The 115,343-nt window shown below is 64.7% G+C and carries 88 protein-coding genes and 8 pseudogenes (2 of these 96 running past the window's edge); 48 read left to right on the top strand and 48 right to left on the bottom strand.

Translation table 11 applies throughout. The features are described from left to right. The 9 genes from BES08_RS20585 to BES08_RS20545 all read left to right on the top strand — a co-directional run. A protein-coding gene (locus tag BES08_RS20585) for a TadA family conjugal transfer-associated ATPase (RefSeq protein ID WP_036527879.1) crosses the window boundary here: on the top strand, nucleotides 1-1,056 show its 3' portion. The gene continues 297 nt to the left of window position 1, outside the view; only the last 1,056 of its 1,353 coding nucleotides appear in the window; the start codon falls outside the window, past its left edge; the stop codon is at nucleotides 1,054-1,056. Continuing rightward, a complete protein-coding gene (locus tag BES08_RS20580) occupies nucleotides 1,050-1,952 on the top strand; it encodes a type II secretion system F family protein (RefSeq protein WP_036527876.1) in 903 nt (300 codons plus the stop codon). Before BES08_RS20585 ends, BES08_RS20580 begins: the two co-directional genes overlap by 7 nt. After that, on the top strand, nucleotides 1,952-2,863 hold the full coding sequence (locus BES08_RS20575; RefSeq protein ID WP_036527874.1) for a type II secretion system F family protein: 912 nt from the start codon (nucleotides 1,952-1,954) through the stop codon (nucleotides 2,861-2,863). The genes BES08_RS20580 and BES08_RS20575 overlap by 1 nt, the downstream gene beginning before the upstream one ends. Next, nucleotides 2,860-3,543, top strand: coding sequence for a tetratricopeptide repeat protein (locus tag BES08_RS20570; RefSeq protein WP_036527872.1), 684 nt, complete (start codon nucleotides 2,860-2,862; stop codon nucleotides 3,541-3,543). Before BES08_RS20575 ends, BES08_RS20570 begins: the two co-directional genes overlap by 4 nt. Further along, complete coding sequence (locus tag BES08_RS20565) at nucleotides 3,540-5,375, top strand: TadG family pilus assembly protein (RefSeq protein ID WP_036527870.1); 1,836 nt, start codon at nucleotides 3,540-3,542, stop codon at nucleotides 5,373-5,375. Before BES08_RS20570 ends, BES08_RS20565 begins: the two co-directional genes overlap by 4 nt. Before the next feature lie 81 nt (nucleotides 5,376-5,456). Continuing rightward, nucleotides 5,457-5,636: a Flp family type IVb pilin gene (locus BES08_RS20560; protein ID WP_338043864.1), complete on the top strand. Its 180-nt coding sequence runs from the start codon at nucleotides 5,457-5,459 to the stop codon at nucleotides 5,634-5,636. 40 nt (nucleotides 5,637-5,676) lie between these two features. Next, nucleotides 5,677-6,087 (top strand): TadE/TadG family type IV pilus assembly protein, encoded by a 411-nt coding sequence (locus BES08_RS20555; RefSeq protein ID WP_231958294.1) that lies wholly within the window; start codon nucleotides 5,677-5,679, stop codon nucleotides 6,085-6,087. 1 nt (nucleotide 6,088) lies between these two features. After that, the gene (locus BES08_RS20550; RefSeq protein WP_008831498.1) at nucleotides 6,089-6,550 is read left to right on the top strand and encodes a hypothetical protein; all 462 of its coding nucleotides are present in this window, start codon (nucleotides 6,089-6,091) and stop codon (nucleotides 6,548-6,550) included. A 138-nt stretch (nucleotides 6,551-6,688) separates the two neighbouring features. Then, the gene (locus tag BES08_RS20545) at nucleotides 6,689-7,603 is read left to right on the top strand and encodes a response regulator (protein WP_081799121.1); all 915 of its coding nucleotides are present in this window, start codon (nucleotides 6,689-6,691) and stop codon (nucleotides 7,601-7,603) included. A gap of 26 nt (nucleotides 7,604-7,629) precedes the next feature. On the opposite strand, the gene glgX is transcribed toward BES08_RS20545, so the two are convergent. The 7 genes from glgX to BES08_RS20510 all read right to left on the bottom strand — a co-directional run bounded on the left by glgX (nucleotide 7,630) and on the right by BES08_RS20510 (nucleotide 18,862). Continuing rightward, entirely contained in the window at nucleotides 7,630-9,429 is a 1,800-nt protein-coding gene (gene glgX / locus BES08_RS20540) for a glycogen debranching protein GlgX (protein ID WP_083274779.1), read from the bottom strand. After that, complete coding sequence (glgA, locus tag BES08_RS20535) at nucleotides 9,426-10,892, bottom strand: glycogen synthase GlgA (protein WP_036527863.1); 1,467 nt, start codon at nucleotides 10,890-10,892, stop codon at nucleotides 9,426-9,428. Before glgA ends, glgX begins: the two co-directional genes overlap by 4 nt. 24 nt (nucleotides 10,893-10,916) lie before the next feature. Next, nucleotides 10,917-12,179, bottom strand: coding sequence for a glucose-1-phosphate adenylyltransferase (glgC, locus tag BES08_RS20530; protein ID WP_008831502.1), 1,263 nt, complete (start codon nucleotides 12,177-12,179; stop codon nucleotides 10,917-10,919). Between the two features lie 181 nt (nucleotides 12,180-12,360). Beyond that, nucleotides 12,361-14,535: a 1,4-alpha-glucan branching protein GlgB gene (gene glgB, locus BES08_RS20525; protein ID WP_036527861.1), complete on the bottom strand. Its 2,175-nt coding sequence runs from the start codon at nucleotides 14,533-14,535 to the stop codon at nucleotides 12,361-12,363. Then, nucleotides 14,532-16,961: a glycogen/starch/alpha-glucan phosphorylase gene (locus tag BES08_RS20520; protein WP_036527858.1), complete on the bottom strand. Its 2,430-nt coding sequence runs from the start codon at nucleotides 16,959-16,961 to the stop codon at nucleotides 14,532-14,534. Before BES08_RS20520 ends, glgB begins: the two co-directional genes overlap by 4 nt. Nucleotides 16,962-17,180: 219 nt before the next feature. Then, nucleotides 17,181-17,903, bottom strand: coding sequence for a 4-carboxy-4-hydroxy-2-oxoadipate aldolase/oxaloacetate decarboxylase (locus BES08_RS20515; protein WP_036527857.1), 723 nt, complete (start codon nucleotides 17,901-17,903; stop codon nucleotides 17,181-17,183). Next, the gene (locus BES08_RS20510) at nucleotides 17,900-18,862 is read right to left on the bottom strand and encodes a hydroxyacid dehydrogenase (RefSeq protein WP_036527855.1); all 963 of its coding nucleotides are present in this window, start codon (nucleotides 18,860-18,862) and stop codon (nucleotides 17,900-17,902) included. The genes BES08_RS20515 and BES08_RS20510 overlap by 4 nt, the downstream gene beginning before the upstream one ends. A gap of 150 nt (nucleotides 18,863-19,012) precedes the next feature. Between BES08_RS20510 and BES08_RS20505 the strand changes: the two genes are divergently transcribed. After that, the gene (locus tag BES08_RS20505; protein ID WP_036527854.1) at nucleotides 19,013-19,936 is read left to right on the top strand and encodes an SMP-30/gluconolactonase/LRE family protein; all 924 of its coding nucleotides are present in this window, start codon (nucleotides 19,013-19,015) and stop codon (nucleotides 19,934-19,936) included. Nucleotides 19,937-20,067: 131 nt separating this feature from the next. Here BES08_RS20505 and BES08_RS20500 read toward each other — a convergent pair whose 3' ends face one another. The 3 genes from BES08_RS20500 to BES08_RS20490 all read right to left on the bottom strand — a co-directional run bounded on the left by BES08_RS20500 (nucleotide 20,068) and on the right by BES08_RS20490 (nucleotide 23,194). Then, complete coding sequence (locus BES08_RS20500) at nucleotides 20,068-20,493, bottom strand: GlcG/HbpS family heme-binding protein (RefSeq protein ID WP_086013092.1); 426 nt, start codon at nucleotides 20,491-20,493, stop codon at nucleotides 20,068-20,070. Nucleotides 20,494-20,574: 81 nt separating this feature from the next. After that, complete coding sequence (locus tag BES08_RS20495) at nucleotides 20,575-21,303, bottom strand: GntR family transcriptional regulator (RefSeq protein WP_036527849.1); 729 nt, start codon at nucleotides 21,301-21,303, stop codon at nucleotides 20,575-20,577. A gap of 331 nt (nucleotides 21,304-21,634) precedes the next feature. Further along, the gene (locus BES08_RS20490) at nucleotides 21,635-23,194 is read right to left on the bottom strand and encodes a carbon-nitrogen hydrolase family protein (RefSeq protein WP_069709413.1); all 1,560 of its coding nucleotides are present in this window, start codon (nucleotides 23,192-23,194) and stop codon (nucleotides 21,635-21,637) included. A gap of 132 nt (nucleotides 23,195-23,326) precedes the next feature. Here BES08_RS20490 and BES08_RS20485 point away from each other — a divergent pair, with 132 nt between their 5' ends. After that, complete coding sequence (locus tag BES08_RS20485; protein WP_008832353.1) at nucleotides 23,327-23,599, top strand: hypothetical protein; 273 nt, start codon at nucleotides 23,327-23,329, stop codon at nucleotides 23,597-23,599. 106 nt (nucleotides 23,600-23,705) lie between these two features. On the opposite strand, the gene queF is transcribed toward BES08_RS20485, so the two are convergent. Beyond that, entirely contained in the window at nucleotides 23,706-24,164 is a 459-nt protein-coding gene (gene queF, locus BES08_RS20480) for a preQ(1) synthase (RefSeq protein WP_036527844.1), read from the bottom strand. 156 nt (nucleotides 24,165-24,320) lie between these two features. On the opposite strand from queF, the gene BES08_RS33725 reads away from it, so the two are divergent. The 5 genes from BES08_RS33725 to BES08_RS20450 all read left to right on the top strand — a co-directional run bounded on the left by BES08_RS33725 (nucleotide 24,321) and on the right by BES08_RS20450 (nucleotide 29,196). Next, nucleotides 24,321-25,568, top strand: a complete 1,248-nt coding sequence (locus tag BES08_RS33725) for a hypothetical protein (RefSeq protein ID WP_197524487.1) — start codon at nucleotides 24,321-24,323, stop codon at nucleotides 25,566-25,568. Nucleotides 25,569-25,720: 152 nt separating this feature from the next. Next, nucleotides 25,721-26,935, top strand: a complete 1,215-nt coding sequence (gene metC, locus BES08_RS20465; protein WP_375154538.1) for a cystathionine beta-lyase — start codon at nucleotides 25,721-25,723, stop codon at nucleotides 26,933-26,935. Then, nucleotides 26,932-27,975, top strand: a complete 1,044-nt coding sequence (locus BES08_RS20460) for a mechanosensitive ion channel family protein (protein WP_036527980.1) — start codon at nucleotides 26,932-26,934, stop codon at nucleotides 27,973-27,975. Before metC ends, BES08_RS20460 begins: the two co-directional genes overlap by 4 nt. Nucleotides 27,976-28,070: 95 nt before the next feature. After that, nucleotides 28,071-28,520 carry a hypothetical protein gene (locus tag BES08_RS20455; RefSeq protein WP_155986366.1) on the top strand — a complete coding sequence of 150 codons (450 nt, stop codon included), beginning with the start codon at nucleotides 28,071-28,073 and terminating at the stop codon, nucleotides 28,518-28,520. Next, nucleotides 28,468-29,196, top strand: coding sequence for a tyrosine-type recombinase/integrase (locus BES08_RS20450; protein ID WP_330217836.1), 729 nt, complete (start codon nucleotides 28,468-28,470; stop codon nucleotides 29,194-29,196). The genes BES08_RS20455 and BES08_RS20450 overlap by 53 nt, the downstream gene beginning before the upstream one ends. A gap of 72 nt (nucleotides 29,197-29,268) precedes the next feature. Here the strand turns inward: BES08_RS20450 and BES08_RS32000 are convergent, their stop codons facing one another. Continuing rightward, entirely contained in the window at nucleotides 29,269-29,442 is a 174-nt protein-coding gene (locus BES08_RS32000; protein WP_330217835.1) for a helix-turn-helix transcriptional regulator, read from the bottom strand. 809 nt (nucleotides 29,443-30,251) lie between these two features. Between BES08_RS32000 and BES08_RS31995 the strand changes: the two are divergent. Next, nucleotides 30,252-30,957: pseudogene (locus BES08_RS31995) on the top strand (IS30 family transposase); the annotation flags it as partial. A 187-nt stretch (nucleotides 30,958-31,144) separates the two neighbouring features. Here BES08_RS31995 and BES08_RS33040 read toward each other — a convergent pair. The 4 genes and pseudogenes from BES08_RS33040 to BES08_RS20425 all read right to left on the bottom strand — a co-directional run. Beyond that, a pseudogene (locus BES08_RS33040) lies at nucleotides 31,145-31,317 on the bottom strand (IS5/IS1182 family transposase); the annotation flags it as partial. Nucleotides 31,318-31,330: 13 nt separating this feature from the next. Next, nucleotides 31,331-32,272: pseudogene (locus tag BES08_RS20435) on the bottom strand (AsmA family protein); the annotation flags it as partial. Continuing rightward, nucleotides 32,226-32,690: pseudogene (locus BES08_RS31990) on the bottom strand (thiolase family protein); the annotation flags it as partial. The pseudogenes BES08_RS31990 and BES08_RS20435, both read right to left, overlap by 47 nt. Beyond that, complete coding sequence (locus BES08_RS20425) at nucleotides 32,687-34,933, bottom strand: acyl-CoA dehydrogenase (RefSeq protein ID WP_036527817.1); 2,247 nt, start codon at nucleotides 34,931-34,933, stop codon at nucleotides 32,687-32,689. The gene BES08_RS20425 and the pseudogene BES08_RS31990, both read right to left, overlap by 4 nt. 222 nt (nucleotides 34,934-35,155) lie before the next feature. On the opposite strand from BES08_RS20425, the gene BES08_RS20420 reads away from it, so the two are divergent. Further along, nucleotides 35,156-35,323 (top strand): DUF1328 domain-containing protein, encoded by a 168-nt coding sequence (locus BES08_RS20420; protein ID WP_036527815.1) that lies wholly within the window; start codon nucleotides 35,156-35,158, stop codon nucleotides 35,321-35,323. A 616-nt stretch (nucleotides 35,324-35,939) separates the two neighbouring features. On the opposite strand, the gene BES08_RS20415 is transcribed toward BES08_RS20420, so the two are convergent. From BES08_RS20415 to BES08_RS20390, 6 genes are all read right to left on the bottom strand, one after another. Next, nucleotides 35,940-37,106 carry an FAD-dependent oxidoreductase gene (locus tag BES08_RS20415; protein ID WP_069709412.1) on the bottom strand — a complete coding sequence of 389 codons (1,167 nt, stop codon included), beginning with the start codon at nucleotides 37,104-37,106 and terminating at the stop codon, nucleotides 35,940-35,942. 189 nt (nucleotides 37,107-37,295) lie between these two features. Next, nucleotides 37,296-38,651: a sugar MFS transporter gene (locus BES08_RS20410; protein ID WP_083274778.1), complete on the bottom strand. Its 1,356-nt coding sequence runs from the start codon at nucleotides 38,649-38,651 to the stop codon at nucleotides 37,296-37,298. A gap of 17 nt (nucleotides 38,652-38,668) precedes the next feature. Then, nucleotides 38,669-39,535 (bottom strand): fumarylacetoacetate hydrolase family protein, encoded by an 867-nt coding sequence (locus BES08_RS20405; protein ID WP_036527813.1) that lies wholly within the window; start codon nucleotides 39,533-39,535, stop codon nucleotides 38,669-38,671. Between the two features lie 36 nt (nucleotides 39,536-39,571). Then, a complete protein-coding gene (locus tag BES08_RS20400; RefSeq protein ID WP_036527830.1) occupies nucleotides 39,572-40,417 on the bottom strand; it encodes an alpha/beta fold hydrolase in 846 nt (281 codons plus the stop codon). Between the two features lie 20 nt (nucleotides 40,418-40,437). Further along, on the bottom strand, nucleotides 40,438-40,836 hold the full coding sequence (locus BES08_RS20395) for a RidA family protein (protein WP_051586996.1): 399 nt from the start codon (nucleotides 40,834-40,836) through the stop codon (nucleotides 40,438-40,440). 63 nt (nucleotides 40,837-40,899) lie between these two features. Then, nucleotides 40,900-41,601, bottom strand: a complete 702-nt coding sequence (locus tag BES08_RS20390; protein ID WP_081799118.1) for a GntR family transcriptional regulator — start codon at nucleotides 41,599-41,601, stop codon at nucleotides 40,900-40,902. 242 nt (nucleotides 41,602-41,843) lie between these two features. Between BES08_RS20390 and BES08_RS20385 the strand changes: the two genes are divergently transcribed. Continuing rightward, nucleotides 41,844-44,225, top strand: a complete 2,382-nt coding sequence (locus tag BES08_RS20385) for a glycoside hydrolase family 3 C-terminal domain-containing protein (protein WP_051586994.1) — start codon at nucleotides 41,844-41,846, stop codon at nucleotides 44,223-44,225. A gap of 17 nt (nucleotides 44,226-44,242) precedes the next feature. Beyond that, nucleotides 44,243-45,577: a uracil-xanthine permease family protein gene (locus tag BES08_RS20380; protein WP_162177406.1), complete on the top strand. Its 1,335-nt coding sequence runs from the start codon at nucleotides 44,243-44,245 to the stop codon at nucleotides 45,575-45,577. A 133-nt stretch (nucleotides 45,578-45,710) separates the two neighbouring features. Here BES08_RS20380 and BES08_RS20375 read toward each other — a convergent pair whose 3' ends face one another. After that, nucleotides 45,711-46,709: a DODA-type extradiol aromatic ring-opening family dioxygenase gene (locus BES08_RS20375; RefSeq protein WP_036527808.1), complete on the bottom strand. Its 999-nt coding sequence runs from the start codon at nucleotides 46,707-46,709 to the stop codon at nucleotides 45,711-45,713. A gap of 29 nt (nucleotides 46,710-46,738) precedes the next feature. On the opposite strand from BES08_RS20375, the gene BES08_RS33035 reads away from it, so the two are divergent. From BES08_RS33035 to BES08_RS20355, 5 genes are all read left to right on the top strand, one after another. Next, nucleotides 46,739-47,038 (top strand): hypothetical protein, encoded by a 300-nt coding sequence (locus tag BES08_RS33035; RefSeq protein ID WP_155986358.1) that lies wholly within the window; start codon nucleotides 46,739-46,741, stop codon nucleotides 47,036-47,038. Between the two features lie 265 nt (nucleotides 47,039-47,303). Then, nucleotides 47,304-49,499, top strand: coding sequence for a TonB-dependent receptor (locus BES08_RS20370; RefSeq protein WP_036527806.1), 2,196 nt, complete (start codon nucleotides 47,304-47,306; stop codon nucleotides 49,497-49,499). Between the two features lie 234 nt (nucleotides 49,500-49,733). After that, nucleotides 49,734-50,759, top strand: coding sequence for an aldo/keto reductase (locus BES08_RS20365; RefSeq protein WP_069709411.1), 1,026 nt, complete (start codon nucleotides 49,734-49,736; stop codon nucleotides 50,757-50,759). A 549-nt stretch (nucleotides 50,760-51,308) separates the two neighbouring features. Then, on the top strand, nucleotides 51,309-51,728 hold the full coding sequence (gene tnpA / locus BES08_RS20360) for an IS200/IS605 family transposase (RefSeq protein ID WP_036530815.1): 420 nt from the start codon (nucleotides 51,309-51,311) through the stop codon (nucleotides 51,726-51,728). 534 nt (nucleotides 51,729-52,262) lie between these two features. Further along, nucleotides 52,263-54,758 carry a TonB-dependent receptor gene (locus BES08_RS20355; RefSeq protein WP_083274777.1) on the top strand — a complete coding sequence of 832 codons (2,496 nt, stop codon included), beginning with the start codon at nucleotides 52,263-52,265 and terminating at the stop codon, nucleotides 54,756-54,758. Nucleotides 54,759-54,885: 127 nt separating this feature from the next. Here the strand turns inward: BES08_RS20355 and BES08_RS20350 are convergent, their stop codons facing one another. Together BES08_RS20350 and BES08_RS20345 are read right to left on the bottom strand one after the other, a co-directional pair. Next, entirely contained in the window at nucleotides 54,886-56,085 is a 1,200-nt protein-coding gene (locus BES08_RS20350; RefSeq protein ID WP_036531188.1) for an MFS transporter, read from the bottom strand. A gap of 108 nt (nucleotides 56,086-56,193) precedes the next feature. Continuing rightward, nucleotides 56,194-56,901, bottom strand: coding sequence for a TetR/AcrR family transcriptional regulator (locus BES08_RS20345; RefSeq protein WP_051587259.1), 708 nt, complete (start codon nucleotides 56,899-56,901; stop codon nucleotides 56,194-56,196). Nucleotides 56,902-57,121: 220 nt separating this feature from the next. Between BES08_RS20345 and BES08_RS20340 the strand changes: the two genes are divergently transcribed. From BES08_RS20340 to BES08_RS20305, 8 genes and pseudogenes are all read left to right on the top strand, one after another. Further along, nucleotides 57,122-58,336, top strand: coding sequence for a CaiB/BaiF CoA transferase family protein (locus BES08_RS20340; protein ID WP_036531190.1), 1,215 nt, complete (start codon nucleotides 57,122-57,124; stop codon nucleotides 58,334-58,336). Further along, entirely contained in the window at nucleotides 58,336-59,565 is a 1,230-nt protein-coding gene (locus BES08_RS20335) for a thiolase family protein (RefSeq protein ID WP_051587260.1), read from the top strand. The genes BES08_RS20340 and BES08_RS20335 overlap by 1 nt, the downstream gene beginning before the upstream one ends. Before the next feature lie 7 nt (nucleotides 59,566-59,572). After that, a complete protein-coding gene (locus BES08_RS20330; protein WP_162177445.1) occupies nucleotides 59,573-60,031 on the top strand; it encodes a Zn-ribbon domain-containing OB-fold protein in 459 nt (152 codons plus the stop codon). Further along, nucleotides 60,028-61,215 (top strand): amidohydrolase family protein, encoded by a 1,188-nt coding sequence (locus BES08_RS20325; protein WP_051587261.1) that lies wholly within the window; start codon nucleotides 60,028-60,030, stop codon nucleotides 61,213-61,215. The genes BES08_RS20330 and BES08_RS20325 overlap by 4 nt, the downstream gene beginning before the upstream one ends. Before the next feature lie 12 nt (nucleotides 61,216-61,227). Further along, nucleotides 61,228-62,232, top strand: a complete 1,005-nt coding sequence (locus tag BES08_RS20320) for a phytanoyl-CoA dioxygenase family protein (RefSeq protein ID WP_069709410.1) — start codon at nucleotides 61,228-61,230, stop codon at nucleotides 62,230-62,232. A gap of 70 nt (nucleotides 62,233-62,302) precedes the next feature. Beyond that, nucleotides 62,303-63,634 (top strand): LLM class flavin-dependent oxidoreductase, encoded by a 1,332-nt coding sequence (locus BES08_RS20315; protein ID WP_036529858.1) that lies wholly within the window; start codon nucleotides 62,303-62,305, stop codon nucleotides 63,632-63,634. A 234-nt stretch (nucleotides 63,635-63,868) separates the two neighbouring features. Then, a pseudogene (locus tag BES08_RS20310) lies at nucleotides 63,869-64,173 on the top strand (transposase); the annotation flags it as partial. A 370-nt stretch (nucleotides 64,174-64,543) separates the two neighbouring features. Further along, nucleotides 64,544-65,644: a glycoside hydrolase family 43 protein gene (locus tag BES08_RS20305; protein WP_036529862.1), complete on the top strand. Its 1,101-nt coding sequence runs from the start codon at nucleotides 64,544-64,546 to the stop codon at nucleotides 65,642-65,644. A gap of 32 nt (nucleotides 65,645-65,676) precedes the next feature. Here the strand turns inward: BES08_RS20305 and BES08_RS20300 are convergent, their stop codons facing one another. The 6 genes from BES08_RS20300 to BES08_RS20275 form a co-directional block, all read right to left on the bottom strand. Then, entirely contained in the window at nucleotides 65,677-66,909 is a 1,233-nt protein-coding gene (locus tag BES08_RS20300; RefSeq protein WP_036529873.1) for an SGNH/GDSL hydrolase family protein, read from the bottom strand. Nucleotides 66,910-66,988: 79 nt separating this feature from the next. Then, nucleotides 66,989-69,871 carry a TonB-dependent receptor gene (locus tag BES08_RS20295; RefSeq protein ID WP_083274776.1) on the bottom strand — a complete coding sequence of 961 codons (2,883 nt, stop codon included), beginning with the start codon at nucleotides 69,869-69,871 and terminating at the stop codon, nucleotides 66,989-66,991. A gap of 133 nt (nucleotides 69,872-70,004) precedes the next feature. Beyond that, nucleotides 70,005-71,681, bottom strand: a complete 1,677-nt coding sequence (locus BES08_RS20290; protein WP_036529865.1) for a GH35 family beta-galactosidase — start codon at nucleotides 71,679-71,681, stop codon at nucleotides 70,005-70,007. Nucleotides 71,682-71,702: 21 nt separating this feature from the next. Beyond that, the gene (locus tag BES08_RS20285) at nucleotides 71,703-72,986 is read right to left on the bottom strand and encodes an MFS transporter (protein ID WP_036529874.1); all 1,284 of its coding nucleotides are present in this window, start codon (nucleotides 72,984-72,986) and stop codon (nucleotides 71,703-71,705) included. A gap of 5 nt (nucleotides 72,987-72,991) precedes the next feature. Further along, the gene (gene manD, locus BES08_RS20280) at nucleotides 72,992-74,203 is read right to left on the bottom strand and encodes a D-mannonate dehydratase ManD (protein WP_036529868.1); all 1,212 of its coding nucleotides are present in this window, start codon (nucleotides 74,201-74,203) and stop codon (nucleotides 72,992-72,994) included. An 8-nt stretch (nucleotides 74,204-74,211) separates the two neighbouring features. Beyond that, a complete protein-coding gene (locus BES08_RS20275) occupies nucleotides 74,212-76,533 on the bottom strand; it encodes a glycoside hydrolase family 3 N-terminal domain-containing protein (RefSeq protein WP_156799957.1) in 2,322 nt (773 codons plus the stop codon). Between the two features lie 297 nt (nucleotides 76,534-76,830). Here BES08_RS20275 and BES08_RS20270 point away from each other — a divergent pair, with 297 nt between their 5' ends. Continuing rightward, complete coding sequence (locus BES08_RS20270) at nucleotides 76,831-78,945, top strand: alpha-glucuronidase family glycosyl hydrolase (RefSeq protein WP_155986462.1); 2,115 nt, start codon at nucleotides 76,831-76,833, stop codon at nucleotides 78,943-78,945. A gap of 181 nt (nucleotides 78,946-79,126) precedes the next feature. Here BES08_RS20270 and BES08_RS20265 read toward each other — a convergent pair whose 3' ends face one another. The 9 genes and pseudogenes from BES08_RS20265 to BES08_RS20225 form a co-directional block, all read right to left on the bottom strand. Further along, complete coding sequence (locus BES08_RS20265; RefSeq protein ID WP_036529878.1) at nucleotides 79,127-80,179, bottom strand: LacI family DNA-binding transcriptional regulator; 1,053 nt, start codon at nucleotides 80,177-80,179, stop codon at nucleotides 79,127-79,129. A 190-nt stretch (nucleotides 80,180-80,369) separates the two neighbouring features. Continuing rightward, a complete protein-coding gene (locus tag BES08_RS20260) occupies nucleotides 80,370-81,209 on the bottom strand; it encodes an aldose 1-epimerase (RefSeq protein ID WP_051587182.1) in 840 nt (279 codons plus the stop codon). Then, a complete protein-coding gene (locus BES08_RS20255; RefSeq protein WP_069709407.1) occupies nucleotides 81,206-82,654 on the bottom strand; it encodes a sugar porter family MFS transporter in 1,449 nt (482 codons plus the stop codon). Before BES08_RS20255 ends, BES08_RS20260 begins: the two co-directional genes overlap by 4 nt. Before the next feature lie 40 nt (nucleotides 82,655-82,694). Further along, on the bottom strand, nucleotides 82,695-83,573 hold the full coding sequence (locus tag BES08_RS20250) for an SMP-30/gluconolactonase/LRE family protein (RefSeq protein WP_069709406.1): 879 nt from the start codon (nucleotides 83,571-83,573) through the stop codon (nucleotides 82,695-82,697). Further along, a complete protein-coding gene (gene xylB / locus BES08_RS20245) occupies nucleotides 83,557-84,348 on the bottom strand; it encodes a D-xylose 1-dehydrogenase (RefSeq protein ID WP_008830992.1) in 792 nt (263 codons plus the stop codon). The genes BES08_RS20250 and xylB overlap by 17 nt, the downstream gene beginning before the upstream one ends. Nucleotides 84,349-84,373: 25 nt before the next feature. Further along, on the bottom strand, nucleotides 84,374-85,537 hold the full coding sequence (locus BES08_RS20240) for a fumarylacetoacetate hydrolase family protein (RefSeq protein WP_036530749.1): 1,164 nt from the start codon (nucleotides 85,535-85,537) through the stop codon (nucleotides 84,374-84,376). Nucleotides 85,538-85,636: 99 nt separating this feature from the next. Continuing rightward, entirely contained in the window at nucleotides 85,637-87,430 is a 1,794-nt protein-coding gene (locus tag BES08_RS20235) for an IlvD/Edd family dehydratase (RefSeq protein ID WP_036530754.1), read from the bottom strand. A 5-nt stretch (nucleotides 87,431-87,435) separates the two neighbouring features. Beyond that, complete coding sequence (locus BES08_RS20230; protein WP_069709405.1) at nucleotides 87,436-89,007, bottom strand: aldehyde dehydrogenase (NADP(+)); 1,572 nt, start codon at nucleotides 89,005-89,007, stop codon at nucleotides 87,436-87,438. Nucleotides 89,008-89,359: 352 nt separating this feature from the next. Next, a pseudogene (locus BES08_RS20225) lies at nucleotides 89,360-89,976 on the bottom strand (IS630 family transposase); the annotation flags it as partial. A 361-nt stretch (nucleotides 89,977-90,337) separates the two neighbouring features. On the opposite strand from BES08_RS20225, the gene BES08_RS20220 reads away from it, so the two are divergent. The 3 genes from BES08_RS20220 (at nucleotide 90,338) to BES08_RS20210 (ending at nucleotide 93,296) form a co-directional block, all read left to right on the top strand. Next, the gene (locus BES08_RS20220; protein ID WP_051587231.1) at nucleotides 90,338-91,258 is read left to right on the top strand and encodes a surface-adhesin E family protein; all 921 of its coding nucleotides are present in this window, start codon (nucleotides 90,338-90,340) and stop codon (nucleotides 91,256-91,258) included. Continuing rightward, nucleotides 91,255-91,689 carry an SEL1-like repeat protein gene (locus tag BES08_RS20215; RefSeq protein ID WP_155986489.1) on the top strand — a complete coding sequence of 145 codons (435 nt, stop codon included), beginning with the start codon at nucleotides 91,255-91,257 and terminating at the stop codon, nucleotides 91,687-91,689. Before BES08_RS20220 ends, BES08_RS20215 begins: the two co-directional genes overlap by 4 nt. Before the next feature lie 146 nt (nucleotides 91,690-91,835). Continuing rightward, nucleotides 91,836-93,296 (top strand): tetratricopeptide repeat protein, encoded by a 1,461-nt coding sequence (locus BES08_RS20210; RefSeq protein ID WP_162177439.1) that lies wholly within the window; start codon nucleotides 91,836-91,838, stop codon nucleotides 93,294-93,296. A 289-nt stretch (nucleotides 93,297-93,585) separates the two neighbouring features. Here BES08_RS20210 and BES08_RS20205 read toward each other — a convergent pair whose 3' ends face one another. The 4 genes from BES08_RS20205 to BES08_RS20190 all read right to left on the bottom strand — a co-directional run bounded on the left by BES08_RS20205 (nucleotide 93,586) and on the right by BES08_RS20190 (nucleotide 101,134). Beyond that, on the bottom strand, nucleotides 93,586-94,350 hold the full coding sequence (locus BES08_RS20205; RefSeq protein WP_413783112.1) for an IS110 family RNA-guided transposase: 765 nt from the start codon (nucleotides 94,348-94,350) through the stop codon (nucleotides 93,586-93,588). A 243-nt stretch (nucleotides 94,351-94,593) separates the two neighbouring features. Further along, nucleotides 94,594-97,386 carry a M14 family metallopeptidase gene (locus tag BES08_RS20200; protein ID WP_051587232.1) on the bottom strand — a complete coding sequence of 931 codons (2,793 nt, stop codon included), beginning with the start codon at nucleotides 97,384-97,386 and terminating at the stop codon, nucleotides 94,594-94,596. A 99-nt stretch (nucleotides 97,387-97,485) separates the two neighbouring features. Beyond that, entirely contained in the window at nucleotides 97,486-98,763 is a 1,278-nt protein-coding gene (locus BES08_RS20195; protein ID WP_051587233.1) for a M20/M25/M40 family metallo-hydrolase, read from the bottom strand. 28 nt (nucleotides 98,764-98,791) lie between these two features. Further along, nucleotides 98,792-101,134: a TonB-dependent receptor gene (locus BES08_RS20190; protein ID WP_069709571.1), complete on the bottom strand. Its 2,343-nt coding sequence runs from the start codon at nucleotides 101,132-101,134 to the stop codon at nucleotides 98,792-98,794. Nucleotides 101,135-101,502: 368 nt separating this feature from the next. Here BES08_RS20190 and BES08_RS20185 point away from each other — a divergent pair, with 368 nt between their 5' ends. The 4 genes and pseudogenes from BES08_RS20185 to BES08_RS34745 all read left to right on the top strand — a co-directional run. Beyond that, a complete protein-coding gene (locus BES08_RS20185; protein ID WP_036530782.1) occupies nucleotides 101,503-102,165 on the top strand; it encodes a response regulator in 663 nt (220 codons plus the stop codon). Beyond that, nucleotides 102,165-103,727: a sensor histidine kinase gene (locus BES08_RS20180; RefSeq protein WP_081799248.1), complete on the top strand. Its 1,563-nt coding sequence runs from the start codon at nucleotides 102,165-102,167 to the stop codon at nucleotides 103,725-103,727. Before BES08_RS20185 ends, BES08_RS20180 begins: the two co-directional genes overlap by 1 nt. Nucleotides 103,728-103,825: 98 nt before the next feature. Beyond that, nucleotides 103,826-105,109: a dicarboxylate/amino acid:cation symporter gene (locus BES08_RS20175; RefSeq protein ID WP_155986490.1), complete on the top strand. Its 1,284-nt coding sequence runs from the start codon at nucleotides 103,826-103,828 to the stop codon at nucleotides 105,107-105,109. 27 nt (nucleotides 105,110-105,136) lie between these two features. Then, nucleotides 105,137-105,610: pseudogene (locus tag BES08_RS34745) on the top strand (alkaline phosphatase); the annotation flags it as partial. A 69-nt stretch (nucleotides 105,611-105,679) separates the two neighbouring features. Here the strand turns inward: BES08_RS34745 and BES08_RS33720 are convergent. Beyond that, complete coding sequence (locus BES08_RS33720) at nucleotides 105,680-105,988, bottom strand: hypothetical protein (RefSeq protein ID WP_051587235.1); 309 nt, start codon at nucleotides 105,986-105,988, stop codon at nucleotides 105,680-105,682. Nucleotides 105,989-106,960: 972 nt separating this feature from the next. Here BES08_RS33720 and BES08_RS20165 point away from each other — a divergent pair. From BES08_RS20165 to BES08_RS20150, 4 genes are all read left to right on the top strand, one after another. Then, the gene (locus BES08_RS20165) at nucleotides 106,961-107,236 is read left to right on the top strand and encodes an HU family DNA-binding protein (protein WP_036530793.1); all 276 of its coding nucleotides are present in this window, start codon (nucleotides 106,961-106,963) and stop codon (nucleotides 107,234-107,236) included. Between the two features lie 83 nt (nucleotides 107,237-107,319). Further along, nucleotides 107,320-107,790: an aminoglycoside 6'-N-acetyltransferase gene (gene aac(6') / locus BES08_RS20160; protein ID WP_036530796.1), complete on the top strand. Its 471-nt coding sequence runs from the start codon at nucleotides 107,320-107,322 to the stop codon at nucleotides 107,788-107,790. 323 nt (nucleotides 107,791-108,113) lie between these two features. Continuing rightward, on the top strand, nucleotides 108,114-109,220 hold the full coding sequence (locus BES08_RS31970) for a Ros/MucR family transcriptional regulator (RefSeq protein ID WP_081799250.1): 1,107 nt from the start codon (nucleotides 108,114-108,116) through the stop codon (nucleotides 109,218-109,220). 295 nt (nucleotides 109,221-109,515) lie between these two features. Further along, on the top strand, nucleotides 109,516-110,178 hold the full coding sequence (locus tag BES08_RS20150; protein WP_069709403.1) for a DsbA family oxidoreductase: 663 nt from the start codon (nucleotides 109,516-109,518) through the stop codon (nucleotides 110,176-110,178). Between the two features lie 33 nt (nucleotides 110,179-110,211). Here BES08_RS20150 and BES08_RS20145 read toward each other — a convergent pair. Continuing rightward, a pseudogene (locus BES08_RS20145) lies at nucleotides 110,212-110,703 on the bottom strand (LysR substrate-binding domain-containing protein); the annotation flags it as partial. Between the two features lie 90 nt (nucleotides 110,704-110,793). Then, complete coding sequence (locus BES08_RS20140; RefSeq protein ID WP_268957470.1) at nucleotides 110,794-111,147, bottom strand: carbohydrate porin; 354 nt, start codon at nucleotides 111,145-111,147, stop codon at nucleotides 110,794-110,796. A gap of 108 nt (nucleotides 111,148-111,255) precedes the next feature. Between BES08_RS20140 and tnpA (BES08_RS20135) the strand changes: the two genes are divergently transcribed. Then, nucleotides 111,256-111,675: an IS200/IS605 family transposase gene (gene tnpA, locus BES08_RS20135; RefSeq protein WP_036530815.1), complete on the top strand. Its 420-nt coding sequence runs from the start codon at nucleotides 111,256-111,258 to the stop codon at nucleotides 111,673-111,675. A 19-nt stretch (nucleotides 111,676-111,694) separates the two neighbouring features. Here tnpA (BES08_RS20135) and BES08_RS20130 read toward each other — a convergent pair whose 3' ends face one another. Continuing rightward, nucleotides 111,695-112,795 (bottom strand): carbohydrate porin, encoded by a 1,101-nt coding sequence (locus BES08_RS20130; protein WP_081799252.1) that lies wholly within the window; start codon nucleotides 112,793-112,795, stop codon nucleotides 111,695-111,697. 111 nt (nucleotides 112,796-112,906) lie between these two features. On the opposite strand from BES08_RS20130, the gene BES08_RS20125 reads away from it, so the two are divergent. Next, the gene (locus BES08_RS20125; RefSeq protein WP_036530828.1) at nucleotides 112,907-115,276 is read left to right on the top strand and encodes a membrane-bound PQQ-dependent dehydrogenase, glucose/quinate/shikimate family; all 2,370 of its coding nucleotides are present in this window, start codon (nucleotides 112,907-112,909) and stop codon (nucleotides 115,274-115,276) included. Between the two features lie 25 nt (nucleotides 115,277-115,301). After that, on the top strand, nucleotides 115,302-115,343 hold the 5' portion of the coding sequence (locus BES08_RS20120; RefSeq protein WP_036530830.1) for a LacI family DNA-binding transcriptional regulator. The gene runs 990 nt beyond the window's last position; only the first 42 of its 1,032 coding nucleotides appear in the window; the start codon lies at nucleotides 115,302-115,304; the stop codon falls past the right edge of the window.

The following is a 115,343-nucleotide window of genomic DNA, read 5'->3' as shown; positions in this document are numbered from 1 at the left end:
GTGGTCGGTCTCGGCCCGCTCGCGCCTTTGCTGCGCGATGCGAGCATCGACGACATCATCGTCAACGGCGCCAACACCATCTACGCCGAGCGTGCGGGCATACTGGAGCGGGTCGAGACCCGTTTTCGCGACGACGCGCACCTCATGAACATCATCCAGCGCATCGTCGGCCCGATCGGCCGCCGCGTGGACGAGGCGACGCCTTTCGTCGATGCGCGCCTTGCCGATGGTTCGCGCGTCAACATCGTCATTCCGCCGATCGCGCTCGACGGCCCGCTGGTTTCGATCCGCAAGTTCCGGCTCCAGGCGCTGAGCATTGAGGACTGCGTCGCGGGCGGCGTGATGAGCCCGGCGATGGCCGCGTTCCTGACCAGCGCCGTGCGCTCGCGGCTCAACATCCTGATTTGCGGCGGCACCGGCGCGGGCAAGTCGACCCTCCTCAACGTGCTGTCGAGCTGCATCAGCAACAAGGAACGCCTCGTCACCATCGAGGACGCGGCCGAACTTCAGCTGCGGCAGGATCACGTCGTTCGCCTTGAAACTCGCCCCCCCAACGTCGATGGCAGCCGCGAGGTCAGCGCACGCGACCTCGTGCGCAATGCGCTGCGCATGCGTCCCGACCGCATCATCCTGGGCGAAGTGCGCGGGGTAGAGGCGGTGGAAATGCTGCAGGCGATGTCCACCGGCCACGACGGCTCGATGGCGACGCTGCACGCTAACACCCCGCGCGATGCGCTCTCCCGTCTGGAGATGCTGCTCGGCTTCGCCGGGCAGCAGAACGACGTACGCGCAGTGCGCCGTTTCGTCGCCAATTCGATCCACGCGATCGTCAACATCCAGCGCCTCGCCAACGGTTCGCGCCGGATCACCTCGGTCGCCGAAGTGACCGGCGTGGAGGGCGAGGCCTATACGCTCAACGAACTGTTCCATTTCGAGGAGCAGCCGCCGATGTCGGGCGAGGGGTTGCACCGCACCTTGTCGCCGCGCCCCTACCATGCCGCGCGGCTCAAGGACTACGCCAGCCCGGTCGTGGACAAGGATGGCCCCGCATGGTGAAGGGCGGCGCCTATCTCCTGCTGGCGCTGCTGATCGTTGGCGCCGTGGCGTGGCAGTGGTTTTCCCAGCGCATGCGGGACCGCGTGACGCTCGACCGCCGGTTGGAGGCCATCGCTTCGCCGGGGAAGATAACCGTCCGGCCGCTGGTGGCGGTGACCGTGCCCGAACGCATCGCGCCGCTGCTCGCGCAGGCGCAGGTCGAACTGACGGTGCCTGCGCTCCAGACCCTGATCGGCGTCATGCTGGTACTCACGCTCATCGTGCTCTTGCTGTTCGGCCCGGCCGCTGCCGTGGTGCTGGTGGTCGGCGTGCCGATGGCTGCACTGTCCTGGCTGCAGGGCCGCGCGCGCAAGCGGGTGGACGCGCTGACCGAAGCGCTGCCGCTCTACCTTGACGGGGTGCGCCAGCTCCAGTCGGTGGGCAATTCGCTCTCGCAGGCCCTGACGCGCGCGCTGGCGGATGCGCCCGAGGCGGTGGCCAGCTACTTCGCGCCGGTCGGCCGCCGCCTGGCGATGGGCGCTCCGGTGGCCGAAAGCGTGCAGCAGCTGGCCGACCGGCTGCAGATTCCGGAAGTCTCGATGATCGCCGCCGCCATTCGCACCAACCTGCGCTACGGCGGCTCGATCGCCACGGTGTTCGGCAACCTCGCCAATATCCTGCGTGAGCGCGTGCGCATCCGCCGCGACCTGCAGGCCGCGACGTCGGAGGCGAAAGTCAGCGCGCGGGTGCTGATCGCGATGCCGCTGCTGGCGATGACGCTGCTGGTCGCGATGAACCGCGCCTATATCGACTTCTTCATCTCCGACCCGCGTGGCCGCAACATGTCGATGGTCGCGATCGGGCTGGAGGTCATCGGCATCATGATCATCCGCCGCATGATGAGGCTGGCGTTCTGATGGCCGGGTTTGTCGCCTCCATGTCGATCTTTGCCGCCCTATCGGGCCTCGCCGTGGCGCTGGTCGGGCTGCGCTGGCTGCAGACCGACGCGCGGCTGCGGGCGCGGGTCGATGGCCGGGCGACGTCCGAAGCGTCGGGTAGCGCCAGTGCGGCACGCAGCTGGCGCACCATGCGCGCACCCCGCGCGCTGCTGGCGCAGGGACGCGACAAGGCCGAGATCGAGAAGCGCCTGCGCGCGGCCGGCTACTTCGATCCGGGCGCGCTCGATATGTTCGTGGCGCTGCGACTGGGTGCGACGCTGGCGGTGATGGCCGCATCGATGGCGACCTGCTTCGTGGTCACCGGCAACCCGCTCAAGCCGATCTTCCCGACTTTTGCCCTCACCGGCCTCACCTACATCGGCGCCAAGTACGCGCTGCAGATGCGCGCGGCATCTCGTGAGCGGGTGCTGACGGCCGAGTTTCCGTTCCTCCTCGATCTCATGCTGATGATGCTGGAAAGCGGCGTCTCGCTCGACCAGTGCTTCCGCGGCATCGCCCGCGACGAGCAGGTGGCAGTGCCCAATCACGCGCGGCTGGTGGCGATGCTGGTCGATGATCTCGACCGCGGGCAGGACTACCAGGTCGCGTTCGACCGCTGGGCCGTGCGCGTCGGCGTCAGCGGCGCGCGCGAACTGGCGGCGCTGTTCCGCCAGTCGCTGTTCCAGGGCATGGAACTGGTGCCTGCCCTGCGCGAATACATCCGCGAATTCTCGCAGCGCCGGGTCGCCCGCGCCCGCGAGGCCATCGGCAAGATCACCGTGCGCATGGTCGTGCTCATGCTGGTGTTCTTCATGCCTGCGCTTTTCATCGTCCTGGCGGGGCCGCCGGTCGCCGCCATCCTCGACACGCTGCGGAGTACCGGGAAATGATCCGTCATCTGCTGCCCGCGACTGTGCTCCTGTTCGCCGCCGGTCCGGCTTTTGCTGCCGATCGTACCGCCGAAGTGCAGGAGGAGACCTCTACCCGCACCTTGTACCTGACGTTGATCCAACAAGCGCGCGCCGATGGCCGTGCCCGCGCTGCGCTGGCCTATCTCGACGATTTCGACCGCAAGCATCCCGACGATCCGCAGGCTCGCGTGCTGCGCGTCAACTGCCTGCTCGACCTCGGGCAAGTCGATGCCGCACGTACGGCACTGGGCCACATCCCGGGCAACGATCGCAGCGGCGCCGCGCTTGCCGTGCGGGGCCATGTGCTAGCCGCCGAGGGGCAATGGGCTCAGGCGGCGACGCAATACGCGGCGGCGTCGCAGGCCAGCCCGGCTGACGCCTTCATCACCAATGCGCTGGGCTATGCGCGCCTGCGGGCAGGACAGACCGCCGAGGCGGTCGAGACGCTGCGGGCCGCGCACGACCTGGCACCGGGCGATGAAGTGGTGCGCAACAACCTGGTCCTCGCGCTCACTCTCAACGGGCGGCTGGGCGAGGCCGACGCGCTGCTCTCCGGCATGACGGACGCCAAGGCGAAGTCGCAGCTGCGCCAGCAGGTAGCGGGCGAAGCCGCGCGGATCGCGGCGGCAGGCAGCGGCATCAAGGTGGCCGGGTCATGAGCCGCCTGAGGGCAACCATCCGCCGCCTGCGGCGGGACGAGCGGGGCGTCGTGGCTCCGGCCGTGGCTGTGCTGGGCGTGCCCCTGCTTCTCTCCGCCGGGCTCGCACTCGATGTGGCGCTCTACTACAGCGGCAACCGCGAACTGCGCATCGCAACGGAGGCAGCGGCGCTTGCGGCTTCGATGCGGCCGACTGACGCCCGCTCGCTGGCCGAGACTTACCTTCAGCACAACGGTTACGACCCTTCGGTAATTCGCAACGTTGAAATCGGTTACTACTGCGCGAACGACGACAGAAAAGCGGCGGACAACGCCGGTTCGCGCTTTTTCCTTCCCGGCGCCCTGCCCGCCGATTGCGCCGGCAGCGCGGTGCGCCCCAATGCGGTCCGCGTGACCACGGGCAAGGGCAGCCGACGGTTCCTGACCGGCGTGCTCGGGGACATGAGCCCTATCCCGGACCTCGCCGCCACCGCCAGCGCGGCGCGTATCGACGAGGCCGGGATTTCCGCCACGTCCGGCCTGCTCGACGTCAGCACCATGGGGGTCGGCGGGCTCCTCCACGCAGTCAACGGCGTGCTTGGCGGGTTGCTTGGTGTTTCGCTGAACTTGTCCGCATCGCAGATCGAGGCGCTGCTCGGCGGCAATGTCGATGCCGGGCTGTTCTTCGACGAACTGGCGGAGCGTTCCGGCTTCACCGGGACTTACGGCGATCTTATCAAGGGTTCCTACGACTTGCGCGATATCGTCGCGGCCGCCGCGCAGGCAGCAGGTCCGGGCGACACCCGCAATGCGCTGAACGCTTTCAACAGCTTCGTACCGGGCGGGCATCGGGTGCCGCTGCGGGGACTGTTCAAGGTCGGTGTGTGGCGCAACATGAAAGTGGGCGAAGCCGACGTGGCGCCTGCGCTGCGCGCGGGCCTCAACGCCTACCAGCTGATCAGCTACGCGGTGCAGGACGATCCGGTTGCGGTCGATCTCTCGCAGGTTATCGCCGCGGTATCTCCGCCGCCGCTGCTGACCGGCAGCCAGGTCGTAATCGCCGCCGCCGCCTCCGGGCCGGTCAACCGTCCGCGTTTCTCGTTCGGTCCGGCAGGCGAGACCGAGGTGGGCACCTCGATGCTGCGGCTCAAGGTACAGGTGACGCTGCTCAACCTGCCCCTCGGCGTCGCGCGGGCGAATGTCCCGGTGATCATCGACATCCAGTCGGCCGATGGGTCGATCTCCAGCATCGACTGCGCGCCGGGAGTGGACCAGCAGACCAACACCACGGTACGCGTCGTCGGCCATTCTTCGCTGGTCAGCGCCTACATCGGCGACATGCCGAGCTGGGCGATGGACAAGCCGCTGCTGCCGATCAAGGCGGCGGACATCACCAAGACCGAAATCCTTCACGTCGGTGTCCCGCTGCCTCTGTTGGCCCAATTGGTCAACGTCACCCTTAAGGGGAGGGCGGTGGCCGAGCCGGTGCTTGGCGGCGAAGTTCGCGGAAACACGCTGGTCTTCGGGCCGGGCACAATAGGCGGCCCTACCCGTTCGGGCACGCCGCAGTCGGTGCTCAACCAAGCGCGTATCGGCAATACCGTGCAGGGTCTCGTCAACAGCCTTACCGGGCCGGGAGGCCTGGAGCTGGATTGCCCGCTGCTGTGCGCGCTGGTCCAGCCCGTGGTCAACGGCAGCGGGCTGATCCCGGCGGTAACCCAGCCCGTAACGGGAATCGTAACCGCCGTCGTGGATCCATTGCTCACCAATGTCCTCGTGGCCCTGGGTATTCAGCTGGGGCACGGAACCTTCTGGGTCGGCGGCGTGCGCTGCGGAGTGCCGGTGCTGATCTAGTTTCAAAATATGGCGCTGCGGGAGCCCCTTCGGCCCGCATCCGCCTCTCTCGACCATGGAGGGATTTGGGGAGTGTAAGTCATGATGAATTCGATACTTAATCTCGTTGCGCGCCTTCGCACGGATGAGCGCGGCCTTACCGCAGTGGAGTACGCGGTGCTGGGCGGCATCGTTGTGGCGGCATTGGTAGCGGTCGGTACACAGTTCGACACTGATCTCCGAGGTGCGTTCACCAGCCTGTTCAACCAGACGCCGGGTTAAGGATCCGGCCGTGCGCATATCGGCAAGGGCACCGCTCCGATTGCTGAAGTGCGATAGGGGGCTCGCAGCGCTGGAGTTCGCCCTGCTGGCTCCAGCGCTGCTGGCCCTCGTGTTCTCGGTTATCGTCTATTCCATCTACTTCACGGCCCAGATCGGCGTGAGGCAGGCGGCGGCCGAAGGGGCGAGGGCAGCAGTCGCCGGTCTGTCCATCGGCGAGCGCGTCACGCTCGCACAGGAGCGGGCACAAGCGGTGATCGACAACTACGGCTCGCTGCTCGGCGGGAAATCGCAGCCGCAGATCACGGCGGGTGCAGGCGACACCAGCGGCACTTTCCGGGTCGAGGTGCGCTACGACATGAGCGGCAGTCCGATCATGAAGTACGGGGCCTTCGTGCCACTTCCCGACAGCAACGTCGCAGCCAGCGTGACGGTGACCAACGGAGGATACTGACATGGAAGCTGCAGGATATTTCTATCTTGCCTTTCTTCTGCTCGTGCTCATCCCGGTCGTGGTCCTGCCCTGGGAGGGCCGGACCACCCCGGATTGGCTGTACATGGTGCTCGCCGCGTCTGGGCTTCTCGGCGCGGCGCTGCTGAGCGGTGTTCCGGGGCTGATCCGGGCCTGCGTGGCGGGCGCGGGGAGCCTTGCCATCGCTGGCCTTGCCGTGGCGCTGCTTCGGGCGCACACTGGCGCCCGCGTGCTGACCGGCGGTCAGATCAAGCTGCTGGCCGCGGGAGCGACCTGGCTGGGTTTCAGCGGAACGTTCGCCATGGTGGCGGTAGCGCTGCTGACCCTGTTCGCGCTGGCTGCGTTCCAGAAAGCGGGCGCTGTACGGCGGCGTCCAGATGCTTCGGCGATTTTAGCGGTAGCAATCGTGTCGGTTGCCATGCAACAACATCTACCGGGAATGTGACGGGGCATTCTTAGAATATAACTGGAATGGGAAGACGCGATGCCGAAGAATTGGCGGTCACGCATTGGGGCGCTTCTTGGTCCACAGAATGCCGATGAAGAAGACAACGGAGCGGAGATCTCACAGGGAGCAACGCGAATGTCTGAAATTCCCTCGGCAATGGAAGCCGGTGTATTTCGTCAGGTGGCGCCGGTGCTTGTCGTTGACGACGACACCGACTGGGGCATGGAATGTGCCTTCGCCCTGCGGCAGATGGGATACGAGCCTTTCGTCGCATCGAACGCGGACGAGGCGCAGGCGCTGTTCCGCACGCACGACATTTCCATTGCGATCGTCGATTACAACTTGCCCGGCCTTGATGGCATCGCCCTGATTCGTGAGTTGTCGCGCTATGCCGACGAGCACGAGCGCCAGCTTCGCTTCATCATCGCGACCGGACATGCCACCAAGGATATCGCGATCGATGCCATGCGCGCATCGGCTGCGGACTTCCTTGAAAAGCCGATCAGCCCCGTCGATCTGCGCCGCGCCTTGCAACGCGTGCAGGGCCTCCCCGAAGCGGTGGGTGAGCGCAAGGTGCTGCTCGACAGAATGTCGCAACTGAGCGGAGAATTGCAGCGTCTGGCGGGCCTGATCGATGAGCCCGTGCCCTCGGCCCATCTCGGCCGACCGGCGGAAATCGCGCCGGTACTTCCGGGCGGAGAGGTCGATTCCGCGCAATTGCGAAAGTTCATCAAGGACTTGCTGCGCAAGGAAAGCAAGCGACGGGAAATCGGCGGTGGCGAACTCTTCGGCGATCCGACATGGGCGATGCTGCTCGATCTGCTGCTCGCGAAGATCGAGGCGAGGCGGGTCTCGGTGTCGAGCGCCTGCATTGCATCCGGCGCGCCGATGAGCACTGCGCTCAGACTGGTCCGCCGTCTCGTCGATGAGGATGTGCTATGTCGGCTGCCGGACGAGCAGGACAAGCGGCGGCATTTCCTGGTTATCAACCCGAAGTTCGAACAGCCGCTCATGGTTTATCTGACGGAGCAACTGCACAGCGGCGGATAAAGCTGGCCATCGGCCGCTTCGAGCGATCAAGATGGCCTGATCAGCACCTGCCGGGCCGCACGATCGATTGCGAAGCCGAACTCATCTGCATTGGCGCTGCAACTTAGCCAGTGGGCGCCCGGATGCTCCCAGTCGGCGACGGTCATCGGTTCGCCCTCGCGGTTCTGCCAGGTTACCGGTTCGGGAAACCGCTCGAACAGCGGAAGTCTCGCCGCCCTTGCGGCCGAAAGCGCGCAGGTATGCTCTTCCAGCGCCGTATCGCGTGTTGCCCAGTCGATCCAGCCTATTTCGTTGTCCTGGCAATAGGCGTTGTTGTTACCACGCTGCGTGCGCCCGAACTCGTCTCCGGCGGTCAGCATGATCGTGCCGGTCGAGGCGAACAGGGTGCCGAGCAGGGCTTCAAGATCGCGGTGCCGGGCCGCTGCCACGGCCGGGTCGTCGCTCGGGCCTTCGATGCCGTTGTTCCAGCTGAAGTTCTCGCCATGACCGTCGCGATTGTCCTCGCCGTTGGCCTGGTTGTGGCGCTGCTCGTAGGATACCGTGTCGGCAAGCGTGAAACCGTCGTGCGCGGCGAGGAAGTTTACCGAGCGGCAGCCCTCAGGCGGTGATTGCGAGCCGAAGATGTCGGTCGATCCGGCAAGGCGCGTGGCCAGCGTGCCGATATTGCCCTCGCCTTTCCAGAAGTGGCGGCCGTCGTCGCGGAAACGGTCGTTCCATTCGAGCCAGTTGGCGGGGAACTGGCCGAGTTGATAGCCTCCCGGCCCGATGTCCCATGGCTCGGCGATCAGGACCCGGTCCGCCAGCACGGCATCGGCGGCGATCTCGGCGAAGATCGGTGCATCCGAAGCGAAGCCCGGGCCGCGCGCCATGATCGGGGCAAGGTCGAACCGGAACCCGTCGATGCCGCACTGGACGACGAAATGGCGCATTGCGTGGAGTGTCAGTTCGCGGACGGCGGGATTGGCGAAGTCCAGCGTATTGCCGCACCCTGTGTCGTTGATCAGTTGTCCGTTCGGCGCATGTGCATACATCGCATTGTCAAGACCGCGCAGCGAAAGGACGCCGCCCTGCACGTCGCTTTCGCCCGAATGGTTGAACACCATGTCGAGCAGGACGCCCATCCCCGCATCATGGAGGGCGGCGACGGTCCGGCGCAGTTCCTCGACGCCGCCGGGGCACAGGCCGGGGTCCAGCGCCATCATCGCCACCGGATTGTAGCCCCACGAATTCACCAGCCCCAGCGGGGGCAGGTGCCTTTCGTCGATCCACGCCACGATCGGCATCAACTCGACGGCGGAAACATGCAGGCGGGTAAGGTGGTCCAGTACGGCTGGATGCGCCAGCGCCGCCACGGTGCCGCGCAGGGCCTCGGGGACGTCGGGGTGGAGCATGGTAAAGGCCCGCACGTTGAGTTCGTAGACCAGCCCGCCGCGCGCGAAGCGGCGCGGTTTAATCGGGGCGACCTTGATGGGTGCGGCAACGATCGATCGCGGGATGATATCGGCGGTATCGTTTCCAAAAGCAGCGAGGCGCGGGCTCTGGATAAAGCGGCGATCCAGTTCGACGGCGTAAGGGTCCACCAGCAGCTTGGACGCATCGAACCAGTGCCCCTCGGCGGGTTCCCAGCGCCCTTCCGCGCGATACCCGTAGCCTGCCCCGGAGAGGTCGGCAGGGAGGCTCAGGGTCCAGTTGTCGCCCTCGCGCTCCATCGGGTGGCGGGTTTCCTCTTCGCCGTCGAAGAGGCACAGCCACATCGCTTCGGCGCGGGGGGAGCGTACCGCGAAGCGGGTCCAGCCCGCCTCCACTCTGGCGCCGAGGCTCGTCACGCCGTCAGCGTGCGATAGAGGTCGGCGTAGGCCTTGCCGCTCGCTTCCCAGGAGAAGTCGCTTTTCATCGCGTTTTTCTGGAGGCGCTCCCAGACATCGGGCTGGGCGTGAAGCTGGACCGTACGGGTGATAGCCGCCGCCAGATCGTCGTAAGTGACGCCGTCGAACTGGACGCCGGTGGCACAGCCTGCGGCCAGGGCGGCCGGATTTGCGTCGATTACCGTGTCCGCCAGCCCTCCGGTACGCGCGACGACGGGCAGGCAGCCATAGGCAAGGCCGTAGAGCTGCGTCAGGCCACAAGGCTCGAAGCGCGAGGGGATGAGGATCGCGTCGCCGCCCGCCTGCATGCGGTGGGACAGCGCCTCGTCGTAGCCGATGCGGATGCCGACGCGGCCGGGATGGCGGGCGGCGCCTTCGATCAGGGCGCGCTCCAGCGCAGCGTCGCCGGAGCCCAGAAGTGCCAGTCTTCCGCCGATTCCGACGAGGTGGTCGAGGACGTCCGGGAGGACGTCCATACCCTTCTGCCAGGTCAGGCGGGTGACGACGATGAAGATCGGGCCGTCGCTTTCGTCGAGGCCGAATTCGGCCTCCAGGGCGCGCTTGTTGGCGCGGCGTTTGTCCAGCGTGCGGTGGCTGTAAGGGGCCGCCAAAGCCGCGTCGGAGGCCGGATTCCACACGTTTGCGTCGATGCCGTTGAGGATGCCGTGAACCGCCGCGCCGCGCTCCACGATCAGGCCTTCGAGGCCCATTCCGAACACGGTGGAGCGGATTTCGCGGGCATATGTCGGGCTGACGGTGGTGATCGCATCGGCGCTGGAGAGGCCCGCTTTCAGCATTCCCACGCCGCCGTGGTATTCGACCCCGTCGAGTGCCCATGCGCTTGAAGGAAGTTCAATTCGATCAAAGACTTCGGGAGCAAACCAGCCCTGAAAAGCCATGTTGTGGATGGTGATGACCGAACGGCACCCAGCGGCACCCAGCGGCACGTAACGCAGGTATGCGGGGGCCATGGCGGCCTGCCAGTCGTGCGCATGGAGCACATCGAAGCCCTGTGGCTTGCCCCGCTTGATGATCACCCCGCCTGCAATCTCGGCAGCGGCTTTTCCGAGAGCGGCGAAGCGCTGCCAGTTGTCGGCCCAGTCGATCCCGGCAGCGTCGGAGTAAGGGCCCCCCTCCCGTGTATAGAGAGCGGGGGCATCGAGCACCAGCAGCGGGTGGCCATCGGGCAAGGTGCCCGCCAGCAGCCGCGCCGGGGTGCCGAGCAGCGAGTCCCATGCGTGAACCACCTTGGGCCGCCGTCCCAACGCCGCCAGCACCGAGGGGTAGCCGGGCAGCAGCGTGGTCATCTCCACCCCGTGCGGGGCGAGGGCGCCGGGCAGCGCGCCCGCGACGTCGGCAAGGCCGCCGGTCTTGACCAGCGGCACCGCCTCGGAGGCAACGGACAGGACTTTCAGCGAGGTCACGGTTTCACCATCACAGTTTCACCATCACAGGCCCAGCCGGTCGATCATCGGCTTGGTGATCAGGCATACGCCGTTCTCGGTGCGGCGGAAGCGGCGGGCGTCGAGTTCGGGGTCCTCGCCGACGACCAGCCCCTCGGGGATGCGCACGCCGGAATCGACGATCACGCGCTTGAGCTGGGCGCTGCGGCCGATGTTGCAGTAGGGCAGGATCACGCCCTCTTCCACACTGGAGAAGCTGCCCATCTTCACGCCCGTCATCAGCAGAGAGCGCCGGGCCAGAGCACCCGAGACGATGCAGTCGTTCGAGATCAGCGACGAGATCGCATGGCCCCGCCGCCCGTCTTCGTCATGGACGAACTTGGCCGGCGCGGCGACCACCGAGTCCGACCAGATCGGCCATTCGCGGTCGTACATGTCGAGCTTGGGCACGGTGTCCGTCAGGTCGAGGTTGGCGTCGAAATAGGCGTCGAGCGTGCCCGCGTCGCGCCAGTATTCCTCGATCTCCTCGGCCGCACGGATGCAACTGTTGGTGAAGCGGTGGGCCTGTGCCTTGCCGTGCTTGACGATGTAGGGGATGATGTCGCCGCCGAAATCGCGCTTGCTGTCGGGGTCGGCGGCGTCGCGGCGCAGCTGCTCGAACAGGAAATCCGTGTTGAACACGTAGATGCCCATGGAAGCCAGCGCCATGTCCTCCTGTCCCGGAATGCCCGGCGGATCGGCGGGTTTCTCGACGAAGGCGGTGATGCGGTCCTCGGCATCGACGTGCATGACGCCGAAGGCCACCGCCTCCATGCGCGGCACCACGAGGCAGCCGACGGTCACGTCCGCGCCTGAGTTGACGTGCTCCTGCAACATCAACTCGTAGTCCATCTTGTAGACGTGGTCGCCCGCCAGGATCACCATGTACTTGGGCGCGTGCGGCTGGATGATGTCGATGTTCTGGTAGACCGCATCCGCCGTGCCCTCGTACCACAGCAGCTCGGAAATGCGCTGGCTGGCGGGGAGGATGTCGAAGCTCTCGTTACGCTCGGGGCGCATGAAGTTCCACGCGCGCTGCATGTGGCGGATCAGGCTATGCGCCTTGTACTGCGTGGCGACGCCGATGCGGCGGATGCCCGAGTTGATCGCGTTCGACAGCGCGAAGTCGATGATCCGGGCCTTGCCGCCGAAGTAGACGGCGGGCTTGGCGCGGTTGTCGGTCAGCTCCCTCAGGCGGCTGCCTCGTCCGCCGGCCAGGACATAGGCCATGGCATCGCGCGCGAGCGGCGAGCCGGAAGCTGGTCTCATTTTATGTCTCTCCGTAGTTATGCGTATGATTGGAAACTTGATGAGGTAATTCAGGGTATTCCCGCATCAGCCCCCTCGTTCGTCATTGCGAGCGCAGCGAAGCAATCCAGGGCGGCGTAAAACGGCCCTGGATTGCTTCGCTGCGCTCGCAATGACGAACAGGTGAGGCGGGTTCATCGTCTTATCCGGCGTATTCGAGCATGATCGTGGCCAATGGCGGCAAAGTTACCGTCGCCTGCCCGTCCAACGCCTTCACCTGACCGAGGTTGCCCTTGCCGGTGCCCCCGTAGTGGACGGAATCGCTGTTGAGCACTTCGCTCCACTTGCCGTCGATCGGCAGGGGGATGCGATACTCGACGCGCATCGTGGGCGTCATGTTGGCGATCACCGCGACAGGCTTCGCCCCCGGTGCCTTGCGCAGCCAGGCGAAGACGCAGTTCTCCTTGTCGTCGACGATCAGCCACTCGAAGCCCTCGGGATCGCAATCCCCCGCGTGAAGCGCGGGCTTGGTGCGATAGAGGCGGTTGAGATCCTTCACCAGATTGCGCACGCCTTCGTGCGCGGGGGCATCGCGCAAATCCCAGTCGAGCGCGCGCTCCTCGCTCCATTCGCGGCGCTGGGCGAATTCCTGCCCCATGAACAGCAGCTTCTTGCCCGGATAGGCCCACATGAAGGCGTAGTAGGCGCGCAGGTTCGCGAACTTCTGCCAGTCGTCGCCGCTCATCTTGCCCAGCAACGAGCCCTTGCCGTGAACCACTTCGTCATGGCTGAGCGGCAGGACGTAGTTTTCCGAGAAGGCGTAGACGAGGCCGAAGGTCAGGTCTTCATGGTGATACTTCCGATGCACGGAATCGCGCGCCATGTAGCGCAGCGTGTCGTGCATGAAGCCCATGTTCCACTTGAACCCGAAGCCCAGCGCGGTCTCGCGCCCCTTGCCGTCGCCTTCGTAGGCGGGCTGGGTGACGCCGGGCCATGCCGTCGATTCCTCGGCGATGGTCATGAAGCCGGGGTGCTCGCGGTAGACGGCGCGGTTGACTTCGCGCAGGAATTCCACCGCCTCCCAGTTCTCGCGGCCACCGTCCTGATTGGCGATCCACTCGCCCGCCTTGCGCGAGTAGTCGCGGTAGAGCATCGAGGCGACGGCATCCACGCGCAGCCCGTCGACGTGGTAGCGCTCGGCCCAGAACAGCGCGTTGTTGAGCAGGAAGCTGGCGACCTCGCGGCGGCCGAAGTTGTAGATCAGCGTGCCCCAGTCGGGCTGCTGGCCCAGCTTCGGGTCCGCATGTTCGTAAAGCGCGGTGCCGTCGAAGCGGCAGAGGCCGTGCTCGTCCTTGGGGAAGTGCGCGGGCACCCAGTCGAGCAGGACGCCGATGCCCGCCCGGTGCGCGCCGTCGACGAAGCGGGCGAAGCCGGCAGGTTCCCCGAAGCGCGAAGTCGGGGCGTAGAGGCCGGTCGTCTGGTAACCCCACGAAGGATCGTAGGGGTGCTCGCTGATCGGCAGGAACTCGATATGGGTAAAGCCCATCTCGACCACGTAGGGGATCAGTTCGTCGGCCAGCGCATCCCAGTCGAGGAACCAGTTCCAGCGGTCGCGCTTCCACGAACCGGGGTGGACCTCGTAGATCGAGACCGGCACCTTGCGGGCGTCGACGGTGGCCCAGTGCTCGCGGTGGGCCTTGTCGCCCCAGTCGAGCTTGGCCGGAACGGCGGTGACCGAGGCGTTGTCCGGCCGGATTTCCGACATGAAGGCGAAGGGATCGGCTTTCAGCGGCTGCACCATGCCGTCGGCGCCGACCACGTGGTACTTGTAGGCGCGGTAATCGCCGATGTCGGGGATGAAGATTTCCCACACGCCGATATCGGCGCGGGCGCGCATGACGTGGCGCTTGGCGTCCCAGTCGTTGAAGTCGCCCACCACGCTGACCTGCCGGGCGTTGGGCGCCCAGACCGCGAAGTGGACGCCGTGTGCGCCCTCATGCTCGATCAGGTGCGCGCCCAGCTTGTCGAAAAGGCGGTAATGCGTGCCTTGCGCGATCAGCAGGTCGTCCACCGGGCCGAGGACCGGGCCGAAGGTATATGGGTCGGTTACAAGCCAGTCATGCCCGTGCGCTGTGCAGCGGTAGCGGATCGGCTGCGGCTTGATACGTAGCCGTCCTTCGAACAGGTAGCGCGGATCGACCTTGTCGAGCTTGCCGAGCCAGTGCCCGTCGAGGCTGAACGCCTCGACAGTCTCGGCGCCCGGAAGGATCGCCCTCAGGTGCGTCCCGTCCGGCCCGGCATGGGTGCCGAGCAGCGAGAACGGATCTGCGTTGGTTCCTAGAAGCAGGGATTCGAGAGCGCTTTCCGTTGGCTTCACAGAACTTTCCAGATGTCCTTGGCGTACTCGGAGATAGTACGGTCCGAGGAGAACCAACCGACGTTGGCGATGTTCCGGATTGCCGAGGCGCGCCAGCCCGCCTTGTTCTCCCACCGCGCGTCGACTTCGCGCTGGGCGGCGGTGTAGCTGTCGAAATCGGCGGCGCACATGAACCAGTCATGCTCGTAGATGCCGTTGACCAGCCCTTCGTAGCGGTGCGGATCGTCGTGCGAGAACACGCCCGAGGCGATGGCCGACAGGGCCTGCCCCAGCTCGCGCGATTCCTCGATGATGGCGCGGGGGTTGTAGCCCTCGGCGCGCTTGGCGGCGACTTCCTCGGCGGTGAGGCCGAAGATGACGATGTTCTCGTCTCCGACGTGTTCCTTGATCTCGACGTTGGCGCCGTCGAGCGTGCCGATCGTCAGCGCGCCGTTGAGGGCGAATTTCATGTTGCCCGTGCCCGAGGCTTCCATGCCCGCGGTCGAGATCTGCTCCGACAGGTCGGCGGCGGGGATGATCCGCTCGGCCAGGCTGACATTGTAGTTGGGCACGTAGACGACCTTGAGCAGCCCGCCCACCGAGGGGTCGGAATTGACGCGCCGGGCGATGTCGTTGGCCAGCTTTATGATGAGCTTGGCGTTGTGGTAGCTCGACGCCGCCTTGCCGCCGAAGATCTTGACGCGCGGCACCCAGTCGCGCTCGGGATGGCTGCGGATCTGGTCGTAGAGCGCGACCGTCTCGATCAGGTTGAGCAGTTGGCGCTTATATTCGTGGATGCGCTTGATCTGGACGTCGAACATCGCGTCGGGATCGAGGCGGATGCCCATCGTGCGCTTGATGTAGTCCGCCAGCGCGACCTTGTTCGATCGCTTGACCTCGGCGATGCGCTCACCAAGCGCGGCGTCGTCCGCCAGCGCGTTGAGGTCGGACAGCTTCGCCGCGTCGTCCAGGAATTCAGGGCCGATGGCGTCCCTGATGACCTTGGTGAGCCCCGGATTGCACTGCTGCAGCCAGCGGCGCGGGGTGACGCCGTTGGTCTTGTTGTTGATCCGGCTCGGGTAGAGCGCGTGGAGATCGGCGAAGACCGTCTCCTTCATCAGGTCGGTATGCAGCGCGGCGACGCCGTTGATCGAGTGCGCGCCCACGAACGCGAGGTTCGCCATGCGCACGCGGCGCTCCCCGCTCTCGTCGATGAGGCTGATCGCGGCGATCTGCGCGTCGGTCAGGCCCGCCTTACGCGCTTCGCGCAGGACGCGGCTGTTGATCGCGTAGATGATCTGCATGTGGCGCGGCAGCAGGCGCTCGAACAGCGGCAGCGGCCAGGTTTCCAGCGCCTCGGGCAGAAGGGTGTGGTTGGTGTAGGAGATGGTCTTCTTGGTGACCTCCCACGCCTCGTTGAACTCCAGCCCTTCGAGGTCGACCAGAACGCGCATCAGTTCGGCGACGGCGACCGAGGGATGCGTGTCGTTGAGCTGGATCGCGGCCTTGTCCGGCAGGGTGCGGATATCGCCCTCGTACTGGACGTGGCGGCGCACGATGTCCTGGATCGAGGCGGCGGTGAAGAAATACTCCTGCCGCAGCCGCAGTTCCTGGCCCGCCGGGCTGGAGTCGGCCGGATAGAGCACGCGCACCAGCGCCTCGGCCCGCACCTTCTCCGCCAGCGCGCCGAAGTGGTCGCCGGCGTTAAAGGCGTCGAGCTTCAGCGGGTCGATCGGGTTGGCGGTCCACAGCCGCAGCGTGTTGACGCGCTTGCCGCGCCAGCCGACCACCGGGGTATCGACGGCGGTGGCGTCCACTTCCTCGGCCGCGTTCCACATGACACCGTCGCCCTTGGCGATTACCTCACCGCCGAAGCCGATGCGGTAGGTGCTCTCCAGCCGCTCGAACTCCCACGGGTTGCCGTGAGCGAGCCATGTCTCGGGCAGTTCGACCTGCCAGCCGTCGTCGATGCGCTGGCGGAACATGCCGTTCACGTAGCGGATGCCGTAGCCGTAAGCCGGAATGTCGAGCGTCGCGAGGCTCTCCATGAAGCACGCCGCCAGACGCCCGAGGCCGCCGTTGCCGAGCGCCGCGTCGGGCTCCAGCTCCTCCAGTTCGGCAAGGTCGAGGCCGAAGGAAGCGAGGGCCTTCTCCATGTCGCGCGTGACGCCCAGGTTCGAGAGCGCGTCGCGCAGCAGGCGACCGATCAGGAACTCCATCGAGAGGTAGTAGACGCGCTTGCCGCCCGCTTCGTACGTCCGCTGGGTCGATTCGATCCATGCGTCGATGATGTGATCGCGCAAGGTCAGGATCGAGGATGCGTACCAGTCATGCTGCTTGGCCGCGCGCTGATCCTTGCCGATGCGGCGACGCAGGACGCGCAGGATGTCCTTTTCCATCTGCGAGACGGCGTCTTGCTTGATGTCGGACACGGGTTCGCTGGCCATGAGCACACTCCATAGCAGGCCATGCCGACGTACCGAATACGGCTCGACGGGACGGGCCGGTTGATGCCAGGACGAAGGCGACGCCCCCTTCCCGTTCCTAAGGAGTAATGGCTAGCACAGGCTTGCGATGCGGCAAGAGAGATTGTGCAGTGCGGCAATGATTTTCCTGCCCGGGAAAGACCGGAGCCGCGCAAGGCAGCCCCGGCCTCCTGCATGGACCTAGCGGTCCTCCTCCCAGGTGCAGTCCTTGATCTCGATGCCGAGGTCGGCGACCAGCTTGCGCATGCCGAGGACGTCGAACAGCACTTCGCCCTCGCCGATACGGCGGCGGAACTCGACCTCGTTGGCTGCGCGGGCCTCGGCATTCGTGACGGCCAGTTCCAGCAGCGCGCGCGGGATCACCAGAACGCCGTCCGAATCGCCGACGATCAGGTCGCCCGGCTCCACCAGCACGCCATCGACCACGATCGGCACGTTGACCGCAGCCGGGCCGCGCTTCTTGGGGTGTTCGGGAGAGACGGCGGTAGACCAGACCGGATAGCCGAGGTCCCGGATCGCATCGACGTCGCGCGTGGCGCCATGGACGACGGTGCCGACGAGGCCCTTCTTCTGCGCGAACGTGCAAGCGACGTCGCCCCACAGCGCGCCTTGATGCCCGCCACCGTTGGTCAGGACCAGCACGTCACCCGCCTCGGCGGTATAGAGTGCGGCATGGATGGCGAGGTTATCGCCCGGGAAGTTCCACGCCGTCACCGCTGGGCCGCAGACCTTCTGGCCGGGCGCGATGGGGACCATGGCCGGGCTCATCAGGCACATGCGCCCGGCGATCTCGCCAAGGCCTTCGTGCAAGTCGGCGATGCCGAACTTCGCGGCGCGGGCGATGAGCGCCGGGTCGGGGCGGTGCACCCTGGCATAGATCACGGACTTGGTGGGCACGGTCACGGCAGAACCTCCGGGTTGAGCAGGGTGGCGGGGACTTCGCCCCGGCTGACGGTGTCGATGACGGCGGCGACATGAAGCGCCATGTCCTTCATCCCCGCCTCGGTCACGCCCGCGACGTGGGGCGAGAGCAGGCAGTTGGAGAGGCCGAACAACGGGTGGTCGGCAGCGGGCGGTTCGTCGGCGAAGACGTCGATTCCCGCTCCGGCGATCTGGCCGCAGCGTAGCGCCTCGGCCAGCGCCGCCTCGTTGACGATCCCTCCGCGAGAGCAGTTCACCAGCAGCGCGTGCGGCTTCATCATGCCCAGTTCGACGGTATCGATGAGGTTGCGGGTGCCCTCGGTCAGGGGCACGTGAATGGATACGATGTCGCAGCCGAGCACGCCCGTCAGGTCTGCCGGTTCGACACCTGCGGCGCGCACTTCAGCATCGGACACCACAGGATCAAAGGCCAGCACCTCACACCCGAACCCGGCGCCGCAGATCTTGGCGACTTGCCGGGCGATCCGGCCGAAGCCGATCAGACCGACGCGGGCACCGGTGAGGTCGCCGAGGCGGATGCCCCAACGTTCGTCCCAGCGCCCCTCGCGCACGAGGGCATCCATATCGCGCGTGCGGCGCAGTAGGCCGAGCATCAGCGCCACCGCGCCTTCCGCGACAGCGGTGGAGTTGTTGCCGCCCGGCGTGTTGGCGACCATCACCCCTTGCTGGGTAGCGGCGGGAATGGCGATGTTGTCCACGCCGGCACCGTGCTTCACGATGGCTTTGAGGCTGTGCATCGCCCCGAAGATTTCTGGCCCCAGCGGGCTGGTGCGGATGACGAGCACGGTCGTTTCGGCCACTCTGGGATCGTCGAGTCCGATGACGTCATGCGCCGCCGCGATGCGCTCCACTCCTGACGGATGGATCGGGTCGACGATGCAGACGCGCTCTCGGAAGGGGGTGGGGGTATCCTTGGACATTGTTGTTGATGTATACCATCGGGACGATTTCGGATGGCCTGACGGTGAAAGGCCTTTGCCGCAAGGTCAAGCTGCAATACGGTTGACGGCCCATAACATGTATCCGATCCCGGCACTTCCCGTCCGGGCGATCAATCGAAGGAGAGGACAATGTTCGCCGCCCCGCCCGCCGTCACCGCGGAAGTGTTCTGCCGTATTCCCGACAAGTTCCGCCGCTTCGGCGAAAGTACGCAGTGGGCGCAGGTCCAGCTTCACGGCGCCGCCGCACCTGTGTTCCTCGAAGGTCCGGTCTTCGATGCGGCGGGCAACCTGTGGGTCACCGACATTCCCTGGGGCCGACTGTTCCGGATCAGCCCGGATGGGACATGCGAGGTGGGTTTCGAATACGACGGCCAGCCCAACGGCATGAAATTCCTGAGCGACGGCCGCCTGCTGGTGGCCGACCACCACAAGGGCATGGTCATCTGCGACCCCGCCACCGGCCGGTCGGAGACGTGGTTCGATCGCTATCTGCTCGAACCGTTCCTGGGCTGCAACGACCTGACGATCGCGAAGAACGGCGACATCTGGTTCACCGACCAGGGCCAGTCCGGCTGGCAGAACCCCAAGGGCCGCCTGTTTCGCGTCCGCGCCGGGACCGGGCGGCTGGAATTGATGCTTGACGGCATTCCCAGCCCCAACGGCCTCGTGCTCAACAAGGCGGAGACCGCGCTTTACCTTGCCGTGACGCGCGCCAATGCGGTGTGGCGTTGTCCTCTCGTCAATGGCGGCGAGGTGATCTCCAAGGTCGGGACCTATATCCAGCTTTCCGGCGGCTCCGGTCCGGACGGGCTGACCATCGACGAGAACGACAACCTCGTCGTCTGCCATGTCGGCTTCGGCGCGGTGTGGCTGTTCTCCGACCGGGGTGAGCCGATGCTGCGGATCGACGTGCCGGAAGGGCGCTACACCACCAACGCGGCCTATGGCGGGCCGGGGAACAGGTGGCTGTTCTTTACGGAATCGAGCACCGGGACGGTCTACAAGGTCGAGATGCCGGTGGCCGGTCGGGCGATCCACGCGGCAACGATCTAAAGTTCCTCACCGAGCTTGCTCGGGGAGGGGGACCGGCGACGTAGTCGGTGGTGGAGGGGGAGAGTTCGAACAATTCCCCCTCCGTCAGCCCTGACGGGCTGCCACCTCCCCGAGACAAGCTCGGAGAGGAATTAGGCGGCTGTCAGGCCTGCCGCCGCAATCCCCGCGAAGGCCGCTTCCTCGTCCTTGTCCGAGAGGTCACCGCTGACGCCGACCGCGCCGAGCAGCACGCCCGCCTCGTCACGCACCAGCACGCCGCCTGCCGCCGGGATCAGCTTGCCGTGCCACGCGGCCGACAGCGCCGCCATGAATTGCGGGCGTTCCGCCGCCATGTCGCCGAGCTTGCGGCTGGACACGCCCATCGCCAGCGCGCCCGCCGCCTTGCCTGCGGCAATGTCCGGGCGGCCATAGCCTGAGCCGTCCTCGCGCTCCATGGCGACGAGGTGGCCGCCGGCGTCGAGCACCACCACGGTCAGCGGATTGAGCCCCATCTCGCGGCCCCTTGCACGGGTAGCGGTGATCAGGCTGCGGGATTGTTCAAGGGTAATCATGCGCACGGGTTCTCCGGAATCAGAGGGCGAACCTTGGGAAAGGCGGCACTTGCCTGCCCATCCAGTGCGGATTTTACAAGCGCCCGCTCACTCCGCCGTGAGCGGTATCGCCCCCCCGTCGCCGATCATGTGCCCGTAGCGCAGCAGGCTGGTGCGGGTGCGGCGGATGTGCATGACGAGGGCGGCCTGCGCGGTCTCGACCTCGCGCTTGGCGATAGCGTCGTAGAGCAGCTGGTGCTCCAGATCGTGCGTGCGTCCAGACGGGCTTTTCGTTCCCGGCGTGGGGCTTGCCGCTGCCCCTGACATCGCCAGCTTCATGTAGGCGCGGCGATAGCTTTGCGTCGTGTCCCAGACCCGCTCGACGATCTGCGCGAGCAGCGGGGTCGAATGACGGCGATAGGTGATCCAGTGGAATTCGCGGCCCAGCGCGATCGCCTCGTCGATGTCGGCGGTCTGCTCGTTGCGCTCCATGACGTCGCGCAGGTCGGCAAGGTCGGCTTCGGTCAGGTGCGGCACGCTGTCGGCGAGCAGCAGCGGCTCGATCCGCTCGCGGATTTCGTAGGACACCTCGAGGTCGCGCCGCGTGAGGCTGGTGACGCGCGCTCCGGCATTGGCGCGCATGGTGACGAGACCGCGCGCTTCGAGGATGCGCAGGGCATCGCGCACCGGGATGCGGCTGGTGGAGAGTTCGTCCGCCAGTTCGTCCTGTTTGATCCGCGCGCCGGGGGGGAGGGCGCCCGATAGGATACGTTCGGCGAGGATGTCAGCGACGCGCTGGCTGGCGACGCCCTGGGGTACGGCAAGGTCTTTGGTCATGGCGTCGCTTCGCGTTTTGGATACGATCCGGGGCATAGACCGTTATGAAGGGGTGCGCAAACGGGTACTTAACGGCACCCAAGGGTGCTCTAAGCGTGTCCCAAGGGGCACTCAACGGCACCTAGGAGTACTCTAAGGGCGGCCTATGCAGGCGATCCGGCATGCCTGAGCCACCGAGTCATCGCACATCCGTCATCCCGGACTTGGTCCCGGGACCGTCGAGTGCTCTGGAGACGAGAACTGGCGACTGGAGCCTGCAAAGCCGCGCCATCTATCGAGTTCACGCGGCTCTGCCAGCGATCCCGGCTTTCGCCGGGATGACGATCTCCGCTCAGTGCTGCGCCCACTCCACGCGGTAGAGATCGAAGCGGCGGTCCTTGAGGTTCTGCACCGCGCCCGACTGACGCGCCGTCAGCAGGGCATCGAGGCTGAGATCGGCGATCGCGATCGTCTCGGTATTGGCCGCCGCTTCCGCCGCCACGCCATCGCGCGAGAACGGGAAGTCGCTCGGCGTCAGGATCGCGCTTTCGGCATAGTGGACGTCCATGTTCTCGACGTTGGGCAGGTTGCCCACCACGCCCGAGGTGACGACGTAGCACTGGTTCTCCACCGCGCGGGCCTGCGCGCAGTAGCGCACGCGCAGGTAGCCGCGCCGCTCGTCGGTGCAGAACGGCACGAACAGCATCAGCGCGCCCTGGTTGACGAGGTGGCGGGCCAGTTCGGGGAACTCGCTGTCGTAGCAGATCATCACTCCGATCGGCCCGCAGTCGGTGGGGATCACATTGGCGCCGTAGCCGCCCTTGATGTTCCACCAGCGCCGTTCCGAAGGGGTGGGGTGCAGTTTCTGCGTCTCGTGCACCGCGCCGTCGCGCAGGAAGGTATAGGCGATGTTGCGGATCTCGCTCTTGCCGCCCTTTAGCTTCACGCGGGTGGGGTGCGAGCCGCCGATGATGTTGATGTTGTAGCTGACCGCCATGCGCGCCATGAACTCGACGAAGCGCTCGGTGTATTCGGCGATCTTCTCGATCGCCTCGACCGGCTGCAGCTTTGTCTCCTCGATGGACAGCAGTTCGAGGGTGAACAGTTCGGGGAACACCACGAAGTCGCTCTCGTAATCGGCGGCCACGTCGATCCAGTATTCCACCTGGGCCTCAAACTCGTCGATGGTGGCGATCTTGCGCATCTGGAACTGCACGGTGGCGACGCGCACGCTGGAAGGCACGCGCTCCTTGAGGCCGGGCACCGACTTGCCGGTGTCCAGCGGGGCGAGCGGGTTGGTCCAGTACATCAGCACCGCATTGCCGCCGCTCTCGCGGTCGGTGGGGATGTAGTCGGGCAGGATGCCGCGCGGCTCGTAGCCCTCGTTCATCTGGAAGTTGATGACCTGGTCGCGGATCTTCTTGTCGCGCACCGCCTGCACGTAGTCGGCCGGATCGGGATAGGCGCGCTTGCGGCGGTAGTAGCCGGGCATGCGGCCGGCGAAGGCGATGCCCTTCAGCTCGAAATACTGGCAGACCTCGCGGCGCTTGCGGTAGAGGCGCTGGCCGATGCGCAGGCGGCGGTAGTCGGGATCGACGCAGACCTCGAAGCCGTAGAGTACGTCGCCTTCGGGCGCAGGCGGGCGGCCGTAGCCGCCGTTGCTGATCTCTTCCCAGGTATGCGGCTTGAAGGCGAGGTCGGAGGTGACGATCATCGTCGCGCAGTGGCCGACGACCTTGCCTTCGTACTCGGCCACGAACTGGCCTTCGGGGAAATTGATGACCTGCCCGCGGATTTCGGCGCGGGTGAAGGCATCGGCCTTGCCGTAGACCTTGACGGAGAGACGGGCGATCGCGGCGGCGTCCGCGACGGTCGCTTCGCGGATGATGAGCTTGGCTTTGGTCTGGTCCATGAGCGCTGTTCTACGCATTGCGGCGCGGAAGGTTCCAGTCCGTAATCCTCTGGAGCGGATTCATTTTTTCTCAGGCGACGCGGGATACATGGGGCGCCCGGGCCGTTGTCTTCCCTGAAAGGAGACTGCCCCATGAGTGCAACCCTTTACGCTCTCGCACTGTTCGCCTGTTCGGACGACGGCACCGCCTGCCAGCGGCTGGAGACGCCGGTGCGGACTTACGAGACGCGCGGTTCCTGCGATGCCGGTATCGACAGTGCGCTCGATACCGAAGCCGCCCGCAAGGCCGAGGCGCCCACCGTCTACGCGCAGTGCCTGACGAGCAGGCAGATGGCCTCGATCGGCAAGGGCACCATCGACCTCACGCGGGTCAATGGCGCGCGATTTGCCAGCGCCGGGTTCTAAGGCCGGTTCTTTTCCCAACTCGTCATTGCGAGCGAAGCGAAGCAATCCAGGGCCGCGTAGACCGCCCTGGATTGCTTCGCTTCGCTCGCAATCACGAAACTGAGGATCACCCCCGGCCGCGATAACCCGGTACACCCTGATCGGGCACCCAGAGCCCGGCGGGCGGTGCGTCCGATTGCCAGAACACGTCGATCGGGATACCGCCGCGCGGATACCAGTAACCGCCAATGCGCAGCCACAGCGGCTTCATCTCGTTGAACAGGCGCTGGCCGATGCCGACGGTTACGTCCTCGTGGAAGGCGCCGTGATTGCGGAACGAGCCGAGGAAGAGCTTGAGGCTCTTCGATTCGACGATGGTTTCGCCGGGCGCATAGTCGATCACCAGATGCGCGAAGTCGGGCTGTCCGGTCACCGGGCAGAGCGAGGTGAATTCGGGCGCGGCGAAGCGGACGAGATAGAGGCTGCCGACGCGCGGGTTCGGAACGTAATCGAGCTGGGCTTCCTCCGGCGAAGCGGGGAGTCCGCTCTGCTGGCCGAGGTGGAGGGGGAAAGAGGTGTCAGTCATGACCCGGCAATGCCGCCAAGGACGCGCGAACGCAAGTATGTCGCAGGTGGCCCATATGTCACACCGGCGATGGACGATGGCATGCCACGTCTTGTCGTGTGGGCGGGAGGCATTAACTGAGGGTTCACACGAAGTTTGGCGAAGACCGAAGATACCATGAGGGGCACGAATTCAATCATAGCGCGCGCGGCGATCTCGACCGCGCTGGCCGCAATTCTCGCGGGGCCTGTCGGTGCCCAGTCGAGCGGCACCACCTGGAGCCTTCCCGAGCCGACCGCGACCCCGAGTTCGCGGGCACAAGGTCCGGTCGACGCGCAGAACCCGCTTCTGCGGCCGCGCAATGCCGCGCCCGAACCGGTGCCGACCATTGCCGCACCCCCGCCGCAGGTCCAGCCATCCGCTCAGCCTCCGCGCGTCCAGCCCACCGTGCAGCCCTCCGCGACGCCGCGCCCCACGCCGACGAGAACGCCGAACCCGGCAGCCAGCCCCAGCGCGCCCGAACCGCGCGCTTCGGCGACGGCCGAGCCGCAGGGCACTCCCTCGGCTTCCGCGCCGGTCGCGCCCGAACCGTTACCGACGCCGATCCCTGCGCCCTCGGCGGTCGAAACGCCCACGACAGCACCTGCCCCTGCGCCTCTCGCTCCGGCCTCGCAGCAGGGCTTGCCCATATGGGTATGGGCAAGCCCGGCAGTGCTAGTCGTCCTGGGCGCCCTTGCGTTCTTTCTGCGGCGCAAGCGCCCGGCCGAGGAAGCGGAAGATTGGCCCGAAGTGCAGGAGGTCGCCGAACCCGTCGCGCCTCCTGTTCCGAAGCCTGCCCCCGTTCCGCAGCCGGAATTCGCCAGCCCGCCGGTCCCGCCGCGCCCCGCTCCGGTCCCGCCGCCAGCCGCTGCGCCGGAAGCCGTCGACATCGCCTTCGAGCCGGTCGGCCTGCGCCTCTCGCTGGTCTTCGCGACGCTGCAGTACCGGGTGACGCTGACGGCGGGCACCGACCTCCCGGCCGGCCACCTGATCGGCGACATGATCGGCGCACATGGCTCGCTGACCTCCGAGCAGCAGCTTGCCCCGTCGCTGGAGACGATGATGCCGCTCAAGCCGGTGCCTGCCCTTGCGGCGGGGGAGAGCGTTACCCTCACCGGCGAAGTGCAGTTGCCGCTCAGCGCCATTAGGCCGCTGCAGCGCGCGAATGCGTCGTTCTTCGTGCCGCTGCTGCGTGTGGGCGTAGTCTTCGCCGAGACCGTCGCGCCCGTCCGCCGCGTCTTCACGCTGGGCATCGCCGGAGGCCCCGCGCTGGCGCCGCTGCGGCTCGACACCGGCCCGATGGAGCACCGCGATCTCGGCGCGCGCGAGGTGCCGGAGGCGCGCGCCTATCCGGTTCTGCCGGGCACGCTGCGCAAGGCGGTCTGAGGCGTACCGATCCTAGCTCCGTCGTCACCCTGAAACACGTTGAGGGTGACGAAGTGAAACAGCTCAAGGGTCTGGCCTCTCCTTCACCTAACCCCTTTCCCGGAACGCGGAAAATGGCCTAGGGTCTGTCTGCCCAGCCAGCGGAGATCACAGTGAACAGCAGCAAGCGCCTCGAAGACCTTGAGGCTGCCACTCGTATCGTCGGCGCCGGGCGGCGTAGCGAATGGACCGGGCCGGTCGTCAACCCGCCGGTCTGGCGCGCCAGTACGCACCTCTACGAGAATACGGCCGCGCTGGCGCAGGGGCCGCGCACCAACGAGGACGGGCGTTTCTTCTACGGCCGCCGCGGCGCGCCGACGCAGTGGGCGCTGGCCGACGCGCTGACCGCGCTGGAGCCCGGCGCGGCAGGCACCGTGCTCTATCCTTCCGGCGTCGCCGCCATTGCCGGGGTCATGCTGACCCTGCTGCGGCCGGGCGACGTCGTGCTGATCACCGACAATGCCTACGACCCGACCCGTTCGATGGGCAAGGGCCTGCTGACCGACATGGGCATCGAGCCGCGCTTCTTCGATCCGCTGGACCTCGACGCTTACGAAGCCGCCTTTTGCGACCGTACGCGGGCGGTGCTACTGGAAGCGCCGGGCAGCCTCTCGATGGAGGTGTGCGACCTGCCCGCACTCGCCCGCATCGCGCGCGAGAAGGGCGCGGTCTCGGTGCTCGACAACACCTGGGCCAGCCCGCTCGGCTTCGCCGGGCTGAGCCACGGGATCGATGTGGTGCTGATGGCGCTGACCAAGCATGTCGGCGGCCACTCGGACCTGATGATGGGCAGCGCCAGCGCCGGGCCGGAACTTTACGCAAAGCTGCGCGGCCGCGCGCAGCAACTGGGCAATGTCGTCTCTCCCGACGACGCGGCGCTTGCGCTTCGCGGCTTGCGCACCTTGCACCTGCGCCTTGCCCACGAGGCGCAGAGCGCGCTGGAAATCGCAACGTGGCTCTCGAAGCGGCCGGAAGTGGCGCAAGTGCTCTGCCCGATGCTGCCCGGCGCACCGGGCCATGACTTGTGGAAGCGCGATTTCACAGGCGGCTGCGGCCTCTTCAGCTTCACTTTCAGGGGCGGCGATGCAGCCGCGCGCAACCGCTTCATCGATGCGCTGACGTTGTTTGGCATCGGCTATTCGTGGGGCGGGTTCGAGAGCCTGGCGATCCCCATCGAGCCTTCCGCCTACCGCAGCAACATGGCCTGGCCGCCCGCTCCTGCTGCGGAAGGCGACCGCCACGGCGTACGCCTCGCCATCGGTCTGGAGGCGCCCGGGGACCTCATCGCCGACATCGAGCAGGCACTGGAAGCATGGCGGGGGCAGTGACCGCGCCCCTTGTCGCGGCCGCCACGGCGAGCCCGACGCCGACCGCGACAGCTACCGCCGTCGTGGTCAAGCACGCCGAGCCGGTCGCGGGCGCGGAAGGCATCAAGAACGTCGTCTCCGCCCGCAGCGACACGATCGGCAACATCGTCGACACGCTCGACAAGCTGGCCGTGCAGGTCGGCTCCAGCCGCATTTCGCTGTGGGACTTGACCGTCATCGTCGCGGTGCTCGCGTTGGTGATCTCGGTGGCCTGGGCCGCCAGCCGGCTGTCGAGCCGGGTGCTGGCCCGTGCGACCCGCCTCGACATGACGCAGCGGTTGCTGACCGAGAAGATGGTCAGCCTGTTCATCTGGACCGTGGCTATCCTTGTCGGCATCGACGTGCTGGGGATCGACCTGACGGCGCTGACGGTATTCTCCGGCGCCTTCGGCCTTGCCATCGGCTTCGGCCTGCAGAAGACCTTCGGCAACCTGATCGCCGGTATCATCCTGCTGATGGACAAGTCGATCAAGCCCGGCGACGTCATCGCCATCGCCGACCAGAGCGGGCAGTACACCTTCGGCCAGATCCGCCGCATCGGCATCCGCGCCGTCTCGCTCACCACGCGCGACCAGAAGGAATACCTGATCCCGAACGAGAACCTGATGATCAATCAGGTCGAGAACTGGTCGTATTCGTCGAAGAACGTGCGTATCCAAGTCCCGGTCGTGGTCCCCTATGCCTCCGATATCGAGCTTGCCGAGAAGCTGATGCTGGAGGCAGCGGGTGCCGTGAAACGTGTCCTCAAGGCCCCGCCGCCAACCGTCTGGCTCGACAGCTTTGCGGAGAATGGAGTCGCGTTTGTGATCCACGTTTGGATCACCGACCCCGAAGAAGGCACCGGAAACGTGCGTTCTGATGTCCTCAAAGGGCTCTGGAGGCTTATGCGCGAGAACGGCATCAAGGTGCCTTTCCCTCAGCGCGATCTCAACCTTCGCGATACTGAGACGATGCGCGAGTTGATCGCCGCGCTTCGCTCCGACGAGGGTAAAACCTCTTAGACTGATCGCAGTATACCCACCTGCTCGAGTCTTATCCGGAGGCTAGCCGGTAGAAGGTCGAAGAAGGTCGGTTCGAGGACGGACGCGGGGTATCCTTGGCGGCAGCCCGTGCATGGGCAAATGGCATCAATGCTCGGGTTGCTCGCGGCGAGAAACCGTTTGAGGACGACGAGGGCGCAACCGATGGGATTGTGCTTGCCCAGCCGACCCGGCCGGTCATGACCTGTCAGGAAGCGTGGACAGCCTATCTTCGCGAGTCCGGTGAATTTGGCGGCAACGCAGAGAAGACGCTGATCGACAAGCGCCAGACGTGGGATCGCCTTTTTGCTCATACCATCGGCGAAAGCCTTCTCACGGATGTGACGTTTCTTGAGCTGGCCGACATTGTGGACCCGCTGAAGACGAAGGGGAGGCGGACGGCCTTCAACAATGCCGTCCGGTATGTGAAAAAGTTTTTTCACGGGGGCGGAAGAATCGGAAGCTCGCACTGGGCTGTCGGATTCACCGGCTCGACGGCTCAAGACAGAAAAGCAGAACACGCATGATCGTTATCTGAACGAGGTTGAGGTCCGATGGCTGTGGGACATGGTTGGCGAACTTGACGCTACGTCCCGTGCCTATTTCCTTGTTCTACTCCTCACCGGCCAGCGCCGCGATGAGGTTCGTGAACTGGTCCGCGGCGAATTGGACATGAGCCGTCCTTGGATGGACCTCTCCGAGGCACGGATGAAGTCGGGGTATCCACACATTACGCCTTTTGCTGACAAGGCCCGGGACCTCATTGCCGGTCCGCTCGCCGCCCACAACTATCGTTACGTGTTCCCTTCGTTGCGTGCATATGTCGACGAAGCGGCATATACGATCTATGACTTGGGAAATGCGCTGGACTTTCTCAATGCGGCGATGGAGCGAAAGGCGAAGGCGGCAAGATCGGCCTATGAGCGCTGGACCGCACACGATCTCCGCCGCACGTTTTCAACCCTTGCGAACGGTATTCTCGATGATGAGGAGAACGCTGTTCTTGGCGAGAACCACATCGAAGGGGTCATGGGCCATAAAGTCGGGGGAAGGTGTCAAACACCTATAACAAACATCAATATGTCAAGGAGAAGCGAAGGGTCCTTCGGGTATGGGAGGACGAGGTTCGCAGGATTGTCGGCAACGAGGCGTTCAGTCGCTACTGACGTGGGAGAGGTCAGGCTCGACCCTAACACTTCATGATCGACATTCTACAGGGGCCGGGCGCGAAATGGTCGGCCCACACCATGACCGACGGGAGATGCACGAGGGACGCTATTCCCGGTTCGCATGGTAGGCCGCAGGATCGCGGCACCAGAGCTCGAATTCGTCGGCTCGCCAACCGACAACTCGGGGACCAAGTGGTATCTGGCGAGGAAAGGTTCCGCTGGATATCTTGCGATACAAGGTTGTCCGCGAAAGCCCGCTTCTCGCAAGAACGACCTTCATTCGCAAAAAGGCAGGTTGTTCCATCATAGCTGTCCTTCGTTCGGGAGATACTAGAGTACCGCCAAGCACAAACACGGGGAAGGGTAGGGGCACTTCAGTGCCGGTTTGCGGCACCGCATTCAGCACGATCTGGTTCCAACGCCGCCGCACTGACTTGGGTGCTGACCCCCTCCACACTTTTGAGAGGACGGCCAGAGTAACGTCCACAACGTGGTGGAGCGCGACGCGATCGCTTCCAATCGTCGCTTGTATCGCCAGCCGCAACACCGGTTATTATATTCTTAGCACAAGGCCCGCGAGTTCTAGACGCTTGGTGCGGCTTTGGGATATCCGCTTGGTCAACCCAGACCGCGAGCAAAAGTCCTCAGGCTCCGAAACGACGTTCGACAGGGACCTATTTGGCAGCAATGAAATCGAACCGGGGCTTCTTGGGCAAGCTGACTATGTCTTGGCGTGGTGCGAGCGGGCTTAAGCATTTAGTCGCACCGTAACGGTCAAGGTCAAGTTCGCGGATTTTCAGCAGATCACTCGCAGCCGCATTTTCACCGCTGTCGTCGACAGGCAAGGCGCGCTGCCGATAGGCATCGTCTACGTCAGCAAGCACGATTTAAGCCTACTATCTTGGCGTGCCGAAGCGCAATGAGTGGCTAAGTGGCTGCCCGGCAACGGCCGGTTTCAGGCAGCGCCCTTCGGAGCTTTCATGACCATCATGGGCGCGAGGCAGCACGACGGTTTGTCGGCCGGCAATGGCGGTGGGTTCGACGGGTGGAGGCAACACTTTAATCTTTTGCGGAAGATGGAGTGTCGCGATGAAGCAGCGTCGTCGGATCTATTACACGGCCAGCCAGCGAGCAGAGATATGGGATCGCTGGCAGCGCGGGGAGTCGATGAGTTCGATCGGACGAAGGTTTGATCGAGAATCATCTTCGGTATTTTCGGTGATTTCGCCGACCGGCGGTATCAGGCCCGCCGATCGCAAGCGGAGCATCCGTGCACTGAGCCTTGCCGAGCGCGAGGAGATTTCGCGGGGCCTGAGCGTCAGTGAACCCTTGCGTGCGATAGAACGGCGACTGGGCCGCTCGCCCTCGACGATCAGTCGCGAAGTCAGGCGCAATGGCGGCCCTGCACGGTATTGCGCTACTGCGTCCGATCAGGCGGCATGGGACCGTGCCTTGCGGCCCAAGCCCTGCAAGCTGGCTTGCTCGCCGCCCACTGGCCCGGGCAGTATCGGCCAAGCTGCGCCGCAAATGGTCACCGGAACAGATCGCGGGGTGGCTCAGGCGCAGCTTTCCCGAGGAGCCGCACAGGCAGGTGTCGCACGAGACCATCTACAGAAGCCTGTACATACAGGCGCGCGGAGTTCTGAAGAAGGAACTGCTGGAGCATCTGCGCGCCCGGCGCACGATCCGCAGGTCCCGGCACGCCAGCCTCAAGCGTAACGGACATGGCCAGATCAAGGATGCCGTCTCGATCAGTGAGCGCCCCGCCTCTGTCGAGGACCGCGCCATTCCCGGTCCTCAACACCACTTTTTGGCACATTGCGATGCCGTCTGGGGAGGGCGGCAACCATCCCATCTCGAAGAAATGCCTGATGTTGGCATGATTGCGGCGTGAAGGCTGGGGAGCGGAGTATGAGCCTTGGTGTTGGGGGCTGATCCGCTGGTTTTGTGGGGGAGGCGCCTGCGCAGGCTGTTTTTTGGCGTCACGTGGGCGCAATTCGCCCCACGAGCCAGGCCAGGCGCTGGAAGTTATAGGCAAGGTTGGTTATGCCGATCTTGATGGGGCGCGAGCGATGCCGACGGTGCGCACCACGAGGCCCATGCGATGCTTCTGTCTCGCGAATCCGCACTCGACGGCGGAGCGGACCGCGGACCGGTTCCGACCCTTGCTAAGGGTTCTTCTTCGCAGTGCCGTTGCCGACGTCGTCGCGCGGCTTGCCCTTCGACGTGCGCTGGGCGCTGGCGTTGGCGCCAGCAAGAACAGGCCCGCAGGCCGCAGACTTGGCATCGCCTGGATCGACGAAGGCGAGCAGCCCGGCCACCGGAGTCGCCACGATTGCAAGGCCGAGACCGGCACCCGCGCGGCCGACAAGTTGCGGGGTGATGACCTGCAGCTTAGGCTCGGCGAAATGCCCGCCCAGACCAACGGGCGACTGGCCGGAGAACAGGCTGATCTTCTTGCCGTCGGCGCGAAAGGCCATGTCTACCGCCTCGGTGCCGAAGCTGAAGCCGCCGCGCCCGGTGACGACGTTTTTGCTGGTATCGATCAGGATCGGATCGGCAATTGCCGTGCCGCTGCGGACGGTGAAGGCGAGCAGGCCGCAGTTCACCTCGATCGGCTTCTTGAGCTTGCCCTGGAACATCTTCTGCACGAACGTGCCAATATCAAGTTCGGCGAGTTGCGCGTTTTTCGTCCACAAGGTGCCTTGCGGCATTACGAACGCGATCCGACCGGACGAGCTTGCCAGGGAATCGTGGACCGTATCGCCTCTGCCTTCCAAATGGATACGTCCGCGGATCGTGCCGGTGGTGCCCGAGTCCGCCAGCCCATATCCGGCGAGCAGCCGTCCCATCGGCGTGGTTGCAAGCCGGATGTCGTAGCGTATTGCCGACGGCCGTTGGCGGGTGTCGAATATCAGGTCCGAGGCCACATCGCCGCGCGCCATCGAGAACGTGAGCGGCGATAGCGCGAGGCGCCCCTTGTCGAGCGACAACTTGAGCGCGATGTTTGAAACGGGCACGTTCTTCGAGCGCACGATAGCGATCTTCCAGTCGACCCCCGCGTCGAAGCGCTGCCGCCGCCTTAAGCTTGCCGAGGGCGCTGTCCTTGCCGCCCTGCATCGCCGCCAGCCATTCCACCGCATCTTGCCGCAGCACGAGCGGGGCATGACTGAGCGCTTCGGTGCCGCCCGCCAGGATCAGATCGCTGCCGTCGTCGGCTATATAGCGATAGGCGGTATCCATCGCCCGCATCCCCGACCCGCAGTTGATCTGGACGGTGAAGGCGCTCGTCTGCGCGCCGCAGCCAAGGCGCAGGGCCGCGACACGGGCCGGATTGGCCTCGTCGGCGATGACATTGACGCAGCCGAGGATCACCTGATCGATGGCCTCGGGCGCGAACGGCTGGCGCAGCAGTAGTGGGCGGCCGCATTGCACCGCGAGATCAACCGGAGTGAACGGCCCCGGCCCGCCGCGTACCTCGAGGAACGGTGTGCGGGCGCCATCGACGATGTGGACCGCGCGACTCATTCGGCGGCCTCGCGCAACGACTTATCCGTTCTGCGGGTCAGTTCCTCGGGCGCGAAGTCATCGACCGCGATGACTTCGGCGACGGCTCCGTCCGCTTGGCGCAGCTGCTCGCGTTCCTCCTGCGAGATCAGGCCCGCCGCGAGCGCCTGATCGGCGTCGCGGACGCGGGCCTGCTTCATGCGGTCATGGATCGGCTGGGTGGCGACGGTCTTGCGGAAAGCCTCGGTCAGCCGCGCGACTGCATCGTCGTCGCCGCCGATATAGACGTTCTCGACCAGCCGGTCGCGTGCTGGGCACAGTTCCAGCAGGATGGCGGCGGCGCGGCGTATCGTCCGGTCGGTGGGGCCGTTGCGGCGACGACCGTAAGGCATGATGAACAGGCGCAGCATCCAGCCGACCGGGCGGGCCGGGAAATTCTCGATGATCTGCGCGAAGCTCTGCTCGATGCTGGCAAAGCCGCTCTGCATGCACCAGTCGAGCAGTGGCAGGTCGTCATCCTGCCGCCCTTCGTCCTCCCAGCGCTTGAGCGCGCCCGAGAGCATGTAGAGTTCGGACAGCACGTCTCCGAGGCGCGCCGAGAGCAGTTCGCGCCGCTTGAGTTCGCCGCCCAGCGTCAGGAACGCGATGTCCGAGCAGAACGCGAAGGCTGCGGCATAGCGGCTCATCTGGCGATAATGGCGCGTGGCCTTCCCCGCCTTCGGAGCAGGGGCGAAGACGCCGCCGCTCCAGCTGCGCACGAACGCGCGGATCGCGGTCTTGAGCGCGTGGCCGACGTGCTTCCATAGTACCTTGTCGAAATCGGCCAGCGCGCGCCCGCGATTGGCATCGCCCACCGCGCGGATCTCGTCGAGGAGATAGGGGTGCGAGCGGATTGCGCCTTGTCCGAAGACCATCAGGCTGCGCGTCAGGATGTTCGCGCCCTCGACGGTGATGCCGACCGGGATCGCGCGGTACTGTCCGCCCATGTAGTTGCGCGGGCCCTCGATCACCGCCTTGCCGCCGTGGACGTCCATCGCATCGTTAATGACGACGCGCATCCGCTCGGTGGCGTGAAGTTTCAGGATCGAGGAGATCACCGCGGGATGGTTGCCCTGATCCAGCCCCGCGCAAGTCAGCCGCCGCGCGCCGTCGAGCAGGTAGGCATTGCCTGCGATCCGGGCGAGGCGTTCCTGAATGCCCTCGAACTTGCCGATCGACAGGTTGAACTGCGATCGTACGCGGGCATAGGCGCCGGTTGTATGTGCGGCGAAGGCGCCCGCCGCCGCCGACAGCGAGGGCAGCGAAATGCCGCGCCCGGCGGCCAGAGCGCTCATCAGCATCTTCCAGCCCTGACCGACCCGCTCGGGCCCGCCGATCACGTTGTCGAGCGGGATGAAGACGTCCTTGCCCTCGTTCGGGCCGTTCTGAAACGTCTGCATCGAGGGGATGTGCCGCCGCCCGATAGTGATGCCGGGCAGGTTGGTGGGCACCAGAGCTACGGTGATGCCGATCTCGTCCTGCCCACCAAGGAGATGCTCGGGATCGCGCAGCTTGAAGGCGAGTCCCAGGATCGTCGCGACCGGTCCCAGCGTGATGTAGCGCTTGCGCCAGTTGAGGCGGATGCCGAGCACTTCTTCGCCCTGCCAATCGCCCAGGCAGACCACGCCTTCGTCGACCATTGCGGCGGCGTCTGATCCTGCTTCGGGGCTGGTGAGGCCGAAGGCAGGAAGCTCGCGCCCATCGGCGAGGCGGGGGAGCCATTGCCGCTGTTGCGCTTCGGTGCCGAACCGCAGGATCAGTTCGCCCGGTCCCAGCGAGTTTGGCACCATCGCCGTCACTGCACCGGAAACCGAGCGAGTGGCGATCTTCCTCACGATCTCGCTATGCGCGAAGTTCGAGAAGCCGAGGCCGCTGTGTTCCTTCGGAATGATGATGCCGAAGAACTTCTCGGACTTGAGGTAGTCCCACGCCTCGGGGGGCAGGTCGTGGGTTTCCCAGGTCATGCGCCAGTCGTCGATCATCCCGCACAAGGTCTCGACCGGGCCGGTGATGAAGGCCTGCTCTTCTGCCGTGAGAGTGGCAGGAGGCACGGCCAGCAGCGCATTCCAGTCAGGGTTGCCGGTGAACAGGGCGGCGTCCCACCACGTGTTCCCGGCATCGATCGCCTCGTTTTCCGTGGCGGACAGCGCGGGGAGTGCGGATTGCACAAGCGCCAGAACCGGGCGTGTCAGGACTTCGCGGCGGACGGTAGTGACAAACGACATATTCAGGCTCCTTCTCCACAGGAGCCAACGCGCGGAAGGCGCGCATGATCCGACCCATCGCCAACCCTATCTTCGGCACGTCAGGGCCATGTGCCTTACCGGACGCCACCATACGTGTCGGGAGTATGCAGGATGTGTCTGGAACATTGACAATGCCAGAAAGTTTGCAAGTTCGAGCACGTCGAAGTGATCGACGCAGCTCTTTCAAACGGGAGATGCCTGATGTTTCGCTGGGCCATCATTTTTGCAGTGGTCGCAGTCATCGCTGCGCTTCTGGGTTTTGGGGGCGTGGCAGGTCTTTCTGCCGGCCTTGCCAAGATTTTCCTGATCGTAGCGGTCGTAATTCTGGTTCTCGGATTCCTGTTCGGACGCGGTACGAGGGTACGCTGAACCTTGCCCCTTTTCCGTTAAACGGGGAGGGGCGCACAACCGGCTTTTGAGAACCCCGGTGAAGAAATTAATGGCAAGAAGCGAAAGTCCGCTCTGCCGTGTTTGATATTTCTTTTTCGAGCATCCTGCGCAGGCGGAAGTATCCTGGTCGCGCTGTGTAGAGACGGCATCGAAATTGACGCGGCAAGCGCATGCAACTGGCTTGCGTTGGCACTCGGGTCTCGCCAGTCCCGGGGGCAGGCCACCGCGACGGGTAAGCTTCTGCAACGCGCCCGTTCACCGTTCGACAGCGATTTTGCCCCGCTTGGAAGCTGACATTCAAACTATGACGGGACCTGGGACAAAACCGACGTTCGCGAGGCGCGCCGTGAACGGCAGGAGCCCATCCAACATCTGCCGTTCCTGAAGCACTGATGATCGTTCCCTGCAATGCGCGGGACTGGCCGTTAGGAGAATGTCAGGTTCGAGGTCAGGTCGCGGTGATAGATGACATTTACGCGCGAAGTCGTCGGTCAGTAACCCCACTTCAATCAAGTATACAGAAAGAGGTGCTGTGACTGTGCAGGTGAACTGCCTTTGCCGGCACAGTCACAAATTGCTTCAACTCTTACGTGGGTCAAACAGAGCAGACATATTCATGCAGCCACGAGAAGTTCTCGGGCAAGGCATTGAGAACAACCGCGCGCTTGTCGCGCTGAGGCCCTTCAGGCAGATGCAGGCATGCATTCAGATCGCGCGATGACTTCTGGATACGCTCGCCGCGCGCCTTGCGTTCGCCTTCGTAGGCAGCGAGCTTGGCGTCGATCGTGGCGATGCCGTCGTCCTTCATGACATGGGCCAGCGCGATGGCGTCCTCGAACGAGGAGATCGCGCCCTGTCCGTGGTGCGGTAGCATGCCGTGCGCGGCATCGCCGATCAGCACGCAGCGGCCGCGATGCCAACTGTCCATCAGGCTGACTTGGAACAGACCCCAGCGCTCGGACAGGGTGACGTGCTCCAGCAACTGGCCGACCGCCGGATCCCAGTCGTCGAACAAGGCGCGCACGGCTTCGGCGTCGGCGGGAACGCGCCATTCCTCGTGTTCCCACTGCTCGGGACCGTCGACGAAGACGACGATCGTGGTGTGCTTGAAATCCGGCCCGACCGGGAAATTCAGCACGTGCATGCCGTCGCCCATCCAGTCGGTGAACGAGCGCGGTTCGGGCAGCAGGTCGAGTTCCTCGGTCTTCGCAAGGCCGCGAAAGGCGCTGTTGCCGGTGAAGACCGGGCGCGCATCGGGATCGACGAACTTGCGGACCACCGACTTGATGCCATCTGCGCCCACGACGAGGTCGGCGGTGTCGCTGGTGCCGTCGGCCCAGTGCAGCACGGCGCCCTCGGCCGTGTCCTCGATGGTGATCAGCTGCTTGGCGAGGCGGATGTTGTCGGTGCCGAGCACTTCGAGCAGGGATGCCTGCAGGTCGGTGCGCAGGGCGCCGTAGTAGGGATAGCTGTAAGCGTCGCGGTACCAGTTGTCGCGGGCCAGCGACTGCTCGGCGGCGACGCTGCCATCCTCGTTGCGGAAGTAGGCGGCTTCGGTCTCGCAGGACTTCGCCGCCATCAGTTCGGCGATGCCCATTTCCTCGAACAGCCGCGTGCCGTTGGCCCAGAGCGAGATGCCTGCGCCCAGTTCGCCGATCTCGTGCGCCTGTTCGTAAAGCGTCACTTCGTGGTCACTGCCCCGCATGGCGGCTGCGAAGGCCAGTCCGCCCATTCCGGCTCCGACGACGGCAATCCTGGTCATGGTAATACTCCGATTGATAAGGGAAGTTGTGAGACGAGAGAAGTGAGGGTCGGGCGGCCGCGATCCCTCCGGCGCAGGCAAGGCTCCGCCTGTTGCGCCCGCGCGGCGGGTGCAAGGTGATGAAGGCAGGGTGATCGCGGCCGGGGCCGGTCCGGGTGGCCGCGCGGACGCGGCCGGATGTCTAGGGTGTCAGTTCAGTCCGATCGCGGGCACTTCCGCGTCGATGCGGGGGGTAGCGGCGCGGTCACGCATGGCCAGCATGCCGTAGAGTAGGATGCCGAAGTAGCAGGCCATCGGCACGATCGGCGCCAGTTCCAGGCCTGCCGCATCGGCGACCAGCCCGCTCAGCAGCGGCACAACGGCGCCGCCGACGATGGCCATGCAAACCAGCGCCGAACCGCGCGGGGTTTCCTCGCCCAGCCCTTCGATCGACAGGGTGAAGATGGTGGGGAACATGATCGAGTTGCACAGGCCCACCGCGACCAGCGCGCCTGCCGAGATCGACCCAGTGAGCGTCAGCGAACAGGCGATGAGCACCATCGCCACGCCCGCATGGATCGCCAGCAGCCGCCCGCCCGAGACGACCCGCAGCACGAAGGAGCCTACGAACCGGCCGGCCAGTGCCCCCAGCCAGTAGAGCGCGACGAACCCGGCCGCCGATGCCTCGGCCATCCCCAGGGTCTTGGGCAGGCCGAGATAGTTGATGAGGATGCTGCCGATCGAGACTTCGGCACCGACGTACAGGAACATCGCCGCGACGCCGAGCGCCAGCTTGGGATTACCCTGCAGCCAGGCGATGAGGGGCTGGCTGGTGCGTTTTGTCTTCTCCGTCCGGTCGAGGGGCAGGCGGATCTTGCCGCGCAGCGCCCAGCAGATCGCCGCCACCAGCACCAGCAGCGCCGCGATGGCAAGGAACGGGCGCTGCACGATCTGCGCCTCGGCGACTTGCGCGGCGTGGACGGCGGCGGCGTCATGGTGGTCGATCTTTCCGGCGGGAATGGCAGAGACCGCAAGGATCGTCGCCGCCCCGATCAGCGGTGCAACCGCTGTGCCGAGCGAGTTGAACGCTAGGCCCAGCGTCAGGCGGCTGTGCGCCCGCTCCGGCTTGCCCAGCGAGGCGATGATCGGATTGGCGCAGAGCTGGAAGATGTTGGTGCCGCCCGACAGCACGAACAGCGCGACGAGGAACGCCCAGTACGATCCGATCAGCGCGGCTGGGGCGAACAGCAGGCACCCCGCCGCCATCGTCGCGATGCCCAGCGCGGCGGCCTTCACGAAGCCGATCCGCGCGGTGATCATTCCGGCCGGGCCGGACACGACGAGATAGGCGAGGAAGAAGCTGAACTGCGTCAGCATCGCCTGCGTGTAGCTCAGGTCGAACAGCGACTTGAACTTGGGAACCAGCGTGTCGACGAGAACCGTCGCCACGCCGCCGGTGAAGTAGACCGTCGTGATCGCACCTGCGAGCACGCCCGTCGAAACCGGGGTCGAAAGTGGGGTCGTCGCGGCCGGGGCGGCGAACGGACCTGAGTTGGAAACCTGCATCGCTACCCCTTCCTGCGTCAGCCTACCGAGTTTTCGAGCACGCCGATCGGCTCGATCGTAACGGCTACCGCATCGCCTGCCTGAAGGAAGCGCGGCGGATCGAAGCCGATGCCCACCCCTGCGCACGTGCCGGTGGCGATGATGTCGCCCGGCTCCAGCGTCATCGTGGCCGAGATCGTCTCGATGATGGTGGGGATATCGAAGATCAGCTGCGAGACGCTGGCGTTCTGGCGCACTTCACCGTTAACCGCGGTGACCAGCTGCAACGCGCCCACATCGGGCACTTCGTCGGCGGTCACCAGCGTCGGGCCCATCGGGCAGAAGCCGTCGAGGTTCTTGCCAATGAACCACTGGCGATGGCGGTTCTGCAGCGTGCGCGACGTGACGTCGTTGACGATGGTATAGCCGAACACGTGCTCCATCGCCTTGGCCTTGGCGATGCCGCGTCCGCCCTTGCCGATCACCACCGCGAGTTCGCCCTCGTAGTCGACCGAGGCGGTCGGATCGAGGTGGCCGGGAATGACGCTGCCCGGCGCGGCGACGGTGGTGGACGCCTTGGTGAAGATGATCGGGAATTCGGGCTGCGCATCCTTGCCTGCGCTGGCGTCGAAGCCGCTCGAATGGAACTCGATCGCGTGGTCGTAGTAGTTCTTGCCGACGCAGAAGATGTTGCGCAGTGGCCGCTCGATCGGGGCGAGCACGTCCACATCGGCGAGAGGCACGGCAGCGGCGGAGCCGGCTGCGACTTGCGCTTCGATTTCGGCGAGCGCGGCGGGGCCGCCGGCGATGATGGCCTGGATGTCGCCGATGACGGGGACCACCGCGTCACCCTGAAGAACGCCGAGACGTGTCGTTCCGCCGACGGCGAAGGTGATGAATTTCATGTCTGTATCCTTGTGGCGATGTCGGAAGGCAGCGGGTCAGGCCGCCTGGGAAATCTCATGGGGAAAGAGGTGGTTGGCCGCGTTGAGCAGGGCTTCGGGCCGCTCCATCGCGACGCTGTGCGAACACCCGGCAAGCAGGTGGACGTCGGCGTGCGGTAGCTTTGCTGACAAGGCCATGGTGAGCGGCTCGATCGGGAAGCCCTGGTCCTGCCGCCCGTGCAGCATCGTAAGCGGGCAACGGATCGCGTCGATTTCCGCCTGTGTGAGCACCGTGGCATTGATGAAGCGCTGCTTGTCGCCGGAGAACATCTCGCCGAAATAGGCGCCGTAGCCCGGCATACGCAGCACGGCCTCGCGGTTGCGCAGGTACGTCTCGTCGATGAGCGTGTCATCGGCGATCAGTGTGCGCGCCGCCGCGATCAGCGCCTCGCGGTCCTCCGGGAACGTCCAGCACGTCACCGTCGCGTCGTTCAGGGGGTAGGGCGCCCCCATCGTACCGGTGGTCAGCACCTGCCCGACGCGCGGCTCGCTGGCCGCCAGCTTGAGCGCCAGCGCGCCCGAGATGGAGTGCCCGATGATGCCGATCTTCTCGCCCGGCATCTTCTCGATCATGGCCCGGCACTGGCGCAGCCAGAGCGGGAAGTCGAAATAGGGCCCCTGCGGCTTGCGGTCTGACCCGCCGAAGCCGATCAGGTCCATCGCATGGACGTGATAGCGCTGTGCCAGCGGTTCGAGCACCGAACGCCAGTTGCCGATGGTCGAGGCACCCGGCCCGGAGCCGTGGATCAGCAGGAGTGGATAGCCCGCCCCGCCGACCCGGTAGGAAACGTGGATGTCCTCGAACGTGAAGCCGGTGGTTTCGAAGCGCGTTTTCGTGCTCATCGCGCCGCTCACTCCCCCGCTCACAGGGCTGCGACCGTCTGGACCTCGATCAAAAACGGCTCTTTGACCAGGCGATCGATCATCAGCAGCGTGTTGGGGGGATAGATGCCGTTGGTGAAGAACTGCGGGAAGTTCTTCAGGCGAAAGTCCATGAAATTGGGAATGTCCTGCGAGTGGACGAGGTAGGTGGTGAACTGCACCACATTCTCCCAGCCCGCACCGGCGTCGGTCAGGGCGGCGTGGATATTGGCGAAGACCTGCGTCGCCTGCGCTTCGAAATCGCCTTCGCCGACGATCTCGTCGTTGGCATTGCCGGACAGCTGGCCGGCAATGAACAGGAATTCGCCCGCCTTCACCCGCGTCACCTGCGAGTACTGGCCCATCGGCGTGCCAAGAGACTTGGGATTGTAGATCGTCATATCGAGCACGAAACAGAACCTTTCTTGATGCGTGTTATCGAAGGCGATCTTTGCGGATCGCTGCTATCTTCTTCCCGGCCGCTTCGCGTCGGACTGACGCAGCCGCATGCCTTCGACGAGACGTTTCATCGTCCCCAGACAATGTTCGCGGGCCAGTTCGCCGGCGCGGATGGAATCCCGTGCCTTGAAGGCGTCGAACAGCGCGCGGTGTTCGTCGGCGGCGTCATCGACATGGCCGGTGACGTTGACTTCCACGCGCACGTAAGGCTCGGTGGCATCACGCAAGTTGATGACCGTCGCGGCCATGCGCTCGCGTCCGGCGCTGGCGATCAGGCGATTGTGGAACTGGCGGTTGAGATCGAGCCAGGTCGCCTGATGACCTTCCTCCGCCGGGTCCAGTCCTTCCATCTGGTCCAACAACGCGCCCACTTCGCGCACGTCCGCTTCGCTGCGGGCCCGCGATGCGACTTCCATCGCGTGCTGTTCCACCACCATGCGCAATTCGAAGACCTCGATGATCTCCATCAGGTCGAGCGAATTGACCGCGAAACCGCGGCGCGGACGCAGGACGATCATACCCTCGGCCTGAAGGCGGCTGAGCGCCTCACGCAAGGGCACGCGGCTTACGCTGTACTGACTGGCCAGCACTTCCTGGCGCAGTTCCTCACCCGGCGCAAAAGTGCCGTCGAGGATCGCATGCCGCAGCGATCGATAGAGGCGTTCGGGCAGGGACAGGTTCTCGCCCACCTCAAATGTAGTAGCCACTGAACTCTCCGGTGTAGATTGTATTCATATATGACGTGGCGGAGGTTCAGCGTCAACCGACAATGTATATTCTCGAAAATCCTTGATTTCAGGGCGAAGACACTCGCATTCTGAGTGCCGAGGCAGCCACTTAGGTGGTTTGCCCTTGACAAGAATCATTACGGTAGATTGTATTCAAAATCAAGAGCGATCCGATCCACCTTTCGGAATTGCCGCCAGATCACGCAAAAACAGGACCAGCGATGACCACGATGACGGTGACGAAAACGGTGATGGACACGATCGCCGCGATGACCCCGGCCGACAAGGCGGCGCTGCTGACGGGCCATGGCATGTGGCGTACACGTGCGCTGTCCGAACGCGGCGTTCCGGCCTTGCTGATGACCGACGGCGCCTATGGCGTGCGCTATTCCACCGAGCAGATCGACGATGCGCAGGAAGGCGGGCAGGATCTCGAACAGTTCCTTGCCGTGGTGAACACCCGCGCGCGCGACATGGAAGCCGCTTTCGGTACGACCCGACCGGCGACCTGCTTCCCCAACGGTTCGGCGATCGCGTGCAGCTGGGATGTCGACATGGCCCGCGCGCTGGGCGCGACGCTGGCGGCCGAATGCCGCGCGTTCGACGTCAACATCCTGCTCGGCCCCGGCATCAATACCCGCCGCACGCCGCTGGGCGGGCGCAGCTACGAATACTATTCGGAAGACCCCGTCGTCAGCGGCGATTTCGCCACCGGCGTCGTTTCGGGCCTGCAGGACAACGGCGTGGGCGCCTCGCTCAAGCACTTCGCCTGCAACAATTCCGAAGTTGAGCGCACCACGATGGATTCGGTGGTCGATCCGCGCGCGCTCCGCGAAATCTACCTGCTGGGCTTCGAGCGCGTCGTGCGCCGCGCGCAGCCGTGGACGGTCATGAGTTCGTACAATCGCCTCAACGGCGTGCAGACGTCTGCTGATCTCTGGTTGCTGACCGACCTGCTGCGTGACGAATGGGGCTTCGAAGGCGTCGTCGTTTCCGACTGGCACGGGATCAAGGACCGTCCCGCCTCGCTGCTGGCGGGCAATGACCTCGACATGCCCGAGAACGCCAGCCGGCACCGCGCGCTGCTCGCCGCGATCGAGGACGGCAGCCTGCCCGCCGAAGCGATCGACCGTGCCTGCGCCCGCGTGTTGCGACTGGTCGAGATGGCGACCGAAAAGGCCGGGCCGGTGACCCCCTTCGATCCCGATGCACACCACGAAGTCGCCCGCGCGATGGCGGCGGAATCGATCGTCCTGCTGCGCAATGAAGACGCCATGCTGCCGCTGCAGTGTGAAGGCCTGAGCCGGATCGCGGTGATCGGCGAGGGGGCTAAGCGGCCCGTCATCCAGGGTTCTGGCTCGGCGACCACCGCGCCGACCCGCGTCGACATTCCCTTCGACGAAATCGTGCGCATCGCTGGTGAGGGCGTGCAGGTCGATTTCCTGCGCGGCTACGATCACGACGGCGCCGAACTGGAAGCCCTGCGTGCCGAGGCGGTCGCGGGCGTTGCCGGGGTGGACGTTGCCGTCGTCTTCGTGACCACCGATTCGACCGAGGACGGCGAGGGCGCCGACCGCAAGGATCTGGCGCTCGCCGCCGGACACGATGCGCTGATCCAGGCGCTGGCGGATACCGGCGTGCCCGTGGTCGTCGTGCTCACCAACCCTGATGCCGTCGTCATGCCCTGGCTGGGTAATGTACACGCCGTGGTAGAAACTTTCTTCGCCGGGCAGGGCATGGGCGGCGCGCTGGCCGAGATTCTGTTCGGCCTGCGCAACCCCTGCGGGAAACTGACCGTCACCTTCCCGCAGCGCATGGAGGACATTCCCGGCTTCCTCACTTATCCGGGCGAGGGCGGGGTGCACCGCTATGTCGAGGGCATCTTCGTCGGTTACCGCCATTACGACCGCCGCAAGGTGGAACCGCTGTTCCCGTTCGGCTTCGGGCTCAGCTACACGCAGTTCGCCTATTCAGACCTCGTCGTCGAAACGCCGGTGCTGGATGCCGAAGAGGACCTTCATGTGCGTCTCAGCGTCACCAACACCGGCGCGGTCGCAGGCAAGGAGATCGTCCAGCTCTATCTCGGCTTCCCCGACAGCAAGGTTCATCGCGCCGACCGCGAACTGAGGGCCTTCGCCAAGGTCGCCCTGGCACCGGGCGAAACGCGCGAGGTTCGCCTGCGCGTCGCCGCGCGCGACTTGTGCTTCTTCGATCCGGAGCTGAACAAGTGGCGCCTCGAAGCGGGCCGCATCCGCGTCGAGGCGGGTGCATCCTCGCGCGATATTCGGGTGACCGGCGAGGCGGAAGTGGTGCTCCCGCATGTCTATCACCGCCCGCTGCGCATCGACAGCGAGCCCAAACACGTCCTCGCCAACCCGGTCGCGCGCCGCCATTTCGAGGCGTTTCTGGCCGAGAAACTGGACCTCACCCCCGACGCGGCGAAAGCGATGCTGGCCTATACCAGCACCTCGTTCTTCGGTATTCGCACGACGCTGAACTACTTCTTCCGGCAGGACCTGGACCGTGCGGAGATCGCGGAGATCGTCGCGCGCATCAACGCAGAGCCGGACATGGCCGCCCCCGCCGCCGAGCCGGTGAGCTGACGATGGCAGGCGCCCCAGTGAGCAGCGCGCCAGCGCTGGAAGTCGGCTTCGAAGACAGGATCGGCTTTGCGCCGACTCTGTTCTTTGCGGCACAGCATCTGCTGGCGCTGACCGGGGTATGGGTGTTTCCCTCCATCATCGGCACGATTTTGGGCCTGTCGCTGATCCAGACCAGCCACATCGTCCAGGCCTGCCTCTTCACCACCGGCGTCGTGACGCTGCTCCAGTCGGGGCGGATGTTGCGGCTGCCGGTGGTGCAGGGGCCGACCGGCGTGTTCCTGATGACGACGATCGCGGTCGCACAAGCTTACGGGCTCGATGCGGTGTATGGATCGATGCTGGCGGCGGCGTGCCTGTTCGCGCTGCTGGCGCTGCCGATACCGGGGCTGGACCTTATCGGCAGGCTGACGCGCAGTGCCGCCAACCCGATCGTCTATGCCATGCTGCTGGTCATCGTGGGCGTGCAGCTGTCGAGCGTCGGGCTGGCCAACTGGTTCGGTCCGGACCCCGCTGCGCCCCAACTGGTGTCGTTCCTGCTGGCGTCGTTTTCGGCGCTGACAGTGATCGCCTGCCTCGTGTTTGGCGGTCAGGGGCTGGTCAAGAAGGGCGGTCTCGTCATCGGTGTCGCTGCCGGATCGGCGGCGGCTGCGCTGATGGGGCAGTGGCAGCTTCCGGCGCTGGGCGAGGTCACGCCGCTGGGTCTGCCCGCCCTCGCGCCGTTCGGGCTGAAAGTGGTGCCCGCAGCTGTCTTCGTGATGGTCTTCGCGTTCCTTCACGCCTCGATAGAGACGGTGGGCATGTATTCCGTGCTGTGCAGCTGGGCGGGGCGCCCGCTGACGCGCGCAGTCGCCAACCAGGGGCTGTTCGTCGAGTATCTGGGCTGCGCGGCGGGCGCGCTGTTCGGCGGCCTGGGCACGACCTCCTATCCCGAGAACATCGCCATCATCCGCGTCTCGCGCGTGGGCAGCCGGTTCGTGACGATGACGGCGGGTGCGCTGGCGATCGCGCTGAGCATGCTGCCGCAACTGGCGCTCCTCATCGCAAGCATTCCCGCGCCCGTGATCGGTGCGGTCTCGACGATCCTGTTCGGCATTATCGCCGTCAACGGTATCCAGATGGCGCGCGAGATCGAGTGGGACGACCTCAACATCGCGGTCGCCGCGCCCGCCTTCATCCTCGCTTCGGGAGCCTTGTTCCTGCCCGACCCGGTAAAGGCGCGGCTGCCCGCCTACCTGCTGCCTCTGCTGTCGCAGCCGATGGTGATCGGTTCGATGCTGCTGATCGTGCTCAATCTGCTGGTCAACGACATCGTGCGACCGCTGATCGAGCGCGAAGCGCAGGGCGCTGCCTGACGAATAGGAAAAAGCCCGCGCGCCGCCAAGGCTGCACGGGCATTCGCCATCCCGCTACCGGCCGGCGCGCAACCGGTCTCGCGGGAGATGACGGGGCGAAGGTCTCCTCCCTCTTCGCCCCGTCATCGTTGCTTCACGCAGGCTCGTCGTAAGCGGCGTAGCTCATGCCGGTGATCCATTCGGGCACCGGTTCGTAGGCGATGTAATCCGCCTTGGCGCCGTTCATCGCGCCCATCAGCGCGACCCAGTTCAATGCTTCGTGACCGCCATGGCCGCCGCGTTCCTCGACTTCGTCGTACGTCAGCGCGCGCATGTAGCCGATATCGCCTTCCTCGAACTTCTCCAGCATCTCGCGGTCCCAGTGCTCGTTGAGCAGGGGGTGCTGGAAGCCGAGCGGCCACTGCATCTTGCCCATCATCTCGATCTCGTACTTGGCGAGATCCGAATAGAGGCCGGGATCGTCGACCAGGCTGCCCTTGCCCTCGGTCTGGTAGCGCTTCATGCGCTGCAGGAATTCATCGTCCTCGGGCGCGCCTTCGGTCCAGACCGGCGGCCAGTGCGAGAGACCGCCGGTGGCGAGCAGGAACACGCGGCGGTCGTCCGGCATCGCCTCGATCGCGGCGCGCACGGCAAGGCCAAGGTCGTAGGCGCGCCAGTACGGCATCAGCGGGGGCGAGAAGACGTTGATGTAGACCGGCACCACCGGCATGTCGAACGTGGGCTGGATGAAGCGCAGCGGCATCATCAGGTTGTTGCCGTATTCGATGGCGCCCATGCGCGCGGCCTCGAAGCCGCGGTGCACCAGCTCGCGCAGCAGATGCTCGCCCATCGCCGGGTCCGAGGGGATCGCGTGCTGTTCGTCGAAGCGCAGCGCTTCCATCATGTATTCCGCCGGACCGACGTGCGAATCCGCGATGCCGACGCCGAGCGAGGGCAGCAGGTTGCGGAAGTGGTTCTCGAAATGGTCGTCGAGGAAGGCAACGATCACATCGGGTTTGGCCGCCTCCAGGCGCTCGCGCAGGGTTTCGTGAATGGCCGTAAGCCGCGCGCGCTGGTCGGTGGGCGGGGCATCGGGCCAGCCGAGCGCCCCCGGCACGTGGGACATGCTGATACCACCAACGATTCTGGCCATATGAATTTTCCTCGGGATTTCGTGAACGGTTGAGCCTGGCGGTCGCCACACATCCGGAGCGATCGGCCGTTGCGGGGACAACCTTCCAGACAACGCGCGCGAGTGCAAGAATTTTATACAAACTACAATTGTTGCAGGATCGTCCGCCGGTAGCGGTGCTGACAGTTGCGTCAAATGACCTATTCCCGGGCTATCCGGCGTCGGATATCGCGATTTCCAGGGCGAAGATCGGCTCGGATTCGCATCCAATGCTGCGCACCGCGCTTTACGAAATATTGCAGAAAACATATATAATCATGGTGTTAACGGGAATTCCTGCAGTTCCATGATTTTCGGTTGACACCGATCTTTATTAGTAGATTGTATTCAGTGTGACGACGGCATTAAGGACCGGCAGGCAGGCCGCCTGCGCTGGCAACCTGCGTGCACGGTCACAGTCAGGACGATGGAGCCGCCTGCGGCTTCCGGGAAAAAAGCGAGCCGGGACCAGCCCGGACACATCAACATCTTCCGACCAACACGAGATCACGCGCTGCCAGCGCGTGTCAGGGAAAGCGGCTGCCGATCCGGCACCAACACGAGGGCTAATCGACAATGAATCGATCCAGGAATTTTCTGCTCGCGGCAAGTACATGCGCGCTCGCGCTGATGGGCTCGCAGGCGGCGTCCGCGCAATCGGCCGAAGCATCCGCCGACACCGGAACCGGCCTCGGCGACATCGTGGTGACCGCTGAGAAGCGTCCCACCCTGCTGCAGAAGACCCCGCTCGCGATCTCGGTCATCGATGCGGAGGCGATCAAGGCCAACGGCGTCGGCAACCTGCAGGATCTGGCGGGCGTGGCGCCGGGCTTCAACTTCTCCAACAACGGCGCGCAGACGATCCTGACCGTGCGCGGCGTCTCCAGCCGCGATACCAGCGAGATCGGCGATCCGGCCGTGGCGCTGAGCATCGACGGCATCTACTTCCAGCGCGCGCTGGGCCTCAACGCGACGATGTTCGACGTCGAGCGGATCGAGGTGCTGCGCGGACCGCAGGGCACGCTGCTGGGCCGCAACTCCACCGGCGGCTCGATCAACATCGTCTCGGCCAAGCCGGTCGACCACTTCGAGGCCAACGTCTCGGGCGAGATCGGCAACTACGACACGTTCATCACCCAGGGCATGGTGAACCTGCCGGTCACCGACACGCTGCAGGTGCGCGCCGCGTTCCAGACCCGCGACCACAGCGGCTACCGCAACAACCCGGTCGGCCGCGACGGCGACGACGAGCGCAGCAAGGCCGCGCGCCTGAGCGTGCTGTTCAAGCCGACCGACCGGCTCACCATCGACCTGATCGGCGAATATTCGCACCTTGGCGGCGTCGGCCCCGTGCGTCAGGGCATCACCCCGGTCACCGGCGCCGACGGCGAGCCGGACATCACGGTGAAGCCGCCGATCCCCGGCGACGGCAAGAGCTGGTCGCAGACCGATGGCGCCTACGTGAAGGGCGACACCTACTTCCTGCGCTGGAACGCGGATTACGATCTCGACTTCGCGACCGTCACCTACCTCGGCGGCTACCGCAACCTCGATTACACCCGCAACGCGCTCGACGAGCCGGTCTACGGCAGCAATCGCCAGAACATGACCTTCTTCCAGCACGAGAAGCCCGTGACCTGGAACCATGAAGTGCGCCTGACTTCGCAACTGGACGGGCCATTCCGCTTCCAGGTCGGCGGCTTCTACTTCCGCGAAAAGAACTCGGTCGACGCGCAGTTCCGCGACTATCCAGGCAAGAATGCCGTCATCGGCGATTACGTGCTGCTGGCGCGCTACTATTATCCCGACACTGTCACCACTTCGCGCGCGGTGTTCGGCCAGGCGGCCTACAAGCTCACCGACCAGCTCGAAGTCGAGGGGGGTATCCGCTACACCCATGACAAGAAGCATCGCTCCGGCTCGTACACCTCGACCGATGGCGATGCCTATCTCGAGACGGGCGCGATCAATTACGAGAGCGGCGACCAGTACGGCCGTTCGAGCGACAAGGTCACCACCTACCACGCCGGGCTGAACTACCAGTTCACGCCGCAGAACATGGCGTACTTCAAGTTCGACACCGGCTTCAAGTCGGGCGGCTTCACCGACAATTCGGCCTATGGTCCGGAAAAGATCACGTCCTACGAGATCGGCCTCAAGAACCGCTTCTTCGGCGGCACGTTGCAGGTCAACGTCGATGCGTTCTGGTACGATTACAAGGACCAGCAGGTCTCGCAGTTCATCATCCGCGACGACGGCTTCTCCTCGATCGACGTCTACAACGCGGGCAAGTCGCGCTACAAGGGCGTGGAAGCGGACGTGACCTGGCTGGCGACCCCGGCCGATCACTTCGATGCCTATGTCGCCTATGTCCACGCCGAGTACACCGACTTCGCGGTGGCGGACGGCGACGGCAATCTCCAGCTTGCCGGAAACGTGCCGCCACAGGCGCCGCGCTGGTCGGCGAACTTCGGGTACAGCCACGATTTCGACCTGGGCTTCGGCACGCTGACCGCACGGGCGCAGACGCACATCGAATCCAAGTCCTACTTCAGCTTCTACAACTGGGATTCGGAGAAGCAGAGCGGCTACACCAAGTCCGACCTGATGCTGACCTACAAGCCCGCCGACAAGGCATGGTCGGTGGAAGCTTATGTCCGCAATCTGGAGGACAAGCTGATCCTGACCGGCACCGGCCCGGCCAGCACGCAGATTGCCTATCAGTACGCCGCGCCGCGCACTTATGGGATCCGCGCCAGCTTCGACTTCTGAAGTCGAAAGTTCATTCTCATTCCCACCTCTAAGTCTTCAGGGGTGTGCCCCTGAAGATATTTTTTGGAGGATGCACTTCATTGAGGGCAGGTTGTTTTTAATGCCAATAAATTTGCGTTATGTTAAGGGTTTTATGATTAAGTACTTTTCATACATTAATAGGTTTCGCGATGTATCAAGATATACGAGATATATTGGCAAAAGATAACTGCTCGAACGTTGAGAAATAACGCTATGTCCTTGACGACACCTTGGAATGCCAATCCTGATCGTTACGATGGACACATGATCTACCGCCGGTGCGGGCGGTCCGGGCTGGATCTTCCGATTATTAGCTTGGGCTTATGGCAGAATTTCGGGGGAACCGATGTCTTCGAGACCTCCCGTGCCATGTTGCGGCGAGCCTTTGATCGAGGGGTAACCCATTTCGATCTCGCGAACAATTACGGCGTACCATACGGGTCTGCGGAAGAGAATTTCGGTCGCCTGCTTGCGTCTGATTTTGCCTCGCATCGTGATGAATTGATCATTTCAAGCAAGGCAGGCTGGGACATGTGGCCGGGACCATATGGCCAAGGTGGCGGGGGACGAAAGTATCTCATTGCTTCATGCGAACAGAGTTTGAAGCGCATGGGCCTGGACTATGTCGATATCTTTTATTCCCATCGGTTCGACCCGGATACGCCGCTGGAAGAAACGATGGGGGCGTTGGCTCACTTGCATCGACAGGGAAAGGCGCTTTACGTCGGAATATCGAGCTACACGGCCGAGCAAACAAAGGAGGCCGTGCGTATCCTCTCTGCCATGGGTGTTCATCTGGTCATACATCAGCCGAATTATTCTTTGCTGAACCGTTCGATTGAAACGGAACTGCAAGAGGTGCTTGGTGATGCGGGGATGGGGTGCATCGCTTTCTCTCCTCTCGCGCAAGGGTTGCTTACCAACAAATATCTAAATGGTGTTCCCGGTGATGCGCGAGGTGCACGATCCGGGTCTTTCAAGAAGGAATTGCTTGCTCCAGAGACTATGGATCGCATCCGCAGTCTGCACTCGATCGCGGAAGATCGCGGCCAGACGCTTGCTCAGATGGCGATCGCCTGGGTTCTCCGCGATCCGCGGATGACTTCTGCTCTCATCGGGGTAAGAACGGTTAACCAACTCAATGATTCGCTTGATGCAATAAATCGGCTCGATTTCGAGCATTCTGAACTGGACGCTATCGAACGCCTACTCGGCACACCGGAATCACGCCGCCGTTGACACTATTGCGCGCATTGGGGTCCGTCGCGCACGGTGCGATTGCCCGGCTCTTATCGCATATAAAGAAGGGCGTAGGAGCGACGCGTCCACATGGCAGATACGATAGGCGACACTTCAGGCGCGAGCCTAGTGAACAAAATTCCGCTTTGTATACGTTGGACTACGAGGACGGACGAGCAATTCTCTATCAGCTACCCCAATTTTCCGCCAACTGATGCTTGCCATCGGTTCGTTAACGGCCTTTCCGCAATTAGGATCGCCGTAATCTGCAGTCTATGACTGGGATGGGCGCGTAACAGCCGGTCGGCTTCGAAGAACTCTGTCAGCAGCTTCTGTCAGGAGTAGGCCCTCGCGGCCGCTGATCGAAGCGACAGGGTCTGGTCGGATACTCCGATATCCGTTTAGAGTCCTCTTTCGGGGAGGAACCCCTCCGACTTCCAGTCGGATACTGGCTTCAGCCGTAGACTCGCGTGCAAGCCTGTAACCTCGGGAAAAACGGAAGACCGCCTGAAGGGCGTAAGTCTTCCGTTTTTCCCGAGGTTACAGGCTATGCGCTACAAGAGCGGTTGTCACACGACATTCCATCATCGCTATCATCTCGTCTGGGCACCCAAGTATCGCTTCAAGGTGCTCCATGGCGACGTGCGCCTGCGGGTCCGGGAAATTATCAGGCAAGTTTGCGCCGAGATGGGCGTGACGATCATCAATGGGGCACTGTCGAAGGACCACGTGCACATGTTCGTCGAAATCCCGCCGCACGTTTCCGTCAGCGATTTCGTCCGCCGTGCCAAGGGGCGATCGTCACGGAAAATCCAGCAGGAGTTCGAGCACATCCGCAAGCGGTATTGGGGGCAACGCTTCTGGCAACGCGGCTACTTCTCGACTACCTCCGGCAACATCACCGATGACATCATCATGCGGTATCTCGAAAAGCATACCCACAAGGATGGCTTCAGCCCCGCCGCATGATCCTACCGGCGTCAGCCGGTCAGTCATTCAGCTCAGCCAAGCGACCTTTAGCGATCGTTCAGAAAACGCCGCCGAGTCTAAAACTGAACTAGCAGATGCGTGAAATCGGCGTGGCGATCCTCGCAAGATCACCTCGGTTGGAGGCCATGATTCGAAGGCATCGCCCGATGGTTGGATAGCTTCGTAACTGGTGCAATTCGGGGCCTAAAGCGGCAACGCGCAGGCTTACGCCCGCACCTCACAGGTGCGGCAATTCGATGGCATGAGCATCGCGTCAGTGCCGGGAATTACGGACCCGGCACTTATGTTTCCAAACATTAGTTAGAATTTGTTGACTTGGGCCGCCTGCCCACGCAGTCTGAATGGAAGAAGGCATACCGGACGCATTCTCGTGCTCCGGATTTGGCCGAGACGGGAGAGTGGCGATGGCGTGCAATGGGCGGCGCCAAGGCATTGAAGCGATCGCAGGCACGCCCGGAATGTATCTGGCACATCGCTTTCCAATAAAAATCAATATGCCAATGGGGAGATCATATGAATATAAATAGATGGTGTTGTGGCACTGCTCTTTTTGTCCTTTGTACGGCGAGCTATCCTGCTTTTGCCCAGTCGCATACAACGCAGGTCGTCTCCGAAGACAGCGCGGCAGATATCATCGTCACGGCTCGGCGCGTCGAAGAACGACTGCAGGACGTGCCGATCTCGATCACCGCGTTCAGCCAGCAGCAGCTCGCCAATCGCAACATCGTCTCTGCTGGCGACATTGCCATCTATACTCCGTCGCTATCGACCAACAGTAGGTTCGGCGCGGAAAAGACATCCTTCGCGATACGCGGCTTCAACCAGGATGCCGGCGCCGCGCCTTCGGTAGGGGTGTACTTCGCCGATGCACCGGCACCCCGCGTTGTCTCCAGCACCGCAGCGGGCAATGGCGCGGGACCGGGGTCATTCTTCGACTTGCAGAACCTGCAGGTTCTCAAGGGGCCGCAGGGCACACTGTTCGGCCGCAATACCAGCGGAGGGGCCGTCATCATCGTACCGCAGCGGCCGACCGATGCGCTTGAGGGCTATGTCGAAGGCTCGCTCGGCAATCACGAGTTGCGCCGTATCCAGGCCGTGGTCAATGTCCCGGTCGCCGACACCCTCCGCGTTCGAGTAGGGCTTGACCGGCAGACCCGCCAAGGTTTCATGAAGAGCGTCTCGGGCATCGGTCCAAGCCATTTCAACGACATCGACTATTGGGCTGGACGTGTCAGCGTCGTCGCCGACATCACGCCCAATCTCGAAAACTACACCGTCGGCACGTACAGCAAGTCCGATACCAATGGTTCGCTGCCGCGCGTGTTTGCTTGCAACCGCAGCCAGGCGGCAACTTCGGCGCTTGTCGCGCTGCAATGCGGGCAAGTCGACAGAGGCTCCGATCGCGGTTTCCATACTGGCGAGGCCGGTCTTTTGCCGCCCTTTCAGAAAGTCGAGCAATGGCAAGTGGTCAACACCACCACCTGGGTTCCGGCTGACACCCTGACGATCAAGAACATCTTCGCCTATTCGCAGTTCCGCGAATCCACGCGAGGGACCGTTTACGGCGAAAACCTTGAGATCGTCAGCGGCCCCAATGCCGGTACCAATGCGGTGCGGGTATTCTCGAACCCGTTTCCCGGCCTCAACACCGCTTCGGGCGCTACGCTTACGGAGGAACTGCAGTTCCAGGGCTCCGCGCTTGGCGATCGGCTGACCTGGCAGGCAGGCGCATACATGGAGCGCAACACCCCGCTGGGCTTTGCCGGGATCGTTTCGACGAACACGGCATCGTGCACCGGAACTGACGCGTTCCTGGGGTGCGGCCCGTTCACTCCCGCCGCAGGTGCGCCAGCGGCAACGACAACGCTGACAGCACGTGTCAACAAGTACTACCTGCAGGACTATGCGCTCTATTCGCAGGCCACGTTCAAGCTCAACAGCAAGTTGAGCGTCACAGGCGGTATCCGTTACACGTGGGATCGTTATCAGCTCACCAGCCGCCAGATGAACTATGCGCCGGTGCCTCCGACCGCCAATCCGCCAGTCGGCTATTGCGTCGATGGCTTTCGCTTCGGATCGCGCGGCAGTGCGACGAACCCGGGCACGCTGACTGTCGAACAGTGCCAGACCCACCTGACCGGGCACTCGCAGGCCCCGACATGGCTGATCGATCTTGATTACAAGCCTGTCGAGGACGTGCTGCTCTACGCCAAGTATGCCAGGGGCTACCGGCAGGGACAGCTCAAGGCGGAAGGCTACGGCCAAGAAGCGTTTGAACCCGAAAAGATCGACAACTATGAAATCGGCCTGAAGACCAGCTGGCGTGGCGCAGTGCGTGGAACGTTCAATATTGCGGGCTTCTACAACGATTTCAGCAACCAGCAGATCACTGCCGCCGGCTTCCTGCGCACGCCCGGGACGACGCCTGCGCAGTTGATCGTCAATGCCGGAAAGTCCACGATCAAGGGCATCGAGGTGGATGCGTCCATCACACCTTTTCATGGTTTTACCCTCGATGCGGCCTATGCCTATCTTGACACTGATGTGAAGTCGCTGACGGTCCCGCCGCCGGACATCGTCTTCTCGGCCATTACGCTGAGCGGCGCGCGGGTTGGCTATCCGCTGACATACTCACCCAAAAACAAACTTACGGTTACTGGCACGTATACGCTGCCGCTGCCTGAGGGCTACGGCAAGCTGTCGGTGGGCGTGACCTACTCGCATATCGATAGCCAGTACGCGAACTATCAGGACACTCCGGCGTTCCTTGCTGGGGCAATCCCGTATGATTACGGAAAGCTGCCCGCGCTCGACCTGGTCAATCTCAACGTGAACTGGGGTTCTGTTGCGGACATGCCGGTGGACCTGGCGCTGTTCGTGACCAACCTCACCAAGCGCAAGTATTACAATGCGACCTTTGGGGGTTATCCCAGCTTCGGCATCGAGGGCGGCGCGGTCGGCGAGCCGCGCATGATCGGCGTGCGACTGAAGTATCGCTTCGGGAACTGAGCAGAACCGGCATGACGCCGGGCTTACTGCCGGAACGGGGAAAGGGCTCCGCCATCGCGCAGCCCTTTTTCGTTGCTCTCTGGATTCTGGATCAGGTGGGCCTCGACGGTCCTCCCGCGCCGTTACCTCACTGTTGCCGGTGTTGTCGGAGGTATCGCCAGCCGATGACGATCAGGCAACCGAAGGCGAGCCCGGATGCCGCATACAGGGTGCCCGAAGGCCCATAGCTGCGCGCCAGTGGCTCCACCATGGCGACGGCGACCGGGGCGGACAGAAAATGCGCTGCCTTGACGATGCCAGCTGCGCGCCCCTGATGAACGGGGGTGACGCGTGAAGACAGGGCGGTCATCAGGTTGGGGACGAACCAGCCGATCCCCAGGCCATAGATCAGCAAACCGGCGATGACCATTGCGATGCTGCCTGCCAATGCCGCAATGAAAAGGCCGACGGCCGCCGTCGCAAAGCTGAATGCGAACGCGGCGTGGGCCGAGATATGGGTGCGGGCGCGTCCATAGAGCATTGCCATCATCGCGCCGGCCAGCGAATCGGCCGTGAGGACCAGGGCGATCGCCGAAGGTCGGATGAGGCCTTTCTCGCGCAGCAGGAACGGCACCTGCACGCTCGGCATGAGCGCCAGGGTGCCGATCGCGAATGCCAGCAGCAGATAGCGAAACGGGAACCAGCCCGGCAAAGTCCGGCGCTCTGCCTGCGCGGATGCGCTGCCCAATGCGTCCGGCGCGCTGGCTTGCAGTCGCAGCGCCGCAGGGATCAGCACCAAGCCCAATGCATAGAGGCCGAACGGCAGACGCCAGCTGATTTCGCCCAAGGCGCCGGCAATCGGGTGCGCGAATATCGCGGTGAACATCGCAACCGATATATGCAGGCCCATCCATCGGGCCCGCGCCACGCCTTCGAGCTGGGTGTTGATCAGCGTAATACAGGCCACCTGGATTGCTGCGGCGCTGACCCCGACGAAGAGCCGCGAAACCAGCAACGAATGCAGATCGCTAAGATAGAGGCCCGCCGTGCCTGCCAGGGCATAAAGGGCCGCCGCTGCGATCAGCACCGGCCTGATGCCGAACCGGTCGATCAGGAAGCCGACCGTCGAGGCGCCCACGACCATGGCCAGCGCGACAGCACCGACTAGCTGTTTGACCAGCATATGGTCGCCGGGCCCCCGGGCAAGTGCATGGTCGATCTGCGGCAGCACCGACGCAATCGCCATGAGCGCCAGCGAGGCGATCAGGCCTCCCGCCAGGATCACGACTTTCGTGGCGGTATCGAGCGCAGCCGACGTCTTCAGAAATCCATCGTCCCGGGCAGCCATGGCAATCCTCTCTCAGGCCACCTTGCACGGCGGTAGCTCATGGAGAGAAGTCTATCAGTAGCCCAGAAACTGAACAAGCGTTTGATTGTTTGTTGCTAGTGAGTGGGATCAGCCGCCTCGGGACCCGGGGTAACCGGGCGGCCAGGGGATGGGCGCGGTGATCCGCTCTGGTGTCCGCACGACGCGCAGCACGTAGTTCACGTAAAAGGCGCCAAGTTCCTCGCGTGACAGGATTCCGGCGGCATCGATCGTGGCCGGATCGTCATGCAGATACCAGTCGGCGCCGGTATTGAGCATGCGGATCATCGTTGAAAGGGTCAGGAACACATTGATGTCTTGGCTGAAATAGCCTTCCGCCATGCCCTGCTCAATCAGCGCGCGCCAGACGAGGTAGTGCTCCCTTCGCCCCTGCAGGACGTAAGCGAGATCCGGATTGGCCCGGAAGTAGGCCCGCTCTTGGTGGAGAATCGCGTGGACCTCCTGGTGTTCGGTCAATTCCTCCACGTCGAAGAAGATCAGCGCGACAAGCTTGGTTTCCGGGTCGGCGTCCCGGCGATGGATTTCCTGCGCGCCGTCGCTGAGCCGCTGCACGGCATCGCGCACGGTTTCGTGGAGCATCTCCTCTTTGTTGGCGAAGTGATAGTAAAGGCTCCCTGCGAGCAATTCGACGTCGTCGGCGATCTGGCGCACTGTCGTCGCTTCGAACCCGGATGCGGCGAACCGGCGTCGGGCGGCGTCGAGGATGCGCTGGCGGCGCTCGCTACCCTTGTCGGTCGGCGGATGGATGGATGCATCCTTCCGGGGCTTGCCGCTCATGAACCGCCTCCGCGATGCTGCGCCAGATGGCGTTGGACAGAGGGCGCGCAGGGCAGAAACATCATCATGGAACCGCTTCTATAGGACGGTCGGCGTCCGGGCCAACACTTGTCTGTGCTTGCGAGAGGAAAGGGCGGGGTCAAGAAATCCCTTGCATATAAAAACAAACGCTTGTTAGAACTTGGCGAAGAAGGCTATGATCGATGCGAGGAGGAGCGGGATGAAAGAGGTGTTTTCCGGGGTTAGGATCATCGAACTGGCCCAGTTCGTGTTCGTGCCCGCCGCTGGTGCGTTGCTTGCCGATCACGGGGCTGAAGTGATCCACGTCGAAACCGTCGGAAGCGGCGATCCCTATAGATCGCTCAAGATTGGCGACGGCCGCGAAACAGGGTCGGCCAATCTTTCGCTGGAACAGAACAACCGGGGCAAGAAGTCCATCGCGATCGACCTCAAGACTGCGGCGGGGCGCGAGGTTCTGCTGCGTCTGATCGATACTGCGGATGTCTTCCTGACCAGTCTTCGTCCCAAGGCGATCAAGGCGTTGCGACTGACGCCCGAGGACCTGCAGGGCCGCAATCCAAAGCTGATCTACGTGCGCGGCAACGGTTTCGGGTTCAAAGGCGCCGAAGTCGACAAGGCGGGTTACGATGCCACCGCGTTCTGGGCGCGTGGCGGCTTCGCGCACGCGCTGCGGCCCAAGGGCATGATCGAACCGCTCAAGCCGCGCCCGGCGCTTGGCGATCATCTGGGCGGCGTGTCGGTCGCTTATGGGATCGCCGGGGCCCTGTTCAAGCGGGCGATGACAGGCGAGGCGGCAGTCGTCGACGTGTCGCTGCTCTCGACGGCGGTATGGGCGCTTTCGGCGGATGTGGTGGTGAGCCAGACCCAGTCGCCCGAACAGCACGCCCATGTCGGCAATCCGACGCGGGCGCCGCTGCGTTATCCTTACCGGACAGCCGACGATCGCTTCATCCAGTTGATGTTCCTGGATCCCGATCGCTACTGGCCAGCACTGTGCCACAATATTGGCCGCGCCGACCTGTTGCAGGATAGCCGCTTCGCCACCGATCCGGCACGCGCCGACAATGGTGCCGATCTGATCGAGGAGATTCAGGCGACGATCGGATCGCGCGACTGGCTTGAATGGAAGCCTGTGTTCGATGCCTGGGATGCGCCGTGGGAACTGGTACGCACCATCCACGAGGTTGCGGTGGACCCGCAGGTCGAAGCGAACGGACTGCTGTTCGACGTCGCGGTGCAGGATGGCTCCCGGGTCAGACTCGCGGCCGGTCCGGTCGGTTTTGATGGTCGCTATGCCCCGGCGACCCCCGTTCGCGCGCCTCTGCTGGGCGAACATACCGACGAACTCCTGCTCGACGCCGGTTTTTCGCGCGAGGAAATCGGCGACATGTCGCTGCGCTGCGTGGTGCGCTGATGTCCAGGCTGAGCTCCGGTGCGATGCCCAAGGCCGATGCGGGAATGTCCCGCAAGGCGGCGATCGTCGGTATCGGGGAAACCGATCATCGCGCGCTTTACCGGGCGGCGCGGGAAAAGGCGCACGGCTGCCCGCCCGTGTCCGCCGAGGGCCTCGCGCTTGCAGCGTTCGAAAAGGCGCTGGACGATGCGGGGCTGGAGCGCGGGGATATCGACGGGCTCTCGGTCTCACTGATCTACGGCGGTCCGACGACTGATGAACTTGCAGCCCAACTGGGCATCGACCCGGCGTATCGCGTCACCGCATCTGGGCTGATGGCTGGCCCACTGCCGATGGCCTGCGCGGCGATCGCCGAGGGCAGGGCCGATACGATCGCGATGGTCTACGCGGCAGCATCGCGCTCCATCGGGCGTCAATACGGCGGCAAGACCTATTCGGGCGGAGAGGCGGGCGCGGCTACGCCGACGTCGTATTACTATTACCATCCCTGGGGCTGGAGCAGCCAGGCGGCGCACTGGGCGCTGATCGCGCAGCGCTACCTCGAAGTGTACGGCTACGACGAGGCGGACCTGGGCGCGGTTGCGGTTCAGCTTCGGGCGAACGCGGCCGCCAATCCGCAGGCGATCATGACGACACCGATGACACGCGAGAATTACCTCGCCTCACGCCCCATCGTGCGGCCCTTGCGGCTATTCGACATGTGCCTGGTCAACGACGGCGCGGTTTGCCTGATCGTACGGCGAGGCGACAAGGCGCGGGATTGTACAAAACCCGCCATCGATGTCGCCGGCTGGGGGGAATCCAGGGCCCGGGGCAGCAAGTTGGCGACGCTGGTGTGCGATCGGCTTGCCCCGCAACTGCGCGATGCAGGAGCGCAGGCGCTGGCGATGGCCGGGCTGGACCTTGCCGCGATCGGGCATTTCGAGGGATATGATCCGGCCTCGATCCATCTCGTCAACCAGATCGAGGGCTATGGCTTTCTGGAAGCCGGCGAGGGGCTTCGCGCCTTTCGAGAGGGTAAGATGGCGGTGGGTGGGAGCCTGCCGGTCAACGTTGCGGGCGGGATGATGTCGGGCGCCTACATGCACGGCTGGAACCTGGTGACCGAGGCGGTGCGCCAATTGCGCCACGAGGCGGTCGGTCGGCAGATCGCCGGGCTGGAGGCCTCGATGGTCTCGGTCGCGCAGACCGACGTGGCCCACCCGCTGATCCTGACGCGGGCGGCCTGAGATGGTGGTGCACAAGAGACCCGACCGCACCCTGGGGCACGGTAACGACACTTTCTGGGCATGGTGCGACCGGCAGGAACTGCGCCTGCCGCGCTGTACCGGCTGCCATACGCTAGCCTGGCCGATCGAGGCCGCCTGCACGACCTGCGGCGGCGAGGGCTTCGCATGGGAACGGCTGTCGGGCCGGGGTGCCATCGCCAGCTGGTGCACGTTCGAGCGTGATTACTACCAGGGGCAGTTCCCGATGCCGTGGGACTGTATCCTCGTCGAGCTTGAGGAAGGGCCGCTTTTCATCGCCAATCCCGCCGGGATGACCGGGCAGGGCATGCGGCTGGGCCTGCCGGTGCGGCTAGCCTTCCTCGGTTGCGAGGACGAGGCCGGACCGTTCAACCTGCCTGTCTTCGAGACCGACGAGCGCGCCGACAGGCCTGCTCGAAGCCATCCAACCGAGGAGTTGATACCATGACCGTTCTGGAAAAGGTCGATGCTAATCGCGCGATCGAGGCGGCACCGCGTGTTGCCGATTATGTCGTCGATGCCGACGTCCACGTCACGCCGCCGCCGCAGATGTGGAAGGAGTATCTTTCGCCCCAATTCCGCGATCAGGCACCCACTGTCGAAACAGTTGGCGATGTCGACTACATAGTCTTCGAGGGCCAGCGCAAGCAGGTCCACCTGATGCAGAGTCAGGCCGGGCGCAAGACCAGCGAGTATAAGAACGTCGGCAAATTCTCCGACATGCGGCTGGGGGGCTGGCAGGCCGAAAAGCGCATCGAGGACATGGACCGCGATGGCATGGACAAGGCCGTGCTGTTCGGCGGCGGGCCACTACAAACGGGCAACCTCGACTTGTTCTTCGACAGTTTCGACGCCTTCAATCGTTGGCAGTCGGACTTTTGCGCTCACGCCCCCAAGCGCCTGTTTTCGGCCGCCTTCCTGCCCACGGTGGACGTGCCGACGACGGTCAGGATGATGCACGAGGCCAAGGTGCGCGGGGACGTCGCGGTCAACATTCCCGCCTTCCCGCAGTCTATCAAGAACTTCACAAAGATGAGTTCGATCTGGCAGGCAATGACCGGCGATGTCGGCGGCGAGCGGCAGTATCGCGATGCCGAGTTCGACCCTATCTGGGCCACCGCGCAGGAGCTGGACCTGGCGATCACCTTTCATCTGGGCGCGCGCATCTCGCGCTACAAGGACAAGACCAATTTCCTGCCGGACGTCCCGATGGGCAAGACGGCGATGCTCGAAGTCGTCTCGATCATGCTCTACGGCGGTGTGTTCGATCGCTTTCCCCAGTTACGGATCGGCCTGATCGAAAGCGGCGTGGGTTGGATTCCGTGGGCTTGCGAATACATGGACCGCACGTGGGAGATGCAGCGCCACTGGACCGAATGCGACATCAAGCATCCGCCCAGCCACTACTTCGACCAGAACGTCTACGCCTCGTTCATTTCCGATCGGATCGGCATCGAACTGCGTAACCGGCCCGGTTGCCGCAACATCATGTGGTCGTCGGACTATCCCCATTCGGAAACAACCTTCCCGCACAGCCACGCGGTGATCGCTGACAACTTTCGCGACGTGCCGCAGGCCGATCGCGACTGGATCATCGCGGGCTGCGCGGAAAAATTCTTTGGGCTTGGATGAGGCGAAGGCACGATGAAAATAGATGAACTACCCGATTCAGCCCCGCTGCTGACGGACCCGGAAGCGCTGCGGCAACGCTGGCGCGAAGACGGTGTCCTGTTCTTCAGGGACGTGATCGACCGCAATGCGATTGCCAGGGTTCGCGACGAGTATCTCGCACGGCTCAAGGATCTGGGCGTGGTGGATGCCTCATCGAGCGGCCCCGACTGGAACGGCAAGGATCGGGTGGACGGCGCCTTGGCACGGCCAATCGCGGACGATGTGTGGCGAAGCCTGGTGGCAGAACCCTCGTTCGATGCGGTGGTCAGCACTTTCCTGGGAGAAGCACCGACCTGGGTGCCTATCGTGGTCCATCGCACGGCGCCGCCGCTGTCACCCGGGACCAGTGCCGAGACGTTCGGAGCGCGCCACCAGGACGGCATCTACAATTATGGGATCGACTTCGTCACCTGCTGGGTGCCGCTGATGGATATCGGCGACGAAGTCGGCGGGCTGGCGGTGGTGCCCGGATCGCACAAGGCCAGCCTCTATCCGCCCGACGTGTTCAAGGACCCGAACACGCGCGTCGGCATTCCCCCCGACACGATTCCGGATGCCGCCTGGCGCCGGCCGGACTACAAGGCCGGGGATGTGCTCATGTTTCACAGCATGACGGCGCATGCGGGGTTGCCCAACAGGTCCAACAAGTTGCGGCTTTCGATGGACATCCGCTTTCTTCCCGCATCGGCGGCCCCGTTCGTCGGCCGGGTGGTCAGCGCGGACGAGACGCGAGTGCTCCTGCGCACCGAACGCGGCGAGGAGATGACGTTCGTGATCGACGAGCGGACGATCGTGCGCGGGCCGAAAGGGCATCCCGTCACCGGGCGCGACCGCGAGGGCATACTGTTCTGCAATGCCGAGATCATCGTCATGCCGGACGAGCGTGGCCACGCGGTGCTCATACGATCGTCGTCGCGCAAGTACGTCGATCTGCCAGCGGCTTGGTATGAAACCCTGCCAGCCGACTGGGTGCGATAGGTCTGAGGCGGATGCAGGCTACTCCATGATGGCGTATAAAGCATTGTAATAAAAAGAGGATGTCAGAGCGATGAGCCAGGAAAAAAGACAAATGAAGCTTGGCGCCTTTTGTGGTGGCAGCTACCATCAGGCCGGCTGGCGCCACCCCCAGGCAGACATCGGGTTCAGCCCCAGCATCGCCAGTTGGGTGGAACTGGCGCGCAAGCTCGAAGCGGCCAAGTTCGATATGCTCTTCGTCGCCGATACCGCCTCGCCGAGCAATGCGGAAAATCCCGAGGTTTTCCGTCGCCTCAGCGGAGGCGACAATCTCGAACCCATGACCTTGTTGTCAGCGATCTCGCAGCATACCCGGAACCTCGGGCTCGCGGGAACGATTGCGACCTCGTACCGCCCGCCATATGATGTTGCTCGCGAAGTGCTCTCGCTGGACGTGATCAGCGGCGGCCGGGTCGGCTGGAATATCGTCACAGGCCTTTCGCCGGATGACGCCGCACAATATGCGGACCAGACGTTTGTCCCCCAAGTCGAGCGCTACGCCCGCGGCGAGGAATTCGTCGATGTGGTGCTGAAGCTGTGGGAGGCGCTCGAAGTCGGAGCCTACCTGCGCGATCAGGCAAGCGGTATCTACAAGGATACCGACAAGATCCGAACCATCAATCATGTTGGCAAGTATTATCGCGTGCGCGGGCCGCTCAAAGGCGTGGCGTCGCCCCAGGAGCGCCCATTGCTCATCCAGGCGGGCCAATCGCCCGAAGGGCGCGCCATGGCGTCTCGCGTCGCCGAAGCGATCTTCACCGCGCAATCGACGTTCGAACAAGCCAAGTCGTTTCGTGACGACATTCGCAGCCGTGCGGCTGCCTGGGGCCGCGATCCTGATCACGTGAAGGTGTTGCCCGGAGCGCTGATCGTCGTGGGTGAAAGCAGGCAGGAGGCCCAGGACAAATGGGCACAGCTCGAAGGCCTGATCGATCTGCGCGCGGCAATGGCCTCGCTCCAGCTCGCGCTGAAGTCCTACGATTTGAGCGGTTGCGATCTCGATGCGCCGTTTCCGGACGTACCGCCGGAAACGTTGATCAGCCGCGGCGGCCATCACGTCGAAGCTGCGAAGAAGGAGGGACTTACCTTGCGCCAGGTCCTGATCCGCTCTTCAGCCTCCAATGCGCATTCGACGCTGATCGGTACGGCTAGCGACGTCGTCGATCAACTCGAGCACTGGTTCGAAGGTGGAGCCTGCGACGGCTTCAACTTCATGATCGCAGTCAACACGATTTCGCTAGATGACCTCGTCGAGAAGATTTTGCCAGAACTGCGCCGGCGGGGTCTTTTCCGCACTGAATATGAAGGCAGTACCTTGCGTGAAAATTTAGGCGTTCCCGCAGCGCCTTTGCCTATCCTGAATTGACGGTTGCCGCGGGAGGATTGTGAGTAGGTGAGTTATGAAACGTCTGGAGAGGCAGGAACTCGAAATCCGAAAGCTTTTTCAGGCGACTGCAGGCGGTGGGCGACCTTGGGGAAGGAGCGTTTCTACCGCCTGCAGAGCGCCGCTGATTCCACGGTATAGTTTAAGAGACTTCACTGATTAGGGCCTGGCGGGTCAAGCGGCTTCGAAGGTCGGCAGCACAAGCCGGAAGAGTTTATCGGCAAGCTGCGTGAAGTTGAGATTGTGCTGGCGCAGGGAGCGAGCACGGCTGAAGCTTGCCTTCGGATCGCGGTCAGCGAGCAGACCTATTATCGCCGGCGGAAGGAATACGGCGGCCTGAAGACCGACCAGGCGCGGCGGATGAAGGATGTGGAGAAAGAGATCCAGCGTCTTCGCCGAGCGATCTCGGACATGGCGCTGGACAAGTTGATCCTGCAGGAGGCTGCCAAGGGAAACTTCTGAGCCCTGCGCGACGGTGGCGCTGCATCGATCATTTACTACGAGAGTTTCCGGTAGCCGAGATGAGTGGATTACTGCGGGGTACTCGCCGCCATCTACGGTCTTCTGCCTGCGGTCGAAACGCGAGGCGCCAGCCCTTTTTTGCCGTTGGGCATGTCCAATAGTGTTGCGACGACCGGCTGAGTCCGCACAGCGATGCCTGACGCCGCCTTTCCAGCCCCCATTAATCGACGACGGAGGCCATCCCCAGCCAGGCGCCAATGGAGCGCAACCTTTGGAAGTTGGCTCGCGCTTTTACGACTATCGGAAAGGCGGTCGAGCCGGTTATGGTCTACGGCCTCCATTCTCCACGATGTTCGATAAACGCTTGCAAAATCCCAACTTTAAATGATAGCGCTATCTTGCTGTAATAAGTATCTTGCGGGAGATCGTATGCCAAGGAAATTCAGCTTATTGCCTTTGCTCGCGCTAGCATCGTGCATCGCCATCGTAGGCTGTTCGAAAGAAGCGCCTTCCAACGACGCTGTGAAGCATGTCGAGGCGGACAAGTCGAAGTACCTCTCGCAGCCGCTCGTCAGCGAGATCTACACGGCGGACCCGTCCGCGCATGTGTGGAACGGCAAGATCTACGTCTACCCCAGCCATGATGTCGACGGGCCGACGCCCGAGGACGACCTCGGCAGCCACTTCGAGATGCGCGACTATCGCATCCTGTCGATGGACAAGATCGGCGGGCCAGTGACGCTCGGCCCGGTGGCGCTCGACGTAAAGGACGTGCCCTGGGCCGAGAAGCAGATGTGGGCGCCGGATGCGGCATTCCGTAACGGCACGTATTACTTGTACTTCCCGGCCAAGGACAAGGCGGGCGCCTTCCGCATCGGCGTCGCCACCTCCAAGAGCCCGACCGGGCCGTTCAAGGCGCAGCCGGAGCCGATCAAGGGCAGCTACTCCATCGACCCGGCGGTGTTCACCGACGAAGACGGCGAGAGCTACATGTATTTCGGCGGTATCTGGGGCGGCCAGCTTCAGCGCAATGTCGACGGCAAGTACGATCCCAACGGCTCGAAGACCGACCTTCAGGCCGATGACAAGCCCGCGCTGCTGCCGCGTGTCGCGCGCATGAGCAAGGACATGCTGGAATTCGCGGAAAGCCCCCGCGAACTGCACATCGTTGACGAGAAGGGCAAGCTGCTGCTGGGCGGCGACCACGACAGGCGCTTCTTCGAAGCGGCTTGGATGCATAAGTACAAGGGCAAGTACTACTTCAGCTACTCAACCGGCGATACGCATTTCCTGGCCTACGGGATCGGCGATTCGCCTTATGGGCCGTTCACCTACAAAGGCCGCATCCTCGAGCCGGTGGAGGGGTGGACGACGCACCACTCGATCGTGCAGTGGGACGGGCGCTGGTGGCTGTTCTATGCCGACACGCAGCTATCGGGGCAGACCCGCCTGCGTAACGTGAAGGTGACCGAGCTGTATTACAACGCCGACGGGACGATCAGGACGATCGACCCGATGATCCGGCGGTAAAACGAAAGGGGCGCCCGGTCGGCGCCCCTTCTTCATTTCAGCAGCTGCAAGGAGACGGCCTCGCCCATGGCCTTGTAGCCGGCAGGGTTGGGATGGATTGCATCGCCGCCATCGTAGGCCGGGTTCAGGTGATCGGGACGCGCAGGATCGCGCATCGCCGCGTCGAAGTCGATCACCGCGTCGAAGTGGCCGGGCGTGCGAATCCAGGCGTTGATCGCCTGCCGATCGGCCTCGCTGGCGGCGGCGGGATGGTAGTACTCCATGCCCATGAACGGCAGCAAGGTGCCGCCGTAGACCTTGATCCCTCGCGCATGCGCACGCTCCACGATCTGCCGGTAGGCGGCGGTGACCCCGGCCACGAGCGCGGCGTGGACCTCGGGGGTGGCAGGCGCGTCGCGGGTCAGCATGCCGATGTCGTTGATGCCCTCCAGCACGATCAGGTCGGTGACGCCGTGCACCGAGAGCACGTCGCGATCGAAGCGCGCCACCGCGTTCGGGCCGGTGCCGTCGAGCAGCACGCGGTTGCCGCCAATGCCCTGGTTCACCACCGCGCTCTTTCCTGAAAGGCGGCGGGCCAAAACGTCGGTCCAGCGATCGTTGCCGTTGGTGGTGGAGCCGCGCCCGTCAGTGATCGAATCCCCGAGAGCGACGATGGCGCTGGCGCCGCAGCGGCGCATCTCGACGCCGGAGAGCATATACCAGTGATCGGTCGTCGCCGCGCCCGCGAAGGCGGTATCGCTCGTCCGGTCGCCGCTCAGCCAGTACGAGGTGGCGCGTGACCCCGGGTGGCCGGTCTGCTGCACCGGCAGCGCCGCGAAGTGCAGCGACACGGCGAGATCGTCGAATGCGGCGACGGGCATGCGGACGGGATCGGAGAGCCAGTCGGCGCCTGCGGGGACGACCACCCGCTCCTTGCCCGCGAAGCGCAGCGGCACAGAGGAACCGGCGGTGAGTGCGGGGTGCTGCGGGGAAGCCGCGCGCGCCAGCCTGGCGCTTTCGATGACCAGCGGCGCCTCGCCGAAGGCGTTGGAGAGACGGATGCGCAACTCGCTTCCGGCGATCGATGGGCGCACGATCTGGCGCAGGGTAACGTCGCGGCGGGCGGCTTCGGGCAGGCGGTCGTCACCGTTCACCGGCATCTGCGAAGAACCCCATGCGGCGGTCCATGGGCATTGCGTGGCTGCAGGTGCAGCCATGACGGGAAGCGGCGCGGCGAGTGCGAGCGCGGCGGTTAGAGTGGCGGCGAAAGCGGCTGGGTGCAGCATGTCTGCCATGAAAACGAAGTCTCCCGAAAAAGAAAGAGCCGGCACAAAGGCCGGCTCAGTGGGTAGGGTAGGGAGGAAATCAGAAGTTGGCCCTGATACCGGCCAGTACCTGACGGCCCGGCTTGTAGACCGAATAAGCCGCGTTCGAGTATTCGAAGGTGGTGCGGATCACTTCGTTAGTGATGTTCAGCACATCGAGCGTCAGGCGCACGCCGTCGTTGAGGAACGGCAGCTGGTAACCCGCCGACATGTCCAGCTGGCCGCGCGCGTCGTTGCGCAGCGAAGCGTTGGCGATGCCGTTCTGCGGCTTGTTCACGGCGATAGACTTGTCGTTCCAGACGTAGTTCACGCTGATCGACAGGCCGTTGTTCTCGTAGAAGCCCTGGAGGTTGTACGAGTACTTCGACACGCCGGTGGCGACGAGGCCTGAGGACGAGGACTGCTTCAGGTACGTGCCGTTGGCCGAGAAGCCGAGGCCCTTGATCAGGAAGTCGAGCGGCTGGACCCAGGTGGCTTCCAGACCCTTGATCTTCAGGTCGCTCAGGTTGACCGGGCGGTTGACCGTGATCGGCAGGTTGTTGACGGCGATGCCGGTGGCGGCCGAACGATCATTCAGAGCGTTCTGCTGCGTCGAGAGCAGGCTGTCGAAGGGGATGTTGAGCGAACCGAAGGTGACTTCGTCCGAGGTGGTGACGGTGAAGCCCTGGATGTTCTTCATGAATGCAGACAGGCCGATGTAGCCGATGCCGCCGGTGTAGAGTTCACCGCCGATATCGTAGTTGTCGGACGTGTAGGGCTTCAGGTCCGGGTTCCCCGCCGTCGCCGTCAGCGCCGACGGATCGGAGAAGGTGATGCCCGGCAGGATCTGGCCGGCATCCGGGCGGGTCATCGTCCGCGACGCGGATGCGCGCAGCTTGATGTTGTTCGCCAGGTCGTAGGTCAGGTTGATCGAGGGCAGGAAGTTCTCGTACTTCGACTTGGAGGTGATGTCGATGATCGAGGTGCCGACCTGGCTCGGCCCGGTGACGATCTGGTTGGTGTGCGCATAACGCATGCCAGCGTTGATGTGCAGGTCGCGGCCGGCGATCGAGGTCACGCCGTTCAGCTCGAAGTAGGCGCCCATGACCTCTTCGTCCATGTCGCCGGTCGCGCCGCCAGTCACGGCCCCGCGCGTTTCAGGTGCGCTGTCGCGATAGCTGGCGTAGTTGGTCGCGCTCTTGATCGCGTCGAAATTCGGCACGATGAAGCCAGCGACCGACGAGCTGTTCAGGTACTGCGAGATTTCGCCGGTTGTGATCGAACCGGTGTTGCCGGTGCAGCCGGTGCCGCAGACCGACAGCTGGTAAGCGGTGCTGTTGTCGTAGGCGCGGATCGAGCGGGTCGCACGGTCATAGGCCGCGCCGACCTTTACGTTGAACATGTCGTCACCGTACGTGACGTCGAGGTGCGCGCCCTTGGTCTCGGTCTTGCGGCGAACGAGCTGGATGTTCTGGCGATACCATTGCCAGGTGCCGCTGTCGGGGTCGTTCAGGTCGATGTTGCTGGTGATCGACGGATAGGAACCGCTCGTGTTGTCGTAATAGACGTCTACGCCTGACTGCGGAGTAGTCTGGAAGGCCCAGGTCGGCTGTTCGCGGAAGAAGCTGCTCTTCGAATAGTTCGCGCTGGCCTCGATCTTGAGATCGTCAGTCGGCTGCCAGGTCACGCTGGGGTTGATGTTCCAGAACTTGGTGGTCTGCTTGAACAGGCTGGCTTCGAGGAAGAACGACGAGTTGGCGAACGTGCCGCTGGTGACGACGTTGTTGTCATCCACTGTCAGGTCGATCGGGATCATGCCGCCGGTCGACTGCGCGCTGGTGCCGGGGCCCGAGTTGCGGACCTGCCAGTTCATGTTGACCTTGCTGTAGTTGCGCTGCGACTTGGCCCAGAGGCCGTCGAGCGCGAAATGCAGCTCGTCGCTGGGGCGCCATTCGAGCGACGCGAGGGCCGACACGCGCGAACGGGTGCCTTCGGTCAGGCTCTGGCGGCCGAGGCGCGGGATCAGCGCGGTGCTGAGCTGGTCGGCGGTCAGGCCGGAGGTGGCCACCACATCGACGGGAGCGCCGGGGGTGAGGCCGTGGCCCGCATTGGCGGGAACGACCGAAGCCCACGAGAAGTTGTTGCCGCCTTCGTCAGTGCAGTCGGTGCCGCAAGGCAGGTTGCCATCGGTCCAGCCGACCGACTCGAAGCCCTTCACGCGGGTCTTGGTCTTCACGCCGGCAACGCCGACGAGGATGCCGAAAGTGTCGGTGGTGTGGCTCGCCACGATCGCGCCGCGCGGGCTGAACTTGTCGTTGGTGTCGGTGTACTGGCCCTGCGCCACCACCGTGACGTGGGTGCCTTCCTTGTCGAAGGGCCGCGCATTGCGCAGGTTCACGGTGCCGGCAATGCCGCCTTCGAGCGTCGAGGGCGACGGGCTCTTGGCGAGGTCGAGACGGGTGAACAGTTCCGAAGGGAAGAAGTCGAGGTCGACTTCGCGGTTGGCGCTGCCGCCGTTGGTGCCGCCATCGGACGCCACCTGCAGCTGCGAGCCGTTCAGCAGCACGCGCGTGAAGCTGGGGCCGAGGCCGCGGATGGCGACTTGGGTGCCTTCGCCGTTGATGTCGCGGTTGAGGCGCACGCCGGGCATGCGGTTGAGCGTTTCGGCGAGGTTGGTGGCGGGCAGCTTGCCGATGTCCTCGGCGAAGATGCTGTCGCCGAAGGTCACCGCGTCGCGCTTGGCGTTGGTCGCGCTCTGCAGCGAGCCGCGGATGCCGGTGACGATGATGTCAGGGGCAGTGGCGCCGGAATCGTCCACGGATTCACTGGTGGTCTGTGCCTGCGTTGCCGCGGCGTCCTGCGCCTGCGCGGCAGTGCCGACGAACGGGGTGAGCGCGGCAGCGCCCAGAAGAACGGCACGGACGGTCACGAAATTGGGTCGCATGATATCTGAACTCCCTCCCAAGCGCCTGCTGCCCTCTGCTTAGTGGCTCGCAGGAAGCGCTGTCGTTGCTAGCGCTATCATTTTTACATATTCCTGTGGCCGACTGCCGTCAAGAACAATGATAGCGGTATCTTTACTTGTAGGTGTAGAGCTTCACCCGCTGGATTTGCCATTGGCCCGGGAACAGCCGGATATGGCGGCCCTGGTGAGTCTGGTCACCGTTGAGCAGGCGGCCGGGCACCCATTTTCCGGCGGCGTCATAGTGGCCTTCCCAGGCCGAATCGATCCCTGCAAGGGCTCCGCCGTCGGCGCGCGGCTTGAAGGTCACGGTGATGCCTTGGCCGGCGATCAGGTATTCCTCGGGGCTGGTCTGGATGATGATGCCGCCCGCCGCGGCGACGGCGGCATTGGCGGCCTTGCGCTCCTCCGCCCCGGGATTGGCGCCCGGCTTGGGGGCATCGACATAGCTGATGGTGAAGCGATAGGGCCCGACGTCGCGCGTTTCCGGCTCGGCGACAAGGGTTTCGTCGTAGAGCTGGCGCGGCTTGAAGCCGACCATACGATCGGTGCCCTGCGCGTCGAGGATATAGGGCTTGAGCTGCTGCAGCACGCCGTAGGCATCCTTGAGCGCGCCGGGGTTCTCGTCGATTGAATCGATCGAGAACGGGCCGAAGCCGATCGCGTCGAGCTGGCCGATGGCATAGAACGCGTTCGCCGGGGCGATGGGATTGTCGGAGTTATGCGCCTCCGGAATGAACAGCACGTTGTCCGGCCGTTTGTACCCGTTCACGATCTCCACGAAGTTCGGGAAGTAGATGTCGGGCGCCAGGAAATCGAGGTGCGGGGCGCCTGCCTTCCAGACGTCGAGCAGGTGCGGCAGCGGGCCGCCGCTGGGGTACTCGCCGGGAATCCGGCCCGGCCGGTTGAGCGCCACGTTGACGTACATCGGCAGCGGGTAGGCGGCCTTGCCTGCCGCCGCCAGCTGGTCTGCGAAGCGGGCGTAGTGCCAGGCGGCGAAGATCTCGGCAGAGGTGTCGCCCGCGCCGAACAGGTCTTCCCACGTGCCGCTGGTGCGCGCGCCGCGCTCCACCCACACGCGCTTCATGGCGGGGACCAGCGTGTCCTTGTGCGCGACGAGGTAGTTGACGAGGTCGGTTGGCACCGGCTCGCGGAAGGCGGCGCTGGCCGCCGCGCTGTAGTCGCGTGCGACGGGAAGCATGCCGATCTCGTTCTCGACCTGCACCATCAGTACGGTGTTCTGGGCGGCGTCCACCGCCTTGATGTGCGCCAGAAGCGCGGCATAGGCGCGCTGGTCGGCCTGCAGGGTGTCGCCGCCGAAGGTGGAGAGGATTTCGACGCTCTGGCCATTGGGCATCGCCGCGCGCGGGAAGCGCTGCTGGTCGCGCTTGATCCATGCGGGGACGTAAGTGGACATGGAATTCTTCCACGCGCCGAACCACAGCACCACCAGCTTGAGGTTGTTGGCGCGCGCGGCCTTGATCTGCGAATCGACCGAGGACCAGTCGAACTGCCCCTCGACCGGCTCGATCAGTTCCCACGACACCGGGGTAATCACGGTGTCGAGGTTCATGTCCTTCAGGCGCTTCCAGTGCGGCGCCATGTAGTCCGCGCTGGACGAGGCCGAGTTGCTAAGTTCGCCCGCGATCATCAGCACGGGCTTGCCGCCGACGATCAGCTGCTTCGTGTCGCCCTTGGTCTCCAGCCGGGGTACGTCAGCTTGCGCCGGTGCCGCGAAAGCGAGGGCGGTGGCCAGTATCGAGGTGGCAGCTAGTGCCGTGCGTAAGGTCATCCTGATGCTCCCGAATTTATCTTATGCGTGCGTGGACTGGTAGCGCGGCAGGATCAGGTGGATCACTACGAGCGCCACCAGATAGGCGCAGGAGGCGACGAGGAAGATCGGTTCGTAGCTGCCGATCGTCTCGAGGATCACGCCTGCGAACTTGGCCATAAGCATGCCGCCCACCGCGCCCGCCAGTCCGCCAAGACCGACGACCGAGCCGGTCATCCAGCGCGGCATCGTATCGCCGGGCAGGGCGTAGAGGTTGGCGGAGAAGCCCTGATGTCCGGCGCAGGCGAGGCCGATCAGCGCCACCGCCGTCCACAGGCTGGTGGCCTGCGGGGCCAGCGCGATCGGCACGGCGCACAGCGCGGCCAGCAGCATCGCCGTCTTGCGCGCGCGGTTGAGGCTCCAGCCGCGACCCATCAGGCGCGAGGAGGTCCAGCCGCCGGCCACCGAGCCGACGTCGGCCAGCAGGTACACCGCGATCAGCGGCGGGCCGAAGTCCAGCATCTTGACGCCGAACTGCTTGTTGAAGAAGTCCGGCAACCAGAACAGGAACGTCCACCAGACCGGGTCGATCAGGAAGCGGCCCAGCATGTAGGCCCAGGTCTGGCGCAGGCGCAGCACGTCGCGCCAGCGCACCGGCTGTACCGGATCGATGGGGTCGGCCTCGATCCATGCCAGTTCCTCAGCCGTAAGCGTCTTCTTCTCGCGCGGGCGGCGGTAGAAGCCCAGCCACGCCGCCAGCCAGATCACCGTCAGCGCGCCGGTCAGGATGAAGGCCCAGCGCCAGCCCAGCGTTAGCGCGATCACCGGCACCACCAGTGGCGTCAGGATCGCGCCGACGTTCGATCCGGCGTTGAAGATGCCGATCGCCAGCGCACGCTCGCGCTTGGGGAACCACTCGTTGGTCGCGGCGATGGCGGCGGGGAAAGTCCCCGCCTCACCGATCGCGAGCGGGATGCGCGCCAGCAGCATGCCGCTAGTGCTGGTGAACAGCACGTGGGCGATGTGCCCGAAGGTCCAGAGCGCCACCGCCAGCGCATAGCCCGCACGCGCGCCGATCCGGTCGATCAGGCGCCCGAAGAACACATAGGCGATGCCGTACCCCGCCTGGAACCAGATCGCGAGGTCGGCATAGCCGCTCTCGCTCCAGCCGTAGCGCGCCTGCAGCTCGGGCTTGAGCGTGGGCAGGACCAGACGGTCGACATAACTGAGCACCACCGCCGCGAACAGCAGCGCGCATACGATCCAGCGCACGCGCCCGGCCGGTTTGGCCGGGGCTTGCGTTTCGACGGCGGTGACCGCCTGCATCGTGCTCACCAGTTGTACATCGTGCCGTCTTCGAGACGGTTCACCGGCAGGAAGGCGCGCTTGTATTCGTAGCCGGCGGCCAGTTCCTCGTCGATGTCGACGCCGAGGCCCGGCGCTTCGCCCGGATGCATCATGCCGTTCTCGAACGTGTAGGCATGCGGGAACACGGCGTCCGTCTCGGGCGTGTGGCGCATGTATTCCTGTATGCCGAAGTTGGGCACCGAGAGGTCGAAGTGCAGCGCGGCGGCCATGCAGACCGGCGAGAGATCGGTGGCGCCGTGGCAGCCGGTGCGGATCTGGTAGAGGTCCGCCAGCGCGGCGATGCGGCGCAGATGGGTGATGCCGCCTGCGTGGACGACGGTGGCGCGGATGTAGTCGATCAGCTGGTTCTGGATCAGATCCTTCGCATCCCAGATCGAATTGAAGATCTCGCCCACGGCCAGCGGCGCGGTGGTGTGCTGGCGGATCAGCTTGAACGCTTCCTGGTTTTCGGCAGGCGTCGCGTCTTCCAGCCAGAACGGGCGGTAGGGCTCCAGATCCTTGCCCAGACGGCCCGCCTCGATCGGGGTCAGGCGGTGGTGGATGTCATGCAGCAGGTGCACGTCCCAGCCCAGCGCCTCGCGCGCGGCCCTGAACAGTTCGGGCACGACGCGCAGGTACTTCGAGGTGTTCCAGACGTTCTCGGTTGGCAGGTCGGCGTCGGCAGGCTCGTAGAAATACTTGTCCTTCGAGACGCCGTAGGTCGAGGCCATGCCGGGAACGCCGCACTGCAGGCGGATCGCCTTGTAGCCCTGCGCCTGATAGTCGAGCGCGACATTGATCGTATCCTCGATCGAGGTGCCGTTGGCGTGGCCATAGACCATCACGCCCTCGCGGCTGGCGCCGCCGAGCAGCTGGTAGACCGGGAGCCCTGCGATCTTGCCCTTGATGTCCCACAGCGCCATGTCGACGGCGGCGATCGCGGTCATCGTCACCGGGCCGCGGCGCCAGTAGGCACCCTTATAGAGATACTGCCAGACGTCCTCGATGCGGTGCGCGTCGCGGCCGATCAGGCAGGGGACGACGTGGTCGGTCAGGTAGCTGGCGACCGACAGTTCGCGGCCGTTGAGAGTGGCGTCACCGACGCCGGTGGTGCCGTCGTCGCAGGTGATCTTGAGGGTGACGAAGTTGCGGCCGGGGCAGGTCACGATGACCTTGGCGTCTACGATCTTGGGCATGATGGTCCTCAGGCGATTTCGAGGGTTGCGGTCTTCAGGGCGGCGCTGCTGTTGCCGACCATGATGTCGAAAAGCCCGGGCTCGACGACTTCGCGCATGTCCTCGTTCCAGAGGCTGAAGTCGTCGGGGCCGAGGGTGAATTCCACCTTGCGGGTCTCACCGGGCTTGAGCGTGACGCGGCGGAAGCCGCGCAGTTCCATGACCGGGCGGGTAACGCTCGCCTCGCGGTCGTGGACGTAGAGTTGCAACACTTCGTCGCCTTCGCGCGCGCCGGTGTTGGCCACTTCGACCGCGACGGTGACGGTGCCCGCCGCCGCGATTCGCGGGGCCGAGAGGGCAGGGGCGCCGAACGCGAAACTGGTGTAGCTGAGGCCGAAGCCGAACGGGTAGAGCGGCGCGGTGTCGGAGAACAGATAGCCGCGCTTGGCCGATGGCTTGTGGTTGTAGAAGAACGGCACCTGGCCCACGTCCTTGACTACGGTGACGGGCAGCTTGGCACCGGGGTTGACGTCGCCGAACAGCGCTTCGGCCATGGCGGTGCCGCCTTCCTGGCCCAGATACCAGCATTCGAGGATCGCATCGGCCTGCTCTGCCACGGTCGGCCACGAGGGCGGGCGGCCGTTGAGCGCGACGACGATCACCGGCTTGCCGGTGGCCTTGAGTGCTGTGAACAGCGCGTTCTGTTCGCCCAGGAGGTCGAGGTCGGTGCGGTCGCCGAGGTGATTCTTGGCATAGCCTTCGCGGCTGGTCTGCTCGGTGTCGCCGATGGCGAGGATCACCACGTCGCTGGCCTTGGCTGTTTCGACCGCCTCGGCGATCAGCGCGCGGTTCTTCGCGGGATCGGCCAGCAGCACTTCGTTGGCGGAGCGGTCCTCGCTTTGCGTTATGAACACGCCCTGGGCGAAGACGACTTCGGCCTTGCCCTTGAGGCGGGCCGTGATGCCCTCGACGAGGTTCACACTGGAGCGCGGCTCGGACGAATAGCCGCCGAGGCGCGTGACGTTGGCGTTGGGGCCGATCACCGCGACGCGCTTGTGTGCGCCGGGGGTGAGCGGAAGTACGCCGCCATTCTTGAGCAGGCAGATCGACTTGCGTGCTGCCTCAAGAGCCAGCGCGCGCGCCTCGGCATTGGCGGTGAGTTTTGCCGAAGCCTTGGGGTCGATCGGTCCCGCCTCGAACATTCCGGCGCGGAACTTGAGCGTCAGCATGCGGCGGCATGCGGCATCGACGACCGAGATCGGCACCAGCCCCTTGCGGACCTGATCGGCGAGCGTGCGATAGGCCTCGCCATCGGGCAGGTCGGTATCGACGCCCGCATGCAGCGCGAGCCGCGCGGCGCCCTCAAGGTCGGCGGCGAGGTGGTGGAACGTCGCGAGTTCGGGGATCGCGGCATAGTCGCTGACGATGGCGCCGTCGAAGCCCCATTCGCCGCGCAGCACGTCGTTCAGCAGCCAGCGGTTGGCGTGGCTGGGGATGCCGTCGATCTCGTTGTAGGATGGCATGACGGCGGCGATGCCGGTGCGGCGCACCACTTCGCGGAACGGCGGGAAGAAGCTGTCGTACAGTTCGCGCTTGCCGAGCGGGGCCGGGGCGACGTTGTTGCCAGCTTCAGGCTGGCCGTGGCCGGTCATGTGCTTGAGCGTGGCGAAGACCTTGCCCTCGGGCAGTTCCTTGCCGGGGCCCTGCAGCCCGCGCACGGCGGCGACGCCCATTTCGCCGCACAAGTACGGGTCTTCGCCGAAGGTTTCCTCGATGCGGCCCCAGCGCGGGTCGCGGGCGATGTCAACCACCGGGGAGAGCGCCAGCGTCGAGCCGTGGGCGCGAACCTCGCGGCCGATCACCGACTGCACGCGCTCGACCAGTTCGGGGTCGAAGCTGCCCGCCATGGCGATCGCCTGCGGGAAGCTGGTCGCCTCGGGCGCCATGTAGCCGTGGAGCGATTCCTCATGGAACATTACCGGGATGCCAAGGCCGGTCGCGCGCGCCCATTTCTGGGTGGCATTGACGAAGGCGATCGTCTCGGCGGGCCTCCGCCAGCGGCCGGTGACGTCGGTGCCGGTGTTGTTCGCGGTCGCCGCGCCGCCCCGGTCGGAGGGACGGGCGATCTGGCCGATACCGTGGGGATAGGCGATGGTGGCGCGGGCCGGATCGAAGGCGCGGTCCTCGTCCATCACGTCGCGCTTGCGGGTGGACAGGGTGATGATCTGGGCGACCTTCTCGTCCAGCGTCATGCGGCTCATCAGGTCGGCGACGCGCAAGTCCACCGGTGCGCGGGCGTCCTTGTAGACCGGCCCGGCGGCACGCGCGGCGACGGGCAGGAAGGCCAGCATCGAGGCGCCGCCACCCCAGCCGAGAAGGACGCGGCGCGATACGGCGAAACGCGATTCAGCCGGGCGCAGGCTCATGCGACAACCCCGGCGCACGGCAGGCATGCAGCCGCAAGACGACGATCAAATGCGTGACAGCATCCCAATTCCCGGTACTCCCAAATGCCTGTTCCGGCTGGCGTTGCACCGATTCGCCAAACAGCGTTGCTTGCGTCGGTGTTTTTGTGATAGCGCTATCTTTCACAACAACGGCAAGGCTTGTCAACCAGCTTGGACAGGCAAATTTGAGGGATGCTCGGGATGGAGAGGCGAATTTCGCGGATCGGCGCGTGGAGCGCATGCCTGCTGGCGGGGTCGGTGCTGGCGATCGGCGCGCTGCCGGGCACGGCGCTGGCGAACGACGGCTACGACTTGTGGCTTGCCCCTGCGGATAAGGGCGCTGCCGCAGCCGAGGTGACGGTGATCGGGGATTCGCAGACGTTGCAACTGGCAGCCGCCGAGCTGCGCCGCGACCTGACCGCCGCACCGCTGCCGGTCGTGCTGGCCCGCGCGGACGCCCCGGAACTGGCTGCGCTGGGCCTGCCTACCGCCATGCTTGGTGCCGAGGGCTACCTCGTGTGCGCTGCCACGGTCGCCGGGCGCCCTTCGCTGCTGGTCACCGGCAATTCCGATACCGGGGTGCTTTACGGCGCCTTCGCGGCGATCCGTGCGCAGAAGACCGGCGGCGATCTGGCGAAGCTCGACCTCACCTCCACGCCGAAGGTCAGGCTGCGCGTGCTCAACCACTGGGACAACCTCGATGGCAGCGTGGAGCGTGGCTATGCGGGGCAATCGCTGTGGGACTGGTGGACGCTGCCGGACTTCAAGGATCCGCGCTACACCGACTATGCCCGCGCCAATGCCGCGCTCGGCATCAACGGGACGGTGCTCAACAACGTCAACGCCAGCCCCGACACCTTGAGCGCCGCCTACATCGCCAAGGCCGCCGCGCTGGCCGACGTGCTGCGGCCCTGGGGTATCAAGGTCTACCTCTCCGCGCGCTTCTCGGCGCCGATCGAACTGGGCGGGCTGAAGACCGCCGACCCGCTCGATCCGCAGGTGCAGGCCTGGTGGAAGGCCAAGTCGGACGAGATCTATCGCGCGATCCCCGACTTCGGTGGCTTCCTCGTCAAGGCGAACAGCGAGGGCCAGCCCGGCCCGCGCGACTACCACCGTACCCATGCCGAGGGCGCCAACATGCTCGCCGCCGCCGTCGCGCCGCATGGCGGCGTGGTGATGTGGCGCGCCTTCGTCTACGCCGAGACCGATCCCGACGACCGCGCCAAGCAGGCCTATAGCGAGTTCAAGCCGCTCGACGGCAAGTTCGCCGACAACGTGCTGGTGCAGGTGAAGAACGGCGCGATCGATTTCCAGCCGCGCGAGCCGTTCCACCCGCTGTTCGGCGCGATGCCGAAGACGCCGATGATGCTGGAACTGCAGATCACCAAGGAATACCTCGGCTTCGCGACGCACCTCGCCTACCTCGGCCCGCTGTTCGAGGAAGTGCTGGAGGCAGATACGCGGGCCAAGGGCAAGGGATCGACGGTGGCGAAAGTCGTCGATGGCGCGCTGGAGGGCCATGACCTCACCGGCATGGCGGGCGTTGCCAATATCGGACGCGATCGCGACTGGTCGGGTTCGACGTTCAACCAGGCCAACTGGTATGCCTTCGGCCGCCTCGCCTGGGATCCGACGCTGTCGGCCGAGGCGCTCGCCCGCGAATGGGCGCGCCAGACGTTCGGCGACGATCCGCGCGTGGTCGACACCGCCGTCTCGATGATGATGGAATCGCGTGAGGCGGTGGTCGACTACACCGGCCCGTTCGGGCTCGCGCACCTGATGGACACCGGCCACCACTACGGGCCGGGGCCATGGGTGAACGACCTCGCCCGGCCCGAGTGGAACCCGATCTACTACCATAAGGCCGACCGCAGCGGCATCGGCTTCGACCGTACGCGCACCGGCAGCAATGCCGTGGCCCAGTATGCGCCGCCGGTCGCGCGCATGCTCGCCGATCCGCGCACGACGCCGGAAACCGAACTGCTGTGGTTCCATCACCTGGCGTGGGACTGGAAGATGAAGTCCGGCCGCACGCTGTGGCAGGAGATGGTCGTCCGTTACGATCGCGGCGTCGCCACGGTGGCGCACATGCAGAGGCAGTGGGACGGCGTGAAGGACAAGGTGGACGCCGAGCGCTGGTCCAAGACCGCGACCTACCTCGCCATCCAGCACAACGAAGCGCGCTGGTGGCGCGATGCGAGCCTGGTCTACTGGATGTCGGTCAACGGCTTGTCTCTGCCGGAGGGCAGCCTTGCGCCCGAGCACGATCTGGCGTGGTACAAGGCCCAGCGCTTTCCCTACGCTCCGGGGCATTGACGTGAGGCCGGCCCCGCCCGCGCGACGCGGCGGGGCCGGCGTTCACCCGCCTCGGATCGTCATTGCGAGCGCAGCGCAGCAATCCAGAGCGGTGTAAGGCTGCCCTGGATTGCTGCCCTGCGCTCGCAATGACGAGGGGTGGTGATGCCTCCGTGCCATCCCGGGCGACGCAGGCCCTCGTTCACCCCTGATGCGGCGCCGCGTCGGACTCGCGCTGGATGAACTCGAAGGGCATCTGCACGTGCGAGGGCGTGAAGGCGCGTTCCTCGCGGCGGCCCCGGATTTCCTCGACCAGCAGTTGCACCGCCATGCGCGACATCTCAGCGATGGGCTGGCGGATCGTGGTCAGTTCAGGCCAGGTGAAAGTCGCCTGCGGGGCATCGTCGAAGCCGACCACGGTGACGTCGCCGGGCACGTCGAAGCCCAGCCGATGCGCGACCGAGACGGTTGCCGCCGCCATGTCGTCGTTGCTGGCGAAGATCGCCGTCGGCGGCTCATCGCGTTCCAGCAGGCGGTGCGCCGCCTCAAGGCCCGAGCGATAAGTGAACAGGCCAGGCAGGACCAACTCCTCGTCGATCGCGATGCCGTTGTCGCTCAGCGCTGCCTGGAATCCCTGGAGGCGCCGCGCCCCGGCGCTCTGGTTGGGGTTGCCCTTGATGAAGCCGATCCGTCGGTGGCCCAGCGCGACGAGGTGGCGCGTCATCGCCTCGGCCGCGCCCAGGTCGTCGATGTTGACCGAGGACAGGTTCTTTGACGGCTTGCCCGATGCCACGATCACCGTCGGCGTGCCGCATTCCAGCAGCAGGTCGAGGATCGCCGTGCTGTCGCACAGCGGCGGCGGCAAAACGACGCCGTCGATGCCGTTGCCGACCAGTCGGCGCACGATGGTGAGCACTTCGTCCTCGTTGTCGCAGAGCTGGACGAGGAGCTGCGCGTTCGACCGGTTCGCCTGATCGAGACTGCCGACCAAAAACTCGTTGATATAGCCGGCGCTGGGGTTGGCGTAGAGCAGGCCGATGCGGACCTCCGCAGCGGCGGCAAGGTTGCGGGCGGCGGCGCTGGGCGAGTAGTTGAGTTCTTCGATCGCCTTGAGCACGCGGACGCGGGTGTCTTCCTTGACGTTGCCCTTGTCGTTCATCACGCGCGAGACCGTCATCAGCGAGACTTCGGCCCGCTCGGCCACGTCGGCGATGGTGACGGTGGCGCGGGATCGCCGCGCGGTGCGCCGCCGCAGCCGGGGGCTGGCGCGGTCTGTGGGTTTGTCCTGGGTCGTATCCTGATCTGTCACGCTGGCCTGATCCCCCGTGCGGCGGACCGGGTCGCTACGGAATCCCGCCGCTTACATGTTCAGCCTATTACAATTTTCCTGCAACGCCGCCAGCGATTACGTGCCGGGCGAGCATGAGCCGGTCAATTCGAGCTGGTCAATTCGGAGCAGCGCGGATGACCATGCCCAGACCTGCGCTCTGGCCCGGTTCGAGGACGGCGGTGCCTGCATTGTCGCGACGGTTGAACGCATCGGGCATCTGGCTGGTAGGTTCGATGCAGACGAAATCCTCACCAGGCGGGGCGAAGACATGGACGAACCGCGCGTCGTCTGACCGGAGTTCGACGCCTTGCCATGCGGCGGTGCCGTTCCAGCCGAACCAGCAGTTGTCGGTCAGGGTGTCTGCCCGTGGCACGGCGCCCTGCGCGAAGTTGCCGAAGTGGTCGGCCGGAGCAGGGTGTTCGGGGATCATGCCGGCATTGTTGATCCATACGCCCTCTGCGGCGAACTGCAGCCGGCCGCCCGGTTCGCGCACGAAGTAGGGGTGCTGGCCGAGGCCGCAGGGCATCGCGCGGTCGGACCGGTTGACTACCTCCAGCGTCACATGGAGCGCGCCGTCTTCCAGCACGAAACTCTGCGTGGCGGACCAGTCCCACGGCCAGTGCGCGTCGGCGGAATGCATGCAAGCGAGGGCGGCGTGGTCGGCCTGCTCGTCTTTAACCATCCACGGCATGATCCAGCCGAGACCGTGGATCGGATGCTCGAAGCCCGCAACGTTGCGGGGGAGGGCATAGTCCTTTGCCGCGAAGGAGAAGCGCCCGTCCGCGATGCGGTTGGCGTAAGGCACCAGCGGAAAGCAGGCGGCGTCCAGCGGGCTCGCGGCGTCCGCCGGGGTCGGGCGCAGGATGTGCTTGCCCCCGACCGCGAAGGAACCGATCGACCCGCCGAGATGGGGCAGCAGCGTGGCTTCGCTGCTGCCCGAACGCAGCTCGATCAAGCCGCCATCTCCTCGAGCGTGCGGCCGCGCGTCTCGGTCACCATTGCGCGTACGAAGAAGAACGAGAGGAAGGCGCTGAGCGCATAGAACCCGTACGTCAGCGGCAGGCCGAGCCCGGCGGCCATCGCCGGGAAACTGACCGAGATGCCGAAGTTGGCGATCCACTGCGCGAAGCCCGAGACCGCCAGCGCCGAGCCGCGAATCTGGTTGGGGAACATCTCGCCCAGCATCACCCACATGACCGGCCCCCAGCTGACGTTGAAGAACACGACATAGGCATTCGCGGCGATCAGCGCGACGGTGCCGACATTGTCCGAGAGGGTCAGGTGGCCATCCGTGAAGCTGCCGCTGGCGAAGCACATCGCCATCGTCGCCAGCGTCACCGCCATGCCCGCCGAACCGATCAGTAGCAGCGGCTTGCGCCCCAGCCGGTCGACCAGCAGCACGGTGACGAGGCAGGCAAGGATCGAGAGCGTGCCCGACAGGATGTTGATCAGCAGCGCGTCGCTTTCGGAAAAGCCGACCGACTGCCACAGCACCGCGCCGTAGTAGAACACGATGTTGATGCCGACGAGTTGCTGGAACACGGCCAGCCCGATGCCCGCCCAGACCAGCTTGCGCAGGCGGCCGGTCGCGGGGTCCTTGAGGTCGGCGAAGCTCGGCCGGTGGTGGTCGGCGGCGATCGAGAGGAGGCTGGCACGGATGTCGGCGATCATCTTTGCGGCCGTCTCGGCTCCGAAGATGCGGGTGAGCACGGCCTGCGCCTCGGCTTCGCGGCCGCAGGCGACGAGGAAGCGCGGGCTTTCCGGGATCATGAACAGGGCGACGAGGTAGATCACGGCCGGGATCACCTGCATCCAGAACATCCAGCGCCACGCGGGCAGGTCCAGCCACAGCGGCGCGGTGCTGGAACCGGCATGGCTGGCCAGCGCCCAGTTGGCGACGAAGGCACCGGTAAGGCCGGTGATGATCATGATCTGCTGCAGGCTGGAAAGCCGTCCGCGGATCGAGGCCGGAGTGACCTCGCTGATGTAGACCGGCGCCAGCACGCTCGCCGCGCCGACGCCGACGCCGCCGATGAAGCGGGCGATGACGAAGAGCAGCGAAGAGGTCGCCGCGCCCGCGCCCAGCGCGCTCACGACGAACAGCGCGGCACCGATCATCATGACGCTGCGACGGCCCCAGACGTCGGCGAGGCGGCCCGCCACGAAGGCGCCCACCGCGCAGCCCAGCAGGATCGCGCCGACGTTGAGGCCGGTGCCCAGCTTGGAGAGGTTGAACGCCTTTTCCAGCCCGTCCTGCGTGCCGTTGATGACGCCGCTGTCGTAGCCGAACATGAACCCGCCGATCGTTGCCACCGCAACGATCATGGCGACGAAGGCCATGTTGACCTTCCCGCCGTACTCCACGCCGGTTGGCGCGCTTCCCATGTCTATCGCCGCCATTCTTGCATCCTCATTGCTTGTTCTTGTCGTTACGGGCCGGTCAGGCCGTGGGGTATCCCGGCGCGAGGCCGGGAACATCCACCGCGAAGGTGAAGAGGTCTCCGGCGTGGGGTTGAGCCGCCAGTTCGTCGGCGGACAACCCCTTGCGTGCCGTCGTCGCATAGACGGTGGTGAGGTCCGGGCCGCCGAATGCGATCTTGGTGACGTTGGCGACCGGGAATTCCACCCGACCGAGAAAGGTGCCATCGGGAGCAAAGCGGGCCACACCCCAGCCGCCGAACAGGCCGACCCAGACGGTGCCCGCGCTGTCCACGACGGGGCCGTCGGGATAGCCCATGCCGTCCGGAATGCGCGCGAAGAGCCGTGCCTCGCCCGGATGCCCGTCCGCGCCGACGCTGGCGGACAGGATTACCCGCTCCAGCGTATCGACGAGATAGACCGTCCCGCCATCTGGCGAGAAGGCCGGGCCATTGGTGATGACCATCGGCTGGGGCGAAAGCGCGGTGCACGCGCTGCCGTGAAAGCGGTAGTAGCCACCGCTCGGCGCCTCCTCGGCATTGTCCATGGTGCCCAGCCACACCGAGCCGTCCGGGTGGACGGCAGCATCGTTGAGGCGGTTGCCGGGCAGGTCGGGCTCGACGGCGTGGAGCAGCGCGAAGGCGTCCTCCTCGAAACGGTGGACGCCCGCCTTCGCGCCGACCAGCAGCGCGGCGCCCGCCAGCGGGATCACCCAGCCGGGCTCTTCGGGTGCCTTGACGGTGTTCAGCGTACCGCTTGCCGGATCGAAGCGGTGAAGCTTGTGACCCTTGATGTCCACGAACCACAGGCAGCCGCGCGCGGCGTCCCATACCGGACCCTCGCCCAGCATCGCGCCCAGCTTGCAGGCAACCTGCGGAATCATCTCAGCGCCAGCCCGCATCGACGAAATACTCGTGCCCCGTACACATCCGCGCATCGTCGGAGGCGAGGAACAGCGCCAGCGCCGCCACGTCGGCCGGCTGGACGCGCGCTTTCAGGCACTGCGCGTCGAGGATCTCGCGCTCGCCCTCGGGGGTGTACCACTTTTCCTGCCGCGGCGTCTGGACGTTTCCGGGCACGATCGCGCAGACGCGGATATTCCGCTCGCCCAGTTCGCGGGCCATCGCGCGGGTCATGCCCTCGATCGCGGCCTTGGCGGTCTGGTAGAGCGAGAGCTGGTCGAGCGCGAGGTGCCAGCTGATCGACCCGAAGTTCAGGATCACGCCGCCGCCCGCCGCTTCCATGAAGGGCACGGCGGCCTGTGCGGCGAAGAACAGGTGGCGCAGGTTCACCGCCATGCGCTCGTCCCAGTAATCCGGCGTGACGTCGGCGATGGCGTGGCGGTCGTCGTTGGCTGCATTGTTGACCAGCACGTGGAGGCCGCCGAGCGCCTCATGCGCCGCCGCGACTTGCGCCTGCACGAAGTCGAGGTCCTTGAGATCGCCGGCGACGAAGCGGGGGGTGAACTCCACCGTGCCATCAAGGCTCGCCACCAGCGCTTCGGAAGGTTCGGCGGCGATGTCCACGAAGGACACTTTCGCCCCCTGCCGCGCGAAGGCCTCGACCAGCGCCGCCCCGATCCCGGAGCCGCCGCCCGAGATGAACACCCCCTTGCCCGCAAGCGAGGGAAAGCGCGCGACCTGCGCGGTGGGGCAGGGGAGAGTGGTGGTCAACATGGAAGTCCTTGGTGAAGTCGAAGAATCAGGCAAGCGCGTCGGCTTTCGCCCCGATCAGCCCGCGCGCGGCGAGGTTGCGGTAGAGGGCGGAAATCCCGGTTTCCCAGGCAGGCGCATCGCGCGAGGTGGCGACGGTGTTGACCAGGGTGCCGAGGCGGTCGCTGGAGATCGTCACGACATCGCCGACCTTGTGGGTGAACCCGCGTCCGGGCGCGTCGCGGTCCTGCGTCGGCGCGAACAGGGTGCCGAGGAACAGCACGACGCCGTCCGGGTACTGGTGCTCGGAAAAGCACTGGCGCAGCAGGTCGAGCGGCGGGCGACTAATCTCCGACATGCGGCTCTCGCCTTCGAGCAGGAAGCCTTCCGGCCCCTCGATGCGCAGCAGCACTTGCGCGTTCTCGACGTCCGCCACGGTGTAGCCCGCATCGAACAGGCGCACGAACGGGCCGACCGAGCAACTGGCATTGTTGTCCTTCGCCTTGCCCAGCAGCAGCGCCGAGCGCCCCTCGAAATCGCGCAAGTTGACGTCGTTGCCCAGCGTCGCGCCCACGGCCTTCCCGTGCGCGTCGGAAAGGATGACGATCTCCGGCTCCGGGTTGTTCCAGTGCGAATCCGAACGCACGCCGATCGTAGCGCCCGATCCCACGGTGGAAAGCACCGGCGACTTGGTGAACACTTCCGCGTCCGGCCCGATCGCGACTTCGAGATATTGCGACCACATGCCGTCCTCGATCAGCGCCGCCTTGAGCGCCGCTGCCTCCGGGCTGCCGGGCACGACAGAGCGGATCGAGCCGCCGATGCGCTCCTCCAGCCCGCCGCGCACCGCCTGCGCCTTGTCGGCATCGCCGCGCGCGCGTTCCTCGATCACGCGCTCCAACGCCGAGACGGCGAACGTCACGCCCGCCGCCTTCACGCACTGCAGGTCGATCGGGCTGAGCAGCGTTGCACGGGCCAGCACGTCCTCGACAGTGCCAAGGGCCTTGCCCTGCGCGGGATCGAAGGCGCCTGCATCGACGAGGTCGGCCACGGTCGGCGCGGCGCCGCTCATGTCGTAGGCCACGCCGCCCTGCAGCAGCACGGGGGTCGGGCCTTCCCCAAGGTCGAGACGGCCGAGGAACAGGCCCTCGCGCCAATCGGAAGGTAGCATGTCCACGGGAAGGGAGGAGAGGATATCGGTCATGTCGGGCATCCGTTCTCGTTCTGTAATGGGAGCGCTATCACACTGCCATGCAATGTCAATCACACGGGGCTGGAAGGGCCGTCCGCCCACCCGGCCCCGCTGGGTGCGTTAGTGATTGTGGCGCGGCGTCCGTTCGGCGATGCGACGGTACTTCACGGCCATGTCCATGACCGCGCCGTCCGCCATCTGGCCGGTCTTCTCGCGGAAGAGTTCCTCCCACGGGGTATGGCTCTGCGGCACGGGTGGCGGGGCGTCCTCGGCCTTGCGGCGAGCGATCTCGGCCGGATCGACCAGCGCGTTGCAGAGCCCTGCGCGGATGTCGATGCGGATCATGTCGCCGGTGCGCAGCCATGACAGGCCGCCGCCTGCCGCGCTCTCGGGCGAGCAGTTGAGGATCGAGGGGCTGTCGGACGTGCCCGACTGGCGCCCGTCGCCGAGCGTCGGCAGCCACTGCACGCCCGCCTTGATGAGCGCGTCGGGCGGCTGCATGTTCACCACTTCGGCCGAACCGGGCCAGCCCATCGGCCCGGCGCCGCGCATGACGAGGATGCAGTCGGCGTCGATCTCCAGCGCGGGATCGTTGATGCGGTGGTGGTAGTCGTCGCCGCCTTCGAACACCACGGCGCGGCCCTCGAACACGCCTTCCGAGCCGGGGCGCGAGAGGTAGCGGTCATTGAACTCGGCGGAGATCACTGAGGTCTTCATGATGCCGAAGTCGAACAGGTTGCCCGACAGAACGAGGAAGCCCGCCTTCTCGCGCAGCGGCTCGGCGAAGTGGCGGATCACCTCGCGGTCGCGCGCTTCGCGGCCTTCGAGGTTGGCGGCCAGCGTCTCGCCGGTGACGGTGAGGCAGTCCTGCGCCAGCACGCCCGCCTGCTGCAGTTCCCACATGATCGAGGGCACGCCGCCCGCGCGGTGGAAGCGTTCGCCCAGGAACCGTCCGGCCGGCTGCATGTCGAGGATCAGCGGCAGGTCGTAGCCGTGCTCGGTCCAGTCCGAGGCGGTGAGTTCCACGCCCGCATGGCGCGCCATCGCCATGATGTGCGGCTGCGCGTTGCTCGACCCGCCGATCGCGCTGACGACGCGGATGGCGTTGAGGAAGCTGTCGCGCGTCAGGATATGCGAGGGGCGGAGGTCTTCGTGCGCCATCTCGACGATGCGGCGACCGGTTTCGTAGGCGTACTGCCCGCGCTCGCGGTAGGGGGCGGGGATCGCTGCGCAGCCGGGAAGCGAGAGGCCGAGCGCCTCGGCCACCGCGTTCATGGTGGAGGCGGTGCCCATAGTGTTGCAGTGCCCGGCCGAGGGCGCGCTGTCGCAGGCGCGCTGGAGGAACTCCTCCTCGTCGATCTCACCGGCCGCCAACTTGCGGCGGCTACGCCAGATCACGGTACCTGAACCGACCAGATCGCCCTCATGCCAGCCGTCGAGCATCGGCCCGCCGGACAGGACGATCGCGGGGATGTCCACGGTGGATGCGGCCATGACCTGCGAAGGCGTGGTCTTGTCGCAGCCGGTGGTGAGCACCACGGCATCGATGGGATAGCCGTAGAGGATCTCGACCAGCCCCATGTAGGCGAGGTTGCGATCGAGCGCGGCGGTCGGGCGACGGCAGTTCTCGAAGATCGGATGGACCGGGAACTCCATCGCGATGCCGCCCGCGTCCCGGATGCCGTCGCGCACCCGCTTGGCGAGGTCGAGGTGGATGCGGTTGCAGGGCGACAGGTCGCTGCCCGATTGCGCGATGCCGATGATCGGACGCCCCGAGCGCAATTCCGCAGGCGTGATGCCGTAGTTCATGAAGCGCTCCAGATAGAGCGCGACCATGTCCGAACGCGCAGGATCGGCGAACCAGTCCTGCGAGCGGAAGCGGCAATTCGAAGGAGATTGCGTTGGGGCGTCCATCGTCATCAACCCAGCTTCAGTACGCCGTCGATGCGGCGCGGGGCGTTCCACGGATTGCCGTCGCGAAGGCCCTCGGGGAGCAGGGCGAAGGGCATGTTCTGGTAGCACACCGGGCGCAGGAAGCGCTCGATCGCCGAGGCGCCGACCGAGGTTGTCCGTCCGTCCGAGGTCGAGGGGAACGGGCCGCCGTGGACCATCGCGTGGCACACTTCGACGCCCGTCGGCCAGCCGTTGACGAGGATGCGTCCAACCTTGCGCTCCAGCACCGGCAGCAGCAGCGCGGCCTCCGCCTCGTCCTCGGCGTCGAGGATCAGGGTGGCGGTGAGCTGGCCTTCGAGGGCGGCGATGACCTTGAGCGCCTCGGCCATGTCGGTGACGGTGATGACCAGCGAGGAGGAGCCGAAGACTTCCGCGCCCAGCGCCGGATCGGCGAGGAAATCGGCCGCCGTGGTGCGGAACAGGGCGCCCTGCGCCTGATGCGGGCCGGTCGGCTCGACGCCGCGTGCGAGGGTGGTTACAGCGCCGTGGCCCGCCAGCGCGCTCACGCCCTCGACATAGGCCGAGTGGATGCCCGGCGTCAGCATGTCCTGCGCCGCGCTGCCGCCCATCGCCGCCGAGGCCGAGGCGAGGAAGGTATCGAGATCAGGCCCGTCGATGGCGATGACGAGGCCGGGATTGGTGCAGAACTGCCCGGCGCCCATCGTCAGCGAGCCGACGAAGGCCGCGCCCAGCGCTTCGGCACGCGCGGCGAGGGCGGCGGGGAACAGCACGACCGGGTTGATCGAACTCATCTCGGCATAGACCGGGATCGGCTCGGGCCGGGCCGCGGCGGTGCGCATCAGCGCCATGCCGCCGGGGCGCGATCCGGTGAAGCCGACCGCCTTGACGCGGTGGTCGGCGACCAGCGCGGTGCCTGCCTCACGCGTGGCGGGGAGGTAGGAGAACACGCCCTCGGGCAGATGGCACAGCGCCACCGCGCGCTGGATGGCGCGGGCCACCAGTTCGCCGGTGCCGGGATGGGCCGAGTGACCCTTGACGATGACCGGACAACCCGCCGCGAAAGCCGCGGCGGTGTCTCCGCCTGCGACCGAGAAGGCGAGGGGGAAGTTGCTGGCGCCGAACACCACGACCGGGCCAAGCGCGACCTTGCGCACGCGCAGGTCCGGGCGCGGCAGCGGCGCGCGCTCGGGCAGGGCGGGATCGATGGTGAGGCCCGCCCAGCTGCCTTCACGCAGGACTTGCGCGAAAAGGCGCAGCTGGCCGGCGGTGCGGCCCCGCTCGCCCTCGATACGGGCGCGGGGAAGGCCCGTCTCGGCTATGGCGCGTTCGATCAGGATGTCGCCGATCGCCACGATCTCATCGGCGATGGTTTCGAGGAAGACAGCGCGGGTTTCCGGGTCCAGTTCGGCGAAGGCGACCGCGGCCTCGTCGGCCAGCGCACAGGCGCGTTCCACTTCCGGCAGGCCTGCGGTGGTGAAGCGTGGTTCCAGCGCCGCGCCGGTCGCGGGGTTGATGGCGGCATAGCTTGCCTGCGTGTGGGTTTCCTCGCGGCCGATGAGTATGGCGCCGGTAATCATTGCTGCATCCCCTCAGGTCAGGGCTTTGCCCGTCCGTTTCGTACGTCCATTCCGGATCTGCCCGAAGCCCCCCGCTGCATTGCAGCCGCAGGGCTTCATCGCCGTCCAAATATGAATGATAGCGCTATCTTTCAAGAGGAGGATTGTCAATGGCTCGTGATCGATCGGGGGGCGGGGAGAGCCTGACTAGCAACTCTTGAAACAGAAAAAGTTAGATTGGCGAACCAATTCCCCAAGTCGGCGAGCTTCGATTCTTCGGAACGGCTTGAACAGGAGATTGCGACTATGTTCTGTGTATCGCTGGTGGGCGTGCTCCGGAAGGCCGATCTCGGACGCAAGGACGTCTTCACGATCATTCTGGTTCGTAACCACATGATCTGAAGTAGTTGGCGCATTCCGGGGGCTGGAAGATATCGACGAGTTTGCCGATCAAGCTCCACAGGCCACTGACGGTACGCTCGCCCGCTTTACGGAGTATGGCTTTGAGGCCGGAAAATGCTTTCTCGATCGGGTTGAAGTCGGGGCTGTAGGGCGGGAGAAAGCGCAGGGTGGCGCCTGCGGCCTCGATGAGCACTTGCACCGATGCGCGCTTGTGGCTCGACAAGTTGTCCATGATGACGCCGTCGCGAGGCCGCTGTTCGGAGACGAGGACCTGAGCGACGTAGGCTTCGAACCAGTCGCCGTTGATCGGCCCATCGAGCACCATGGCCTCGACCATGCCGGCCATGCGCAGGCCGGCGACCAACGCGGTGATCTTGCCGTGGCCGTGCGGGAAACCGATCCGCAGACGTTCGCCTTTGGGGCAGCTACCGTAGCTGCGGGTCATATTGGTCGCGGTCTAGGTTCCGTCGATGAAGACCAGGCGCTCCGGTTTGAGGTCGAGTTGACCTCAAACCAGTTCTGACGCTGCTTCAGGACGTCGGGTCGATCTTGCTCTATCGCATGGCCTGTCTTTTTTTCCCGTGAGATTGCCCGGTCGGCGCTTCTCGGAATCGAGCTCTCCAGGCTGACGCCGACTTATGCGCGCGCGCAGCGCCTCGCAGAGCCCGAATTCACGGAGAAGGAACAACGCCTGACATATCCCGCCAACGGTCGAGGTGAGCCGATCTCCCTCCAATTTTCAAATTGGCGGTAAGGAACACGGCAGGTTTGGCTTCTCAGAAGCGCGATAGCCAACATTGCTAGGCGGCTATCGGTCGAGATTGGCCGGTCATGCACGGAGTAAGCGTGATCCAGAAAGTTGTTATGGGCAGGCACAAAAACAAGCAGGTGCTGTTGTAAGGTACGGGTTCTGCTGTACCAATGAAATAGTAACAGTTTGGAATATCGGATGAAGTTCGGGATACTCGCCGGCGGGTTGCTTATGCTTTCTCCTTCGATGGGCCTGGCCCGTACCTCGCAGTGGTGGTACGTGGCGCAAGGCGCAGACAAAGTGCTGTTCGTCGATGTTGAATCGATCGAGCGGGACGGTGACATTGTTCGATATGATGCCAGCCAAATTCTGCGCGAGCCCGGTAACCCCGCGGCCTCGCTTCGCGCCTTCATGATCGGAGACTGCCGCAAACGCACCGAAACGTGGGATCTCGTCCTTCGTTACGGCGCCGATGACGAACGCCTCGACAAGTCGGCGCTGAGCTACCCAGGGCCCAACCCTATCGCGGCGGGGTCAGTAGGCGAGGCCCAATTGAAGTTCGTCTGCGCTGCCGATCGAACCCAGACCGGCGGGTTCCCTCTGGCGATCGACCAAGTCGCTTTCGCCGAAGCACTGATTGCCGACACCGAGGCTTTGGTTAGCCCGGCGGACCATCATGAGCAGATGCGCGCAGACCCTGCGGTGCCGGTCATCCGATCTTCGGCACCGGCCCCTGCCACATTCGGAACACCCCAGGCGATCGCCGCCGGTCAGGCCGTAGTCCCGCCGCGTGACTACGGCAAAGGCGTGGGCATACTCGAGGCCGGCGATTACGATACAATGGAAAGCGGTACGATCTACGATATCGCTTATCTCGGGATCGAGGAAGGAGAGCTGGCCTTCGACTTGCGCGGTTACAGCATCGGGGATCTCGCGCACGCCAGCAGCGGGCAGACGATGCGCTTCCCGGCTTCGCAGAAGACAATCCGCATCCGCGACATCGAAATTGCGGTTCTGGACGCCACGCCCCGGAACCTGCGCTTCCGCGCAAGCCTTGCCCCGAAGGATACCGACGACATGCCTTTCGTCTGCGCCGATCCGGCATGCACCGCGCCATGATCCGCGCCGCCGCATTGTCGGTGGTCTTAGTTGGCTTGCCTGCCGGGCAGGCTCAGGCGCAACAAGTCGAGGTGATCGATCCCGTCGCCGAGCTGAAAGTCATGTGCCAGAACAATGACGCCGGCGCTTGTTCGCGCCTCGGCAACCGGCTGCTCGAAGGCGATGGCATAGCACGCGACGATGCCTGTGCGCTGGGCGAGGCGGAAAGCTGCTTTACGCTCGGCCGGGCCTATCAGACCGGCAACGGCCGCGACCTTCACGACGTTAGGGGCATCGCTCTGCTGGAGCACGCGTTGGCGCTTGATCCGCTCACGTCTTCCGCCGGCCCCGCAAGAAAAGCCCTCGCCATATCAAAGGCTGCGCTTGATGACATTTCCGTGCCGCCCGCGAATAACGATCAACCAGCCGGCCACGAACAGAATAAAGGATAGGACGATAGCGTCGGCCGCCACATCACCGAGCACGTCCAGCCGCAGTTCCGGTAGCAGTGACAGCTCCAGCGGTTCCTCCGGCGACGGGTCTTCGGGCGGCGGGGTGGCGGTGGCGGCGGATCGGGATGGTAAGAAGGATGCGGTACATGTCTTGGTTCTGTAAAGCCGTGCCAGCCACCTTGATGCTGGGCGCGGTTCCGGCGGCCGCATCAGAGTGGTGGTACATCAACAGCGGCCCCGGCCGTGTCGTTTTCGTGGATGCGAAATCTGTCGAGCGGCGCGGAGACGAGGCGCGCTATTGGGCGATGCAAGTAATCCGGCCCGGCGAACCGGAAGTCACGGTAAAAGCGCACCGGCGCGTGCTGTGCGACAAACGCCGCATTCAAACTTTGCAAATTCTGTATTTCGACGAGGCCGGACGCCCGATCGACAAGGGAGCCGCGCATACGTCCCCCATGGAAACGGTGCCGCCCGACAGCTTGGGCGATGCGGAACTGCGCTTTGCCTGCGGAGATGAAGCGCACCGGGTCGCAAATGATCTCTTCCCACTTGCGATCGACGAAATCGAGTTTGCAGAGGCACTGATCGCACACGGCAACAGGCCGTCCGATGCCCATGATCTGCATGAAATGCTTTCCGTGCGGGAAGTGGATACCATCGCGTCTACACCGCCAGAGAATCCTACTGTGCCTGCCCCTGCGGGGCCGTATGATCTGACCGAACCGGCATCGGAGCAGGCTTCTGATGATGATGCGGCCGAAATCAGGCAGCTTGAAGATGCTTGTGCGGGCGAAGTGGCAAGCTCCTGTGCCGAACTGGGCACCCGATACGCGCAAGGCGATCACGTGGCTCTGGATCCGGCGCGTGCTGCGGTATTCTATGCCAAGGCTTGTGCAGGCGGCGATGGCAGCAGCTGCACAAGCCTTGGCATAGCCTACCACACCGGCAATGGCGTCCCTGCGGACGCCCAGCAGGCGACCGCTGCTTTCGCGAAAGCCTGTGAGTTGGGCGGGCCTGCTGATTGCGGCAATTTTGGCCTTGCCCTGGTGAAGGGCGAAGGCATCGCGAAGGACGCCCCACGTGCGTTCCGGTATTTCAGGGCGGCCTGTGACGCCGATAACTTTGCCAGTTGCTCCAGCCTTGGCGCCGCCTATTCGCTGGGCGCGGGGGTAAAGGCCAGCAAGCGGCGCGCCAGGCGACTGTTTGAAAAGGCCTGTGACGGCGAAGATGCCGGCGGCTGCTACAACCTTGGTGTGGTTTACGATCAGGGGCTGGGCGTGCGCAAGAACGCCCATCGCGCCGCCGCACTTTATGTCGGAGCCTGCGATCAGGACGATGGCGCAGCCTGCGGCAATTTAGGCACGTTGGTTCAGAACGGAAACGGTGCTGGCAAGGACGCAGGACGGGCCACCGAACTGTTCCGCAAATCCTGCGATCTGAACGATGCCGACGGGTGCCTCAACCTTGGCCGTGCCTACAATGCAGGAGCAGGCGTCGATCGGGACCGGGAACAGGCAAGTGTCTATTATCGCCGCGCCCTGGAAATCGAGCCGAACAAGGCAGATGCCCGCCGCGCGCTCAACGATTTGGCGGAACGCCCGGAATGAGGCGTGTAGAAGCCGTTGCTGCAGTCGACGCTGTGTGGACGGCTCTCCGTTGGCAAGTGGCATATTGAGCTTTGCGCCGTTGGTTGGTGCGGCCATGTGTCGAGCCTATTGGTGCGGCACATATTACCGCTGGCCATAATGCCATTAGCGCGGCTCGGGTCCCGACCATTCTCGCGCACTCGAGGTGCTGGGTCGAAACATGGGTTTTCCCGATCCGGCGGTTTCAACCGACTTTGTGCATTAGCTCCTGTCCGCCCTTCCCAAGATCGTAAGCGCTGAGCGCTATATTCTATGCAATCTGCGGGTCGCGATACCGTTCGCCGTTGGTCATCATCGCCCAGATCATGCGGGCATTGTTGTTGGCAAGCGCCACGGCGGCAACCTTCACGTTCTTTCGCGCAAGCAACTGCACGAGCCAAGGCCGCTTTGACTTATGGCGCTCAGCAAAGCGAATGACCGCGATGGCGCCGACGATGAGCATCTGGCGCAAATAATGATGTCCAGCCTTTGTGATGCCACCGAGGCGCTCCTTACCTAGGCTGGAGTTTTGTCGAGGTACCAGACCAATCCACGCTGCTAGGTCGCGGCCTGAGCGAAAGATCGAGGGATTTGGGACAGTCGCGACGATCGCACTTGCCAATAGTGGCCCCACGCCTGGTATCTCCATCACCCGCCGGCCGATTTCCGTTTTTCGCGCACTTGCCATGATCCGGCGATCATTTTCGAGGATCTGCTCTTTCACAATGCGCAGTTGGGCTGCCAGCATGTCGAGGCAAGTCCCCACCTCTGCGGGCAGTCTGGCATGATTTGTATCAGCTACGATATCGAGAAGCTGGTCAATTCCATTCCTGCCGATCGGGGTGACGATGCCGAATTCCGCGATGTGCGCCCGCAAGGCGTTCGATAACTGGGTTTCAGCAGGCGACTGCGCGTCAATCGCTGGCGCAATACCGCTACACCATCGGCATCCACACCGTGCACCTGGAACACGTTCTTCGCTAGGTCCAAACCAATCGCCGTGACTGTTCCCAGCGTGGCTCTCCTTCCGGCTCATCCGCAGGTCATCTTGCGGGAGGGTTGGAGAGCCGTCCACGTCATCATTCTCGGCCGCTCAGCCAGCCCTTTCCAATACCCAGGTGCAGACGGCAGCTCTCCCATTCTGGATAGCTTAGACTGGCCGATCCCGGCCGTTTAGCCGCTGATTTTTGATTCCGACTAGCTGCGATCGGCTTACTGGACTGCTAGTATCATAAGCCTCTGGAAAACTCAGTTCAGTTCCAGGCGCAAAACGGTATCACTAGCTGTCGCCGGGAGGAGTTTCGCTGGAGCTTGAGAGCAGCACGCCGTTGAACAGGAACTTGAAGGTCGCGAAAGGCTGTCCGCGCTGGGTCACTTCCGGCCCCATCAGGAACACGCGGCCCTTGCCGAGCCCGCCCTCGACGATGCCCGCGCCGCCGTTCAGCAGCTTCTGCCCCCAGCCCCAGCCGGAGACGAGCGGGTCCTCCTTGTCGAACCAGCTGACCTTGCGCACCGATGGCCCGTCGGCGCGGAAGACCGGGTTGTTGTTGTAGAACAGGTTGACCGTGGGTGCGACGCCGAAGGCCAGGGGATCGCTGCTGTCGACTTGCGCGCTCAGGATCGATCCGGGGACGTAGAAACTGTTGGAGGAAACCCGCTTCACGGTGCCGTCCGGCCCCTTGGGCGCGAGCAGGTTGGTGACCGGCAGGCCCAGCGCCTCGCCGATGCGGGTGGAGTTGCCCACCGCGACGACCGTGCCGCCCGCCTTGGTGAAGGCGGCGACTTGCGGGAAGGTCGTCTCGGGCGTGATCTTGCCCAGCATCTTGCGGTAGGCGACCGGAATGTCGGCGGCAGCGGGCTGCGGGCGCGAAGGACCTTCCTCGCGGCCGAGCACGTCGCTCTGGAAGACGAGGACGTCGTACTTGGCCTTGAGCCCGCCCTTGTCGAGCGCCTGCGGGTAGACCAGCTCGTAGGGGAACTCGTACTGCTCGAAGATCCAGCGCGTCCAGCCAGAGGCCATCGAGCCGCCATAGACATCGACAAGGCCGATCTTCACCGGCTTGACCGCGACCGTCTCGCCCGCAGGCTTCGCCGCGACGGCATGGGCATCGAGGCCGAGCGGCGCGACGGCGGCATCGACGATCGCCTTCGCCTTGGCCGAGGCGGGTATCCACACCGCCCCGGGGGCGAGCGCCTTGCCGTCCATGGTCAGGCCCTGCTTCATCCAGAACACCGGCAGGCCCGCCTTCAGCAAGCGGTTGGTCAGCGTGTAGCTGTTGTTGACGCCGTGATCGACGATCCAGCCTGCCCCGCCCGAACCCAGCACGCGGCCCGGCGGCGGCGCGGCGATCTCGTCGGCGACCAGCGGGAACCCAGGCGGCGGCGCGTCGAGCACGCGGTCGAAGGCGACGTTCATCTGCAGCGCCAGCGTATAGCCGGTGACGTCGTAGGGCTTGATCGGCGGCCCACCCTCATAGGCGAAGTCCTGCGGGTGGTCCTGCGGCTCGAACATGTCGAGCACGTGGGGGCGGAAAGCCTGGTCGCTGCGCACGACGTAGCTGCCCGCCGGGTAGCTTTTGCCCTCGAAAGTGAAGGCCGACGGCGCCTGCTGCACCTCGATCCCGGTCTTGATGAGGGCGTTGAGGAAGCGCACCGTCGTCGGCATGTCCTGCTGGCGGTCGGCCGGGATGATGTAGGCACGCGGCGCGCGCTTCTCGGGCGCGTTGAGCACGGTCTTGTAGAGGCTGGCGGGCAGGATCTTCTCGTTGCCCCATCCGAACGTGCCTGCGGTTTCCTCCGGCCCCGGCTTGGGCATGGTCTTCGCCGCGTCCTTCGCCGCCTCGATCCGCTTGGGCGTCACCACCCAGCTGTCGGTGCTACCCTTGGCGATCTGGTTGCGGCCCATGACATAGCGGTTGTACTGGATCGTCTCGCGGTAGCGCGAGGCGTAATCGAGGATCGCCCGGTCCATCTCCTTCACGTAGTCGAGCGACTGCTGGAAGTGCCATTCCTGCGGCGCGATCGGCAGTACCTCGTCCTGCCGGGGGAGCTGGTTTTCCGGCACGAACGGGATCTTGAGCGGGGTGGGATTGCCGATGATCTCGGTCAGAATGCCGATCTGGTTGTGGAAGTACCCGATCGTGCGGATGCCGCCGTTGAACCATGTCGAATAAGGCGCGGCCGAGCGCATCGCCGAGCCGCCCATGCCCTTAGCCACCAGCCGCGCATGCATCATCTGGCCGACCACGTCGGTCTGGTTGATGACCAGCGGCTCGTTGTTGAAGTTGTAGGGGTCGCGGAACGGCGGAATGAACACCACCGCGCCCAGCGGCCCGGTCTGGTGCTGGTTGTAGAGGATCTGCGGGAACCACTCGCGGTATCCGGCGCGGTTCATGTTGGTCGTCTCGGGCTGGGTCGAGGCGAAGCTGTCGCGGTTGTTATCGTGGCCGATGTACTTCTGGTAGAGCACCGGGATCGAGTCCGTTGTCAGCTTGTGCGGATCGGCCATGTACCAGTCGGCGACGAGTTCCAGCCCGTCCGGATTGGCGAAGACGAACAGCATGATGTCGTCACCCAGCAGGCGCAGGGTCTCGGGATCATTGCGCGTCAGCATCTCATGGATGATCTGGACGTGGCTCTGCGCGTTGACGATCTCGCTGGCGTGGAGCCCGGCGTCCATCCACACCATCGCCTTGCCCTCGGCGGCGAGCGCCTTGGCGGCATCGTCGTCGAGGCCCTTGGCCAGCGCCAGCTGCTGCGAAATCCGGCGGTATTTCTCCAGATTGCGGATGTTATCGGGCGAGGAGACGATCGCCATGTACTGCTCGCGCCCCTCGGCGGTCTTGCCGATGGAGACGACCTTGATGCGGTCGCTCTCCTTGACGACCTGCATCAGCCACTCGGAAATCTTCGTGTAGTCGGCGAGGAAGTAGTCGGCGCCGACCTTGCCGCCGACGATCTTCTCGGGCGCGGTGATCGCAGCGCTGGTCGCGGGCGCGTCCTGGGCCAGAACCGGCGTGCTGAGCGGGAACGAAAGACACGTGGCGGCAAGCAGAAGATTGCGACGGGACATGGCGTTACTCCTTCGCGGCGCGGAACGGACCGGCGGTGGGATGAGAGACGGTAAAAAGCCGGGGCGGACCGCTGGAGAGGCCCGCCCCGTCAGGATGGGTCAGCGTGCTTCGGCGAGGGTCAGGACCGTTGCCAGGCCGACCGCCATGTTCTTGAGGTCCTCGGGCGGGTTCATCTTCATGCCCTCTTCCAGCGAGTGCGCACGGAAGGTGTCGAACCCGGAGCCGAGGGTGACGGCCTCGACGCCCATGCTCATCGGGATGTTGCTGTCGGTGGACCCGGCGCCGTACTTCGGCGTCACGCCCGATCCCTTGGCGACGGCAGTGGCGATCTTGATGATGCGCGCATCGAGCGGCGTGGTGCCGACCGGGCGGTCGCCGATCAGCTTGGCGTCGTAGGAGATCTTGCCCTTGGCGGTGGAGCGCGCGGCGTTCTCCGCATCCACCGCAGGCTGCAGCAGGGCGAGGAACTGCTTCTCCTCCGCGTCCAGTTCGGGCTTGCCGTTGGAGCGCATGTCGATGGTCATGGCGGTGGCGAAGGGGATCGAGTTCACCGAAGTGCCGCCCTCCAGAATGCCGACGTTGTAGACCGTCTTCGGCTCCGCAGGGGCCTTGATCTTGCCGAATTCGACCATCGCCTTGGCCATCGCGAAGGCCGGGCTGACGATGCCGAAGTCACCCATCGAGTGGCCACCCGGCCCGTTGAACGTCACCTTGTAGCGGCGCGATCCGGTGCCGGCATTGGTGATGCGCCCCGGCTGCCCCGGCTCGAACGAGATAAAGTACTTGATCGCGTCCTTGTACTTGCCCTTCTGGAACAGGTAGCGCGAACCGCGCAGGTCGCCGGGGCCTTCCTCGCCGACATTGCCCATGAACAGGATGTCGGCCTTGGTGGTGTAGCCCGCCCGGTTCATCGCGCGGATGAAAGCGAGCAGCACCGGCAGGCTGGAGGTATCGTCGCCGATGCCGGGCGCGTAGAGCCCGTTGCCCTCGCGCCGCACCTTCACATTGGTGCCGCCGGGGAACACCGTGTCGAGGTGCGCGGTGACGACGATCAGCGGACCGCCTCCGGTGCCCTTGCGTAGCCCCATGACGTTGCCGACCTCGTCGCGCTCGACGTCGGTGAGCCCTTCGGCCTTAAGCATCGCCATGTAGGCGGCGCCACGTGCGTCTTCCTTGAACGGCGGCGCCTCGATCTCGGTCAGGGTGATGATGTCTTGGATGATCTTGTCGTAATCGCCCTTGAGCGACGCCTTGGCCTTGGCGAACTTTGCCCCGCCCAGCAGCGTGGCAGCGGCCTTGTCCTCTACCGTGGCAGCCTGCGCCGCCGGAGCGGCGAGCGCGATCGCGGCGGTTGCGGCCAGCAGTGTGATACGCATCGTCAAATCCCCTGTACTCGAAACGAACTTAGAAGTTGCTGTAGATCGTCGCGCCCAGCGTGCGCGGGGCGGTCGTCGCCCAGTAGTCCGGCACGCCCGCAGCGCTCGAGATCGAGTTCACGCCGATCTTGTTGAACAGGTTGCGCACGTAGAGGAACACGCCCATCCGGTCGTTCTGCACACCGGCGCGCAGGTTCACCATCGAGTACTTGCCGAACTCGCGGTAGAGGCTGTTGGTCGGCCGGATCTGCGAGGTCATCTCGCCGGTGTAGGTCCAGTCCGCGCGCAGAAGCCCCTCGAAGTCGTTGAAGGCCGGGAAGGTGTATTCGGCCCCGGCGCTCGCGGTAGTGCGCGGAATCAGCGGCAGGATGTCGCCCTTGAGGCCCGATGCCGTGACCTCGGCGCTGACCTGATCGGCGGTCAGGCGCGGCTTCACGTAATGGAAGCTCGCGTTGAGGTTGAGCCCCGAAACCGGCGCCGCGCTGGCCTCGACCTCGACGCCCTCGATCCGCGCCGAGCCGACGTTGCCGATATACGAGAAGTTGCCGTACGTCGCGCGAACCGAGGTCTGCAGGTTGTTCCAGTCGATGCGATAGGCGTCGATGTTGAAGGTCAGCTTGCGGTCGAACCACTGCGTCTTGAAGCCCGCCTCGTAGTTCCACAGCGAGTCCGCCGCGTAAGTCTGCGCCGATTCCGGAATACCCGGCGTCAGGTTCGCGCCGCCGGGGCGGAAGCCCTGCGATGCAGTGGCGTAGAACATCACGTCCGGGGTGATCTTGAGGTCCAGATTGTACTTCTGGATCAGCCCGTTCGCATTGGCGGACACCTCGGCATAGGCGCTGGGAACCTGCCCGTTGAAGTAGTTGTAGCCCAGGTTCTCGCCGCCCACGGTCTTCTTGTAGTCGTAGTAGCGCAGGCCCGCCGTCAGCGTCAGCGGCTCGAAGAGATGATAGCTGATCTCGCCGTATACCGCGGTCTGCTTGACCACGTCGGTGACATAGCGCGAGCCGAGATCGACGGTCGGCTGCTGCGGCTCGCCAGTGGCGGGAATGCCCGCGAAGACGAGCGTATCGACGCGGTCGTCGCGGTCCTCGCGGAACAGGCCGAAGGTGTAGGTCAGCGGCCCTTTGCCGTTCGAGCTGAGGCGAAGTTCGTTGACGTAGTTGCGCACGAAGCGCGGCTGGTAGTTGCCGATCGGCTGCTGCCCTGCGGCCCAGTTCTGGTAATCCGCCCGCAACTGCGCGGAGGTCAGCCCCCCCGCGCCGGTCGCGCAGGTGCTCGAACTGGTCGTCGCTCCGGCGCTCGTGCCCTGCAGCAGCGAGCCGCCGTAGGTATTCTGGAATAGCCCGCAATAGCGATTGGACGCCGCGATGCTGGCGTAGTTGTCCGAGTTGTCGTTGGTCTGCCGCACGTCCCAGCGGTAGTACGAATTGTTCAGCGCCAGCGTGCCGATGCCGGTCTCCCACTTCGTCTCCAGCGCATAGAGCTGCAGCTTGTCGTAGGCCGGCGAGGCGACTTTCTGCTCGGACACGAACTCTCCCACCGAAGGCGCCCACTGCGAGGTGCCGTCGAATTTCTGGGTCTGCACGATCGTCATGAAGTTCATGCTGAGCGTATCAGTCGGCTGGAAACCCAGCTGGAAACGCGCGCCTTCGAGCGTCGAGCGGTTGAGGTCCTCCTTGCCGATCGTCGGATCATCGACATAGCCGGGGTTCTGCTGGCGATAGAGCACCAGGCGCGCGGCAAGCATGTCGGAAATGATCGGCACGTTGACCGCACCTTTCAGCGAATAGCCGAACTCGCCGTGCTCCACCGCCTCTCCGCCGAATTCGGTCGCGCCCTCGTACTTGGTGAGGTCCGGCTTCTTGAAGATCACGCGCAGGGTGCCCCCCATCGAGCCCGAGCCGTAAAGCGTGCCCTGCGGCCCGCGCAGAACTTCCACTCGCTCGACATCGAAGAGGTTGAGGTTGGGCGTCACGCCCGAAGGATCGGAGCTGGTGCCCGACGGACCCGTCAGCGGCGTCTCGCCGTAGTACAGGCCTACGGTGCTTTCGCCCGCTGTCTGGATACCGCGAATGGAGATGCGGGTGCGGCCCGATTCACCGGCGATCAGGTTGAGCCCCGGCACCTGCCGCACGACGTCGGCGATGCCCGTGGCGCCGAGGTTCTGGAGGGACTTCTCCGACAGCGCGGTGATCGCGACAGGGGTGTCCTGGACGCGGGTGGCGCGGCGCAGGGCGGTGACGACGATGTCGCCGACGCCATCGCTAACTGCCTGTTGCGGAGCCGTTTCCTGCGCTTGCGCCCCCAGCGGCAGAGCGAACAAGGATACGGAAATCAAGAATGCAGCGCGACCGTATTGAGTGGCCATGATTGCCCCCTGTTGCAGCCGGCCCATGCTCCGCCCGCGATGCCGCCGATGCCTTGGCGATCTCCTGCGCGCTGCGGATTGGACCCGGTTCGTTGTCGAGGTTTCCCCTCCCGACACACGAAAGCTGCGGGCCTTCACCTGTCACGAAGCTGTCACTGCCACGCCCTTTTCCAAAAAGAATCTTGCCCGGCGCGACAGGTTGATGACAGGTTCCATTCACAGACTGCCGAATCAAACGGCATGAAATTGCGCCGGGACAGGGCCGGCACTCAACGATACACAAAGGCACTCAAAGGCACCTCACGGCGTCTGAAAAGTGCCCGAACAGGGACAAGAGGATGCCGCAACTCGTGTGAGGGAGTGAGTTGTTGCGGATACTGATCGTGGAAGACGACGAGCGCTTGGCGCGCGGCATGGAAGCCTCGATGAGCGCGGGCGGCTTCGTCGTCGACGTCGTCGGGAGCGGCGAGGAGGCGCTCGACGTTCTCGCCGCCGAAACCTACAATGCCGTGATCCTCGATCTCGGGCTGCCGGACATCGACGGGCTGGAAGTTCTCCAAACGCTGCGCAGGGGCGGCGACTCGACGCCGGTGCTGATCCTGACCGCGCGCGATGCGGTGTCCGACCGTATCGCCGGGCTCGACCGGGGGGGCGACGACTACCTCTCCAAGCCCTTCCACCCGCGCGAGCTGGAATCGCGGCTGCGCGCGCTGATCCGGCGCAGCCAGGGTACTGCCGACCCGGTGCTGCGCGTCGGCGACCTCAGCCTCGATCGCTCCACCCGCGTCGTCGAACTCAAGCGCTCGGTGCTCGACTTGCGGCGCCGGGAAATGGCGGTGCTGGAGACGCTGATGGGCCGACCCGGCAAAGTCGTGACCAAGCAGCGCCTCAATTCCGAGGTGTTCAACTTCGCCGACGCCGTCGCCCCTAATGCGCTGGAGGTCTACGTCGGCCGCCTGCGCCGCAAGCTGATGCCGGATGGGCCGACGATCCGCACCATCCGGGGCCTCGGCTACATGCTGGAGACCTGATGGCCTCTCTGCGATCGCGCCTGACCGCTGCGGTGATGGTGCCGCTGCTGGCGCTGGCGGTGACCTTCGGCGGCATTACGTGCTGGATGATCCAGCGCTCCGGCGCGGCGACCTCCGACCGCATCCTCGTCGGTTCGGTGCGTCTGCTCAGCCGCGCCGCCGATACCGAGGACGCCGTGCGCGACAAGGTGCTGCCGCTGGCCGTCCATCTGCTCCAGCGCCGCTCCGCGCCCGTCACGCACTACAGCATCTGGGACGGCACGGAGCTGATCGCGGGCGAGCGCGGCCTCGTCCCGCCGCCGCTGTACGACACGCGCACCGGCCGCACCACGCAGCGCCTGCCCGCCGCCAGCTTCCCGCGCACCTACCGCAATACTCCGCTGACCGGCGGCTACGTTGACCCGCGCGATGCCGACGGCGTGATCCAGCCCGGGTACTTGCGCGACAGCACGCTGGGCGGCAAGCCGGTGCGCATCGCCACCGAGATCCGCCGTCTCCACCGCAACGGCCACGCGGTGGTGGTGCAGGTGGCCGACTTCGTGGATGATCGCTGGGCCTACCAGCAGACCTACTTCCTGCGCGTGCTGGGCGCGGGCGTGCTGATCGCGATGACGGCGGTGCTGCTGTTCTACTGGGCCATCACCTGGGGCCTCAGGCCCTTCGCCTCACTCACCGGGCAGATCGAGACCGCCCGCCGCGAGCCGCCGCCGCAGTTCCGCCTCGCGCTGGAGGAGGACGCCCCGCGCGAGGCGCGGCTGCTGGCCGGGTCGTTCAATGCCCTGCTCGCCCGCACCGAGCGCGCGGTGGATTCGCTCAAGCAGTTCACCGCCAATGCCTCGCACCAGATGCGCACGCCGCTCGCCGTGGTGCGCGTCCATCTCGACGTGCTGGAGCGCTACGGCCCCGCCTCCCCACGCGGCGCGGCGGCGCTGGAAGACATCGGCAACGCGGTGCTCTCGCTCGAACGGCTGCTGCTGCAACTGATCGCCCTCGCCCGGACCGAGGAGCAGGGCATAGCCGAGGACGCCACTTTCGACCTTGCTGCCGTCGCCGCCGACCTCGTGGCCTCGCGCATCGACCAGCCGGGCTCGGACGGCCTCGACATCGGTTTCGAGGCGCCGGATCACGGCCCCGTTCTCGCCAGCGGCCACCCGATCCTGGCCGCCGAGATGATCGGCAACCTGTTCGACAACGCGGTGCGCTACAACCGCCCCGGCGGCACCGTCACCGTGCGGGTGCTGCACCGCGCCGGACGTGCGTGCATCGAAGTGGAGGACGACGGCCCTGGCATCGCCCCGCAGGACCGCGAACGGGTGTTCGAACGCTTCTACCGCGCCCGCAGCGAAAGCGATGCTGGCGGCAGCGGCCTCGGTTTGTCGATCGTCCGCGCGCTAGCCGAACGCATGGGCGCAGAAGTCCGGCTGGAGCCCGGCACGGATGGTCGCGGCGTGCTCGCCAGCATCGACTTCGCCGCGCCGCCGAGCCCTGACGACCGGAACGACGAGCACATCACCCAAGCCCAATCGGAAGCGCAACAATTCGCGCTCGCGACAGCTTGCTGACAGGGTTCTCGCGGCAGAACCCTCATCATGAGCCAGGCGCCTTCGGGCACGGCAACAGGATCACCGATGTCCGCAAATCCTTTCGTTCGGTCACTGCGATGATCGAGACTGCCCCCCCGCCTCTCCCCCCTTCCGCCGGCCATGCGCGCAGGCGTCTGCGCCCTCATCTGCAGGTGCGGCTGCTGGCGGGTTTCCTGCTCGGCATGGGCGGCGGCACGCTGGCCGGGCTGTTCGCCAGCGACTCCCCCGCGACCATGCTGCTGATGCGCTGGGTGGTGAAGCCGGTGGAGCAGGCGTTCCTCTTCGCGCTGTTCCTGCTGATCGTGCCGCTGCTGGTGTCGGCCATCGTCAGCGGCATCGCGCGGGTGCGCAACATGGCGGGAATGCGGCGACTGCTGCTCTCCACGCTGGCGCACATGCTGGCGGCCTCGGTCGCGGCGGCGCTGATCGGGCTGGCCATGGTCAACCTGTTCCGCCCTGGCGACGTGGTGCCAGCCGAGATCGGCCAGCAACTCCTCGCGGCAGGTCACTCTTCCGCACCGCCGAGAGGCTTCGGCGCGCTGTTCTCCTACGCCGCCGTGGAACGGCCGATCATGATCGTCATCATCGCCTCGGTGCTCGTCGGCATGACCCTGACTTTCTTGCGCACCCGCCGCAGCGGCCACGTGCTCGCCACCAGTGAGCGGGTGTTCGATGCTGGAATGCATGTACTCGGCTATGTCGCACGGCTGGCGCCGGTCGCGGTCGCCGCCTTCATGTTCGACCTGACACTGGTGTTCGGCTGGCACCTGCTGCTCTACCTCAGCGCCTATGTCGGCGTGGTGGTGGCGGCGCTGATGCTGCAGGTGATGCTGACCTTCTTCGCGGTCGTGTGGATGCGCGGCGGGGTGACCCCGGCGGCGTTCCTGCGCGGAGTGCAGGAGCCGGCAGTCATCGCCTTCTGCACTTCTTCGTCCAACGCCACTCTGCCCAGCGCGCTGAAGGCTGCCGAATTCGACCTGCACCTGCCGCCCCGCGCGGCGCGCCTCGTCCTCGGCATCGGCACCATCGCGAATCAGGGCGGCACCGCGATCTACACCGCTGTGACCGTGCTGTTCATCGCCCAGTTCTTCGGAATGGACCTCTCGCTCGGCAAGCAGGGCGTGGTGCTGGTGGTGGCCGCGCTGGCGGGAATGGGTACGATTGGGGTCCCCGCCGGATCGCTTCCCACCGTTGCCGCCGTTCTCGCGATCACCGGCCTGCCGCCCGAGGGGATTGGCTTGGTGGTCGGCGTGGACCGGCTGCTCGACATGTTCCGTACCATGGTCAACGTGGTTGGCGATATCTCCATCGCGACCGCCGTATCGCGCGACCAGCATGGGCGCTCAATGCCCGTGATTTAGTGTGCCCGCTCCCCCACGCCTGCGGCGCAGCTCGCCAGCGTGACGTATCGCAAATGCTATGGCCCAGTCGCAACGACGAAGCAGTGCCCGGCCAATGCCCTCGAGAAGGGTGGAAGCGGATCGATCGCCGAACATTTGCTCGAAGCGCGGGCGGATGTTGTTCTGGGTGGCTGCGCTGCGACCTTCGCGGGGACCGCTGCCGCTGGGAAATTTAAGGGTAAGACCCTGTGCCAGCAGGCACAGTCGCGTGGCTATCTCGTTGTCCGCAACGCAACCGAACTCGACGCGGTGACGGCCGCTGACCAGTCCAAGCCGGTCCTCGGCCTGTTCTTCGGCCGATGCCGGCATGGGGTAGCGCGGTGGAAGGCGCCGCTGCGATGCTCCAGCGCGTCATTGCAGCGGAGGGCTGAGCCAGCGGGCTGCGCTCGCGCGAACGATGCCGCCGGTAGAGAAGCATCGGGGTTCGCGCATCGGACGCAGCCAGCTGCAGGCGCCGGGTGACGGTCTGGTCGGCGGCTTTGACCTCGGCGATGACGCAGGCCAGCGATCCGTCGCGCAAAGCATCTTCGGCTAGTGCAAGGACTTCGGAATCCTTTCTGCCCTGGGGATTGAGCACCTTGCCGGGCCGAGCCCGACCTGTTCGAAGCCCGGAGCATACAGGTCGATGCGGCTAAGCGCCCACAGCACGGTCATGCCCTGATCGGCAGCAAAGCGCGCGGCGAGGCCCGCAGCAATCAGGGTGGCGGCAGCATCGTCGCTCCAGCTGGCGCTGGCGCCGGCGATCTCGTGAAGCGCAGCGCCATCAAGGCCGCCGCTGGCGAGGCGCGTGTCGATTTGCGGCAGGCCGAACGGCAGCACCGGGCCGCGCGCTGCCTGCACCTGCGCGATCTGGGCGCGTAGTGCGGCAAGGTGCTCGGCAGGCAGCCGGGAGGGAAGGGCGGTTTGCAGGATTATTGGTCAACAGCGACTCATGTGTTCGCTATATGTTTCATTCTGGCCGCCGCTGCGTCAAGGTGTCGGGCCATGCAAACGAGGGAGGAGGCCGCTAAGCAACGGGTTGAGAAAGAAAAAGAAATTTCAGGTAAACCGTTGTGCTCAGTAGTGTCCTCAAGGAAGGGGACGCGCTCGGGGGCTGTTGATGGGCGGGTTTCCTCGCGGTTCGCGCGCAGTTGGGTGACGCGGTATTGTTCGGCGAGAGCGTGTTCACTGGCTGAGCGCCGGGCCCCGTGCCCGGCACTCATAAGCTGCTCAGCCACAACCACGTGGATCAGAGCACGGTCGATCCTAACGTCCCGCGCCTTAGCCTGCCCGCAACACGCTCGCAGCGGGCGGATTGCGGCTGCAGGATAGGATCAAGCCTGTTTCCGCGTGGGCTCTGCAAATCCGCTGGGCCGCGCGACTTTTTGCTGTTCAGCTGCCCGCCGGTCGGTGTAGCGCTTGTAAACGTGCCCGCCTGCGACTGCGGTGATGAGGCCAAGGGGGCCGAGGCGGCGTATCACCATCGGCGCTGCAAAGCCGAGCAAAGTTCCTCCAGTGCCGCTCACCCCTGGACGTGCTTTGCGGCCTTGTTTCCTGCGATTGCGCTGATGACCTTGCCAAACATGGGAATCCTCCTTGTGTGCGTTATGCAAGAGACCGGCCGAGAATGGTTCCGCGCGCGATGTTATCCGGGTAATTCGGGCACCGGATGCGTTTCACATATCCACAGGCTGTGGACAAAGCGGCCTCAAGGCGCGTTCAGCGTGAGTATGCGACTTTGAACGCGGTTTCGGCTGTTCCATGGTGGAAGGCCGCGAAGCTCGAAAAAAACGTAGCTTTGCGAACCATAGACATCGACAGGACGAACTTCTCATGAACAACAGCGATCTCGCCGACGCCATCGCCAACGATCACGGCATTACGAAAGCCGACGCCCGTAAGATTGTCGACGCCGTCTTTGAGGCCATCGGCAGCGCGGCGGCCAAGGGTGAGGAAGTCTCGCTCAACGGCTTTGGCAAGTTCAAGGTCAAGGACAGCCCTGAGCGTGAAGGCCGCAACCCCGCTACCGGCGAGGCAATGACCATCAAGGCTTCGAAGAAGCTGACCTTCACGGTCGCCAAGGCGGTCAAGGACAAGCTCAACGGCTGATACAATACGGTGGCGGCACCGAGCCGAGCGCCGGCGCCGCCACCATGCATGATTTCCTTGACCAGCTTCCGAGGCCGAGCGGCATGATCGTACGGATAACAGTGGGCAGCAACGCTGATCTTCTTGAATGGTCGGCTCTGCGCACGTCGCTCTGGCCAGATGGCTCGGAAGCAGAGCACCAGGAAGACGTGGTTCAGCTAATGGCGGAGCCGCAGCCTTTCATTGGCTTCCTGGCGCGCGATAAGCACGGCGCGCTTGTCGGATTTGCGGAAGCCGCAATGCGCGTCGATTACGTCAACGGCTGCGAAACTTCACCGGTCGCTTTCCTTGAAGGGCTATACGTCGTGGAAGAATGCCGGCGACAAGGCATCGGGCGCGGCTTGGTGGACGCCGTGGAAGCATGGGCTCGTAGCATGGGCTGCGCTGAACTCGCCTCGGATGCCATGTTGGACAACACCGTGTCGCATGCGATGCACGCAGCGCTGAAATTCGAGGAAACCGAGCGAGTGGTGTATTTTCGCAAGGTCCTGACGCCGATGCCGCTGTTAAGCTGAACTGCTCCAGATGAAGCTTCGGATGTCGATTGACACCTTTTTCCGCAGCTTGTTCACCGTGTTATCAACAGGCCGTACATCTATGGGGCATGCCGGGCATTGATGCTGATCGGCCGCCGCCAATCCGACGATAGGAGTATCTGCTGGCCGATCGTCTCATAGGAACACGCGCCGTTGACGCATTGTCGTAGTCGGGCGTGCCTCAGATCGAGGTGTTCGCTATATTTACCCTTGAAAAGCACTGCAACCGCGTCGATCCATGACAAATTGCCATAAAGGCAATAGCTCAACGTCGTCGTTATAAATCCGAGAGGGGCAAATAGATGCCTGACACCGAACCGACTTCCGATATTGCTGCACTCACCGTTCAACTTCTGAGCGCGTATCTCGCCAACAATACGGTCAGTGCCGATGATCTTGCCGGGCTCATTCGCTCGACACGGGCCGCTCTGGTCGAAGACAGCACCCCTGAACAAGCAGAACCCGAAACACCTATCTTCACGCCCGCGGTTTCAGTGCGCAAGAGCCTGGCGTCGGCGGATCACATTCTCAGCCTCATCGACGGCAAACCTTACAAAACGCTCAAACGTCACCTGGCGAGCAACGGCCTCACCCCGGAACAATACCGTGAACGCTACAACCTGTCCTCGACCTATCCTATGGTCGCGCCGTCATTCGCGGCGCGGCGCCGCGAGATCGCCGAAAAAATCGGATTGGGGAAACGCGAGGCGGCTGCTGGCAGTTCGGCTATGCCAAGCCCAACTTCCGCCGACGTAAGCGCAGATCTGAGCCCTTCAAGTGAACCCGCATCCGCGCCGGTAAAGCCCAAGCCCGCTGCAAAGACAAAATCGGCGGCAACGCCGAAGCCAAACCAGCGCAAAGCTGCGTCGAAAACTGATGTGCGGCAAGCACCCGCTTCTTCGGTCGCCGCCCCTTCTTCCGAGCCCGTGAAGGAGGCAGCGAAGGCTGCGGCGGAGCCTGCTCCGGTATTGCCAAAGCGGCGCATCGTAAAAAAGGCTGGGAAAGGGCTCGCGAAATCTCCGTCTGCCGCGGCTGAAACGGGAGCCGTCCCAGCGGTCGAGATACCTTCGAACACTGCTGAGCCGGAAACCGCCGCGCCAAAGGTCGAAACCGCTGCTGTTGCCTCTGCCGAAACGAGGAAGCCAGAAAAGGCCGCGACCGGCGCCAAGACGCGGAGGAAGCAGCCGGTAAAGCGTATGGCACGGACACCTCAGCCAGCGAGAGGGTCTGCTGCCTCAATTCCAGTGGTGGAAGAAACTGCCGAAGTGGTCGAAAAGCCGAAGCGCCGGCGCAAGCTCGGCCTATTCGGGAACGAGGCCGCTGAGGCAACCACTGCGGTTGAAACGACCGTACCCGCTGTCGCGGAGGCTAAACCGCGCCGTAAGCGTCAGGCCACTAAGGCCAAGTAAAGCTGTCGGACCCGCCACTCTGCCGCGACAGGCGGCAGAGTGGGATGGGGAGGTTGGCGTTCCCTACCAGACAGCTTCGCACTACCGACGATCCAATGGTAGTTCCTGGTCGCCAACCCATAACGCCGAACCGAAGCCGTTATCCATTCTCGCCACCACGCGCTCCTTTAGATCTGACGAAGCGGCGCGCCTTGCAGGGGCATTGGCCTTCGATACAACACCGTAACCTCGTCATGTGCCGAGAACGTTCCTATCTGTCTGGGGCATGTGAAGCTGATCGAAGGAACGCCTGAGAATGCCCCAGCAGTTGAAGATCGATTTCGTGTCCGATGTGGCCTGTCCCTGGTGCGTCATCGGACTGAAGGGCCTGGAAGCCGCCCTTGAGCGGCTCGAGGGAGAAGTCACTGCCGAGATCCATTTCCAGCCGTTCGAACTGAATCCGAACATGGGGAGCGAGGGGCAAAACCTGCGTGAGCACATTGCCCAGAAGTACGGATCCACGCCCGAACAGTCGGCCGCGAGCAGGGCGGTGCTTCAGGAGCGCGCCGCAAGCGTCGGCTTCACAATTGCGATGAACGACGAGAGCCGCATCTACAATACGTTCGACGCGCATAGGCTGCTGCATTGGGCGGGAGAACAGGGCCGCCAATCCGAACTCAAGCACGCGCTGTTCGAGGCGTACTTCACTCAGGGCGCCAATGTCTCGCGCCATGAAGTGCTGCTGGACGTGGCCGCGCGTGCAGGCCTCGATACGTTGCGCGCGGCGGAAATCCTTGCCGGAGACGAATTCGCTTCGGCAGTCCGTGATGACGAGGAACTCTGGCGCTCGCGGGGGATCTCGAGCGTCCCGGCGATAGTCATCGACGAGAAGTACCTTGTGTCGGGCGGCCAGCCAGTCGAGGTGTTCGAGGACGTGTTGAAAAAGATTGCCGCAGAACGGGTTGCAGTCACTCAGTAGCCCTGGACGGCACCTTGATGCAGGCCGATGTCGTTACCTTTGCGGCTTCGGTATGGCTGGCTCCGTCCGGGTGAAGTCGATGAAGGCCCGGAGCGGAGGGGGAAGCTGGCGGCGGCTGGAGTAATAGAGCATCGGCCCCGAAAACGGCTCGTCCCACTCGTCGAGAATCCTTTCCAGGGCTCCTGACTGCCTGGCTGGCCCGAGCCAGTCTTCGAAAAGCCGCACGACACCAAGGCCAGCCGCCGCCGTCTCGACCAGCAGGTCGCATGCCGATCCGGGCTGGATGAGCAGGGGGCCGGGAGGGTCGAGGCGGATCACTTCGTCGCCGCGCTCGAACTCCCAGGTGGCCCGTGCGCCACTGGAGAAGCGCAGGCGCAGACAAGCGTGGTCGAGGAGTTCACGGGGATGGGCGGGGCGGCCATGGGCGTCCAGATAGGCGGGAGCCGCCGCCGTGATTATCCTCTGCGACCGTGGCCCGATCGGTACGGCAATCATGTCCTGCTCCAGCCGTTCCTCGTAGCGGATGGGCTGGCGGGGGCGCCGCTCTTAATACCGTGCGCACTATCGCGGTCTTCCAGTCAGCCCGTGCTGGCCGCGCAAGTGAGCTTGGTCGCGTCAGAAGGTCGTAGCGGTCCTGAAGCCGAGCAGAACTGCGGTTCGCTGGCTCGAATTGCCGCCGGGATGGACGATCACCTGCGCATCGGGTTCAAGCAACAGGCCCGGCATCACGTTGATGGCGTAGAATCCCTCCACCCCATATTCCCGCCCGCGCACCGGCGTGTCCGTGCCGGTGGCGGCGCGGATGATCTTGTCCTGATTGGTAATGCGATCGTTGATGTGCGCCGTGCCGAAGGCGAGGCCGATCTTGTCCTTCGGGCGCGCCTTGAAGATGCCCGAGTATTCCAGCCCCATGCCCAGCGCATTGCTGTTTAGAGTCCTCTTTCGGGGAGGAACCCCTCCGACTTCCAGTCGGATACTGGCTTCAGCCGTAGACTCGCGTGCAAGCCTGTAACCTCGGGAAAAACGGAAGACCGCCTGAAGGGCGTAAGTCTTCCGTTTTTCCCGAGGTTACAGGCTATGCGCTACAAGAGCGGTTGTCACACGACATTCCATCATCGCTATCATCTCGTCTGGGCACCCAAGTATCGCTTCAAGGTGCTCCATGGCGACGTGCGCCTGCGGGTCCGGGAAATTATCAGGCAAGTTTGCGCCGAGATGGGCGTGACGATCATCAATGGGGCACTGTCGAAGGACCACGTGCACATGTTCGTCGAAATCCCGCCGCACGTTTCCGTCAGCGATTTCGTCCGCCGTGCCAAGGGGCGATCGTCACGGAAAATCCAGCAGGAGTTCGAGCACATCCGCAAGCGGTATTGGGGGCAACGCTTCTGGCAACGCGGCTACTTCTCGACTACCTCCGGCAACATCACCGATGACATCATCATGCGGTATCTCGAAAAGCATACCCACAAGGATGGCTTCAGCCCCGCCGCATGATCCTACCGGCGTCAGCCGGTCAGTCATTCAGCGCACTCTGGCTGCTGAACTCCGAGGCGTGGAAGAGGGCGGACAGGGCATGTGACCCATCGTCGCGCGCGGCGGTCAATTGCTGCTCCGCGCCGAAATAGACACCGAGTTCGGTATCGCGCATGAGCGGCGTGCCGCCCTGCAGAACCAGGCTCTGATGCTGGGTGTTGAGCACGGGATCGGCCTGGTGCGAATTGCTGAAGAAGCCGCCCAAGATATACCTTCCCTGCAACGTCCCGCCGATCTTGGGCTTGTAATCGAGTTCGACGGGCACGGAGACGCCGTTCGCGCCGCTGAATCCGACGTAGAAATCGCGGTTCGTGGCGAGATTCTTCGGGTTGAAGCTGTAGATAGCGGTCTTGAGCGACCAGCCCGCGCCAAAGTCATAGACCAGCCGCGCACCCCATTGCGAGGCCGGGGTGACGACCCAGCTGTTGTTGGCGACGCGAATATTCTCGCCCAGGCAGCTATAGCCGTTGACGAAGTCGCACTGGCCGATGTCGAAATCCTCGTCCATCAGCATCCTGCCAACTTTAACGTCCACGCGTCCCAGGGCGACCTGGTAGGAAAACTGGCTGACCCGCCACAGTTCGCCGCGCCCCTGGATCGCCATAGGGTTGACCAGCGCGTTCACGCCCGACGCCGTGTTGAAGGCCTGGCCATAACGTCGGGTCAGCAGGACCCTGAAGGTGCCAGGCAACGATCCGGTAAGCGAGTGAAGGTCGGCAACGGCGCCGATGTTGAACTGTCCGGCGGTGACGAACCGTCGCCGTGATCCCCCACGGACATTGTCGAGGCTTTGAGTGGTGTTGGCGAGGATCGGCGTGATTCCGATGTCGACGAGCTTGTGCCGCAACCCGAACCAGTCACCGAGCAAATGCGGGGTGTCGGGCGTTTTCCCGTTCGCGGCATCATGTTCCGTAGCTGGTGGCAGGTGGTGCGCGGTCGAATTATCGGCGCCCGCCGCATTGTCCGCGCCGTCTGGGATAGGGCCGTTCGATTGCTCTACGAGCATGCGATCCGCTGTGACGGGCGGTATCGCTGCGACATAGTGGACGATCGTAAGTGGCTGAACAGGAAGGGAGAACATGGCGGATACTGCAAACTCGGGTTACCTCAGACCGCTTGTTGCGAACCGAGGGTTGCCAATTTATGGAACCGGTTCCATACACATTTGGTCACGATTATCGAGTCCTTTCCCATGACCTCTTCTTCACGTTCGGCCCCAGGCAGCCGCTGGCCACGCCGAATCCTTAGCGTGTTGCTGCTACTGTTCTCGCTCCCCCTTCTCGTCGGCGGCCTGTGGCTGATAGGCCTCGGGGGGTCCTTCTATTATGCCATTGCCGGAGCGCTGTTCCTGGGTTGTTCCGCGCTGCTCTGGCTGAGACGGACCCGCAATGCCATGTGGCTTTATTGCCTGCTCGCGCTCGGTTCGATCCTTTGGTGCTATTCCGAAGTCGGGTTCGACTGGTGGCAGATCACTCCGCGCCTGGGCGTGATCGGCATCCTGGCGGCCGTGTTGTTGGTGATCCCGTCGATTTCGCGCGGGGTCCGCACCCCGCTGGTCGCGACGGTGGTGATCGGCGCCGCCTACATGGGGATCGCGGTTGCGCAGGACCCGCACAGCTTCGAAGGCGATCTCACCGCCAACCAAAGCCAGGTCGATGCCGCGATGGCGGCGGTCCAGCCGGCGGGCGACTGGCGCGCCTATGGCCGTAGCCAGGGCGGAGATCGCTTCTCGCCGCTCGACCAGATCACGCCGGCCAATGTCGACAAGCTCAAGGTCGCCTGGCAGATCCACACCGGCGACGAAGTGCGTCCCAACGATCCCAAGGACGCCACCTTCGAGGATACGCCGCTGGCGGTGAACGGCACCGTCTATCTGTGTTCGACGCACCAGAAGGTGATCGCCGTTGACGGCGCCACCGGCCATGTCCGCTGGCAGTTCGATCCCAAGGTCTTCGGCAACAAGACCTTCCAGCACATGACCTGCCGCGGCGTCTCGTATCACGAGACCCCCGCCAACGCGCTCGACAGCCAGGGCAAGCCGGCCCCGGCCGAATGCGCCGCGCGTATCTATCTGCCGACCAACGACGCCCGCCTGATCGCGCTCGACGCCAAGACCGGCCAGGTCTGCAAGGGGTTCGGCACCAACGGCACCGTCGATCTGAACAAGGACATGGGCATGTCCAAGGTCGGCTTCTACGAGCCGACATCGCCGCCGATCGTTTCCGATCACGTCCTCGTCCTGGGCGGATCGATCACCGACAACTATTCCAGCAATGAACCCTCGGGCGTGATCCGCGGCTACGACGTCTACACCGGCCGGCTGGTCTGGGCGTGGGATTCGGGCGCGATCGACGAGAATCACCTGCCCGGCAAGGGCGAGAGCTTCAAGACCAACTCGCCCAACGCCTGGGCACCGCTCGCCTTCGACGCAAAGGCGGGGCTGGTCTACCTGCCGATGGGCGTGAGCACCCCCGACGTATGGGGTGGCAACCGTTCGCCGTCCGTGGAGCGCTACAGCAGCTCAATCGTCGCGCTCAACGTCAACACCGGGCATCGCGTCTGGTCGTACCAGACCGTTCACCACGATCTGTGGGACATGGACATTCCCGCCCAGCCCTCGCTCGTCGATCTGCGTCGGAATGGAAAGGTCGTCCCGGCGCTCTTTGCCCCCACCAAGAGCGGCGACATCTTCGTGCTGAACCGCCTGACCGGCAAGCTGCTGGTCGATGCGCCCGAAACGGCGGTCCCGCAGGGCGGCGCTCCCGGCGAGCGTCTGTCGCCGACCCAGCCGTTCTCTCAGCTGAGCTTCCGTCCGAAGGCCCCGGTTACCGGCGCCGACATGTGGGGGGCGACGATGTTCGACCAGCTCGCCTGCCGGATTCAGTTCCACCAGCTGCGTTATGAAGGGCCGTTCACACCGCCGAGCACGCAAGGGACGCTCGTGTTCCCGGGCAACATCGGCATGTTCGAATGGGGCGGTGTCGCGATCGACCCCGAGCGCCAGATCATGGTCGGCAACCTGAACTACATGCCGTTCGTGTCCAAGCTGCTGCCGCGTGGCCCGCAAAATCCGTCCTATGCCACGCCGCAGCACCCGCCGGGACCGGAAGGCGGCCTGCAGCCGATGCTCGGCACGCCTTATGGCGTCGCGCATGGTCCGCTGTTCTCGCCGATCGGCCTGCCCTGCTTCCGTCCGCCCTGGGGCGCCGTGGTCGCGGTCGATCTGCGCACGATGAAAACCGCCTGGCAGGTCCGCAACGGCACCATCCGTGACAGCGCGCCGCTGCCGATCCCGCTGCGTCTGGGCGTGCCCAGCATCGGCGGACCGCTGATCACCCGTGGCCGCGTGATGTTCCTGACCAGCACGCTCGACCAGTACATCCGCGCATATGCGGTTGATAGCGGCAAGCTGTTGTGGGAGGACCGGCTCGGCGCCGGTGGCCAATCGACCCCGATGACGTACGGGGCCGGCGGGCGGCAATACGTGCTGACCGCGGATGGCGGACACGGTCCGCTCGGCACCAAGCACGGCGATCTGGTCACCGCCTATACCCTGAAGTAGGAAAAAGGATTATCGGAGCAATCCGATGACCAAGAAGAACGCCTCGAACACCGTCACCATCAACGAC

Source organism: Novosphingobium resinovorum (genome assembly GCF_001742225.1).
Lineage (GTDB): Bacteria > Pseudomonadota > Alphaproteobacteria > Sphingomonadales > Sphingomonadaceae > Novosphingobium > Novosphingobium resinovorum_A.
The sequence above is the reverse complement of the archived record's forward strand: the minus strand, read 5'-3'. Positions and strand labels throughout refer to the sequence as shown.

What these genes read in the sequence shown, in the direction of transcription:
- BES08_RS20420 (WP_036527815.1), top strand. Translation starts at nt 35,156, where the DNA reads ATGTTTCGCTGGGCCATCATTTTTGCAGTGGTCGCAGTCATCGCTGCG.
- glgC (WP_008831502.1), bottom strand. Translation starts at nt 12,179, where the DNA reads ATGAGACCAGCTTCCGGCTCGCCGCTCGCGCGCGATGCCATGGCCTAT.
- BES08_RS20235 (WP_036530754.1), bottom strand. Translation starts at nt 87,430, where the DNA reads ATGGACGCCCCAACGCAATCTCCTTCGAATTGCCGCTTCCGCTCGCAG.
- BES08_RS31970 (WP_081799250.1), top strand. Translation starts at nt 108,114, where the DNA reads ATGCCTGACACCGAACCGACTTCCGATATTGCTGCACTCACCGTTCAA.
- BES08_RS20290 (WP_036529865.1), bottom strand. Translation starts at nt 71,681, where the DNA reads ATGACCTTACGCACGGCACTAGCTGCCACCTCGATACTGGCCACCGCC.
- BES08_RS20410 (WP_083274778.1), bottom strand. Translation starts at nt 38,651, where the DNA reads ATGCAGGTTTCCAACTCAGGTCCGTTCGCCGCCCCGGCCGCGACGACC.
- BES08_RS20370 (WP_036527806.1), top strand. Translation starts at nt 47,304, where the DNA reads ATGAATCGATCCAGGAATTTTCTGCTCGCGGCAAGTACATGCGCGCTC.
- manD (WP_036529868.1), bottom strand. Translation starts at nt 74,203, where the DNA reads ATGCCCAAGATCGTAGACGCCAAGGTCATCGTGACCTGCCCCGGCCGC.
- BES08_RS20275 (WP_156799957.1), bottom strand. Translation starts at nt 76,533, where the DNA reads ATGCTGGCCTTCCTGCCCGTCGCCGCGCGTGCCGCCGGGCCGGTCTAC.
- BES08_RS20485 (WP_008832353.1), top strand. Translation starts at nt 23,327, where the DNA reads ATGAGTGCAACCCTTTACGCTCTCGCACTGTTCGCCTGTTCGGACGAC.
- BES08_RS20215 (WP_155986489.1), top strand. Translation starts at nt 91,255, where the DNA reads ATGATCCGCGCCGCCGCATTGTCGGTGGTCTTAGTTGGCTTGCCTGCC.
- BES08_RS20250 (WP_069709406.1), bottom strand. Translation starts at nt 83,573, where the DNA reads ATGCGGGCTGGCGCTGAGATGATTCCGCAGGTTGCCTGCAAGCTGGGC.
- BES08_RS20545 (WP_081799121.1), top strand. Translation starts at nt 6,689, where the DNA reads ATGTCTGAAATTCCCTCGGCAATGGAAGCCGGTGTATTTCGTCAGGTG.
- BES08_RS20400 (WP_036527830.1), bottom strand. Translation starts at nt 40,417, where the DNA reads ATGAGCACGAAAACGCGCTTCGAAACCACCGGCTTCACGTTCGAGGAC.
- BES08_RS20190 (WP_069709571.1), bottom strand. Translation starts at nt 101,134, where the DNA reads ATGGCCACTCAATACGGTCGCGCTGCATTCTTGATTTCCGTATCCTTG.
- BES08_RS20125 (WP_036530828.1), top strand. Translation starts at nt 112,907, where the DNA reads ATGACCTCTTCTTCACGTTCGGCCCCAGGCAGCCGCTGGCCACGCCGA.
- BES08_RS20315 (WP_036529858.1), top strand. Translation starts at nt 62,303, where the DNA reads ATGAGCCAGGAAAAAAGACAAATGAAGCTTGGCGCCTTTTGTGGTGGC.
- BES08_RS20195 (WP_051587233.1), bottom strand. Translation starts at nt 98,763, where the DNA reads ATGCGTATCACACTGCTGGCCGCAACCGCCGCGATCGCGCTCGCCGCT.
- BES08_RS20405 (WP_036527813.1), bottom strand. Translation starts at nt 39,535, where the DNA reads ATGAAATTCATCACCTTCGCCGTCGGCGGAACGACACGTCTCGGCGTT.
- BES08_RS20305 (WP_036529862.1), top strand. Translation starts at nt 64,544, where the DNA reads ATGCCAAGGAAATTCAGCTTATTGCCTTTGCTCGCGCTAGCATCGTGC.
- BES08_RS20415 (WP_069709412.1), bottom strand. Translation starts at nt 37,106, where the DNA reads ATGACCAGGATTGCCGTCGTCGGAGCCGGAATGGGCGGACTGGCCTTC.
- BES08_RS20495 (WP_036527849.1), bottom strand. Translation starts at nt 21,303, where the DNA reads ATGACCAAAGACCTTGCCGTACCCCAGGGCGTCGCCAGCCAGCGCGTC.
- BES08_RS20560 (WP_338043864.1), top strand. Translation starts at nt 5,457, where the DNA reads ATGATGAATTCGATACTTAATCTCGTTGCGCGCCTTCGCACGGATGAG.
- BES08_RS20175 (WP_155986490.1), top strand. Translation starts at nt 103,826, where the DNA reads ATGATCGAGACTGCCCCCCCGCCTCTCCCCCCTTCCGCCGGCCATGCG.
- BES08_RS32000 (WP_330217835.1), bottom strand. Translation starts at nt 29,442, where the DNA reads ATGAAGGTCGTTCTTGCGAGAAGCGGGCTTTCGCGGACAACCTTGTAT.
- BES08_RS20205 (WP_413783112.1), bottom strand. Translation starts at nt 94,350, where the DNA reads ATGAGCCGGAAGGAGAGCCACGCTGGGAACAGTCACGGCGATTGGTTT.
- BES08_RS20490 (WP_069709413.1), bottom strand. Translation starts at nt 23,194, where the DNA reads ATGGACCAGACCAAAGCCAAGCTCATCATCCGCGAAGCGACCGTCGCG.
- BES08_RS20575 (WP_036527874.1), top strand. Translation starts at nt 1,952, where the DNA reads ATGGCCGGGTTTGTCGCCTCCATGTCGATCTTTGCCGCCCTATCGGGC.
- BES08_RS20335 (WP_051587260.1), top strand. Translation starts at nt 58,336, where the DNA reads ATGTCCAGGCTGAGCTCCGGTGCGATGCCCAAGGCCGATGCGGGAATG.
- BES08_RS20385 (WP_051586994.1), top strand. Translation starts at nt 41,844, where the DNA reads ATGACCACGATGACGGTGACGAAAACGGTGATGGACACGATCGCCGCG.
- xylB (WP_008830992.1), bottom strand. Translation starts at nt 84,348, where the DNA reads ATGTTGACCACCACTCTCCCCTGCCCCACCGCGCAGGTCGCGCGCTTT.
- BES08_RS20570 (WP_036527872.1), top strand. Translation starts at nt 2,860, where the DNA reads ATGATCCGTCATCTGCTGCCCGCGACTGTGCTCCTGTTCGCCGCCGGT.
- BES08_RS20350 (WP_036531188.1), bottom strand. Translation starts at nt 56,085, where the DNA reads ATGGCTGCCCGGGACGATGGATTTCTGAAGACGTCGGCTGCGCTCGAT.
- BES08_RS20255 (WP_069709407.1), bottom strand. Translation starts at nt 82,654, where the DNA reads ATGGCGGCGATAGACATGGGAAGCGCGCCAACCGGCGTGGAGTACGGC.
- BES08_RS20365 (WP_069709411.1), top strand. Translation starts at nt 49,734, where the DNA reads ATGTCCTTGACGACACCTTGGAATGCCAATCCTGATCGTTACGATGGA.
- BES08_RS20395 (WP_051586996.1), bottom strand. Translation starts at nt 40,836, where the DNA reads ATGACGATCTACAATCCCAAGTCTCTTGGCACGCCGATGGGCCAGTAC.
- BES08_RS20340 (WP_036531190.1), top strand. Translation starts at nt 57,122, where the DNA reads ATGAAAGAGGTGTTTTCCGGGGTTAGGATCATCGAACTGGCCCAGTTC.
- BES08_RS20230 (WP_069709405.1), bottom strand. Translation starts at nt 89,007, where the DNA reads ATGATTACCGGCGCCATACTCATCGGCCGCGAGGAAACCCACACGCAG.
- BES08_RS20355 (WP_083274777.1), top strand. Translation starts at nt 52,263, where the DNA reads ATGAATATAAATAGATGGTGTTGTGGCACTGCTCTTTTTGTCCTTTGT.
- BES08_RS20150 (WP_069709403.1), top strand. Translation starts at nt 109,516, where the DNA reads ATGCCCCAGCAGTTGAAGATCGATTTCGTGTCCGATGTGGCCTGTCCC.
- BES08_RS20375 (WP_036527808.1), bottom strand. Translation starts at nt 46,709, where the DNA reads ATGGCCAGAATCGTTGGTGGTATCAGCATGTCCCACGTGCCGGGGGCG.
- BES08_RS20510 (WP_036527855.1), bottom strand. Translation starts at nt 18,862, where the DNA reads ATGTCCAAGGATACCCCCACCCCCTTCCGAGAGCGCGTCTGCATCGTC.
- BES08_RS20220 (WP_051587231.1), top strand. Translation starts at nt 90,338, where the DNA reads ATGAAGTTCGGGATACTCGCCGGCGGGTTGCTTATGCTTTCTCCTTCG.
- BES08_RS33725 (WP_197524487.1), top strand. Translation starts at nt 24,321, where the DNA reads ATGAGGGGCACGAATTCAATCATAGCGCGCGCGGCGATCTCGACCGCG.
- BES08_RS20240 (WP_036530749.1), bottom strand. Translation starts at nt 85,537, where the DNA reads ATGCCCGACATGACCGATATCCTCTCCTCCCTTCCCGTGGACATGCTA.
- BES08_RS20550 (WP_008831498.1), top strand. Translation starts at nt 6,089, where the DNA reads ATGGAAGCTGCAGGATATTTCTATCTTGCCTTTCTTCTGCTCGTGCTC.
- BES08_RS20320 (WP_069709410.1), top strand. Translation starts at nt 61,228, where the DNA reads ATGAAAATAGATGAACTACCCGATTCAGCCCCGCTGCTGACGGACCCG.
- BES08_RS20285 (WP_036529874.1), bottom strand. Translation starts at nt 72,986, where the DNA reads ATGCAGGCGGTCACCGCCGTCGAAACGCAAGCCCCGGCCAAACCGGCC.
- tnpA (WP_036530815.1), top strand. Translation starts at nt 111,256, where the DNA reads ATGCGCTACAAGAGCGGTTGTCACACGACATTCCATCATCGCTATCAT.
- BES08_RS20300 (WP_036529873.1), bottom strand. Translation starts at nt 66,909, where the DNA reads ATGCTGCACCCAGCCGCTTTCGCCGCCACTCTAACCGCCGCGCTCGCA.
- tnpA (WP_036530815.1), top strand. Translation starts at nt 51,309, where the DNA reads ATGCGCTACAAGAGCGGTTGTCACACGACATTCCATCATCGCTATCAT.
- BES08_RS20165 (WP_036530793.1), top strand. Translation starts at nt 106,961, where the DNA reads ATGAACAACAGCGATCTCGCCGACGCCATCGCCAACGATCACGGCATT.
- BES08_RS20325 (WP_051587261.1), top strand. Translation starts at nt 60,028, where the DNA reads ATGACCGTTCTGGAAAAGGTCGATGCTAATCGCGCGATCGAGGCGGCA.
- BES08_RS20180 (WP_081799248.1), top strand. Translation starts at nt 102,165, where the DNA reads ATGGCCTCTCTGCGATCGCGCCTGACCGCTGCGGTGATGGTGCCGCTG.
- BES08_RS20505 (WP_036527854.1), top strand. Translation starts at nt 19,013, where the DNA reads ATGTTCGCCGCCCCGCCCGCCGTCACCGCGGAAGTGTTCTGCCGTATT.
- BES08_RS20580 (WP_036527876.1), top strand. Translation starts at nt 1,050, where the DNA reads ATGGTGAAGGGCGGCGCCTATCTCCTGCTGGCGCTGCTGATCGTTGGC.
- BES08_RS20295 (WP_083274776.1), bottom strand. Translation starts at nt 69,871, where the DNA reads ATGCGACCCAATTTCGTGACCGTCCGTGCCGTTCTTCTGGGCGCTGCC.
- BES08_RS20345 (WP_051587259.1), bottom strand. Translation starts at nt 56,901, where the DNA reads ATGAGCGGCAAGCCCCGGAAGGATGCATCCATCCATCCGCCGACCGAC.
- BES08_RS20210 (WP_162177439.1), top strand. Translation starts at nt 91,836, where the DNA reads ATGTCTTGGTTCTGTAAAGCCGTGCCAGCCACCTTGATGCTGGGCGCG.
- BES08_RS20270 (WP_155986462.1), top strand. Translation starts at nt 76,831, where the DNA reads ATGGAGAGGCGAATTTCGCGGATCGGCGCGTGGAGCGCATGCCTGCTG.
- BES08_RS20425 (WP_036527817.1), bottom strand. Translation starts at nt 34,933, where the DNA reads ATGTCGTTTGTCACTACCGTCCGCCGCGAAGTCCTGACACGCCCGGTT.
- BES08_RS20520 (WP_036527858.1), bottom strand. Translation starts at nt 16,961, where the DNA reads ATGGCCAGCGAACCCGTGTCCGACATCAAGCAAGACGCCGTCTCGCAG.
- BES08_RS20565 (WP_036527870.1), top strand. Translation starts at nt 3,540, where the DNA reads ATGAGCCGCCTGAGGGCAACCATCCGCCGCCTGCGGCGGGACGAGCGG.
- BES08_RS20200 (WP_051587232.1), bottom strand. Translation starts at nt 97,386, where the DNA reads ATGTCCCGTCGCAATCTTCTGCTTGCCGCCACGTGTCTTTCGTTCCCG.
- BES08_RS20130 (WP_081799252.1), bottom strand. Translation starts at nt 112,795, where the DNA reads ATGTTCTCCCTTCCTGTTCAGCCACTTACGATCGTCCACTATGTCGCA.
- queF (WP_036527844.1), bottom strand. Translation starts at nt 24,164, where the DNA reads ATGACTGACACCTCTTTCCCCCTCCACCTCGGCCAGCAGAGCGGACTC.